The organism is Vineibacter terrae (genome assembly GCF_008039615.1).
GTDB lineage: Bacteria > Pseudomonadota > Alphaproteobacteria > Reyranellales > Reyranellaceae > Vineibacter > Vineibacter terrae.
Map to the genome: position 1 here is coordinate 1 of NZ_VDUZ01000014.1, position 115,343 is coordinate 115,343.

Annotated in this window: 94 protein-coding genes (1 of these 94 running past the window's edge); 45 read left to right on the plus strand and 49 right to left on the minus strand. The window is 69.1% G+C overall.

Annotated elements, in window-relative coordinates; all coding sequences use genetic code 11:
- Positions 1-123: 123 nt before the first annotated feature.
- Positions 124-438, minus strand: a complete 315-nt coding sequence (locus tag FHP25_RS40795; protein WP_178133526.1) for a hypothetical protein — start codon at positions 436-438, stop codon at positions 124-126.
- A gap of 118 nt (positions 439-556) precedes the next feature.
- On the opposite strand from FHP25_RS40795, the gene FHP25_RS13985 reads away from it, so the two are divergent.
- The 9 genes from FHP25_RS13985 (at position 557) to FHP25_RS14025 (ending at position 10,955) form a co-directional block, all read left to right on the plus strand.
- Entirely contained in the window at positions 557-1,516 is a 960-nt protein-coding gene (locus FHP25_RS13985; protein WP_178133527.1) for a 2-hydroxyacid dehydrogenase, read from the plus strand.
- Between the two features lie 383 nt (positions 1,517-1,899).
- The gene (locus FHP25_RS13990) at positions 1,900-2,952 is read left to right on the plus strand and encodes a TRAP transporter substrate-binding protein (protein ID WP_147847559.1); all 1,053 of its coding nucleotides are present in this window, start codon (positions 1,900-1,902) and stop codon (positions 2,950-2,952) included.
- A 322-nt stretch (positions 2,953-3,274) separates the two neighbouring features.
- Entirely contained in the window at positions 3,275-4,963 is a 1,689-nt protein-coding gene (locus FHP25_RS13995; RefSeq protein WP_147847560.1) for an N-acyl-D-amino-acid deacylase family protein, read from the plus strand.
- A 32-nt stretch (positions 4,964-4,995) separates the two neighbouring features.
- Positions 4,996-6,036, plus strand: a complete 1,041-nt coding sequence (locus tag FHP25_RS14000) for a TRAP transporter substrate-binding protein (protein ID WP_147847561.1) — start codon at positions 4,996-4,998, stop codon at positions 6,034-6,036.
- Positions 6,037-6,245: 209 nt separating this feature from the next.
- Entirely contained in the window at positions 6,246-6,983 is a 738-nt protein-coding gene (locus FHP25_RS14005; protein ID WP_147847562.1) for an enoyl-CoA hydratase/isomerase family protein, read from the plus strand.
- A 202-nt stretch (positions 6,984-7,185) separates the two neighbouring features.
- Positions 7,186-7,725 (plus strand): TRAP transporter small permease, encoded by a 540-nt coding sequence (locus FHP25_RS14010; protein ID WP_147847563.1) that lies wholly within the window; start codon positions 7,186-7,188, stop codon positions 7,723-7,725.
- Positions 7,722-9,017 (plus strand): TRAP transporter large permease, encoded by a 1,296-nt coding sequence (locus FHP25_RS14015; RefSeq protein ID WP_147847564.1) that lies wholly within the window; start codon positions 7,722-7,724, stop codon positions 9,015-9,017. Before FHP25_RS14010 ends, FHP25_RS14015 begins: the two co-directional genes overlap by 4 nt.
- 73 nt (positions 9,018-9,090) lie before the next feature.
- Entirely contained in the window at positions 9,091-10,227 is a 1,137-nt protein-coding gene (locus FHP25_RS14020) for a CaiB/BaiF CoA transferase family protein (RefSeq protein WP_178133528.1), read from the plus strand.
- A 53-nt stretch (positions 10,228-10,280) separates the two neighbouring features.
- Positions 10,281-10,955: a TetR/AcrR family transcriptional regulator gene (locus FHP25_RS14025; protein ID WP_147847566.1), complete on the plus strand. Its 675-nt coding sequence runs from the start codon at positions 10,281-10,283 to the stop codon at positions 10,953-10,955.
- A gap of 125 nt (positions 10,956-11,080) precedes the next feature.
- Here FHP25_RS14025 and FHP25_RS14030 read toward each other — a convergent pair whose 3' ends face one another.
- From FHP25_RS14030 to FHP25_RS14045, 4 genes are all read right to left on the minus strand, one after another.
- A complete protein-coding gene (locus FHP25_RS14030) occupies positions 11,081-12,664 on the minus strand; it encodes an acyl-CoA carboxylase subunit beta (RefSeq protein ID WP_147847567.1) in 1,584 nt (527 codons plus the stop codon).
- A complete protein-coding gene (locus FHP25_RS14035; protein WP_147847568.1) occupies positions 12,661-13,929 on the minus strand; it encodes a CaiB/BaiF CoA transferase family protein in 1,269 nt (422 codons plus the stop codon). The genes FHP25_RS14030 and FHP25_RS14035 overlap by 4 nt, the downstream gene beginning before the upstream one ends.
- A 361-nt stretch (positions 13,930-14,290) precedes the next feature.
- Positions 14,291-15,265, minus strand: coding sequence for a Bug family tripartite tricarboxylate transporter substrate binding protein (locus tag FHP25_RS14040; RefSeq protein ID WP_147847569.1), 975 nt, complete (start codon positions 15,263-15,265; stop codon positions 14,291-14,293).
- A 23-nt stretch (positions 15,266-15,288) separates the two neighbouring features.
- Entirely contained in the window at positions 15,289-16,275 is a 987-nt protein-coding gene (locus tag FHP25_RS14045) for a crotonase/enoyl-CoA hydratase family protein (RefSeq protein WP_231712321.1), read from the minus strand.
- A 103-nt stretch (positions 16,276-16,378) separates the two neighbouring features.
- On the opposite strand from FHP25_RS14045, the gene FHP25_RS14050 reads away from it, so the two are divergent.
- From FHP25_RS14050 to FHP25_RS14085, 8 genes are all read left to right on the plus strand, one after another.
- Entirely contained in the window at positions 16,379-17,329 is a 951-nt protein-coding gene (locus tag FHP25_RS14050; RefSeq protein ID WP_147847570.1) for an IclR family transcriptional regulator, read from the plus strand.
- Between the two features lie 561 nt (positions 17,330-17,890).
- Positions 17,891-18,748 carry an FAD binding domain-containing protein gene (locus FHP25_RS14055; protein WP_147847679.1) on the plus strand — a complete coding sequence of 286 codons (858 nt, stop codon included), beginning with the start codon at positions 17,891-17,893 and terminating at the stop codon, positions 18,746-18,748.
- Between the two features lie 2 nt (positions 18,749-18,750).
- Positions 18,751-19,233: a (2Fe-2S)-binding protein gene (locus FHP25_RS14060; protein ID WP_147847571.1), complete on the plus strand. Its 483-nt coding sequence runs from the start codon at positions 18,751-18,753 to the stop codon at positions 19,231-19,233.
- Positions 19,230-21,509: a xanthine dehydrogenase family protein molybdopterin-binding subunit gene (locus FHP25_RS14065; RefSeq protein ID WP_147847572.1), complete on the plus strand. Its 2,280-nt coding sequence runs from the start codon at positions 19,230-19,232 to the stop codon at positions 21,507-21,509. The genes FHP25_RS14060 and FHP25_RS14065 overlap by 4 nt, the downstream gene beginning before the upstream one ends.
- Positions 21,510-21,616: 107 nt before the next feature.
- Positions 21,617-22,702: an ABC transporter ATP-binding protein gene (locus tag FHP25_RS14070; protein ID WP_218578373.1), complete on the plus strand. Its 1,086-nt coding sequence runs from the start codon at positions 21,617-21,619 to the stop codon at positions 22,700-22,702.
- On the plus strand, positions 22,699-23,553 hold the full coding sequence (locus FHP25_RS14075; protein ID WP_147847574.1) for an ABC transporter permease: 855 nt from the start codon (positions 22,699-22,701) through the stop codon (positions 23,551-23,553). Before FHP25_RS14070 ends, FHP25_RS14075 begins: the two co-directional genes overlap by 4 nt.
- Positions 23,550-24,341, plus strand: coding sequence for an ABC transporter permease (locus tag FHP25_RS14080; RefSeq protein WP_147847575.1), 792 nt, complete (start codon positions 23,550-23,552; stop codon positions 24,339-24,341). The genes FHP25_RS14075 and FHP25_RS14080 overlap by 4 nt, the downstream gene beginning before the upstream one ends.
- 149 nt (positions 24,342-24,490) lie before the next feature.
- Complete coding sequence (locus FHP25_RS14085; protein ID WP_147847576.1) at positions 24,491-25,552, plus strand: extracellular solute-binding protein; 1,062 nt, start codon at positions 24,491-24,493, stop codon at positions 25,550-25,552.
- 229 nt (positions 25,553-25,781) lie between these two features.
- On the opposite strand, the gene FHP25_RS14090 is transcribed toward FHP25_RS14085, so the two are convergent.
- Positions 25,782-27,158: an LLM class flavin-dependent oxidoreductase gene (locus tag FHP25_RS14090; RefSeq protein WP_147847577.1), complete on the minus strand. Its 1,377-nt coding sequence runs from the start codon at positions 27,156-27,158 to the stop codon at positions 25,782-25,784.
- 323 nt (positions 27,159-27,481) lie between these two features.
- Between FHP25_RS14090 and FHP25_RS14095 the strand changes: the two genes are divergently transcribed.
- A complete protein-coding gene (locus tag FHP25_RS14095; protein ID WP_147847578.1) occupies positions 27,482-28,912 on the plus strand; it encodes an amidase in 1,431 nt (476 codons plus the stop codon).
- Between the two features lie 154 nt (positions 28,913-29,066).
- Here FHP25_RS14095 and FHP25_RS14100 read toward each other — a convergent pair whose 3' ends face one another.
- From FHP25_RS14100 to FHP25_RS14120, 5 genes are all read right to left on the minus strand, one after another.
- A complete protein-coding gene (locus FHP25_RS14100) occupies positions 29,067-29,951 on the minus strand; it encodes a cupin domain-containing protein (protein ID WP_147847579.1) in 885 nt (294 codons plus the stop codon).
- A 46-nt stretch (positions 29,952-29,997) separates the two neighbouring features.
- Positions 29,998-32,259, minus strand: coding sequence for a N,N-dimethylformamidase beta subunit family domain-containing protein (locus FHP25_RS14105; RefSeq protein ID WP_147847580.1), 2,262 nt, complete (start codon positions 32,257-32,259; stop codon positions 29,998-30,000).
- Between the two features lies 1 nt (position 32,260).
- On the minus strand, positions 32,261-32,629 hold the full coding sequence (locus FHP25_RS14110) for a hypothetical protein (protein WP_231712322.1): 369 nt from the start codon (positions 32,627-32,629) through the stop codon (positions 32,261-32,263).
- A 363-nt stretch (positions 32,630-32,992) separates the two neighbouring features.
- Positions 32,993-33,568, minus strand: coding sequence for a TetR/AcrR family transcriptional regulator (locus FHP25_RS14115; protein WP_147847581.1), 576 nt, complete (start codon positions 33,566-33,568; stop codon positions 32,993-32,995).
- Between the two features lie 74 nt (positions 33,569-33,642).
- On the minus strand, positions 33,643-36,039 hold the full coding sequence (locus FHP25_RS14120) for a xanthine dehydrogenase family protein molybdopterin-binding subunit (RefSeq protein WP_147847582.1): 2,397 nt from the start codon (positions 36,037-36,039) through the stop codon (positions 33,643-33,645).
- Positions 36,040-36,203: 164 nt separating this feature from the next.
- Here FHP25_RS14120 and FHP25_RS14125 point away from each other — a divergent pair, with 164 nt between their 5' ends.
- Both FHP25_RS14125 and FHP25_RS14130 read left to right on the plus strand, forming a co-directional pair.
- Positions 36,204-37,064 carry a glutathione S-transferase family protein gene (locus FHP25_RS14125; protein ID WP_147847583.1) on the plus strand — a complete coding sequence of 287 codons (861 nt, stop codon included), beginning with the start codon at positions 36,204-36,206 and terminating at the stop codon, positions 37,062-37,064.
- Between the two features lie 252 nt (positions 37,065-37,316).
- Complete coding sequence (locus FHP25_RS14130) at positions 37,317-38,255, plus strand: IS110 family RNA-guided transposase (protein ID WP_147847584.1); 939 nt, start codon at positions 37,317-37,319, stop codon at positions 38,253-38,255.
- A 123-nt stretch (positions 38,256-38,378) separates the two neighbouring features.
- Here FHP25_RS14130 and FHP25_RS14135 read toward each other — a convergent pair whose 3' ends face one another.
- Together FHP25_RS14135 and FHP25_RS14140 are read right to left on the minus strand one after the other, a co-directional pair.
- Positions 38,379-39,188: an inositol monophosphatase family protein gene (locus FHP25_RS14135; protein ID WP_147847585.1), complete on the minus strand. Its 810-nt coding sequence runs from the start codon at positions 39,186-39,188 to the stop codon at positions 38,379-38,381.
- Positions 39,185-39,745 carry a TetR/AcrR family transcriptional regulator gene (locus FHP25_RS14140; RefSeq protein WP_147847586.1) on the minus strand — a complete coding sequence of 187 codons (561 nt, stop codon included), beginning with the start codon at positions 39,743-39,745 and terminating at the stop codon, positions 39,185-39,187. Before FHP25_RS14140 ends, FHP25_RS14135 begins: the two co-directional genes overlap by 4 nt.
- A 155-nt stretch (positions 39,746-39,900) precedes the next feature.
- Between FHP25_RS14140 and FHP25_RS14145 the strand changes: the two genes are divergently transcribed.
- The 5 genes from FHP25_RS14145 to FHP25_RS14165 all read left to right on the plus strand — a co-directional run bounded on the left by FHP25_RS14145 (position 39,901) and on the right by FHP25_RS14165 (position 45,848).
- A complete protein-coding gene (locus FHP25_RS14145) occupies positions 39,901-40,500 on the plus strand; it encodes a 2-hydroxychromene-2-carboxylate isomerase (RefSeq protein WP_147847587.1) in 600 nt (199 codons plus the stop codon).
- 10 nt (positions 40,501-40,510) lie between these two features.
- A complete protein-coding gene (locus FHP25_RS14150) occupies positions 40,511-41,212 on the plus strand; it encodes an SDR family NAD(P)-dependent oxidoreductase (protein WP_147847588.1) in 702 nt (233 codons plus the stop codon).
- A gap of 21 nt (positions 41,213-41,233) precedes the next feature.
- Positions 41,234-42,010: an enoyl-CoA hydratase gene (locus FHP25_RS14155; RefSeq protein ID WP_147847589.1), complete on the plus strand. Its 777-nt coding sequence runs from the start codon at positions 41,234-41,236 to the stop codon at positions 42,008-42,010.
- Positions 42,011-42,221: 211 nt separating this feature from the next.
- On the plus strand, positions 42,222-44,537 hold the full coding sequence (locus FHP25_RS14160; RefSeq protein WP_147847590.1) for a molybdopterin-dependent oxidoreductase: 2,316 nt from the start codon (positions 42,222-42,224) through the stop codon (positions 44,535-44,537).
- A 60-nt stretch (positions 44,538-44,597) separates the two neighbouring features.
- Positions 44,598-45,848 (plus strand): winged helix-turn-helix domain-containing protein, encoded by a 1,251-nt coding sequence (locus tag FHP25_RS14165; RefSeq protein WP_147847591.1) that lies wholly within the window; start codon positions 44,598-44,600, stop codon positions 45,846-45,848.
- Here the strand turns inward: FHP25_RS14165 and FHP25_RS14170 are convergent.
- Positions 45,821-47,059, minus strand: coding sequence for a cytochrome P450 (locus tag FHP25_RS14170; RefSeq protein WP_147847592.1), 1,239 nt, complete (start codon positions 47,057-47,059; stop codon positions 45,821-45,823). The two genes, FHP25_RS14165 and FHP25_RS14170, sit on opposite strands and share 28 nt — an antisense overlap.
- 69 nt (positions 47,060-47,128) lie before the next feature.
- On the minus strand, positions 47,129-48,244 hold the full coding sequence (locus tag FHP25_RS14175; RefSeq protein ID WP_147847593.1) for a serine hydrolase domain-containing protein: 1,116 nt from the start codon (positions 48,242-48,244) through the stop codon (positions 47,129-47,131).
- Between the two features lie 269 nt (positions 48,245-48,513).
- Between FHP25_RS14175 and FHP25_RS14180 the strand changes: the two genes are divergently transcribed.
- Positions 48,514-49,554, plus strand: a complete 1,041-nt coding sequence (locus FHP25_RS14180) for a Gfo/Idh/MocA family protein (protein WP_147847594.1) — start codon at positions 48,514-48,516, stop codon at positions 49,552-49,554.
- Positions 49,555-49,597: 43 nt separating this feature from the next.
- Here the strand turns inward: FHP25_RS14180 and FHP25_RS14185 are convergent, their stop codons facing one another.
- From FHP25_RS14185 to FHP25_RS14195, 3 genes are read right to left on the minus strand one after another with little or no spacing between them, the layout of a single operon-like run.
- Entirely contained in the window at positions 49,598-51,025 is a 1,428-nt protein-coding gene (locus FHP25_RS14185; RefSeq protein WP_218578374.1) for an FAD-dependent oxidoreductase, read from the minus strand.
- The gene (locus FHP25_RS14190; RefSeq protein ID WP_147847596.1) at positions 51,022-51,318 is read right to left on the minus strand and encodes a (2Fe-2S)-binding protein; all 297 of its coding nucleotides are present in this window, start codon (positions 51,316-51,318) and stop codon (positions 51,022-51,024) included. The genes FHP25_RS14185 and FHP25_RS14190 overlap by 4 nt, the downstream gene beginning before the upstream one ends.
- Complete coding sequence (locus FHP25_RS14195; RefSeq protein ID WP_147847597.1) at positions 51,299-52,426, minus strand: NAD(P)/FAD-dependent oxidoreductase; 1,128 nt, start codon at positions 52,424-52,426, stop codon at positions 51,299-51,301. Before FHP25_RS14195 ends, FHP25_RS14190 begins: the two co-directional genes overlap by 20 nt.
- 189 nt (positions 52,427-52,615) lie before the next feature.
- Here FHP25_RS14195 and FHP25_RS14200 point away from each other — a divergent pair, with 189 nt between their 5' ends.
- Complete coding sequence (locus FHP25_RS14200; protein WP_147847598.1) at positions 52,616-53,065, plus strand: MarR family winged helix-turn-helix transcriptional regulator; 450 nt, start codon at positions 52,616-52,618, stop codon at positions 53,063-53,065.
- Positions 53,066-53,096: 31 nt separating this feature from the next.
- Here FHP25_RS14200 and FHP25_RS14205 read toward each other — a convergent pair whose 3' ends face one another.
- The 9 genes from FHP25_RS14205 to nthA form a co-directional block, all read right to left on the minus strand.
- Complete coding sequence (locus tag FHP25_RS14205) at positions 53,097-53,432, minus strand: cupin domain-containing protein (protein WP_147847599.1); 336 nt, start codon at positions 53,430-53,432, stop codon at positions 53,097-53,099.
- 203 nt (positions 53,433-53,635) lie between these two features.
- Positions 53,636-54,805, minus strand: coding sequence for an iron-containing alcohol dehydrogenase (locus FHP25_RS14210; RefSeq protein ID WP_178133540.1), 1,170 nt, complete (start codon positions 54,803-54,805; stop codon positions 53,636-53,638).
- A gap of 45 nt (positions 54,806-54,850) precedes the next feature.
- On the minus strand, positions 54,851-55,627 hold the full coding sequence (locus tag FHP25_RS14215) for a CbtA family protein (RefSeq protein WP_147847600.1): 777 nt from the start codon (positions 55,625-55,627) through the stop codon (positions 54,851-54,853).
- A gap of 187 nt (positions 55,628-55,814) precedes the next feature.
- Entirely contained in the window at positions 55,815-56,000 is a 186-nt protein-coding gene (locus FHP25_RS14220) for a CbtB domain-containing protein (protein WP_147847601.1), read from the minus strand.
- The gene (locus tag FHP25_RS14225) at positions 55,997-57,016 is read right to left on the minus strand and encodes a CobW family GTP-binding protein (RefSeq protein WP_147847602.1); all 1,020 of its coding nucleotides are present in this window, start codon (positions 57,014-57,016) and stop codon (positions 55,997-55,999) included. The genes FHP25_RS14220 and FHP25_RS14225 overlap by 4 nt, the downstream gene beginning before the upstream one ends.
- Positions 57,013-57,360 carry a nitrile hydratase accessory protein gene (locus FHP25_RS14230; RefSeq protein WP_147847603.1) on the minus strand — a complete coding sequence of 116 codons (348 nt, stop codon included), beginning with the start codon at positions 57,358-57,360 and terminating at the stop codon, positions 57,013-57,015. The genes FHP25_RS14225 and FHP25_RS14230 overlap by 4 nt, the downstream gene beginning before the upstream one ends.
- A gap of 3 nt (positions 57,361-57,363) precedes the next feature.
- Positions 57,364-57,714, minus strand: a complete 351-nt coding sequence (locus tag FHP25_RS42460; RefSeq protein ID WP_218578375.1) for an SH3-like domain-containing protein — start codon at positions 57,712-57,714, stop codon at positions 57,364-57,366.
- Positions 57,711-58,022: an SH3-like domain-containing protein gene (locus FHP25_RS42465; RefSeq protein ID WP_218578376.1), complete on the minus strand. Its 312-nt coding sequence runs from the start codon at positions 58,020-58,022 to the stop codon at positions 57,711-57,713. The genes FHP25_RS42460 and FHP25_RS42465 overlap by 4 nt, the downstream gene beginning before the upstream one ends.
- 18 nt (positions 58,023-58,040) lie before the next feature.
- On the minus strand, positions 58,041-58,640 hold the full coding sequence (nthA, locus tag FHP25_RS14240) for a nitrile hydratase subunit alpha (protein WP_147847604.1): 600 nt from the start codon (positions 58,638-58,640) through the stop codon (positions 58,041-58,043).
- 222 nt (positions 58,641-58,862) lie between these two features.
- Between nthA and FHP25_RS14245 the strand changes: the two genes are divergently transcribed.
- The 4 genes from FHP25_RS14245 to FHP25_RS14260 all read left to right on the plus strand — a co-directional run bounded on the left by FHP25_RS14245 (position 58,863) and on the right by FHP25_RS14260 (position 63,547).
- Complete coding sequence (locus FHP25_RS14245) at positions 58,863-59,315, plus strand: VOC family protein (RefSeq protein WP_147847605.1); 453 nt, start codon at positions 58,863-58,865, stop codon at positions 59,313-59,315.
- A gap of 193 nt (positions 59,316-59,508) precedes the next feature.
- Positions 59,509-60,570: a hypothetical protein gene (locus tag FHP25_RS14250; RefSeq protein ID WP_147847606.1), complete on the plus strand. Its 1,062-nt coding sequence runs from the start codon at positions 59,509-59,511 to the stop codon at positions 60,568-60,570.
- A complete protein-coding gene (locus FHP25_RS14255; RefSeq protein ID WP_147847607.1) occupies positions 60,567-61,460 on the plus strand; it encodes a hypothetical protein in 894 nt (297 codons plus the stop codon). The genes FHP25_RS14250 and FHP25_RS14255 overlap by 4 nt, the downstream gene beginning before the upstream one ends.
- 116 nt (positions 61,461-61,576) lie before the next feature.
- On the plus strand, positions 61,577-63,547 hold the full coding sequence (locus FHP25_RS14260) for an adenylate/guanylate cyclase domain-containing protein (RefSeq protein WP_147847608.1): 1,971 nt from the start codon (positions 61,577-61,579) through the stop codon (positions 63,545-63,547).
- Between the two features lie 270 nt (positions 63,548-63,817).
- Here FHP25_RS14260 and FHP25_RS14265 read toward each other — a convergent pair whose 3' ends face one another.
- Positions 63,818-65,521, minus strand: coding sequence for a GMC family oxidoreductase (locus FHP25_RS14265; RefSeq protein WP_147847609.1), 1,704 nt, complete (start codon positions 65,519-65,521; stop codon positions 63,818-63,820).
- Between the two features lie 1,120 nt (positions 65,522-66,641).
- Here FHP25_RS14265 and FHP25_RS14275 point away from each other — a divergent pair.
- From FHP25_RS14275 to FHP25_RS14295, 5 genes are all read left to right on the plus strand, one after another.
- The gene (locus tag FHP25_RS14275; RefSeq protein WP_178133529.1) at positions 66,642-68,366 is read left to right on the plus strand and encodes a ShlB/FhaC/HecB family hemolysin secretion/activation protein; all 1,725 of its coding nucleotides are present in this window, start codon (positions 66,642-66,644) and stop codon (positions 68,364-68,366) included.
- A gap of 587 nt (positions 68,367-68,953) precedes the next feature.
- Positions 68,954-74,896, plus strand: coding sequence for a beta strand repeat-containing protein (locus FHP25_RS14280; RefSeq protein WP_178133530.1), 5,943 nt, complete (start codon positions 68,954-68,956; stop codon positions 74,894-74,896).
- A 220-nt stretch (positions 74,897-75,116) separates the two neighbouring features.
- A complete protein-coding gene (locus FHP25_RS14285) occupies positions 75,117-80,594 on the plus strand; it encodes a beta strand repeat-containing protein (RefSeq protein WP_178133531.1) in 5,478 nt (1,825 codons plus the stop codon).
- Positions 80,591-83,707: a CHAT domain-containing tetratricopeptide repeat protein gene (locus FHP25_RS14290; protein ID WP_147847614.1), complete on the plus strand. Its 3,117-nt coding sequence runs from the start codon at positions 80,591-80,593 to the stop codon at positions 83,705-83,707. Before FHP25_RS14285 ends, FHP25_RS14290 begins: the two co-directional genes overlap by 4 nt.
- 182 nt (positions 83,708-83,889) lie before the next feature.
- The gene (locus FHP25_RS14295) at positions 83,890-84,573 is read left to right on the plus strand and encodes a glycosyltransferase family protein (protein ID WP_147847615.1); all 684 of its coding nucleotides are present in this window, start codon (positions 83,890-83,892) and stop codon (positions 84,571-84,573) included.
- Here FHP25_RS14295 and FHP25_RS14300 read toward each other — a convergent pair whose 3' ends face one another.
- From FHP25_RS14300 to FHP25_RS14320, 5 genes are read right to left on the minus strand one after another with little or no spacing between them, the layout of a single operon-like run.
- Complete coding sequence (locus FHP25_RS14300) at positions 84,574-85,236, minus strand: TetR/AcrR family transcriptional regulator (RefSeq protein ID WP_178133532.1); 663 nt, start codon at positions 85,234-85,236, stop codon at positions 84,574-84,576. It lies immediately after the preceding gene.
- A 46-nt stretch (positions 85,237-85,282) separates the two neighbouring features.
- Positions 85,283-86,407, minus strand: coding sequence for a phosphotransferase family protein (locus tag FHP25_RS14305; protein WP_147847617.1), 1,125 nt, complete (start codon positions 86,405-86,407; stop codon positions 85,283-85,285).
- 13 nt (positions 86,408-86,420) lie between these two features.
- Complete coding sequence (locus FHP25_RS14310) at positions 86,421-86,804, minus strand: ester cyclase (protein WP_147847618.1); 384 nt, start codon at positions 86,802-86,804, stop codon at positions 86,421-86,423.
- Complete coding sequence (locus tag FHP25_RS14315) at positions 86,805-87,905, minus strand: Rossmann-fold NAD(P)-binding domain-containing protein (protein ID WP_147847619.1); 1,101 nt, start codon at positions 87,903-87,905, stop codon at positions 86,805-86,807. It abuts the gene before it with no gap.
- Position 87,906: 1 nt separating this feature from the next.
- Complete coding sequence (locus FHP25_RS14320; RefSeq protein ID WP_147847620.1) at positions 87,907-89,007, minus strand: LLM class flavin-dependent oxidoreductase; 1,101 nt, start codon at positions 89,005-89,007, stop codon at positions 87,907-87,909.
- A 124-nt stretch (positions 89,008-89,131) separates the two neighbouring features.
- Here FHP25_RS14320 and FHP25_RS14325 point away from each other — a divergent pair, with 124 nt between their 5' ends.
- The 3 genes from FHP25_RS14325 to FHP25_RS14335 all read left to right on the plus strand — a co-directional run bounded on the left by FHP25_RS14325 (position 89,132) and on the right by FHP25_RS14335 (position 91,847).
- Positions 89,132-90,412 (plus strand): aromatic ring-hydroxylating oxygenase subunit alpha, encoded by a 1,281-nt coding sequence (locus FHP25_RS14325; protein WP_147847621.1) that lies wholly within the window; start codon positions 89,132-89,134, stop codon positions 90,410-90,412.
- Positions 90,409-90,939 carry an aromatic-ring-hydroxylating dioxygenase subunit beta gene (locus FHP25_RS14330; protein WP_147847622.1) on the plus strand — a complete coding sequence of 177 codons (531 nt, stop codon included), beginning with the start codon at positions 90,409-90,411 and terminating at the stop codon, positions 90,937-90,939. Before FHP25_RS14325 ends, FHP25_RS14330 begins: the two co-directional genes overlap by 4 nt.
- A 152-nt stretch (positions 90,940-91,091) precedes the next feature.
- Positions 91,092-91,847, plus strand: coding sequence for a glycosyltransferase family 2 protein (locus tag FHP25_RS14335; RefSeq protein ID WP_147847623.1), 756 nt, complete (start codon positions 91,092-91,094; stop codon positions 91,845-91,847).
- Positions 91,848-91,860: 13 nt separating this feature from the next.
- On the opposite strand, the gene FHP25_RS14340 is transcribed toward FHP25_RS14335, so the two are convergent.
- Genes FHP25_RS14340 through FHP25_RS14355 form a run of 4 tightly spaced genes read right to left on the minus strand, consistent with a single transcriptional unit; the run spans position 91,861 to position 96,356 of the window.
- Positions 91,861-92,673 (minus strand): SDR family NAD(P)-dependent oxidoreductase, encoded by an 813-nt coding sequence (locus FHP25_RS14340; protein WP_147847624.1) that lies wholly within the window; start codon positions 92,671-92,673, stop codon positions 91,861-91,863.
- The gene (locus tag FHP25_RS14345; protein ID WP_147847625.1) at positions 92,670-93,830 is read right to left on the minus strand and encodes an aromatic ring-hydroxylating oxygenase subunit alpha; all 1,161 of its coding nucleotides are present in this window, start codon (positions 93,828-93,830) and stop codon (positions 92,670-92,672) included. The genes FHP25_RS14340 and FHP25_RS14345 overlap by 4 nt, the downstream gene beginning before the upstream one ends.
- 20 nt (positions 93,831-93,850) lie before the next feature.
- Positions 93,851-94,636: an SDR family NAD(P)-dependent oxidoreductase gene (locus FHP25_RS14350; RefSeq protein ID WP_147847626.1), complete on the minus strand. Its 786-nt coding sequence runs from the start codon at positions 94,634-94,636 to the stop codon at positions 93,851-93,853.
- A 25-nt stretch (positions 94,637-94,661) separates the two neighbouring features.
- Entirely contained in the window at positions 94,662-96,356 is a 1,695-nt protein-coding gene (locus FHP25_RS14355; RefSeq protein ID WP_147847682.1) for a class I adenylate-forming enzyme family protein, read from the minus strand.
- A gap of 223 nt (positions 96,357-96,579) precedes the next feature.
- Between FHP25_RS14355 and FHP25_RS14360 the strand changes: the two genes are divergently transcribed.
- Together FHP25_RS14360 and FHP25_RS14365 are read left to right on the plus strand one after the other, a co-directional pair.
- Positions 96,580-97,458, plus strand: a complete 879-nt coding sequence (locus tag FHP25_RS14360) for an alpha/beta hydrolase (RefSeq protein ID WP_147847627.1) — start codon at positions 96,580-96,582, stop codon at positions 97,456-97,458.
- Between the two features lie 121 nt (positions 97,459-97,579).
- A complete protein-coding gene (locus FHP25_RS14365) occupies positions 97,580-98,308 on the plus strand; it encodes a nitroreductase (protein WP_147847628.1) in 729 nt (242 codons plus the stop codon).
- Positions 98,309-98,411: 103 nt separating this feature from the next.
- Here FHP25_RS14365 and amrS read toward each other — a convergent pair whose 3' ends face one another.
- Positions 98,412-99,506 carry an AmmeMemoRadiSam system radical SAM enzyme gene (gene amrS, locus FHP25_RS14370; RefSeq protein WP_147847629.1) on the minus strand — a complete coding sequence of 365 codons (1,095 nt, stop codon included), beginning with the start codon at positions 99,504-99,506 and terminating at the stop codon, positions 98,412-98,414.
- A gap of 93 nt (positions 99,507-99,599) precedes the next feature.
- On the opposite strand from amrS, the gene amrB reads away from it, so the two are divergent.
- On the plus strand, positions 99,600-100,376 hold the full coding sequence (gene amrB / locus FHP25_RS14375) for an AmmeMemoRadiSam system protein B (RefSeq protein ID WP_147847630.1): 777 nt from the start codon (positions 99,600-99,602) through the stop codon (positions 100,374-100,376).
- A 65-nt stretch (positions 100,377-100,441) separates the two neighbouring features.
- On the opposite strand, the gene FHP25_RS14380 is transcribed toward amrB, so the two are convergent.
- Positions 100,442-100,888 carry a phasin family protein gene (locus FHP25_RS14380; RefSeq protein ID WP_178133533.1) on the minus strand — a complete coding sequence of 149 codons (447 nt, stop codon included), beginning with the start codon at positions 100,886-100,888 and terminating at the stop codon, positions 100,442-100,444.
- 201 nt (positions 100,889-101,089) lie between these two features.
- Here FHP25_RS14380 and FHP25_RS14385 point away from each other — a divergent pair, with 201 nt between their 5' ends.
- The gene (locus FHP25_RS14385; protein ID WP_218578377.1) at positions 101,090-102,370 is read left to right on the plus strand and encodes a DUF445 domain-containing protein; all 1,281 of its coding nucleotides are present in this window, start codon (positions 101,090-101,092) and stop codon (positions 102,368-102,370) included.
- Between the two features lie 174 nt (positions 102,371-102,544).
- On the opposite strand, the gene FHP25_RS14390 is transcribed toward FHP25_RS14385, so the two are convergent.
- Positions 102,545-103,312 carry an esterase/lipase family protein gene (locus tag FHP25_RS14390; protein ID WP_147847633.1) on the minus strand — a complete coding sequence of 256 codons (768 nt, stop codon included), beginning with the start codon at positions 103,310-103,312 and terminating at the stop codon, positions 102,545-102,547.
- Between the two features lie 123 nt (positions 103,313-103,435).
- The gene (locus tag FHP25_RS14395; RefSeq protein WP_178133534.1) at positions 103,436-104,860 is read right to left on the minus strand and encodes a WS/DGAT/MGAT family O-acyltransferase; all 1,425 of its coding nucleotides are present in this window, start codon (positions 104,858-104,860) and stop codon (positions 103,436-103,438) included.
- Between the two features lie 214 nt (positions 104,861-105,074).
- Here FHP25_RS14395 and FHP25_RS14400 point away from each other — a divergent pair, with 214 nt between their 5' ends.
- A complete protein-coding gene (locus FHP25_RS14400; RefSeq protein WP_147847635.1) occupies positions 105,075-108,251 on the plus strand; it encodes a bifunctional cytochrome P450/NADPH--P450 reductase in 3,177 nt (1,058 codons plus the stop codon).
- Between the two features lie 103 nt (positions 108,252-108,354).
- On the opposite strand, the gene FHP25_RS40800 is transcribed toward FHP25_RS14400, so the two are convergent.
- The 8 genes from FHP25_RS40800 to FHP25_RS14435 all read right to left on the minus strand — a co-directional run bounded on the left by FHP25_RS40800 (position 108,355) and on the right by FHP25_RS14435 (position 115,163).
- The gene (locus FHP25_RS40800) at positions 108,355-108,504 is read right to left on the minus strand and encodes a hypothetical protein (protein ID WP_178133535.1); all 150 of its coding nucleotides are present in this window, start codon (positions 108,502-108,504) and stop codon (positions 108,355-108,357) included.
- 86 nt (positions 108,505-108,590) lie between these two features.
- On the minus strand, positions 108,591-108,938 hold the full coding sequence (locus FHP25_RS14405) for a TIGR04076 family protein (RefSeq protein ID WP_147847636.1): 348 nt from the start codon (positions 108,936-108,938) through the stop codon (positions 108,591-108,593).
- Between the two features lie 63 nt (positions 108,939-109,001).
- Complete coding sequence (locus tag FHP25_RS14410; protein WP_218578378.1) at positions 109,002-110,051, minus strand: aldo/keto reductase; 1,050 nt, start codon at positions 110,049-110,051, stop codon at positions 109,002-109,004.
- Positions 110,052-110,192: 141 nt separating this feature from the next.
- Complete coding sequence (locus tag FHP25_RS14415; protein WP_147847638.1) at positions 110,193-111,470, minus strand: ABC transporter substrate-binding protein; 1,278 nt, start codon at positions 111,468-111,470, stop codon at positions 110,193-110,195.
- Positions 111,471-111,622: 152 nt separating this feature from the next.
- Positions 111,623-112,582, minus strand: a complete 960-nt coding sequence (locus FHP25_RS14420) for a branched-chain amino acid ABC transporter permease (RefSeq protein ID WP_147847639.1) — start codon at positions 112,580-112,582, stop codon at positions 111,623-111,625.
- Positions 112,579-113,472: a branched-chain amino acid ABC transporter permease gene (locus tag FHP25_RS14425; protein ID WP_147847640.1), complete on the minus strand. Its 894-nt coding sequence runs from the start codon at positions 113,470-113,472 to the stop codon at positions 112,579-112,581. Before FHP25_RS14425 ends, FHP25_RS14420 begins: the two co-directional genes overlap by 4 nt.
- Positions 113,469-114,197 (minus strand): ABC transporter ATP-binding protein, encoded by a 729-nt coding sequence (locus tag FHP25_RS14430; protein WP_147847641.1) that lies wholly within the window; start codon positions 114,195-114,197, stop codon positions 113,469-113,471. The genes FHP25_RS14425 and FHP25_RS14430 overlap by 4 nt, the downstream gene beginning before the upstream one ends.
- Positions 114,198-114,407: 210 nt before the next feature.
- A complete protein-coding gene (locus FHP25_RS14435) occupies positions 114,408-115,163 on the minus strand; it encodes an ABC transporter ATP-binding protein (protein ID WP_231712323.1) in 756 nt (251 codons plus the stop codon).
- A 57-nt stretch (positions 115,164-115,220) separates the two neighbouring features.
- On the opposite strand from FHP25_RS14435, the gene FHP25_RS14440 reads away from it, so the two are divergent.
- On the plus strand, positions 115,221-115,343 hold the start of the coding sequence (locus FHP25_RS14440) for an aspartate dehydrogenase domain-containing protein (protein WP_147847643.1). The gene runs 579 nt beyond the window's last position; 123 of the gene's 702 nt are visible here — the first part of the coding sequence; its start codon is at positions 115,221-115,223; its stop codon lies off the right edge, out of view.

A 115,343-nucleotide genomic window follows, 5' to 3' on the forward strand; every position in this document is an offset into this window, starting at 1 on the left:
CTTCGCTTTGCCCAGTTCAAATGCGACGTACAGCGTGGCAAACTCCGTCTCAGCGGCGGGGGTGTCAGCGTGTTGCGAAGACTTCATCTCTCTTCCTCCGTAGGCTCGGTCCAAACTCAAAGCCTACTCCTGACCTCTCGTCGCTACATAGAATCTGAGCGCAGCGAAGGATCTTTTAGGCCATCGTTTCGCACGAACGGAACGCATCGGCGCACGGATATCGAGGGTGCTTCCCGTGCGATCCTGCAGCCCAAGAGATCCTTCGCTGCGCTCAGGATGACAGCAAGGTTTGTCCTCCTCCGGTTGCCAGACGATGTCCAGCGTCGCGGTGGCAGCATCGACGACGGCGAAGGTGAGGAACGGTCGGCCGTCGAAGGTCAGCAGCGGCAATTCCCGCAGCCGCGTCGGGGAGTCCGGGATCTTGCCTTCGAGCCTCATCGTGCCCCGATGCGCAATCGTGGATCCTTCCTTCCCGCTGAACGCGACGCTGCCGCGTTGGTTCCGGACCGAGGCGGGGCTATGGTCGCGGTCACGGTCAGACACAATCGAGGAAGCGATGAATCCGAAAATCGTGCTGGTTGCGCCGTCGGATGCCCATGAGCCGGCGCGCACGATGCTGCCGTCCGGCTTCGACCTGCTGATCGAGGCCGCCGGCAGCCCGGCCTATGCCGCAGCGCTGCGCGAGGCCGAGTACCTCGTGGGCTTCGTCGACATGCTGGTGAAGGAGAGCCTCTACCAGGCCGCGCCGCGGCTGCGGCTGATCCAGCTCCTGAGCGCCGGCTACGACCGTGCCGACATCGCCACTGCCCGCCGCGCCGGGGTGCCGATCGCCAACAATGGCGGCGCCAATGCGGTCGCCGTCGCCGAGCATGCGCTGCTGCTGATGCTGGCGGTCTCGCGCCGCCTGATCTGGCAGCACGCCAGCGTGTCGGCCGGACGCTGGCGCGGCAACGCCACGCCGCGCGTCCACGAGCTGCGCAGCCGGACCCTGGGCATCGTCGGCCTGGGCACGATCGGCAAGAAGACCGCGCGGCTCGCCGCCGCGTTCGGCATGCCGGTGCAGTACTACGACATCGCCCGTCTCAGCGAGGACGCCGAGGACGCGCTGGGTGTGCGCTTCCGCCTGCTGCGCGAGCTGCTGCGCACATCCGACATCGTGTCCCTGCACGTGCCGCTCAATCCCTCGACCCAGGGCATGCTGGGCGCGGCCGAGCTGGCGCTGATGAAGCCCGATGCGATCCTGGTCAATACCAGCCGCGGGCCGGTGGTGGACGAGCCGGCGCTGCACCGTGCCCTGTCCGCCGGCGCCATCGCCGGCGCCGGGCTCGACGTCTTTGCCGAGGAGCCGCCGCCCGTCGACAACCCGCTCTTCAAGCTGGACAATGTCGTGCTGAGCGCGCACCTGGCGGGCCCGACCTTCGAGAGCAACATCGCGCGCCTGCGCAACGCCTTCGACAACGTCCAGCGCGTGGCCCGCGGCGAGCCCCCGCTCTGGGTGATCCCGGAGCTCGGCTGACGGGTCATCACCCGTCCCCGTAGCTGCTCCGCCATCCCAGCATTTGTGATTTTAGTCTTCCCCCGGAGGGGTAGGGCAATCGCATACGGTGTAGCGCCGCGCTGCCACCCTTTCTGTCATCCCGAGCGTAGCGAGGGATCTCCTGCGGCAAGGCGCACGGTGCGCTATTCGCGGGAGATCCCTCGCTACGCTCGGGATGACAAGGGGGCCATGTGCGATCGCCCTGCCCCTCCGGGGAAGGATCAAGCCTTGCGCTCCGAGCGTAGCGATGGATCCAGGCGCGAGGTCGACCTTAAAACTGACTTATGGGTCATAGTTCATAAAACTGTTTACGCATCGCTGCTTTGATGCTGTTCTCCCTTCAACGCTAGTCGGAGGGGGTAATGATCAAGACTTGGCGCCGGCCGTTGATGGCCGGCTTTGCGACAGTGGCGTTGGGGCTGATGGCCGCCATGGGCGCGGCGCGGGCGCAGGGGCCGATCCAGCTCAAGCTGCTCGATCGCCTGCCGCCGGATCACTACATCGCGCGCTACGCCACCAACGTCTGGATCGATGAGGTCCAAAGGGCGACCGACGGTGCGGTCGCCATCCAGCGCTATCCCAGCGAGCGGCTGGGCAAGTCGAAGGACATGCTGTCGCTGATCAAGACAGGCGTCACCGACATGGGCGAGATCTTCCCCGGCTACCTGGGCGAGCAGATGGTGCTGTCGACGGTTGCCGAGCTGCCCGGCATGGTCCCCGACGCCTGCGCTGCCTCGCGTGCCTTCCTGGAGCTGGCCAAGGACGGGGCCTTCATCGACAGCAACGAGCTGGTCCCCAACGGGATCAGGATGCTCTATGTCGTCGGCCTGCCGCAATATGAGCTCTTCACGTCGAAGAAGATCGACACGATCCAGAGCCTGACAGGCCTGAAGATCCGCTCCAGCGGCGCCACCATGGATGCCGGTCTGCGCAGCGTCGGCAGCGTGCCCATCCGCATGGGCGCGCCGGAGCTCACGGAATCGTTCGCGCGCGGCACGGTCGACGGCACGGCCTATCCGGTGGCCAGCATCTTCTCCTACGACCTTCAGAAGCTGGTCAGGTACGCCACCGTGAACGGCACGTTCGGCAGCAGCATGACGTTCTACGGCATATCGCGGCGGGTCTGGGACAAGCTGCCGGCGAAGGTCCAGCAGGCCATGATCGAGGCCGGCGCGCGCACGACCGAGCGTGCCTGCGGCCTGATCGATCGCGACAACGAGGAGGCCATGAGCCGCCTGGAGAAGGAGGGAGCCGTGCTGGTGCGCTTCTCCGCTGCCGACATCGCGAAGCTCAAGGCCTTCTACGGGCCGGTCGCCGACGCCTGGGCCGCTGCGCTCGACAAGAAGGGCAAGCCCGGCACGCAGACGCTCACGCGTTTTCGTGAAGCGATCGAGCGCCATCGCGCGTCGCGGTGATTGGACATCGGAGATTCCTCTTCTCCGCGCGAGCGCTACGGTGCGGACACATGTCCTGGCTGTCATCCTGAGCGCAGCGAAGGATCTTTTGGACCGTCGCCTCGCATAGGCAAGGCCCACTGAGGCGCAGTGCGCCGTCAATGGCCCCGTGCGACGGAGCCGCTCAAGAGATCCTTCGCTGCGCTCAGGATGACAGCCAACGCATGTGCCCGGAGAGAGAATAATGACTACCGGATCATAATTCATTTTTATTGCACGAGCCGGCAGGCAGTGCTTATCTGCGGCGTGGCCCGGGTCTGGCAATCGTTGGGGAAGGCCTGTCATGGAATTCGATCTCAAGATCACGGGTGGCACCGTGATCGACGGCACCGGCAATCCGCGCTATGCTGGCGACATCGGCATCCGAGGCGGGCGCATCGTGGCGATCGGGGAGGGCCTGGGCACGGCGCGCGAGACGCTGGATGCCGCCGGCAAGGTCGTTGCGCCGGGCTTCGTCGACATCCACACCCACTACGACGCCCAGATCATGTGGGATCGCATGCTGACGATCTCGCCCTGGCACGGCGTGACGACGGTGGTGCTGGGCAATTGCGGCTTCGGCATCGCGCCGACGCGCAAGGCGCATCGTCCGCTGATCGTGCGGACGCTGGAAAAGGTCGAGGGCATGAGCGTCGCGGCGCTGGAAAGCGGCCTGGGCGAGGATTGGGGCTTCGAGACATTCCCCGAGTATCTCGACCGCATCGAGGCCAGGGGCGTCGCGATCAATGTCGGCGTCCTGCTGGGTCACACGCCGCTGCGGCTCTACGTCATGGGCGAGACGGCGACCGAGCGGCCGGCGGAAGCGGACGAGATCGCGCGCATGCGCGCCCTGGTCAAGGAGGCGCTGCAGTGCGGCGCGCTGGGCTTCGCCACGTCGAAACTGCCCGGCCATGTCGGATTCGAGGGGCGTCCGGTGCCGAGCCGGGCGGCGCCGTTCGACGAGCTGCGCGAGCTCGTGGGCGTCATCCCCGAGGTCGGCCATGGCATGATCCAGACCACGCTGGGACCGTGGCTGCTGCTGGACCAGATCGAGCAGCTTGCCCGCGAGACCGGCGCCCGTATCAGCTGGACGGCCCTGCTGGCCGGCTCCGCCTTCGGCAAGTCCAGCCACCAGGAGCAGCTCGCGCGTTCGCGCGACATGCTGCAGCGCGGCCTGCCGGTGTTCCCGCAGGTGTCGCCGCGGCCGCTGAACTTCGAGTTCCAGTTCCGCGAGCCGCTGATCCTGGAGGGCATGTCGCTGTTCAAGCCCGTGTCGGCGGCCGATTTCGAGGGCAAGCGCCGCATCTACCAGGATCCGGCCTTTCGCGCCGCCTTCCGTGACCGGTTCGACAACGCCTGGCCCGCCCTGGCACAGGCCTTCAACATGATCGTCATCGCCGAGTGCGCCGCCGACCGCAGCGTCGAGGAGCAGCGGCTGGTCGATGTCGCGGCCGCGCGCGGCGTTCATCCGGTGGATCTGGCGCTCGATCTCGCGCTGGCGACCGACCTGGAGGCACGGTTCCGGATGCCGGTGGCCAACCATGACGAGAGCGAGGTGGCGGGCCTGCTGCTCGACCCCGGCATGGTGCTGGGCCTGTCGGACGCCGGCGCCCATGCCAGCCAGCTGTGCGACGCCTGTCAGGCCACCTATCTGCTGGGGCACTGGGTGCGCGAGAAGCAGGCGCTGTCGCTCGAGACCGCCATCCGCATGCTGACGTCGCGGCCGGCCGACGTGTTCGGCATCCGCGACCGCGGGCGCCTCGCCAAGGGCATGGCCGCCGATATCGTCGTCTTCGATCCCGATACCGTGGGCGCCGGCCCGTTGAAGCGCGTGCGCGACCTGCCGGGCGATGCCGAGCGGCTGGTGTCGGAAGCCGAAGGCGTGGACGCGGTCGTCGTCAACGGCGTGGTCCTGCGCCGTGCCGGCCGCGACGTGATCGATGCGCATCAGCCGCTGCCGGGACGGCTGCTCCGGCACGGCCGGGCGGCGTGAGCCCGGCGGTCCAGGGAACCCAGGAGGAAGCAGTGAAAAGATCCTATCTCATCCGGACGGCGGCGATCGCCGGGGCGTGCGGCGTGCTGCTGCCTCTGATGGCCGGCGCGTCGCCGGCGCAGGCGATCGACCTCAAGCTGGCCGATCGGCTGCCGCAGGACCACTACATCGCGCGCTACACGACCAGCTACTTCATCGACGAAGTGCGCAAGGCGACCAACGGCGCCGTGACGATCCAGCGCTACCCCAGCGAGCGGCTGGGCAAGTCGAAGGACATGCTGAACCTCACCAAGGCCGGCGTGGTCGACATGGGCGAGTACGTCCCGGGCTATCTCGGTGACCAGCTGCCGCTGTCGGCCGTCGCCGAGCTGCCGGGCATGGTGCCGACGGCCTGCATGGCCTCGGCGGTGTATCAGGACCTCGCGCGTCCCGGCGCCTTCCTCGACAAGAACGAGCTGGCGCCGGCCGGCATCCGGCTTCTCTACGCCGTCGGCCTGCCCGCCTATCAGCTCTTCACCTCCAAGAAGATCGACGGCCTGGCCAGCCTGAAGGGGCTCAAGATCCGCTCGACCGGCGCGGCGATGGATGCCGGCCTGCGCCAGCTCGGCATCGTGCCGATCCGCATGAGCGCGGCCGAGCTGAACGAATCCTTCTCCCGCGGCACGGTCGACGGCACGTCCTTCCCGGCGGCCAGCATCTACTCCTATGACCTGCAGAAGCAGACCAGGTTCGCCACCAGCGGCCTGAGCTTCGGCAGCAGCATGACCTTCTACGGCATCTCGACCAAGGTGTGGGCCAAGCTGCCGCCGGACGTGCAGAAGGCAATGACCGACGCGGGCGAGCGCACGACGAAGCATGGCTGCGCGCTGATCGACAAGGACGACAAGGAGGCGCTGGCGCGCCTGGAGAAGGACGGCGCGACCTTGGTGACGTTCTCGCCCGCCGACAGCCAGAAGTTCGCCGACCTGCTGAAGCCGGTGGCCGAGGAGTGGGCCCAGGGGGTCGACAAGAAGCGCAAGCCGGGCAGCGAGACCCTGAGCGCCTTCCGCGCCGCGCTGCAGCAGCACCAGTAATTTCTCCTCTCCCCGCGGGAGCGGGGAGAGGAAGGGGCCCATGCCGCAGGCATGGGAAGGTGAGGGCTAGGACCGTTCAGACTCTCCCGCCAAAGATAGGGACTGGACGGCCGTACCCCTCACCCTCCCGCGCTGCGCGGGCCCCTCCCTCTCCCCGCTTTCGCGGGGCGAGGTGTTCGACCAGACCGACACCGCGCATCACCACCGCCATGTCCACATCCGTCACCTACAGCATCCGCGAGATTGGCGGCGTCACGGCCGGCGAGTTCCATCTCACGTCCGCCAGCGGCGTCAACCCGCTCTCCAGCACCGTGGTGCGCGACATCCGCGAGCGGCTGCGGACCCTCGACAACCTCGACCCGCCGCACGTCCTGCTGGTCACCGCCGCCGGCCGCTGCTTCTCGGCCGGCGCCGACCTGAAGGAATTCAAGGACATCACCGAGGCGGGCTTCCGCCAGTACATGGCCGATATCCTGGCCATGTACGCCGAGATGGCGGAAGTGAGGAAGCCGATCATCTCCCTGGTGCAGGCTGACGCGCGCGGCGGCGGCGCGGCGGTGGCGCTGTTCTCCGATTTCGTGATCGCCGCCGATCAGGCGCGCTTCGCCCTGCCTGAATCGCATCGCGGCCTGGCCGGCGGCGGCTATCTCATGCCGCGCCTGATCGGCAAGCAGCGAGCCGCGGAAATGGTGCTGCTCGGGCGCACGTACTCGGCCGAGGACATGCTGCGGTTGGGCCTCGTCAACGAGGTCTGCCCCGCGGCCGAGCTGGAAGCGCGGGTGGCGCGGCTGTGCGCCGAGCTTGGCGCCCTGTCGCCAGGCGCTTTCGTCGTGGCCAAGCGATCGCTGGCGGCCGGCCTGTTCGTCGGCATGCGCGAGGCCATGGCCACGCACGTCGATGCCCAGACCGAGGCGTTCCTGCGCGCCCGCGCCACGGGCCTGCTGTGAGCAAGCGGTGTCGTCCAGCGGAGGAACCTACGCGCGTTGGGGCCGGTCGACGGCGGTCCTGGTGACGGCTGGGACCGTGCCGCTCCAGCGGCGCTCTTCCCTGCGGCTGTACATGAGCGTCGCTGGAGCGACGCGGTCCGACCCGTCACCAGCAACGCTAAACGTTGCTTCAACCACGACAACAAATCGGTAGGGGGAGGAGTTGCTGCACGCTCTGGAGACGGGACTGCGGCGCATCGACTGGGTGCTGGCCCGCATCACGGCCGTCGCCGTTATCGCCGTCATGGTGATCATCGTCTGCGACGTCATCGGCCGCTATGCCTTCTCGCAGCCGATCGCGTGGGTCTACGACCTGGTCTCGATCTACTTCATCAACATGATCCTGTACCTGATGGCGTCGGAGACCCTGCGCACGCGCGGCCACATCGCGCTTGACCTGCACACGCGGCTGCTGCCGCCGCGCGCCTGGAGCCTGCTGCAGGCCGTGGCGTGGCTGGCGGTCACCCTGACGCTGCTGCTGGCCTGCTGGCGCATCGCGCTCGGCACATGGGAGAGCTTCGAGGCGCGCGAGGTCCACCCCGGCCTCTATGAGTGGCCGGTCTGGCTGGAAAAGGGGATCGTGGCCCTGGGCCTGGCGCTGCTGGCCTGCCGCATCGCCGTCCGGTTGGCGCGCTTCTGCTCGTTGGGCGGGGATGCCGAGGTCTTCAGCGCCGATGAATCCGACCGCGAAGGTGCCCGATGAACGAGCTCGCGGTCCTCATCGTCACGGGCCTCCTCTGCCTGCTGCTGGTGCTGCGGGTGCCCGTCTCCTTCTCCATCCTGGTCTCGGCATCGGTCGGCCTGTGGATGGTGGCGGGCAGCGGCGTGCTGATCGGCATCCTCGAGACCACGCCGGTGTCGTCCACGGCCACGTATGAATTCGTGACCGTGCCCATGTTCCTGCTGATGGCCGAGTTCGTGATCGTCAGCGGCATCGCCGACGGCATCTTCCGCGCCGCCGCGGCCTGGGTCGGGCGGCTGCCGGGCGGCCTCGCCATCGCGACCGCGCTGGCCGGCGCCGGCTTCGGCGCGATTTCCGGCTCCAGCACGGCGTCGGCCGCGACCCTGTCGGCAACCTCGGTCCCGGCGATGCTGCGGGAGAAGTACGAGCCCAGGCTGGCCTACGGCGTCGTGGCGATCTCCGGCACGCTGGCGATGCTGATCCCCCCGAGCGTGGCCATGGTGCTCTATGGCCTGATCGCCGACGTCAGCATCGGTGCCCTGTTCGTGGGCGGCGTCGTCCCCGGTCTCGTGGTGGCGCTGACGATCATCCTGACCATCCTCGTCATCGTGTGGCTCGATCCGGCCAAGGCGCCGCGCATCCACAGCTACTCCACCACCGAACGATGGCAGGCGCTGACGGTCGCGGGACCGATGATCCTGCTCTTCGCAGGTGTCACCGGTGTCATCTATTCCGGGATCGCGACACCGACCGAAGCCTCGGCCATCGGCGCATTCGGCGCCTTCCTGATCGCCCTGGTCACGGGCAAGCTCACCCCGCAGAGCGCCGTCGACGCCGCCCTGCGCGCGGGCAAGACCACGTGCATGATCCTCATGGTGATCATGGCCGCGCACGTGCTGGCGTATTTCCTGGTCCTGACCAATGTGACCGAGAACCTGATCGCCTGGGTGGGCAGCCTGGGCTTGCCGCGCTGGTGCATCCTGCTCGTCGTCTACGCGATCTTCCTGATCCTGGGCTGCTTCCTGGACCTGGCCGCGATCCTGGTGCTGACGATTCCCGTCGTCCTGCCGCTGATGAAGTCGCTGGGCTACGACCCGATCTGGTTCGGCATCGTGGTGATCGTGCTGGGCGAGGTGGGGCTGGTGACGCCGCCGGTCGGGCTCAACGTCTTCGTTGTCGCGCGCGCCACCGACCAGCCGGTGGCAGAGGTGTTCCGGGGCGTGGCGCCGCATGTCGTCGCCCACCTCTTCGCGATCGCCATCCTCACGATCTTCCCCGAGCTCGTCCTGTGGCTGCCCAACACGATGAAATGAATCTCCTCTCCCCGCTCTCGCGGGGAGAGGTTGATGCGATCGCCCTGTGATCATGACCCTTGAGGAGCAGCGCATGGCCCAGCGGCCGTTGCACGATGTTGTCGTCCTGGACCTGTCGACACGGCTGCCCGGCCCGCTGGCGACGCTGATGCTGGCGCAGGCCGGCGCGCGCGTGATCAAGGTCGAGCGGCCGCCGGAGGGCGACGAGGTGCGTGCCTTCGCCCCGCGGGTGGACGGCATGTCGGCGCATTTCGTCTGGCTCAACCGCGGCAAGCAGAGCGTCACGCTCGATCTCAAGCGCCGCGAGGACCTTGCCGCCTTCGAGCACCTCGTGGCGCAGGCCGACGTGCTGGTCGAGCAGTTCCGGCCCGGCGTCATGGACCGCCTCGGCCTGGGGCCCGACGCCCTGTGCCGGCGTCACGCCCGCCTCATCTACTGCTCGATCACCGGCTACGGCCGCGATGATCCGCGCTCCCTCGACGCCGCGCACGACCTCAACTACCAGGCCGACGCCGGCCTGGTCGGCGCCGCCCCGCTGCTGGCGGGCGGCACCCCGGCATTGCCACCGGTGCTGCTCGGCGACATCGCGGGCGGCAGCTATCCCGCCTTCATGAGCATCCTGTTGGCGCTGATGCAGCGGCAGCAGACGGACGAGGGGCAGTTCCTCGACATTGCCATGAGCCGCAACATCGAGGTCTTCACGTTCTGGAACGTGATCCAGGGCACGCTGACCGGCGCCTGGCCGGAGCCCGGCGCCGGCCGGCACACCGGCGGCTCGCCGCGATACCAGGTCTACCGCACGGCGGACGACCGGTTCCTGGCCGTAGCCGCCCTGGAGGATCGCTTCTGGCACAATTTCCAGCAGGCGATCGGCTTGACGGTGCGGCCCGACTGGGAACGCCGTGCGCCGCGCGAGGTCATCGCCGCGGTCGCAGCGCGCATCGCGCGGCATGATGCCACCCATTGGCTCGCCGTGATGGCCGGCAAGGATGTCTGCTGCAACCTGGCACCCGACCTCGAGCAGGCGGTGGCTGCCAACGCCGCGCGTCGGGCAGCATCAGGGCGGGGCTCCAAGCCGCTCATCCCGTTGCCGCTGGCGCCGCAGTTCACGAGCGGCCCGGCCAATCTGCCCGCGCCGCCGCTGGGGGCGGGCAATGAGACGCTGGTGCGCGCGCAAACACCGCGAGATCGGGCGGCGAGAATGGTGTAGATCACACTACCGCAAGGGGGCGGATCCGAACGGCCAATCGAGACGAAGCGACGATGAGCGTGATCAGGAAGAAGCCGAGGAAGACACGGGCGGAGCGCGCGTCGGAGAATCGGCAGCGCCTTCTCCAGGCGGCTGCCGAGGTGGTCGGGTTTCACGGCTATTCCGAAGCGTCGGTCGCGCGCATCGTCGAGCGTGCCGGCCTCGCCCAGGGCACGTTCTATCTGTATTTCGAGTCGCGCCAGGATCTGTTCGATCAGCTGCTGCCCGAGGTCGGCGGCCAGGCGCTGGCCTATATCCGCGAGCAGGTCAGCAACGCACCGGACTTCCTGACCATGGAGGAACGGGGCATGCGTGCGTTCTTCGCCTACGTGCTCGAGAACCCGGCCTATTTCCGGATCCTCAGCGAGGCCGAGGTGGCCGCGCCGGTCGCCTACAAGAAATACACCGAAGACCGGACCGGCCGCTTCCTCGACTCCATCACGCATGCCTGGCGGCGCGGCGAGGTCAAGGGCTACAGCGAGCGCGAGCTGGCGGTGCTGACGCAGGTGATGCTGGCGGCGCGCACATACCTCTATCACGAGTACGCCAAGGCGCCGAAGCATCCCAAGGCCGTGCCCGAATGGGTGATCGCCACCTACATGAAGTTCATCCGCCGCGGCATCGGCGCCGCCGACGCGGCGGATGACGGAGTCGATACGCGCCGCGGCCGTTCACGCAGCGCTCGGTAGAGGCCGTTCTTCATTCGGACCGCGCGCGTCCACGCGCGCATCGGCGCGTCAGCGCCGACAGTTCTTTCGCTCTGCGCTTCGCTTCGAGCGAAGGCGGGCGTGGACGCCCGCGATCCGAAAAAGACTCAGATCGGCGAGATTGCGCGGTGGCGCGGATAGCCGCGCGCCGGGCGGCGCGCCGGGGCGTCGGCCAGGGTGCGGATCAGCACCGGCCGCGTGTCACGCGGGTCGATGACGTCGTCGATGTGGAAGTGCGCCGCGGCGCGCAGCGGGCCGAGGTTGCGGCGGATGCCGTCGATCAGCGCCTGCCGCCGGGCCGCCGGGTCAGGGGCGTTGGCGTAGTCGCTGCGATAGGCGACATCGACCGAGCCTTCGACCGACATGGCGCAGATCTCGGCGCTGGGCCAGATGAAGGATCCTTCCGCGCCGAAGCTCGGCTGGCCGCCGTTCATCATGATGAAGGCGCCGCCGTAGCCGCGCCGCAGCACCACGCTCAGCCGCGGCACGGTCGCGCAGCCCAGCTCGAAGAGCATGCGGCCGCTGCGCCGTCCCAGGCCGGCGCGCTCGGCGGCCGAGCCGATGGCGTTGCCCGGCACGTCGATCAGATAGATCAGCGGCAGGCCGAAAGCATCGCAGACGGCGATGAAATGCGCCGCCTTCTCGCTCGCCGGCACGTCGATCATGCCCGCCGCCACCAGCGGCTGGTTGGCGATGAACCCGACCGGGCGCCCGGCCAGGCGTGCGAAGCAGACCACGATGTTGCGCGCGAAGGTCGGCCGGATCTCGAACACGCTGCCCTTGTCGGCGATGGCGGCGATGATGCGCCGCATGTCGTAGCCCTTGCGCAGGTTGGTGGGCACGCTGTCGAGCAGCCATTCCTCGCGCCGGCCTTCGGGATCGTCGCAGGCCGCGAAGGGCACGCTCTGTCCAGCGTTGGACGGCAGGTAGGAGAGATAGGTCCGCACCGAGGCCAGGCAGGCGTCCTCGTCCGGCGTGGCCAGGTGCGCGATGCCCGACGTGTCGACATGCATGCTGGCGCCGCCCAGCGCCTCCATGCCGATATCCTCGCCGATGCCTGCCTTGACCAGCGCCGGACCGGCCATGCCCATGGCGCTCTGGTCGCGGACCATGACCACGAAATCGGCCATCGCCGAGTAGTTGGTCGGGCCGGCGAAAGCGGGGCCCATGACGGCCGACACGACCGGCACCCAGCCTGACAGCTGCGCGAACAGGTCGAAGACCGGCGTGCCCTGCGAGAAGGTGCGCGCGTCCTGGCCGTCCTGGATGCGATGCCCGCCACCGTCGTGCAGCATGATGAAGGGCATGCCAGTGTCGCCGGCCCGCCGCATGGCCCGCAGCATCTTCTGGCGGCCGACCTGGCCGATGCTGCCGCCCAGCGCGGTGTAGTCGGAGGCGACGATGGTGACCGGGCGGCCGTCGATGCGCCCGGTCCCGGTCACGATCCCGTCGGCCGGCGCCTTGAGGTCCGGGCCACCGTCGCCTTCGCGCATCGGCTGAACCAGGCCGCCGACCTCGCGGAAGCTCTCGGCATCGCACAGGCGCGCGATGCGCTCGCGGGCCGTCAGCTTGCCGCGCTTGCGCTGGCGCGCCACGGCATCGGGGCGCTTGCCGTCCAGCACGTCGGCGCGCGCTGCCTGGACCGTCTCGAGCAGCGCCTGCATCGCCGGCGCCTCGCGCATGACCGTCATGGCGTCTTCTTGGCCCCGGCGCCGAGCGCGCCGGCCTGCGTCAGCGCGGCGATGCGCGTGGCGTCGTAGCCCAGGACCCGTGCCAGCACGTCATGGGTCTGCGCGCCGAGCAGGGGCGCCGCGACAGGGGCCGCGATGGGCGTCTCGGAGAAGCGTATCGGCAGGCCGACATTGGGCACGCTGCCCAGCGTCGGGTGCGCGATGCTGCTCAGCAGGCCGTGCTGGCGCACCTCCGATGAGTCCAGCGCCTCGCCCACGGTGCGGATGGCGCCGGCCGGCACGCCCGCCGCGTGCATCCTCGCCAGCCAGGTCTCGCGCTTGTCGGCGCGCAGCAGGGCGGTGATCAGCGCCAGCAACGGCTGGCGGTTGTCGCGACGGTCCCGGCTGGTGGCATAGTCCGGGTGGTCGGCCAGGTCGGCGCGGTCCAGGACGGTCATCAGGCGCCGGAACGTGCGGTCGTTGGCGCAGGCGAGATAGATCGGCCCGTCCATGGTCTCGAACGCACCGACAGGACAAGCCGTTGTCTGCGTGTTGCCGAACCGCGTCGGGCTGGTGCCCGTCATCAGGTAGGCCATGTGGAAGTTGCCCAGCATGTTGACCGCGGTCTCGATCAGCGTGGTCTCGATGAGCTGCCCCTTGCCCGTGCGCTGGCGCGCCATCAGGGCCGCCAGGATGGCGTTGGCCGACATCATGGCCGTGGACATGTCCATGATCGACGGGCCGGCGCGCACGCCTTCCTGGTCGGGGAAGCCGTTCATCGACATGAAGCCGCTCTCGGCCTGCGCGATCGGGTCGAAGCCGATGCGCTCCGCGTAGGGTCCGCTGCGGCCATAGGCCGAGATCGAGCAGTAGACGACATCGGGCTTGCGCCGCGACACCGTGGCGTAGTTCAGGCCCAGGCGTTCCATCACGCCGGTCGAGAAGTTCTCGACCACGACGTCGGCCTTCTCGATCAGCGCCAGGGCTACGTCGCGGCCGGCCGCGGTCTTGAGGTCGAGCGCCACGCTCGCCTTGTTGCGGTTGGTCCAGAGATAGGGTGCGCCCTCGCCGCCGACGACCGGCGGGTACTGCCGGAAGGCGTCGCCCTCGCCGGCGCTCTCGATCTTGATCACCTCGGCGCCGAAATCGGCCAGGATCATCGTGCAGTACGGGCCGGCGATGAAATGGGTGAAGTCGACCACCCTGATGTCCATCAGCGGCGTCTGGGCGCCCTCGGGCCGCTGCCGGGGCGGCGGCAGGTGGGGACGGTCCGATCTCTGATCCATGGCCCTGCTCGTTGCTGCGTGTCGCCGCAAAGCTACCACGCGACGACCACGCATCAACAAAAATGAATTATGATCCAACAGTCATATATTTACCTCTCCCGCTTGCGGGAGAGGTCGACGCGCGCGCAGCGCGCGGCGGGTGAGGGACCAAGGACGAAGCGCCTCGTCCGTAGCCCCTCACCTTCCCATCGTGCTGCGCACGATGGGCCCCTTCCTCTCCCGCATGCGGGAGAGGAGAGCCAGCAACCGACAGTCATTTTCACCTCTCCCGCGAGCGGGTGAGGGCCCAAGGACGAGGCGCCTCGTCCGTAGCCCCTCTGGCGTCGCACGAGACGCTCGGCGCGGGTGGCCTTCCGCTCCATCAGTCGAGCGTGATGTCCGTGCTGACGATGATGTGGCGCAGCAGCCTGGTCTGCTCGGCCATGAAGTCGGCGAACTGGCTCCTGCTGCTGGCAAGAGGACGCAGGAAGCGGTCCTGGGCCCATTTCTGAAAGGGTTCCGATCGGACGACGCTCTCCAGGTCCTTGCTCATGACGTCGGCCTTGGCCTCCGGTATCTGGCCTGCAGCCAGGAGGCCGAACCACGACGAATAGTCAAAGTCCGGCAGGCCTGCTTCTGCCGTGGTCGGCACGTCCTCCAGGCCGGGGAGGTGGGACGTCGCCGTGAGCGCGAGCGCGCGGAGCTTGCCGGAGTTGATATGGTCGGTCACGCCGAGCGGGGCCGCGAAGTAGCCATCGATGCGGTTGGCGAGCAGGTCGGGAACGAGCTGCGACAGTCCCTTGTACGGAATATGCGTTATCGAGACGCCGGCGCGTTCCTTGAACAGCTCCAGGACCAGGTGGGACGGCGCGCCATTGCCCTGCGAGCCGAAGCTCAGCTTCCCCGGATGTGCCTTCGCGTACGCGATCAGCCCGCGAAGATCGCTGAACGGAGCGGACCCATTCACGAGGATCAGCAGCGGCGTGTCCGCGATCAGGCCGATCGGCGTGAAGTCGGCGACCGGGTCGTACGGCAGGTTCTTGAACAGGCTCGCATTGGCGGCATGGGTGCCGGCGTAGCCGAAGAACAGCGTGCGGCCGTCAGGTGGCGCGCCCTTCGCATACGCGGCCCCGATGATGCCCGAGCCACCGCCGCGGTTCTCCACGACGATCGGAGCGTTCCAGATCTCGCGCAGGCCGTCGGCCACCTTGCGACCGACCGCGTCGGTCACGCCGCCCGCCGGAAAGGGAATCACCAGCCTCAATGGTTCGCTCGCCGTGCTCGCGCGCATCGGCAGGGCGGCAGCCGCGGCCGCGCACGCGGCCATCGAAATGAATCTTCGTCGTGACATGTCCATCCTGCCGTCTCGATCGTGGCGCGCTACTCGCCGATGATGCTCTTGCCGAACGGTTCGTCGCGGGCCCGGAATGCGGCGCCAAGCCCCTCGTCGGCAAAGCGCCGAAGGAATTCGCGATTGGACTGTGCCAGATGCCCGCGCACGTCCGTCTCGGCCGCGAGGCGCTGGAGCATGCGGCTTCCCATCAGCTCCATCGCGATGTTAACGGTCCGCTTGTTGCAGGCGAGGATGTCGGCATCGATCAGCGCCATCCGCGACGCGAGACGCGCCACCTCCTCGTCGAGCTGCGCGGGTGCGACCGCGGCGAGGACGAGGCCGATGCGCGCGGCCTCGCGCCCGAGGATGAGATCTCCGGTCAGCAGCAGTCGCTTCGCCCATTGTGGCCCGACGAGGTAGGTCCACATGTGGCAGGGCGGCGAGCCCTGCGCACGCACGGCCGGGAAGCCGATCCGCGCGTCGTCCGCCGCGATGATAATGTCGGCCATCAGCGCGAGATCGGTGCCGCCGTTGACGCAATGCCCGTGGATCTTCGCGATCACCGGCTTGTGGATGTCGCACATCGTCAGTATGTCCGCCTGGTTGCGCTCGATGCGCCAGACGTCGTCGTCGATGGTGCCGACCGGCGCCCGGTACAGCGCCGGGTCGTGGTCGAAGCCATCCGCTTGGCGCGCGCCCTCGCGCATCTCGTAGTTCTGGAGCATGTCGTAGCCGGAGCAGAAGTCGGGGCCTGCGCCTTGCAGCACGACGCAGCGCACGGCCTTGCGGTCGTCCGCTTCCATGAGCGCCTGTCGCAGCTCGGCGAGCATCGGTCGGGTCAGCGCATTGCGCTTCTGCGGCCGGTTGAGCGTGATCGTCGCGATGCCGTCGCTGATCTCGAAAATGATCGATTCGGTCGATCGAAGCCACTTGTGCATGTCGCTGTCCTGCGTGTTGCTGATTTCTGCCCATGCTGCGTGCATCGGCGGCCCGGATGTCTGCGTCATTGCAGACGAGGGGGCCGATAGCGCCACGACCGCATCCTGCATCCCGTAAGCGCTCAGTGTGATTGCCGGTATCGTTCGTGTCAACGATGATTCTTGATAGAGAATTAAATATTCTCTATAGAGAATTCACATGCAGCGGCGGCCTCGCTCGAGCGGCTCGACGAGGCGCTGCGCATATGTCGACGAAGATGCGGCCTGCGCGTTCAGGTGGCGCCGGAGCCGCACAACCGCAGCCGGTGCTAAAGTGCGACCCCGACGTGTCCCCTACTGGGCCGAGACCGAGATGAAGAAGAAGCAGCGACCGACGACCACCACCGACAGCCAGCACCAGAAGCGCGTTGGCGCGACCTTGAGGACGATGCAGGTCCTGGAGCACTTCGCGGGCAACCCGCATCCCATGAGCGCCGCCGAGCTGACACGCGCGACCGATCAGAACCCGAGCACCGCCTTCAATATCCTGCGCACCTTGGTGAGCGAGGGCTACCTGCAGCATCTGGCCGGAAGTAAGCTGTACATGCGCGGCCCCGCTCTATATCGGCTGGCGCGCAAGTTCGCCGACGCGCCGCACATCCCGCAGGCTGCGGCGCCGTTGCTGCAGGAGCTGGCGAGCAAATACGACGTCTCCGTGTCGCTGTGGCGGCGGGAAGCGGCGCACTACATGATGTTGCTCATGCTGGCGGAAGGGTCGGGGGCGATCCGCCTCCACATGACGACGGGCATCAAGGTCCCGCTCCTGCAGGGCAGCATGGGACGGATCATGGCGCTCGAGGCGGGACTGCCGGACGAGGAGCGCCATCGCCTCTTCAGCGCGTTGCCGTTGGCGCGCCCGATATCGTACCGCACGTTCCTTGGCCAGGCGCGGCTCGCAAGGGAACAGGGTTGGAGCCAGGACGACGGCAACTGGCACGAGGCGGTCGCGTCGCTGTCGGCACCCGTTCGTATTGCAGATGCCCCTGTCGAGTATCTGTGCACGGTGGCCATGTTCCGGCAGCAGCATGCCGGCGCTGCGCGGCTGGCGCTGGCTGGCGATCTTCTGAACTTGGCGAGCCGGGTCGCCCCGCTGATAAACCCAGCCTGCTGATGGATGCGGGTTCCACTCAGCGCCGTCGTGAAATCGGCACGTCGCTTTTTGGACTCCTTGTCGCCGGACGCGGCGGCGCTTACATGGGCCGGAAGTTCGCGTTCATGGCTGCGGCCGGGCCGCGTCGCTCCAGCGACGCTCATGGTCGGCGGCGCGGCATGCGGGGTGTGGGAATGAAGAGCGCCGCCGGAGCGGCGCGGCCCGGCCGAAACGAGCCGCCGCCCGGACTTCCTGTCGTTGTCGTCGTTCTTGTCACGCGTTTTTCGCCGGCAGCTTGCTTCCGAAAATACGGCGAAGGGGCTTTGCGCCCATCGCGCGGGCGCCGCGGCCGGGTTCGGGTCGCCCCCAAGTCATTGTCAGCGTTGACGAATCGGTCCTTCCGCGCTTCGCGCTCTTGCCGCAGGCCGGTTCGGCGCACGTGTCCGCTATTTCCGCGCAGGGCAGAGGTCTGGTTCTCGCCGTGGCGGGCTGGTTATAGTACCGGGTAACGTCGCGCTCGAATGCCCGGTCAACGGGCACGCATGGGACCGGAAATGCCGAGGGGAAGCGATGATGAATGACGTGAGGTACATGGCCCCGAGCACGCTCGACGAGGCCGCGGGCGCGTTGGCGGCCGCCAACGGTGCCGGTCGGATATTGGCTGGCGGCACCGACCTGCTGGTGCAGATGCGCGCCGGCGTCGTCTCACCTGGCGTGATCATCGACGTGAAGAAGATCGCGGAGATGACCACGATCGAGGCGGTCGGTGGCGGCTTTCGCATCGGCGCGGCGGTGTCGGGCGCGGTGGTCGGCGAGCATGCTGCGCTGCGCCAGGCGTGGCCAGGCGTGGTCGAGGCGATCAACCTGATCGGCTCCAAGCAGATCCAGGGCCGCGCCTCGGCCGGCGGCAATCTCTGCAACGCCTCGCCGGCCGCCGACAGCGTGCCGGCGCTGGTGGCCGCCGCGGCCACCGTCACCATCCATGGTCCGAAGGGCCGCCGTGAGGTGCCAGTTGAGAAGATCCATGCCGGGCCGGGGCGCACGACGCTGGAGCGCGGCGAGATCGTGGTCAGCTTCACCCTGCCACCGCGAGCACCGGGTTCCGCCGACGCCTATCTGCGGCTGATCCCGCGCACCGAGATGGACATCGCCGTCGTCGGCTGCGGCGTCAACCTGACCGTGCAGGGTGGCACCTGCACCAGCGCCCGCGTCGGGCTGGGGGCGGTCGCGCCCACGGTGCTGCTGGTCGAGGATGCCGCCCAGGCGCTGATCGGCTCGCGGCTGGACGACAAGGCGCTCGATGCCGCGGCGGCGGCCTGCCGCGCCGTCTGCAAGCCCATCAACGACAAGCGCGGCACCATCGCGTACCGCACCAAGATCGCCGGCGTGCTGCTCAAGCGTGCCACCGCCATCGCCCTCGAGCGCGCCGGGAGGCACTGACCATGGCCAAGACCCACGTCTCCACCACCATCAACGGCGAGCCCGTCGAGTTCCTGTGCGACCCGACGCAGTCCCTGCTCGACGTGCTGCGCGACAATCTCGGGCTCACCGGCAGCAAGGAAGGCTGCGGCTCGGGCGATTGCGGCGCCTGCAGCGTCACGCTCGACAACCGCCTGGTCTGCAGCTGCCTGATCCTGGCCCCCGAGGCCGAGGGGCACAGCATCCGCACCATCGAAGGCATGGCGCAGGGCGACCAGCTGCATCCCCTGCAGCAGAAGTTCGTCGAGCTGGCGGCCCTGCAATGCGGCATCTGCACGCCGGGCTTCCTGGTCGCCTCCAAGGCGCTGCTCGACCGCAATCCCGACCCGACCGAAACCGAAATCCGCTATTGGCTGGCCGGCAATCTCTGTCGCTGCACGGGCTACGACAAGATCATCCGCGCCGTCATGGAAGTGGCTGCCGACATGAGGGAGGCCGCGCGATGAGCAACGGATCGTATAAATGGATCGGCACGCGGCCCAACCGGCCCGACGGCGCCGACAAGGTCACGGGCCGCGCCCGCTTTGGTGCCGACTTCAACATGCCGGGCCAGCTGATCGGCAAGGTGCTGCGCAGCCCGCATGCGCATGCGCGGATCCGCTCGATCGACACGTCGGCGGCCGCGGCGCTGCCGGGCGTCAAGGCGGTGGTGACGGCGCAGGATTTCCCGGACCAGCCCAACGTCGTCGTCCCGACCGGCGAGATGCAGGTCAACCTGCGCGACGTCACGCGCAACGTGATGGCGCGCGAGAAGGCGCTCTATGAGGGCCACGCCGTGGCGGCGGTGGCGGCGACGACCGAAGCCGTGGCGCGCCAGGCGCTGGCGCTGATCAAGGTCGACTACGAGGTGCTGCCGCACGTCATCGACGTCGAGGCGGCGATGAAGGACGATGCGCCCGTCCTGCACGACCACCTGATCACCGAAGGCGTGAAGCCGGCGCCGGACAAGGCGTCGAACATCGCCAAGCGCATGGACAACGTGAAGGGCGATGTCGAGGCCGGGTTCCGCCAGGCCGAGGTGGTGATCGAGCGCCGCTATGCCACGCAGCCGGTGCACCAGGGCTATATCGAGCCGCACGCGACCCTGGCCAGCGCCGCCGAGGACGGCCAGGTGCAGATCTGGTCGACGACGCAGGGGCACTTCCAGGTGCGCGGCTTCTGCAGCCGCCTGCTGGGCGTCGAGGCGTCGCAGATCCGCGTCACGCCGTCGGAGATCGGCGGCGGCTTCGGCGGCAAGACCGTGGTCTATCTCGAGCCGGTCGCGATGCGCCTGTCGCAGAAGACCGGCAAGCCGGTGAAGATGGTGATGAGCCGCGAGGAGGTGTTCCGCGCCTCCGGCCCGGCGCCCGGCGGCACCGTCGCGGTGAAGATCGGCGCCAGGCGCGACGGCCGCATCGTCGCTGCCGAGTGCACCGTGGCGCTGCAGGCCGGCGCCTTCCCGGGCTCGCCCCTGGGCCCGGCCTGCTGGACCAGCTTCGCCTGCTACGACATCGACAACATCAAGGTGGTCGGCTTCGATGTCGTGAGCAACCGGCCCAAGGTGGCGGCCTATCGCGCGCCCGGGGCGCCGATCTCCGCCTGGGCTGTCGAGTCGACGCTCGACATCCTGGCCCAGGAGCTGGGCATGGACCCGATCGACCTGCGGCTGAAGAATGCCGCGAAGAAGGGCACCAAGACCAGCTACGGCCCGACCTTCGACACCATCGGCTTTGTCGAGACGCTCGAAGCGGTGAAGAGCTCGGCCCATTACAGGAGCCCGGTGAAGCCGGGCATGGCGCGCGGCGTCGCCGCCGGCTTCTGGTTCAATGTCGGCGCCGATTCGAGCGCCGCCGCGCACGTCGCCGAGGACGGCACGGTGACGGTGATCTCGGGCAACCCTGACATCGGCGGCTCGCGCGCGTCGCTCGCCCTGATGGCGGCCGAAGAGCTGGGCGTCGACTACGACAAGGTGCGCCCGGTGATCGCCGACACCAGCTCGATCGGCTTCAACTTCGTGACCGGCGGCAGCCGCGTCACCTTCGCGACCGGGCTGGCCGTGGTCAACTCGGTCAAGGACATGATCCGCGAGCTGAAGGTGCGCGCCGCCAAGACCTGGAAGGTCGATCCCGAGGCGGTGGTGTGGGAGAACGGCCATGCCCGGCCGGCCGGCAGCAATGTCGGCGAGTTCGAGCCGCTGTCGCTGGCCGACCTGGCGGCGAGCGCCGGCCGCACCGGCGGACCGATCAACGGCCACGCGCAGCTCAACGCCCAGGGCGCCGGCCCCGGCTTCGGCGTGCATGTCGTGGACCTCGCGGTCGACCGCGACACCGGCATTGTCACGATCGATCGCTATACCGCGGCACAGGACGTCGGCACCGCGATCCATCCGAGCTATGTCGAAGGCCAGCTGCAGGGCGGCGTCGTGCAGGGCGTCGGCTGGGCGCTGAACGAGGAGTACATCTACAACGCCAAGGGCAAGCTCGATAACCCGGGCTTCCTCGACTACCGCATGCCGGTGGCCTCCGACCTGCCGATGATCGAGACCATCCTGGTCGAGGTGCCCAACCCGCACCATCCCTATGGCGTGCGCGGCGTCGGCGAGGTGCCGATCGTGCCGCCGCTCGCCGCCGTCGGCAACGCCGTCGCCCGCGCCACGGGCGTGCGCATGACCGACCTGCCGATGTCGCCGCCACGCCTGTCGGCCGCGCTCGACGCCGCCACACCGCGGATGGCGGCGGAGTAGAAGCAATCGCCTCTCCCCGCGGGAGCGGGGAGAGGTGTCAAGGTTGGCATCGTCTTCGCATAGCTTCGCATGGCGTAGCGTCGGCGTCGTTGGCTCGGGAGATCGTGTTGGGGCAATCGGATCGGGGACGGGTCGCGGTCGACGGCTTGATCAGGCATTTCGGATCGGTGCGGGCGGTCGACGGCGTGTCGCTGGCGGCCGAGAGCGGCGAGTTCCTGGCCCTGCTGGGGCCCAGCGGCTCGGGCAAGAGCACGATCCTGATGTGCATCGCGGGCTTCGAGACGCCGGATGCCGGCCGCGTCACGGTCGGCGACCGCGATGTCACGGCGATCCCGCCGCAGCGGCGCGAGCTGGGCATGGTGTTCCAGCGCTACACGCTCTTCCCCCACATGAGCGTGCTCGACAACATCGCCTTCCCGCTCAAGATGCGCGGCGTGGCGCGGGCCGAGCGCGAGGCCCGGGCGCGCGAGGCGCTGGCCACGGTGCGGCTCACGGAGTACGGCGCGCGCATGCCGGCGCAGCTGTCCGGCGGCCAGCAGCAGCGCGTGGCGCTGGCGCGTGCCATCGTCTACCGCCCGCCGGTCCTGCTGATGGACGAGCCGCTCTCGGCGCTCGACAAGGCGCTGCGCGAGGAGATGCAGCTGGAGATCAAGCACCTGCAGCGCGAGCTGGGTGTCACGGTCGTGTTCGTGACCCATGACCAGACCGAGGCGCTGACCATGGCCGACCGCATCGCGGTGCTGGACCACGGCCGCCTGTGCCAGGTCGGCACGCCGCGCGACCTCTATGAGGCGCCGCAGGACCCGTTCGTCGCCCGCTTCATCGGCGAGACCAACATGCTCGACGGCCGCGCCCTGGGTGATGCCGCTTCGGGTGGCCGCATCGGCGTGCGGCTGCCCGGCGATGTCGTGGTCGAGGCCACCGCGATGGCGCCGCTGGCCCGCGACGCCGCCGTCGTGATCGCCGTGCGGCCCGAGCGCCTGCGTGCCGGCGGCGATGGCCCGGTCAAGGGGCGCATGAAGGAGGCGATCTACGCCGGCGTCGCCACCACCTATGTGCTGGAGATGCCGGGCGGCGCCACGGTCCGCCTGCGCTCCGCGACCGGCGCCAACGCCTTCGACCTGGCCGACGGCGGCACCGTGTCGCTCGCCTGGTCCCCCGAGGACGCCCGCGCCTTCCCGGCAGCCCCATGAACGCCATCACCTCCGCGCGCCACCTCAGCGCCACCGCGACGGCCGCGCTGCTGACGCCTTTCCTGGCGCTGCTGGCGATCGCCTTCCTGCTGCCGCTGGGCGTGCTGCTCTACGAAAGCCTGTTCGTGCCGGCGCCCACAGTGCAGCACTACGCCAAGGTGTTCGACGATCCGGTCTATGTCCGCGTGCTGTGGCGCACGCTGCGCATCTCGGCCATCGTCACCGTGGCCACGCTGGTGCTGGCCTATCCCCTGGCGCTGGTGATGACCCGCAGCAGGGGCGCGGTGCTGGCGCTGCTGGTGGCCTGCGTGCTGCTGCCGCTATGGACCAGCGTGCTGGTGCGCACCTACGCCTGGACGGTGATCCTGCAGCGCAACGGCATCGTGAACCAGCTGCTGCAGGAGCTGGGCTGGACCAGCGGCCCGGTGCGCCTGCTCTACACCGAAGGCGCCGTCGCGCTGGCCATGGCCCATGTGCTGCTGCCGTTCATGGTGCTGCCGATCTGGGCGGCGCTGCGCAACATCCCGGACGACTATGCGCGCGCGGCGGCGATGCTGGGCGCCTCGCCGCTGCGCATCTTCGTCGAGATCGTGTGGCCGCTCTCCCGGCCGGGCGTGGCCAGCGGCTGCCTCATGGTGTTCCTGCTCAGCATGGGCTTCTTCGTCACCCCCGCGCTGATCGGCGGGCCGCAGCAGATGATGATGGCGACGCTGGTGTCGCAGCAGGTGCGCGAGCTGCTGAACTGGCCCTTCGCCGGCGCCCTGGTGGGCTGCCTGCTGGTGGTGACCCTGGGCCTGGTGCTGGCCTTCAACCGCACCCTGGGGCTCGACCGCTTCGTGGGCAGCCGATGACCGCCGGCCGCTTCGTCCTGCATGCCGCCGCCTGGGCGGTGGTGGTGTTCCTGATGGTGCCCACCCTGGTCGTCGTGCCGATGTCGTTCGGGCCCGCCGAGCACCTGCAGTTCCCGCCCAATGGCTTCACCCTGCGCTGGTACGGCGACTATTTCGCCGATCCGGACTGGATGTCGGCGACCTGGTTCAGCGTGCGCGCCGGCATCATCGCCGCGGTCGGCGCCACCGTGGTGGGCACGATGACGGCGCTGGCGCTGGTGCGTGGCCGCGTCATCGGGCGGCGCATCCTGGACCTGCTGATCGTGGGCCCGATCGTGGTGCCGCATATCGCGCTCGCTGTGGCGCTGTTCCTGGTCTTCGACAGGCTGCGGCTGAACGGCACATTGGTCGGCTTCGCCATCGCCCACACCGTGCTGGCGGCGCCGTTCGCCATCTTCTCGGTCCTGGCGGCGCTCTACCGCTTCGATGCCGACCTCGAGATGGCGGCGCTGTCCTGCGGCGCCAGCCGCCTGCGCGCCTTCTGGCATGTCACCCTGCCGCTGATCCTGCCGGGCGTGCTGAGCGGCGCCATGTTCGCCTTCATCATCTCCTTCGACGAGGCGGTGATCTCGTTCTTCATTTCCGACATCGACGGCAAGTCGCTGCCGCGCAAGCTGTTCGAGGACATCGACTACAATCTCACCCCGGTGGTGGCGGCGGTGGCGTCGCTGCTGAGCGTCGTGTCGATCGCCGTGCTGGTCGGCGGCCACGTCGTGGGCCGCATCACGGCGCGCCGCCGGGCGGGGTGAGGGTAGCCATGTCGAGCGCCCAAACCCGTCATCCCGAGCGCAGCGAGGGATCTCCCGCGAACAGCGCACCGTGCGTCTGGCCGCGGGAGATCCCTCGCTGCGCTCGGGATGACGGCATGGAATGACATCAGGAACAGGAGGATCGGGGCATGAAGCGCAGGACATTCATCGCATCGGGGGTGGGCGCCGCCGCCGGCGCCACGCTGCTGGGCGGCCCGGTGGCCGCCCAGTCCAAGGAGGTCATCATCGCGACGACCGCCGGGCTGATGGAGCGCTCGCTGCAGGAGCACTTCTACCGCCGCTTCGAGAAGGAGCAGGGCATCCGCGTGCGCTCGGTGCCGATCGAGCTGCCCGACCAGTGGGCGCGCGCCGTGGCGGCCGGGCGCTCAGGCGGCCCGGCGCCGTTCGACATTGTCACCGCGACGCCCCCTGACCTGATCCAGCACAAGGACATCCTGCTCCCGATCGACTGCGCCAAGCAGGAGACCATCACCAAGAACGCGCTGCCCAACTCGTGCTTCCCCAACGGCCTGATGCGCACCGGCGGCGGCATGGTGATGCTGTGGAACGGCAAGAACTTCCCTGCCGGCAAGGAGCCGCAATCCTGGGCCGACTTCTTCGATATCGCGAAGTTCCCCGGCCCGCGCACGCTGCCCGATACGGGCGACCGCGAATGGTGGGTGCCGGTGATGGCGCTGCTGGCCGACGGCGTGCCGGCCGACAAGCTGTTCCCGCTCGACCTCGACCGCGCCTACCGCAAGCTCGATGCGCTCAAGCCGTCGGTGGCGGCATGGTGGAAGAGCGGCGACAATTCCATGCAGATCCTGCGCGGCGGCGAGGCTGTGATGGCCATGGTCTATTCCAGCCGCGCCGTGCCACTCACCAAGAACGAGGGTTTCAACTTCACCTGGAACCAGGCGATCCGCGACGTCGGCAACTGGGCCATCCTGAAGAACGCGCCCAACGCGGCCAATGCGCTTGCTTTCCTGAACTTCTTCACGACCACGCCTGAAGAGCACGTGCCGTTCAGCGCCAAGGTCAGCTTCGACAGCAACAACGCGGCCGCCGCCAACCTGATCCCGCCCGGGGAGCGGCGCTTCCGCCCGTCCTGGCCCGACAACTGGTCCAAGCTCGTGGTCGCCGACTACGAATGGATCGCCGCCCACCGCGCCGCCATGCGCGAACGCTGGATCAGCTGGCTGACACGCTGACCCGCTCCCTTCTCCCCGCGCAGGCGCAGCGGTGACATCTTCCCTCCCCACGCAGTGGGGAGGTGCCCCGAAGGGGCGGAGGGGAGCCGACGTGGTGTTTGCCACTGAGAGAGACCGCGTCGGCTCCCCCTCCGGCCTTCGGCCACCTCCCCCAACTGCGTTGGGGGAGGGTTCACCCGCAGACGAAAAGATGTGTCCTCTCCGTCGCGCCTGCGCGTGAGAAGGCGCATCAACCCTGGGCGCGCCGATACCGTGCCGCCGGGTGGTCGTCGCGCAGCCGGGCGCGGCCGGGGCCGTAGAGCTTCTCGCGCAGGGTGCCGGGGGCGTAGTCGTGCTTGAAGACGCCGCGCTCCTGCAGCACCGGCACCACCAGGTCGGCGATGTCGGCGAAGGTCTCGGGCGTGACGGCGTAGGCGAGGTTGAAGCCGTCGACATCGGTCGTCGCCACCCAGTCCTGCAGGGCGTCGGCGACCTCGGTGCCGGAGCCCACGACCACCGGCCCGCGGCCGCCGATCGCGGCGTGGCGGGCGATGTCGCGCGGCGTCCAGACGCGGTCGGGATCGGCGTTGGTGGTGAAGGATTCGAGCGCCGAGATCATGGCGTCGGTATGCGCGGCGGGCACCGGCTTGTCGGGATCGAGCCGCGAGAAGTCGACGCCGGTCCAGCCCGACATCAGGGTCAGCGCCGCCTCCTCGTCGACATGCCGGCGGTAGTCGGCCAGCTTGTCCTGAGCTTCGGCGGTGGTGCGGCCGGTGATGACCGTCATCATGGTGAAGATCAGCATCTCGGCCGGGTCGCGGCCGGCCGCCTGGGCGCGGCGGCGGATGTCGGCGACGATGCTCCCGATCACCCGCGGCGACGGGCCGTTGATGAAGACGCACTCGGCATGTTCGGCGGCGAACTGGCGCCCGCGGCTGGAGGCGCCGGCCTGGTAGAGCACCGGCGTGCGCTGCGGCGAGGGCTCGCACAGATGGATGGCGCTGGAGCGGAAGTAAGGCCCCTCATGCGTCACGCGGTGGATGCGGGCCGGATCGGCGAAGCGCCGCCCGGCGCGGTCGCGCAGCACGGCGCCGTCCTCCCAGCTGCCTTCCCAGAGCGGGTACACCACCTTCAGGTAGTCCTCGGCGATGTCGTAGCGGGTGTCGTGGTCCTCCATCGCCGTCATGCCCATGCCGCGGGCGGCGCTTTCGAGGTAGCCGGTGACGATGTTCCAGCCGATGCGCCCGTTGGTGAGATGGTCCAGCGTGCTCATGCGCCGCGCGAAAGGGTAGGGATGCTCGTACGACAGCGCGCAGGTGACGCCGAAGCCCAGGTGGCGCGTGGCGCAGGCCATGGCCGGGATGACCATCAGCGGATCGTTCACCGGCACCTGGACGGCCCGTTCCAGCGCCGTCTGCGGCCCGCCGCGATAGACGTCGTAGATCCCCAGCACGTCGGCCAGGAACAGGGCGTCGAACCTGCCGCGTTCCAGGATCGCCGCCAGCTCGAGCCAGTAGTCGAACGTGTTGTAGCGGTCGGCCTTGTCGCGCGGATGCGTCCACAGTCCGGGTGACTGGTGCACGACGCAGTTCATGTCGAAGGCATTGAGGCGGATCTGCTTGGGCATGTCGGTCAGGCGCGCGAGGGCTGATGGTGCGGCGGCGATGATAGAGCAGCCCGCCGTCCGGCACGACCGGAACGTCACCCTTGACCACCGCCAAACCCCTCGTCATCCCGAGCGCAACCCCTCCGTCATCCCGAGCGCAGCGAGGGATCTCCTGCGGCAAGGCGCACGGTGCGCTATTCGCGGGAGATCCCTCGCTGCGCTCGGGATGACAACAAATGCATGCCATAGCCCTGAACTTTCCTCCCTGAAGAGCCGGCGTAGCCGGCTGCGCGAAGGATGGGCTACAGTCCCGTCCGATCGAGGCGGCTGCTGGAGGTTGAACGATGGCGATCGCGGAGTACGAGAAGCTGGATGCGATGGCGCTCAGCGCCCTGATCGCCAGGCGCGAGGTCTCCGCATCGGAGGTCCTCGATGAAGCCATCGCGCGGGCCGAGAAGCACAACCCCGCGATCAACGCCATCACCATCCCGCTCTATGACCTGGGGCGGCAGGCCGCGGCGGCGCCGTTGCCGGCGGGCCCGCTGGCCGGCGCGCCGTTCCTGCTGAAGGACCTCGGCTCGCTGCTCGCGGGCACGCGGTCGACCGGCTCGAGCAAGCTGTTCGCCGATTTCGTGGCGCCGCACGACGCCACCATCGTGGCGCGCTACCGTGCCGCCGGTCTCGTCACCTTCGGCAAGTCGGCGTCGCCCGAGATGGGGCTGGCGCCCTCGACCGAGCCGGCGATGTTCGGTCCCTGCCGCAACCCGTGGAACCTGGGCTACAGCAGCGGCGGCTCGTCCGGCGGGTCCGCCGCGGCCGTGGCCGCCCGCATCCTGCCGATGGCGCACGCCACCGACGGCGGCGGATCGATCCGCATTCCCGCCTCGGCCTGCGGCCTGTTCGGCATGAAGCCCACCCGGGCGCGCAACCCCAGCGGGCCCGACGTCGGCGAAGGCTGGGGCGGCCAGGCGGTAGGCCATTGCGTCAGCATCAGCGTGCACGACAGCGCCGCCCTGCTCGATGCCTCTGCCGGCCCCGATATCGGCGATCCCTATTGGGCGCCACCGCCCGTCGGCAAATTCCTCGACGAGGTCGGCCGCGATCCCGGCAAGCTGCGCATCGCGCTGTGCGTGGAGCCGTGGAACGGCGAGCCCGTCGATGCGGAATGCCGCCGGGCCACGGAGGACGCCGCGAAGCTCTGCGAGTCGCTGGGCCATGCCGTGACGATCGCGCGGCCGACATTCGACGTCGAGGCCTTCCGTGAGGCCACGCGTGTGGTGATCGCGGCCAACGTCTACGCCACGCTCGCCGCGCGCGCCAAGGCGATCGGCAAGACGCTGGAGGCAACCGACGCCGAGCCGCTGACCTGGTCGCTGGCCGAGCTCGGCATCAGGTACACCGCCGCCGACTACGCCGCCGCGATGACCGTCATCCATCGCGTCGGCCGCGTCGTGGCGCGGTTCTTCACGCAGCACGACATCCTGCTGACGCCGACCATGTGCTCGCCGCCCTGGCCGCTGGGCGTGCTGTCGCTGTCGAGCCAGGATACCGATGCCTATCTCGTGGCGGTGAACCGCTCGATCGGCTTCACGTCGCTGTTCAACGCCGCCGGCAATCCGGCGATGACCGTGCCGCTGCACTGGACCGCATCAGGCCTGCCGGTCGGCGTGCAGTTCGTGGCGCCCTTCGGCGACGAAGCCAGCCTCTTCCGCCTCGCCGCGCAGCTCGAGCAGGCCAGGCCGTGGAAGGACAAGCGCCCACCGATGATCGGGTAGGTTGCTGATCCTCTTTCCTCCCCAGCGAAGCTGGGGAGGTGCCCCGAAGGGGCGGAGGGGAGCCGACGTGGTCCATGTAACCAAGACTACGTCGGCTCCCCCTCCGGCCTTCGGCCACCTCCCCCAGCAGAGCTGGGGGAGGTCGCCATCACCGTCACGCGAACGAGAAGCCGATGGTGCGGCAGTGATAGAACAGCCCGCCATCCTGCACGATCAGGAACGTCGCCAGCCGGTCGCCATCGTTGTGGTGCGAATGCGCCGCGGTCGGCGGCGTGATCATGGTGGCAAAGGGCTGCCAGTCGACACGCGTGCCGTCGATCATCGAATGGCAGCGCGTGCCCTCGATCGGCAGCGTCACCGCCACCGAGTTGTGCCGGTGGCTGCGCTGCGCCTTGCCTGGCTCCATCGAGTTCAGCGCCAGGGTCATCGACGGCGTGAGGCTCAGCATTGTCTCGAACGGCCCGACCGCGAACACGACCACCTTGCCGGACGCATCTGCCGTGTCGGGGGTGGCGCGCACCGCGTCGAGGTGGCGGCGGATCTCGGCGGCGGGGAAATGCACCGCCTCGAGCCGCGATTGATCGGCCGCCGGCGGCTCGAGATGGTGGAACGCCACCTCGGGCTCGTTGCTGACGACCCAGAGCACGGCATCGTGCGTGGCGCGGTGGCTGCTCTCGGCGCCGCCGGGGAGGCAGAAGATGTCGCCTTCGCCCCAGCCGATCCGGTCGGTTCGGTTCGTCGTCTCGCCGGCGCCGCGGATGACGTAGCAGATAGCGGCCGTCGCCCGCAGCCGCAGCGCCAGGCGTTCGCCGGCGCGGATGCGAAGGTAGCGAGCCAGCAGCAGCGGCGTCGTGGCCGGCACCGGCGCCGCGAGCCGGTCGGCGATGTCGAGCGCGATGGCGCCGGTCGGCGTGTCGGCCGCCAGCGCGCGGTCACGCTCGGCGATGAACGTGGCCGCCGGCACCGGCGGCAGCTTGTCACGGAAGCTGTTGGTCGGCGTGAGGTAGCGACCGCGTGCTGACGCAATGGATGCCGGCATGGCCCGATCCTCCGGTTGCCGGCATCACTGTGGCCCTGGCGCCGCCTCAGGGCAACGGCGCCGGGTCCAGGAAGCGGCGCACCACGTTCTCCATCAGGCGCGACACGTTGTTGTCGTAGCGGTTGTGCGAGAGCGCCGTGACCCAGGCGATCGAGCCGGTCGAGAACACGCCGCCGCCCTGGGCGGTGGGGAAGTAGACCAGGTCGGCGCGCACGCGCGCGTTCTGCTCGCCGTCCAGCCCGCGATGGAAGGTGCGGAACTCTTCCGGCGCGGGCATGCCGCCATAACCGATGCGGTCGGCGCTGGCCACCAGCAGCATGCCGGGCGGCGAGCCCAGCGACGGATCGGCACGGTCGATCTCCAGCCCGGCGGCGCCGCCGTTGCGGGCGCCGAAATTGCCGATCATCTCGTCGGCGCCGATGCCTTCGAACATCCAGGCGGCGCGTGGGTCGTGGCTGGCCGGCAGCCGGCGGTAGCCGGCCGAGCGGTCGAACACCTGGGCGTCGAAGCCGACGCCGACCAGGCGCTGCGGCGCCCGCCCGTTGCTGCGCCACAGGCCGCCGGCCTCGCCGGTGAAGGCCAGGTGCGCCTCGCCGGCCTCGCCTTCCCAGGTGCGCACGCCGGTCACGTCGCGCCGCACCTCGATCACGTTGGCAAGATCGCGGTGGAAGGCGATGCGCCAGTAGAAGCCGTTGCCGCCCAGATACATGTGGCGGCCGCCGGCGCGCTGGTAGGAGTCGAGCGCGTCCCACATCTCGCGCGAATAGTATTCGGGGTGCGACAGCGTCATGACGCAGCGATAGGGCCGCAGCGCCGCCAGGCCCTCGCGATGCAGGTCCTCATCGGTCACGACGTCGTAGTCGATGCCCTTCTCCTCGAGCCAGTCGATCAGGTGCGTGTCGTTGCCGTAGTTGAACGTGTTGCACCGCGGCCGCATGTTCAGGATCGGCCGCCGGCTGCCGCTCACGCGCCAGCCGCTGCCGTCGGCATGGGTGTCGTAGGTCGACAGGCCGACCTCGCGATGCGCCTGCAGGTACAGGTCGTCGCGCGACAGCACCATCAGCCCCTCGAGCATGGACTCGGCATGCACCTGGTCCATGCGCAGCGCGCCGTTGGCGTAGGCGAGATAGGTCGCGATCGGCACCACGATCGCCAGCTTCGCCGCCGGCCGGGCGCGCGGCGAGCGCACGAAGAAGCCGACATAGCTCTCGACCGGATCGCCGTCGGCCGGTGTCGCCGCCAGCCGCACGGCGTAGTATCCGGCCGGCCAGTCTGTGGGCACGTCGAGCGTGAAGTCGGCCGACCAGCCGCAATCGGCCATGTCGTCTGCGCAGAAATGGATGGCGCCGTAATGCGCCGGCAGCGCGCGCCAGTCGTTGGCCGTGCCGTCCCAGTTGGCGCCGGTGACACCGCGCGCCGGCACCTGCACCAGCCGGCCGTGCAGGCGGTGGGCGGAGCGGTCCTGCACCGTGAGGCCGGGGATGTCGATCGAGAAATCCCACGCCGCCAGGAGGTCCGGATCGCCCGGCGCCGGGTTGATCCGCTCGCACTGGGCGCGCATGGCGCCGGGCTCGAGCGTCGCGCGACAGAGCCGTGGCCGGTCGATCTTGCCGTCGAAATGCGCCGCCGTGCGCGGCGCATCCAGCGCCTCGCCGGTGCAGCGCGCGGCGATCACCAGCGGCACGTCCTGCGGCCAGGCGAGGCCGGCACCGCCCTTGGCGAGGCCATGGGAGGAGCGGTCGCGGCCGGCCTGCGGATCGAGGCTGATCTGGTGCACGGCCAGCTGGCCAGTGGCTGCATCGTAGCTGCCGCACACGAACAGCCATTCCCGCGCCAGGACCGGCCGGGCGCTGCGCGCGCTGGCGACGGCGCCGGTGCCGTCGCCGACCGCCAGCTCGAGATGACCGCTGGCATCCAGCCCCAGCCGCCAGCCAGCCTGGCGGTCGTCGCGCCAGCGCGACAGGATCGTCTGTGCCGCCGTGCCCGGCAGGGTCGGCCACAGGAAGCAGCCGACGGTGAAGCTCGCCAGGTCGCGCAATGCGGGCCGGTCGGCGATGACGGCGCACGAGCCTGTGCGGATCGGCTGGTGGCTCACGGCGCGCGGTCCGTTGACCGGGCTCGCCATGGGTACCAGCTTCAGGCCGGGTCCGGCCGGGTCGGGATCGCCGCAGCGCACGCGCACCACGGTCACGTCGACCTTCTGCAGGCTGTCGCTGGAGAGATGGAATGCCACCTGGCCGCCGGGCTCGACCGCCAGCGGCGCGGCGTAGCCGAGGATGGACGTCGTATCGATGCCACCTAGACGCATGTCAGTCCTCGATCGCCTGGCCGGTCAGCGCTTCCCAGCGCAGCTTGAAGACATCCCACTCGGCCGCGGCCAGCGACTCGTAGGTCTTGTTGCGCATCAACTCGACTGGCGCGCCGCGCACGCCCGGCAGCCGCCCCAGCACCCAGCGCTTGCCGGGCTCCACCGTGACCAGCACATAGCGGCCGCCCGGCGACTCCCAGCGCAGGCGGTGCAGCACCATCTGCAGCTCGCGGCTATGCGGGCCCTTGGGCGCGCGGCGGAACTCCTCGACCAGGTCGCGCCGCGAAGCGTCGATCGGATAATGGGCCGAATCGGGATCGTTGTTCAGCATGCGCGCGCCTGTCGCCTCGTCGCGATTGTCGTCAAGCACGCATCCTAGGAAATCGCGCACATCGACGCACCGTCCAATCGCGGCAAGCATCCACGGCGCAAACGCAACGGCTCGACTCTTGACGTGCGGGCGGGCAGTCTCGTCATCCCGAGCGCTTGTGACCTGATTCTTCCCCCGGAGGGGTCGGGCGATCGCATAATGGTCCTCCTGTCATCCCGAGCGCAGCGAGGGATCTCCTGCGGCAAGACGCACCGTGCGCCATTCGCGGGAGATCCCTCGCTGCGCTCGGGATGACGGAAAGGGCACCAGCGCGGCGTCGCGCCATATGCGAATCGCCCTGCCCTCCGGAGGAGGGATCCAACTCATAAGCGCTCGGGATGACGGATCAGAACGCAGGCCTTCCTACCCGCCGCCCGCCAGGTGCTGGCGGCCGGCGCGCAGGATGCGGTTCGACAGGTCCTCGTCGTCGACCAGCCGGGCCATCGTCAGGCAGCCGACCATGCCGGCCACGATCGCCAGCGCGCGGTCTTCAGCCTCGGCCGAGGGCAGCCCGGTCAGCTGGCGGCGCACGGTCGCCACCAGCGAAAGATATCCCTCGGTCATCGCGGCCCGGACATCGCCGTCGCCGCGCGCCGCCTCGCTGCCGATCGCGGCCAGGGAGCAGCCCTTCTCCGGCGTGTCCCGGTGCAGCTTGTTGAGGTATCGGCGCAGCACCGTCTCCAGGCCGCGGCCCTCGGGCGCCTTGTCCGCCGCGGCCGCGATCTGCCCGGTGGTCTCGCCCAGCGCCTCGCGGCAGGCTTCGGCGGCGAGCGCGTCCTTGGAGGCGAAGTGGCGGTAGAAGCCGCCATGGGTGAGGTCGGACCTGGCCATCAGCTCGGCGATGCCGACGCCGGCGATGCCATGGGTGCGGAATTCGCGGGCCGCGGTCTCGATGATCCTGCGCCGCGTTTCCGCCGTCTCTTCCTTCGACCGCCTCATCGGAGTTCCTGCCCCCGTTGGTTCCTGTCATCCCGAGCGCAGCGAGGGATCTCCCGCGAACGGCGCACGGTGCGTCATGCCGCAGGAGATCCCTCGCTGCGCTCGGGATGACAGAGAGCCGCCTGCTGGATCGCAGCCCAAATCCTATGCGGCGTTAGCGGCATGTCCAGATGCGTGATGCCGAAAGGCGCCAGCGCATCCAGTACCGCATGCACGATGGTCGGCGGCGCGCCGATCGTCCCGCTTTCGCCGATTCCCTTCACGCCCAGCGGATTGGTCGGCGAGGGCGTCTGCTGGAAGCTGGATCGGATCGGCGGCAGCACGTCGGCACGCGGCACGGCGTAGTCGAGCAGCGAGCCGGTCAGCAGCTGCCCGTTGTCGTCGTAGTGCACGCCTTCGTAGAGCGCCTGGCCGATGCCTTGCACGACGCCGCCGTGGATCTGGCCCTCGGCCAGCAGCGGGTTGATGATCGTGCCGGCGTCATCGACGGCGACATAGTCGAGGATCTCGACAAGACCCGTGTCGGGGTCGACCTCGACATAGGCCATGTGCACGCCCGAGGGTGCCCCCAGGCCGGTCGGGTCATAGAACAGCGTCTCGTCCAGTCCGGGCTCGAGGCCGGCGGGCAGGGCGTGGCCGACATAGGCCATGCGCACCACGGCAGCGAACGTGACGGGCGCGATGTCGGTTCCCGGCACGGTGAAGCGGCCGGCGTCGTAGGCCACGTCCTTCTCGTCGACCTCCATCATGTTGGCCGCGATCCGGGTGGCCTTGGCGACGATGCGTCCTGCGCACACCTTCACGCTCGATCCGCCCACGGCCATCGATCGGGAATTGAACGTGCCGTGCCCGGCCTGGACCTGGCGGGTGTCGCCCTGGACCACGGCGATATGGTCGACCGGCAGCTGCAGCGCATCGGCGGCGATCTGCGCCAGCACGGTGGCATGCCCGTGGCCCTGGCTCATCGAGCCCGAGAACAGCGTCACCTTGCCGCCCGAGTCGACGTTGAGGCGGGCGCTTTCCCAGCCGCCGCGGTCGAACCCGATCATGCCCAGGCGCCGCGACGGCCCCATGCCGCACATCTCGGTATAGGCCGCGACGCCGATGCCGCGATAGCGGCCGTCGGCGCGCAGCCGGCTCTGCTCGGCGCGGCGCGATGCGTAGTCGAACATGGCCAGCGCCGTGTCGAGGCAGCCCTGGTAGTTGCCGCTGTCGTAGAACACGCCCTTGCTGCCGTATGGCCGATACGGAAATTCCGAGGGCTGCACGAAGTTGAGGCGGCGCACCTCGACCGGGTCGAGGCCGAGGTGCCGGGCGGCAGCTTCGATGGCGCGCTCGGCGATGTAGGCGCCTTCCGGGCGGCCATAGCCGCGATACGCGTCGACCGGCACGGTGTTGGTGACGATCACCTTGGCGATGGCCTCGTAGTTGTCGATCCGGTAGGTGCCGGTGCCGAAATTCACGGTGTTCACCGTCGGTCCGCCGGACGCCATGTTCGAGAGGTAGGCGCCGACATTGCCCAGGGTCTCGACCTTGAGCCCGAGGATGCGGCCGTCATTGCGGATCGCGACCTCGACGTGCTCGGTGTGTGCCCGACCATGGCTGGTCGCCTGGTGGCTCTCCGACCGCGATTCCCACCATTTAACCGGCGTCCCAAGCTGCAGCGCCAGCCAGGCGCAGAGCAGCTCCTCGGGATAGAGGTGCATCTTGGCGCCGAAGCCGCCGCCGATATCCGGCGCGACCACGCGCAGCAGATGCTCCGGGATGCCGACCGTCTCGGCGATCCAGCGCCGGTGCATATGCGGCACCTGGCTGCCCATGTAGACCGTGAGCGTGCCGTCGTCGTCCGGCGTGGCCAGGATGGCGCGTGTCTCCATGCAGGTCGGGATCAGCCGGTTGTTGACCAGCCGCAGGCGCAGGACGTGATCCGCCTGGCTTGCCGCCGCGGCATAGTCGCCGCCGCCGACCTTGTACCGTGTCGTGATGTTGTTGCGCACATTGGCGTGCAGCTGCGGCGCGCCGTCGGCGATCGCTGCTTCCTCGTCGACCACGGCAGGCAGCGGATCATAGCGCACGTCGATCCGCTCGAGCGCGTCATGGGCGGCCTCGCGGCTCTGCGCCACGGCCAGGGCGACGCATTCGCCCACGAAGCGCACCCTGTCCAGCGCCACGACCGGGCGGTCCGGCACTGACGTGCCGGGCAACACCCAGTTCGGCTTGATCGAGCCCAGCTTGCCCGCGAGATCCGCGCCCGACAGGACCAGCCGCACGCCGGCGACCGAACGGGCTGCCGAGGTGTCCACCGCGGTGATCACCGCGTGGGCGTGCGGCGATCGCAGGATCGCCAGATGCAGCATGTCCGGCAGGCGGATGTCGTCGACATACCGCCCCTTGCCGATCAGCAGCCGGCGGTCCTCGCGCCGCCGCAGCCTCTGGCCGATATAGCGCTCGGCCGGTCTCGCTTCTGACATCTGGCCACCAGTTTAGATGACTATGATCATCTTTATAGATGATTATGATCATCTAAATCAAGTGCGAAGGCACCATCCATGAAGCGCCCTCAACCGGTCATGAGGCAAACGACGGTGCGGCCGCTGCGGCTGTCGCGCATCATGCGCGCCGCCGGGAGGTGCCGATGAGCCAGCTGCGCATTTTTTCCTACCTGCCCAACCCACGCATATGGAAGGCGACCATCGCGGCGCGGCTGTGCGGCGTCACTATCGACGTGCGGGGTGCGGCGCCGGGCACGCTGCAGGACTGGCTGTGGGACTTCGACGCCCATCCCTTGTCCGAGGCCGAGCGGCAGGACCCGGCCCTGCAGCGCAGCGGCCGGACCGGCTTCAAGAGCCGCCTCTACAAGACCCCGGCCTTTCTGGAGGCGCATCCTTTCGGCACCGTGCCGGCGGCGTTCAGCCCCGACGGGGCGGTGGGCATCTTCGAGTCCAACAGCATCATGCGCGCCGTGGCCCGGCTGGGGGCCGATGCCTATCCGCTCTACGGCCATGATGCCTATATGGCGGCGCGCGTCGACAGCTTCCTCGACGTCAGCCTGGTCTTCGCACGCGATTCGCAGATCTACCTGCTGTCGCTGCGCGATGCCGTGACGCCCGAGATTCATGCCCGCACGCGCGATGCGTTCGTCACCTATATCGCCGGCATCGAGCAGGCGTTGATGCCGGCGCGGCAATTCCTGGTCGGCGACGGCATCACCCTGGCCGACATCTGCTTCGTGGCCGAGCTCAGCCTGTTCGCCAACGAGAAGCCGCGTGCCAAGGCGCTGGCCGGGCAAGGGTTGGCGCCCATCCTGCATGACGGCCTCGATGCCGACTATCCGCGCGCCATGGCCTACTACGCCAGGCTGTGCGCCCATCCCGCCTTCGCGCCCGATGTCGGCCCGTACCTGGACAAGATCGCCAAGGCTGCGGCCGAACACACCTCGCCCCGCGAGAGCGGGGAGAGGGAGGGGCCCGCCGCGCGCAGCGCGGTGGGAGGGTGAGGGGTACGAGCGAAAAAGCTCCATGCCAGCGACGGAGTCCGATCGTTGCTACCCCTTGTATCTGGACGGGCGGAAAGGGACGTGATGAGAAAGGAACGGCGCGAGGGCCGGTGGCCACCGGCCCTCGCGCTCGGCGGACGGCGCCCGCTACCCCTCAGGCTACAACCGTAGGTGAGCTTTGGGACCGCCGCCGTTGTCGCGCACGACCGAACAGTCGCTTGGCTTCCAACCGCACGCGCAAGGCAGGTTACCGTGACGAAGTTGATTTGTGGAGTAGATGTCGCCAGCAAGACGCTGGATGCCCGCGTCGGCCGCGATGGCCCGATGCTGCACGTCGGCCGGACGGCCGAAGGGATCGACCAGCTGGCTGCCTTCTGCCGCCAGCATGGTGTCGAGCTGGTCGTCATGGAGGCGACCGGTGGGTACGAGAAGCTGCCGTTCGCCCTGCTGTGGGCCGCCGGCATCGCCTGTGCCATCGTCAACCCGCGCGCGGTACGCCGCTTCGCCGAAGCCATGGGGGTCCTCGAGAAGACCGACCGCATCGATACCGGCGTCATCGCCTGGTATGCCGAGGTCAAGCGCATCGTCGGCCAGCCGCCGGCCAGCCAGACACAGCAGCGGCTGCGGGCTTGTGTCGATCGCCTGCGCCAGCTCACCGACCTGCAGACCATGCAGACCAACCAGCGCCGGCTGGTCGAGGACCAGGGCGTGCTGGCCACGGCCAGCGAGCTCCTCGCCCTGCTGCGCCGACAGATCCGGCACTTCGAATGCGAGATCGCCCGCCTGCTCGGCGACGACCCGCTGTGGGCCGCGCTCGACCGCGCCTTCCGCACCATCAAAGGCGTTGCCGACCGCACCGTCGCTCGCCTCCTGGCCGAGGTGCCGGAGATCGGCACCATCTCCAACAAGGCCGTCAGCAAGCTGGTCGGCCTCGCCCCCCTGGCCCGCGACAGCGGCAAGCACAAGGGTGCGCGCTCCATCCACGGCGGCTGCGCCAACGTGCGCGCGATCCTCTTCGTCGTGACCCAATGCGTCCGCAAGCACGATCCGGACTTCGCCGCCTTCCACCGGAAGTTGAAAGACGCCGGCAAGCCTGCCAAGGTCATCCGCATCGCCCTTGCCCACAAGCTTCTCGTCCGCCTCAACGCCAAGGCCCGCGATGTTCGCGCCGAATTCGCCAATCCCGCTTGACAAGCCAGACAGTCGCTCACCTTCCCATCGCTGACGCGATGGGCCCCTTCCTCTCCCCGCTGCCGCGGGGAGAGGAGATTCGGCTGGCGCGATATGCGGTCGCCATGGCGTAGGACGCGGCGATTACGACTCAGCGCGCCGCGACCGCAGCTTGATCCGGCCGGTGCGCGCCAGCAGGGCGGCGTGCAGGTCGGGGCCGGCGGCGAGGAAGCTGGGCTGCTGCGGCGCCTCGTTGTTGTAGGCCAGCGCCTTGCCGTCATGGGAGGTCACCCTGCCGCCGGCCTCGCGCACGATCAGGTCGGCGGCGGCCAGGTCCCAATCGTTCTTGGTGTTGAGGCCCATGGCGGCATCGGCGCCGCCGCTGGCCACCAGGGCCAGGCGATAGGCGACCGAATCGCGCTGTATGATCTCCATGTCGGGCCAGGGATCCTGCCAGGCCGGATGCTTGAACATCGGCCCGTAGGCGGCCATGCGGCAGCCGGCGATCTCCTGGCGGCCGCTGACCCGGATCGGCGTTCCGTTCAGGCGCGCACCCTGGTGGGCGACCGCCTCGAAGAACTCGTCCGTTGCCGGGTTGAACAGGGCGGCCGCGACCGGCATGCCATCCTCGACCAGCGCCACGGCGTGACAGAAATGCGGCGTGCCCGCCACGAAGGCACGCGTGCCGTCGATCGGGTCGACCACCCAGACCCGGCCGCGCGTCAGCCGCGCCGTGTCGTCCTCGGTCTCTTCCGACAGCCAGCCATAGTCTGGACGCCCCGTGCACAGGCGCTGGCGCAGATGGCGGTCGACCATGATGTCGGCCTCGCTCACCGGCGTGCCGCCAACCTTCTCCCAGACCGAAAGCTCGGTGCGGTAGAACCGCAGCGCCAGGGCGCCGGCCTCGCGCACCGCCGCGACCATCAGGGCAACATCGTCGGCAAGGTCGGTCATGCCTTGGATGGCCCGAGCAGCTTGGCCTTGGCCGCCGAAAGGATCTCGTCGCGCAGCCCGGTGTCGGTGGCGGTGCGCGCCAGCACCACGGCGCCGACCAGCGTGGCCAGCGACAGGATCGCCCGCTCGCGCGCCGCGGTGCCGTTCCTGTCGCCCAGCCGGTCGGCAAGGGCATCGATGGAGCCTTCGAGCGCCTGGGAGAAGGCCGACTTGACCAGCGCGCTCTCGCGCGGCACGTCGCCGCTCAGCGCGGCATAAGGGCAGCCATTGCCGCGATCGCGCACGTGCTTGGGGTCGAGATAGGCCTCGACATAGGCGCGCCAGTCGGTGTTTGCCTTGACGGCTTCGGCCGTGCGGCGGGACGTGCGCGTGATCGCCTCGGCGCAGAGCGCCTGCTTGGAAGCGAAATGCGTGTAGAAGGCGCCGTGCGTGAGGCCGGCGGCGGCCGTGATCTCGGCGATACCCACCTTGTCGAAGCCCTTCTCCCGGAACAGGCGGCTGGCCGCCCGGACCAGGGCGTCGCGGTGCTTGGCGCTGGTCTCCTTCGAAACTTTCATCCCTCACCTCGCATGGCGACGCACGCCGCCTCGGACGGCGCCGGGGGCTTGACTATATTCATGATGATCATCATGATAACCATAATCATGATGGCTATCATGATAACGCAGCGTGGCGCCAACCTCAATCGTCGACCCCCATCCAGGAGACGCGCATGGCCCGCCAGATCGAATTCTATTTCGATTTTCCAAGCCCATACAGCTATCTCGCCACCACGCAATTCCCCGCCCTCATGTCGGCGACCGGGGCCGAGATCGTCTACCGGCCGTTCCGCATCCTCGAGCTGATGAAGATGGTGGGCAACCGGCCGACCACCATCGAGTGCAAGAACAAGGGCAAGTATGCCGGCCTCGATATCGGCCGCTGGGCGGCGCGCTACAAGGTGCCGTTCCAGCGCAACCCGGGCCTGCGCAGCATGGATTTCGCGCAGCTGGGGCGCGGCGCGCTGGTCGCGATCGAAGCGGGACGCGGCGGCGACTATGTCGGCGCCGTCTATCGCGCCCTGTGGGCGGGCGATGCCGATATCGCCGACCGGCCGGCGCTGGCCGCCGTCCTCGACCGCGCCGGCTTCGACGGCGAGGCCCTGCTGAAGCAAGCCGATGCGCCGGACTATGTCGGCCGGCTCGACCAGGCGACCGAGGCTGCGGCCGGGCGCGGCGTGTTCGGCTCGCCCACGTTCTTCGTCGGCGACCAGATGTTCTTCGGCAACGACCGGCTCGATTTCGTGACCGACGCCGCCAAGGCGGCAGTCTGAGGAGGATGCCATGGCTGATCCGATCTGTGTCGTCACGGGCGTGGGGCCGGGCACCGGCACGGCGCTGGCACGGCGCTTCGCCAAGGGCGGCTATCGCGTCGCCATGCTGGCGCGAAACGAGAAGCGGCTGGCGGAGCTGGAGCAGACCCTGCCCGGCTCGAAGGCCTATGCCTGCGACGTGTCCGACCCGGCGCAGATCGACGCCAGCATCACCGCGATCGAACGTGATCTCGGCACGCCCTCGGTGTTGATCCACAACGCCGTCGGCGGCGCCTTCGGCTCGTTCCTGGACATCGAGCCGGAGATCCTGAACCGCAACTTCCAGGTCAACACCATGGGCCTGCTGTACCTCGCGCGTCGCCTGGCGCCGGCGATGGTGCGCGCCGGCAAGGGCGCCATCATGGTGACCGGCAACACGTCGGCGCTGCGCGGCCGGGCGAATTTCGCCGGCTTCGCGCCTACCAAGGCGGCGCAGCGCATCCTGGCCGAGGCCATGGCGCGCGATCTGGGGCCCAAGGGCATCCATGTCGCCTACCTGGTGATCGATGCGGTGATCGACGTCGCCTGGGCGCGCCAGCGCTACAAGGACAAGCCGGACGACTTCTTCATCCAGCCGGCGGCGATCGCCGAGGAGATCTGGCACGTGGCGCACCAGGACCGCTGCGCCTGGTCGTTCAATGTCGAGGTGCGGCCCTACGGCGAGACGTGGTGAGCGTCAGAAGGAACGAAAGACATGTCGAATCCTGCCCCTGTCCTCGTGACGCAGGACGGTCCGGTGCTGACCATCACCATGAATCGTCCGGAAAAGAAGAACGCGCTCACCCATGCCATGTACGGCGCCATGGCCGACGCGCTGAAGCGCGCCGCGGACGACCCGGCCATCCGGGTGGTTGTCATCACCGGGGCGGGCGATGCCTTCACCGCGGGCAACGATCTGGGCGACTTCCTGAATGCGCCGCCGCATGACGGCGAGGCTCCGGTGTTCCGCTTCCTGGCGGCGCTGTCGACGGCCGAGAAGCCGGTCGTCGCAGCGGTCAACGGCCTGGCGGTGGGCATCGGCACCACCATGCTGCTGCATTGCGACCTCGTCTATGCTGCCCGCGCGGCAAGCTTCACCGCGCCGTTCGTCAATCTGGCGCTGGTGCCCGAGGCGGCGTCCTCGCTGCTGCTGCCGCGCCGCATCGGCCATGCCAAGGCGGCCGAGCTGTTCCTGCTCGGCGGTCGCATGGACGCCGCGCAGGCCGAGGCGATGGGGCTGGTGACAGCGGTGTTCGACAGCCAGGTGCTCGCGGCCGAAGCGGCCTCGCGGGCCCAGGCGCTGGCCGCCAAGGCGCCGGGCGCGGTGCGCGCCACCAAGGCGTTGATGAAGCGCGGCGAGGAGCCGGTTGCCGAGCGCATGCGCGCGGAGGGCGTGCTCTTCGCAGCGCAGCTCAAATCGCCCGAGCTGCGCGAGGCGATCACCGCCTTCACCGAGAAGCGCGCGCCGGATTTCAGCAAGGTGAGCTCATGACCTTCTCCCCGCGAAAGCGGGGAGAAGGTGCCCCGAAGGGGCGGATGAGGGGCTTCGCGGTCGTACGGATGTTGAGGGGAAGCGGACGAGAGGCGACCCTTCGGTACCGGCGCAATCTGCATCAGGACCGCTGAGCCCCTCATCCGGCCGCCGCGCGCAGCGTCCACCTTCTCCCCGCCTTCGCGGGGAGAAGGGAAGAGAGGAGGCATCGATGTCGAACGCCACATGGCACAAGACCGTCTGCAATCTCTGCTACGTTAATTGTGCCCTCGAGGTCGCGGTCGAGGACGGCCGGCTGACCAAGGTGCGCGGCGACAAGTCGAGTCCGAAGTCGCAGGGCTATCTCTGCAACAAGGCGGCGCGGATCCCGTACTACGCCCACCACAAGGACCGCCTGACGTCGCCGCTGCGCCGGCGCGCGGATGGCGGCTTCGACGCGATCTCGTGGAACACCGCGATCACGGAGATCGCCGAGCGGGTGCGCGCCATCCATGCCGTGCATGGCGGCGGCAGCTTCGCGCTCTATGGCGGCGGCGGCCAGGGCAACCATGCCGGTGGCGCCTACGCGACGGCATTGATGCGGGCGCTGGGATCGCGCAACACCTTCAACGCGCTGGCGCAGGAGAAGACCGGTGATTTCTGGGTCAATGGCCACATGTTCGGCAGCCAGATCTGCCACACGGCCGAGGACGTGCACCAATGCGACCTGTTGTTGGTGATCGGTTGCAATCCCTGGGTGGCGCACGGCTTTCCCAACGCGCGCGACCACCTGAACCACATCAGGAAGGATCCGCATCGCAAGCTGATCGTCGTCGATCCGCGCCGCACCGAGACGGCGCAGCAAGCCGACCTGCACCTGGCAGTGCGGCCCGGCGCCGATGCCTTCCTGCTCGGCGCCATCCTGGCGACGCTGATCGAGCGTGACGCCGTCGACCGAGTGTTCCTGGCCGAGCATGCCGTCGGCTTCGAGGAGGTGCAGGCGGCGCTGGCCCGGATCCCGATCGAGCGCTGGGCTGATGCGGCTGACGTGCCGATGGCCGATGTCGAGCGCTGCGTCGACATGATTACCGCCGCCAGGGCGATGACCGTGCGCGTCGAGCTCGGCATTCAGCAGGGTGTCAACTCGACGCTGAACTCCTATCTCGAAAAGCTGCTGATCATGCTGACCGGCAGCTTTGGCCGCAAAGGCACCAACCAGCTGCACAGCTGGCTGGTGCCGCTATGGTCCAACAGCCGCGGCCAGGCGTTTGCGCCGACCGGCGACGAGGTCATCGCCGGCCTGCTGCCGCCCAATAGTTTCCCGCGCGCCGTCCTGTCCGATCACCCCGACCGCCTGCGCGCCGTCCTGGTCGACAGCAGCAATCCGGCCAACACGGTGGCCGACACGCACGAGGCAGAGCGGGCGCTGGCGGCGCTCGACCTGCTGGTCGTGGTCGACGTGGCGATGACCGAGACGGCGCGCCTGGCGCACTACGTGCTGCCGGCGTCGTCGCAGTTCGAAAAGACCGAGTTCACGCTTTTCAACTTCGAGTTCCCCACCAACTTCTTCCATGTCCGCGCAGCCGCGCTGCCGCCGCTGCCCGGCACCCTGCCGGAGCCCGAGATCTACACCCGGCTGGCCCGGGCGCTGGGCGTGCTCCCCGGCGACAACGTGCTCGCGCCGCTGCGCGCGGCGGCGCAACAGTCGCGGACAGCGTTTGCCAAGGCTTTCGCCGACTTCATGGCGGACAATCGCGCCGTGGCGCCGCTGGCGCCCTTCGTGCTCTACCACACGCTCGGGGACACGCTGCCCGATGGCGTCGCGGCGGCGGCACCACTATGGCCGGCGGCGCAGATGAGCGCGCGGCGCATGCCGGCCGCTGTGCGCCGGGCGATCGGTGCCGGGCCGCAGGTCTCCGACGCGGCCCTGGGCGACGCCCTGTTCGACACTGTCGTCGGCGCCCGCAACGGCGCGGCGTTCACGACGCACGGCTACGACGAGGTCTGGTCGCTGATCGAGTACCCCGATCGCAAGGTGCGTCTGGCCGTTCCGCCGCTGCTCGACTGGCTCGGCCGGCTCGATCCGTCACAGCTGCAGTCCGATGGCTGCTACGGCTTCGCGCTGGCTGCCGGCCAGCGGCGCATGTACAACGCCAACCAGATCTTCCGTGATCCGGCGTGGCGCCGCAGCGATCCGGACGGCGCGTTGCTGGTGAACCCCGGCGACCTCGCGACACTGGGGGCTGCGGACGGCGACTGGGTCGCGGTCCAGTCCGCGCATGGGCGCATCGTCGTGCGCAGCGAGGCCGACGAGTCGATGCGGCGCGGCCAGCTGGCGCTGCCGCATGGCTACGGCCAGGCGTACCCGGCCGCCGACGGCGATCGGCTGACCAACGGCCCGCGCGTCAACCTGCTGACCTCGAGCGACCACCGCGATCCGATCGCCGGGACGCCCTATCACAAGAACGTCCCCGTGTGTCTGGAGCTGGCGACGCCGCAGGAAGCTGCCGACGCGGAAGCCGCCTCGCGCCGTATCCACGGGGGATGACGATGTCGCGCAATTAAAGCCTTTTCACCTGCGTCGGTCCGGCTACAGTGCCGGCCACGCATGTCCCGTATCAGCAGCAAGCCATTTCCGCTTACCAGAGCCCAGGGCAGGAGCCTTTGGCTGCGCGCGCAGCGGCTGGATGCACGCGCGCCATTCGGCGGCGGGCCCGAGGCGACGCGGCTGGCGGTCGAGCATCTGGGCTATGTGCAGATCGACACCATCAACGTGATCGAGCGCTGCCACCACCATATCCTCTACAGCCGCATCCCGGACTATCAGCGGGCGCACCTGCAGCAGGCGCAGAGCATCGATAAGTCGATCTTCGAGTACTGGACGCATGCGCTGTCCTACATCCCCACCCGCGACCTGCGCTTCTTCATCCGCGACATGCGCCAGCAGCGCACGCAGCCCATCAAATGGTACAGCGGGGTGACGAAGCAGGAGCTGCGCAAGGTCCTCGCGCTGATCCGCAAGGGCGGCGGCATCACGATCCGCGACATCGACGACGACGTGCTGACGGAAAAGGATCACCTGTGGGCCAGCCGCAAGCCGTCCAAGCGGGCGCTGCAGCTCGCCTTCTATAGCGGCACGCTGACCATCAGCGCGCGTAGCGGCATGGTCAAGACATACGAGCTGATGGAGCGGCATTTCGCCTGGGACAAGCGGCCCAAGCCCGCTTCGGAGCGCGACATCACCGCCTACCAGCTCGATCGGGCGCTGCAGGCGCAGGGGATCGTGAGCCTCGATTCCATCTGCTACATGAACGCCCCCAGCAAGCCGATCGTACGGCGGCTGATCGATGCGCGTGTGCGGCGCAAGGAGCTGGTGCCGGTGGCGCTCGAGGATGCCGGCAAGACGGAATACTGGGCGCGGCCTGAAGTGCTCGATGCTCCCCCGCAGCAGCCTGACGAGGCGCTGGTCCACATCCTCTCGCCGTTCGATCCGCTGATCATCCAGCGCAAGCGGCTGCAGTTCTTCTTCGACTACGAGCACCGCTTCGAGGCCTACGTGCCCAAGGAGAAGCGGGTGTTCGGCTACTTCGCTCTGCCCGTTCTCGTCGGCGACAAGGTCGTTGCCGCCGTCGACCTGAAGACCGACCGCGAGAACCGCAAGCTCCTGGTGCAGAAGTGGAACTGGATCGGCCGCGGATCGGCGCGGACATACAAGCGGCTGATCGAGGAGGAGCTGCACCGCTTCGAGCGCTTCCAGCTCGCCGGCGTGCCGAACGGCGTCATCCTGGATGCCAAGTCGGTCGTTGCTGAGGCAATCCTGGATGACGACGCTCAGGCCTTGATCCGCGCCGGCAGGTAGCGGAAGCCGCGCAGGAAGTTCGAATAGATCCGCTGCGGCGGGCCGACCACCTCGATCTGCAGGTCGCGCTTCAGGATCTCTTCCCACAGGATGCGCAGCTGCATGTCGGCCAGCCGGTCCCCGACGCAGCGATGAATGCCGGCGCCGTACGACAGGTGCTGGCGCGGCTTGGCGCGGTCGATGATGAAGGCGTCGGGCTGCTCGATCACGCCGTCGTCGCGATTGCCCGAGACGTACCACATCACCACCTTGTCGCCCTTGCGGATCTGCTTGCCGCACAGCAGGGCGTCCGTGCTGGCCGTGCGCCGCATATGGATCACCGGCGTCTGGTAGCGGATGGTCTCGGCCACCAGGCTCGGCACCAGGGCCGGGTTGACGCGCAGCTTCTGCCACTGATCGGGGTTCTGGTGCAGCGCCAGCAGGCCGCCTGACATGGTGTTGCGCGTCGTGTCATTGCCGCCCACGATCAGTAGCGCCAGGGTGCCGACGAACTCCGCCGGCGTCATGTTCCGCGTCGTCTCGCCATGCGCCAGCATCGAGATCAGGTCGAATTTCGGCGGCGCGTTCACGCGCTCGTTCCACAGCCGTGAGAAATACTGCCCCATCCGATCGAGCTCGGCGAAACGCGCCTCGTCCGAGCGCACGGGCGCGTCGGGCGCCGCGATATTGGCCACCGCGACATCGGACCAATATGTGAGCTTGCGCCGGTCTTCCCAGGGGAAGTCGAACAGGGTCGCCAGCATCATCGTGGTGAGCTCGATGGAGACGCTGTCGACCCAGTTGAACGTCTCGTTGCGCGGCAGGCCGTCGAGCACGTTGGCGGTGCGCTCGCGGATGGTGGCTTCCATGTTGGCGAGGTTGCTCGGTCCCACGATCGGGCTCACTGTGCGCCGGCGCACCGTGTGCAGCGGCGGATCCATGCGGATGAAGCTCACCACGTCGCGGCCCAGGGGCGAGTCGGCGATCTGGATGCCGCCGACTTCCGACGATGACGAATAGACCGCGTGGTTCAGCTCGACGGCCATGATGTCGTCGTAGCGGGTCACCGACCAGTAGGGGCCATAGGGGCTGTCGGGACAGAAGTGGACCGGGTCCTCGCGGCGCAGCCGTGCAAACAGCGGCTGCCAGGTGTCGTCCAAGTAGAGCTGCGGATCGCTGACGTCGATCGTGTCGGTCGGCGGGAGATCGTCGATCGCATGCTGTAAGGACATTGCTCGACCTCCCTCTCAGTTGCCTTCATGGTGAGCTTGTCGAACCATGAAGGCCGGCACCCGGCGGGCCTAAAGGCTCTCCAGCACCCGCTTGATGAAGCCGTTAGCATGGGCCCTGTCGATCCAGCGCACAACCGCCACCAGATCGTGCTCGGGATCGATCCAGAGGATGTGCGAACCCCAGCCCAGCGCGAAGAAGCTGCTCTCCGCCGCCGCGGGGTATTGCTCGCGGCCGGTGTTCAGCCACCACATCAGGCCGTAGAACGGTGCCACGGCGCAGGGCCGGCGCAGCTCGGCGCACCAGCCTTCCGGCAGCAGACGATTGCCGTCCCACACGCCATCGGCGGCGACCAGCAGCGCCATGCGCGCATGATCACGGGCGCTGATCACGATGCCGCCGCCCCAATGGCCGCCGCCGGGAACCGAGACCATTGGCGTGCCGTCGATGTCGACGGTGGCATTGCGATAGCCGTCCCAGCGCCAGGTGGTCGAGGCCCCGATCGGGTCCATGATGCGGCGCTTGAGCACTGATGGCAGCGGCTCGCGGAAGCGCTGCAGCAGCGACAGCGCCAGGCGATTGACGCGCACGTCGTTGTATTCCCAGAAGGTGCCCGGCGGCTGCAGTGCGCGGAAGCTGCCCTTGGCCGGCGCCGCCGCCGTCGCGCCGACCTGGCGGTGGCGGTCGATCATGTCGGGCTTGTCGAACAGCGTGCCTTCCCATTCGCTGGTCTGCTGCAGCAGGTGGCGCCAGGTGATGTCGCGGTTCTGCGCGCTCTCGAAGCCGCTGTCGTGTCCACCCTCGCCGACCCGGTCATCGAGGCTGCCGATCAGGCCGTCACCCACCGCCAGACCCGCCAGCACGGAGAGATAGCTCTTGGCGACGCTGAAGGTCATGTCGGGCCGATCGGCATCGCCCCATTCGGCCACGACCTGCCCATGGCGCAGGATCAGGCCGGCCGGGCCGCCGCGGGGCGTGACAGGTCCAAGGATCTCATCATCCGGCGCCCGCTCGCCGGCTTCGGCGGTGAGGCAGAAGCGGCCGTCGGGGTTGTAGAGGCTCTGGGGCCATGGCGATCCATGAGCCTGCACGAACGCAATGGCCTGGGCGAGGCGTTCGCCATCCATGCCAACCGCGCGCGGCTCGACCGTGCGCATGGTTGTGCGCGGTGGTGCAACATCGTTCATCGCGGTCCCGCCTTCCGTCATCCTCGGTCTGAGACATAGTCGTAGCCGGTTGGCGCCTGATGCGCCACGGGACCGTGGCTACCCACTATCCGGGGAAAGTGAGTCGCGATTGTCATCCCGAGCGCAGCGAGGGATCTCCTGCGAATGGCGCACTGTGCGTCCCACGCAGGAGATCCCTCGCTGCGCTCGGGATGACAGGTGTGTCACCAACCAGTGATTCTGAGTAGGGTGTCGGCAAGAACGACACGCTGCTTCATCGAGGAGGAAAGATGACGGACATCCGTGTCGCGTTGGTCGGCGGCGGCATGCATGCGCCGGCTCATATCCGTGGTGCCGCCGCCGCGCCCGGCGTGCGGCTGTCGGCCATCGCCGATCCAAGCCCCGCCGCCAAGGCCGTAGCCGGGAAAGCGGGCCTGCCGTGGTTCGCCGACCATCACGCGCTGCTGGCGAGCGATCGTCCCGACGCCGCGATCGTGGCGACACCCAACGTGCTGCACGTGCCGGTGGCGCTGGATTTCATCGCCGCCGGCATTCCGGTGCTGGTCGAGAAGCCGATCGCCGACACCGTGGCCGATGCCCGGCGTCTTTCCGATGCCGCGCAGGCGGCCGGCGTGCCGCTGCTGGTCGGTCACCACCGTCGCCACAACCCGATCATCCGCCGCGCCCGCCAACTGATCCGCGATGGCGCGCTGGGCCGCCTGGTGTCGGCCACGGTGCTGGCGACGTTCCTGAAGCCCGATCCGTACTTCGACGTGGCGTGGCGGCGCCAGCCCGGCGGCGGCCCGGTGCTGATCAACCTGATCCACGAGATCGACCTGCTGCGCTTTCTCTATGGCGAGATCGCGAGCATCCAGGCGATCACGGCCAACGCCGTGCGCGGCTTCGAGGTCGAGGACACGGCGGCGATCCTGCTGCGCTTCGCCAACGGCGCGCTGGGCACCGTCACCCTGTCCGATGCGGCGGCGGCGCCGTGGACGTGGGACCTTGCCGCCGGCGAGAATCCGGCATTCTTCAAGCCCGACGGCGTGGAGACCCACTTCTTCTGCGGCACCGAAGGCTCGCTCTCCCTGCCGGCGCTCAACCACTGGCGCTATCCCGGGGCGCGCGGCTGGCATGAGGCCATCACCGCCAGCCCTGAAGCGATCGAGACCGCCAATCCCTATGCCGAGCAGCTGCGGCACTTCGCGGCCGTCATCCGCGGCAGCGAGGACCCGGTGATCTCCGGCCACGACGGCACGCGCACGCTGGAGGCGACGCAGGCGGTTCTCGAGGCGGCCAGGACGCGGCAACCGGTGGTGCTGTCGCCCTGAGGGGCTTCGCGCCCTCGTAACACCTGCGCAGGGAGAAGGGACATCACCCGCGCACCACGGCCTTGATCGCGGCCTCGCTCTTGGGCAGCACCGCGAGCTCGCCCAAGGTGATGGGCTTCACCGGCGGCCGCAGCCGGTAGCGGCCGACCTCGGCCGGCGACACGCCGCGCGCGCGGGCGATCAGCTCGGTGACCGTGAGCCCGCACAGGCGGCCCTGGCACGGGCCCATGCCGCAGCGCAGGAACGCCTTCATCTGGTTGGGTCCGGTGCAGCCCAGCGCCACGGTTTCGACGATCTGCCGCGCGCTCACCTCCTCGCAGCGGCAGACCAAGGTGTCGCCTTCGGGCAGGCGGAAGCGATCGGCCGGCCGGTAGAGCCGGTCGAGGAACAGCCGGCCGCGCTCGACCTGCGCCAAGGCCAGGCGCACCTGCATCTCGTCCGGCAGCTGCTCGCGCCGCGCGTCGGGCTTCAGCGCGCGCACGGCGGCCAGTGCCGCCAACTTGCCACGCTCCTCGGCAGCCCAGGCACCGGCGATGCCCGCACCGTCGCCGGCGATCGCGACGCCGTCCACCGCCGTGCCGCCAAAGCCGTCGACCACCGGCGTCCAGCACAGCTGGTCCTCGTCCCAGCGATGCGCGATGCCCACCGACATCGCGAGGTTGACGTTGGGCACCACGCCCTGGTGCAGCAGCAAGATGTCGGCCGACAGACGCGTCTCGACGCCGTCGCCGACGCGATAGGCCACGGTCTGTAGCTTGCCCTCGCCCTCGGCGCGCAAATCGCCGACCTCGGCGACGACGCGCACGCGCCGCCGCACCGACAGCAGCAGGCGCAGGCCCTTGCGGAAATAGGGCGACAGCAGGAATGCCGCCGCATGCGGCCAGGCCGCCTTGCGGTTGGCGCGCGGCGTGGTGTCGAGGATGGCGTCGAGCTTGGCGCCGGCGTTGAGGTATTGCCACGCCAGCAGCCACAGCAGCGGGCCGCTTCCGGCCAGCACGGTGCGGCCCTGCGGGATCATCCCGCTCGATTTCAGCAGGATCTGCGCCGCGCCGGCCGTCATCACGCCGGGCAGTGTCCAGCCCGGGATCGGGAACGGCCGCTCCAGCGCGCCAGTGGCGATGATCACGCGCCGGGCCTGCACCAGCCGCGCGCCACCGGCGATCGACACGCCGATCTCGCGCTCGCGCGACAGGCTCCACACCGTGGCGCCCGGCACGTAGTGCGCCGTGCTGGCGCGCAGCGCGCGCACCAGCCGCTCGCCGTGCCAGTAGTCGTTGCCCAGCACCGCGGGACGGCGCACCGGCGTCTCGCCCACGGCGCGATAGATCTGGCCGCCGGGCGCAGCCTGCTCGTCGAGCAGCACCGTCGACAGGCCGGCGCCGGCGCAGATCGCGGCCGCGACCATGCCGGCCGGGCCGGCGCCGATGACCGCGACGTCATAGCTGTCGCGCAGGTCGGCCGTTCCGCTCATCGCTCGATCTCGCGCCTGCCGTGCTGGATCTCGATCGCCATGCCGTCCTCGACCGGGACCATGCAGCCTTGCCGGTTGCCGACGCCGTCGATGGTGACCAGGCATTCGAAGCACACGCCCATCATGCAGTAGGGCGCGCGCGGCGCGCCCGACACCGGCGTGGTGCGGCAATGATCGACACCGGCCGCCAGCAGGGTTGCGGCCACGCTGTCGCCTGCCCGCGCCCGCGCGGGCTTTCCGTCGATGGTGACGGCGAGCCTCGCCTCGCCGGCATCAGGCAGCCGCCGGAACATCGAACCTCCGCGCGCTGAAGACCTCGAGCTGCTCGGGCGGCAGCCGCCCCTCGGCGATCAGCGGCGCCAGCGCGAGCGCATGGTTGGCCGCCAGCGTCACGCCACTGTGGCAGGTGGCGACGAAGGCACCGGGGCAGGTTGCCGAGTGGTCGTAGATCGGGAAGCCGTCCGGGGTCATGACCCGCAGCGCCGCCCAGGTGCGCACGACATTGAGCCGCGCCAGGAGCGGGAACATGCGCACGGCGCGATCGGCGATGGCCGAGACCACGCCGGTGCCGACGGTGGCGTCGAAGCCCGCCTCCTCCAGCGAGTCGCCCAGCATCACGCCGCCTTCGTCGGTCTGGCGCACTGTCACCACCGGGTAGTTCAGGAACGGTGCTGTCCTTTCCGTGACGACGATCTGGCCGCGCTGCGGGCGCACCGGCACGGCGAGGCCGACCATGGGACCCAGCCGCGCATTGCCGTTGCCGGCGGCCAGGACCAGCTTGCCGCTGCGCACCGCGCCGCCGGACGACTGGATCGTGAACTCGCCGTCGCGCCAGGCGATGGCGTCGACCGCATGGTTGGGCAGGTAGGCGACGCCGAGTTGCCGCATGCCGACATGCAGCGCGCGCAACAGGCGCAGCGAGTTCACATGCCCGTCGAGCGGGCAGTAGCTGGCGCCCACGACCTCAGGGCCGATCTGCGGCAGCATCCGGCGCAGCCGCTCGCGGTCCACGATCTCCCAGTCGTAGCGCTGCATGGCCGGCTGGTTGTGCAGGCGCTTCAGCATCGCTTCGCGCTGCTCAAGCTCGCGTTCGGAAAGCGCCAGGTGGAAGCCGCCGGGCCGCTGGTGGCACACGTCCAGGCCGGTCTGGGCCTTCAGCGCTTCGGCGAAGCCGCCCCAGGCGTTGGACGAGCGCACGGTCCAGCCGGCGTATTGCGGCATGCCCAGGCCCTTGCTCTGCACCCACACCAGCGCGAAGTTGCCGCGCGAGGCGCGCCACGCGATGTCGCCCTCGTCGAGCACCGCCACGCGCTGGCCGGCCTTCGCCAGGCCCCAGGCGATCGCCGAGCCGACAAGGCCGCCGCCGATGACGGCAACGTCATGGGAAGTCGTCGCGTTCATGTCCGCACACAGAGCACGGCGCGGCCCTGCGCCGCAACGCACGATGCGGCCGCCATCGCAGCCGCATCGATTCTCGCCATTCGGGCGCCCGAATGGGGTAGGCTCCTGTCATCGCATGTGTGACGGGGGACAGCGCAGGAAATGGTCAGCGTCATCACCAGGCCACGCCAGGCACCAGCCGAGTTGCCCATGGAGTCGAGCATCGGCCACCAGGTGCGCATCACCAACCGCGCCTTCCAGCGGGCGCTGCAGGCGCGCATCGAGCCCCATGGCATCACCTGGGGCATGTGGTGGTTCCTGCGTGTGCTGTGGAGCGAGGACGGCCTGACCCAGCGCCAGCTCAGCCGGCGCGTGCGCATGATGGAGGCCACCACCGTCACCGCCCTCAACAACATGGAGCGCGCCGGCCTCATCCGCCGCGTCCGCAACACCGAGGACCGGCGCAAGACCAACGTGCTGCTGACCGACCATGGCCGCAACCTGCGCGATGTGCTGCTGCCGCTGGCGGCCGACGTCAACGACATCGGGCTGCGCGGCCTGTCGCCGCAGGAGGCGGCGCTGCTGCTGAGCCTGCTGGGCCGCGTGCGCAGCCAGCTCGAGGCCGGTGTCGAGGTCGAGGCCGACCCCGACACGGCCTGACGCGCCGCCGCTGCGCCCGCTTCCGGCGCCGCTACTTGTACTCGACCAGCACTTCCCGGTACGCGGTCTTGCCGATGTTGCGGGCCTTGTGCGTGGCCGGCACGCGCGCACCCTTGCCGTTCTCCGACAGCACCTCGAGGAAGCCGTCCTCCAGCTTCAGGGAGAAGATGCCGCCGGTGGGCACGTCGAAGACGCCCAGGTCGTTGCCGTGCTCGTCGTAGATCTGTAGCGGCGCGCCCGCGATCGCGTACCACATGTAGGCGTGCTCATGGGTATGCATCGGCGTCTCCTCGCCAGGCGCGAGCACGAAGTTCCACACGATCACCTTGTCGTTCTCGAACACCTTCTCGGTTCCTACGCCGGCCATGGTTGCTTCCTCTCTTGATCAGGACGATCGGGATGGCGCAGCCCCGCGGCGGCCGCTGTGCGGCCGCCGCGTTCGCCTGTCGGCTGTCCGTGGGCTGACTGCAAAAACACTAGGCAGCCGCGCCGGCCGCTGTCAAATCGCCGTTTGCGATGGCTGCCATCGACGATCGGCGATGGCGCGCAAGGACGCCCGAAGCGAGCGGGTCACGCCGCCAGCTCGAGGATCTCGCGCACCTGGGCCGGCCCGTCGATGCGCCGCGGGTTGTACGGCACCCAGGGCGTGCCCATCGCCTGCCTGGCGATGCGCTCGAAATCCTGTGGCCCGACTTTGACCGCGCTCAGCGAGCGCGGCATGCCCAGGCCGCCGATGAAGGCGTCCAGCACGTCGGCGGCATCGTCGCCGGGATGGCCCATCGCGGCCGCCACCAGCTTCTGCCGCTCGGCGTTGGCCGACCGGTTCCAGCGCATCACCGCCGGCAGCATGATGCAGGAGGTGTGGCCGTGCGGCACGTCATGCACGGCGCCCAGCACGTAGCCGATGCCGTGGCTGGCGCCCATCGGAACGCCGCCCGCCAGCGGCCCCATCGACAGCCACGTGCCCATCTGGCAGTCGCTGCGCGCCTGCAGGTCGGACGGATCGGCCTTCACCCGCGGCAGGCCGCGCGCCAGCAGCGACAGGCCGTGCAGCGCCTGCGCGTCAGAATAGGGGTTGGCGAGGCCCGAGCAGATGCCCTCCACGCAATGGTCGACGGCGCGGATGCCGGTCGACAGCCACAGCCACTCAGGCGTGTGCACGGTGACGGCCGGGTCCAGCATCACGGCGCGCGGGATGATGCGCGGATGGCGGAACAGCTCCTTGAGCTTGCGCTGCTCGTCGGTGACGCCGGATATGCCGCTGAACTCGCCGCCCGACAGCGTCGTCGGCACCGTGACCTGCCGCACGGTGGGCGGCTGGCACGGCGGCGGCGCCATGGCGCCGTCGGGGCCCTTCACCGAGCGCACCTTGTCGAGCCCCTCGGGCGTGCGGATGTCGTTGGCCAGGCACAGCTGCACCGCCTTGGCGCCGTCGATGATCGAGCCGCCGCCCAGCGTCGCGATCAGGTCGGCGCCCGATTCGCGCGCCTGCTCGGCGGCCGCGATCACGGCGTGGCGCGGCGTGTGCGGCGGCATCGCATCGAAGGTGCCGGCGTGGCGGTTGCCCAGCGCCTGGCGCACCTTCTCGACCTCGTCGGTCTGGCGGTTGAGCGTGCCGCTCACCATCAGAAAGACCCGGCGGGCATCGAAGCGCTGCGTCACCTCGGCGATGGCTTCCGCAGCCGGCCGGTTGAACAGCACCTCTTCCATCTGGCCAAAGACGACGCGCCCGGATTGCAGCATGGCGTTTCCTTCCTGTGTAGCGATGGGCGCATACTACGCAGGTTACGGGCGGGTGCCACCGCCAACCGCGCCGCCGGGCGAGGCGTCGAGCAGCAGTGGCCGCAGCCAGCGCCGCACGGCGGCGCCCGACAGCGCCCCCAGCGCCAGCCAGTGCACGGCGCTGGCGATCGCGGTCGCGACCAGGAAGCGCTGCTTCAGCGCCGCCATCTGCGCCGCCGCCTCGGCGTTGAACGCCGCGAAGGGCGCGCCGTCCAGGTGCGGCGCGCCGATGACGAACGGCAGCGCCAGCAGCACGAGCCCGGCCAGCCGCCACGGCGCGCGCACCAGGCACAGCAGCGACAGCCCGGCCGCGGCGCAGGCCACGGCCAGCGCCCACCACGCCTGGCGCGCGCCGAGCGGCGCGCTCGCCTCGCCCGGCAGCTCGGGCGGCAGCCCCAGCGCCGGCCAGACATGGAAGCACACCCACCCCGCGGCGCCCCATAGCAGGCCGGTGGCGATCGAGGCGCCGCCGCCGTCGCGCCGCGTGCGGTCCCAGGCCGCGAGCGCCGGCACCAGCAGCAGCGCGAAGCCGATCGAGGCCAGCACGTTGGCGGCCACGGTCCACGCCGTACGTTCGAAGCCGGCCTGCGGCTCCCACGCGCCGTCGCCGTGGTCATGCGCCGCATGGTCATGCGACGGCGGGCTCGCTTCCAGCGCCGACTCGAAGACCTCGGCGGCGGCGATGATGGGCACGACCTGCAGCCGCTGGACCGCGCTGTGGATCAACCCCGCGCACAGGCCGACCAGCAGGGCGCAGACGATCACGCGTCGGAACAGCATGCCTTCACTTCTCCGAAACCGTCATCCCGAGCGCCCCCTTCGACAGGCTCAGGCGAGGGATCTCCTGCGGCAAGACGCACCGTGCGTCATTCGCGGGAGATCCCTCTCCTGAGCCTGTCGAAGGGGGCGCTCGGGATGACAGCCGGCTTGCCGAGCCACCGGAGTGTGGCGCCCTCGGATGACCGCCTCAATGGCAGGGGAAGTTGTTGGCGTGCCGCACGTCGTGCGCGGCGTTGTGCGCCACCGAGATGCCGCTGAAGCCGACGCCGAAAAGGACGACGACGCCCAGCAGCATGGCGCCCAGCAAGGGCGCCAGCGCCCCGGTCGCACGGCTGCGGACCAGGCCCGAGGCCGGCGTGGATGTTGCGCTCATGATGGCTCCTTCATAGGCGATGGCCGGTCCGCCAGGCAACCCAGCAGCGCGGCGTGGAAATCGTCCTGGGGCAGGTTGCGGCCGATGAATACCAGCCGCGACTGGCGCGGCCGGGTCTCGCCCCAGGGCCGGCCGATGTCCGAGCTCATCATCATGTGCACGCCCTGGAACACGACCCGATGGTCCATCCCGTCCAGCGCGACGATGCCCTTGTAGCGCATCAGGTCGCGCGCATGCGCCTGGATGGCATCGCGCAGGAAGGCCTGCAGCCGCGCCGCATCGAAGGGGGTGTCGCTGCGGAACACGAAGGCCTGCACGCTGTCGTCGTGCTGGTGCGTCTCCTCGCCGAGGAAGCCGGGCTCGATCTCCAGGATCGAGTCGAGCGAGAAGCCTGAGATGTCCAGGATGTCCTCGATCGCAGTCGCGCCGAAATGCACCGCCTTCACCGGCGCCCGCGGATTGATGCGCGCCAGGCGCTGGCGCAGCCGCGCCTGCGCCGCGGCATCGACCAGGTCGACCTTGCTGAGCAGGATGCGGTCGGCGAAGCCGACCTGCTCCAGCGCCTCGTGCGAGCTGTCGAGCTGCTGCTGGGCGTGCGCCGCGTCGACCACCGTCACGATCGCATCGAGGCGGTAGCCGGCGGCGATGTCGTCGTCGATGAAGAAGGTCTGCGCCACCGGCGCCGGGTCGGCCAGTCCGGTGGTCTCGATGATGACGCGGCTGAAGGCATCGGGCTGGCGCGCGCGCCGTTCGCGCAGCTGGCCCAGGATGCGCACCAGGTCGCCGCGCACGGTGCAGCAGATGCAGCCGTTGTTCATCTCCACGATCTGCTCGTCGCCGCTGCGCAGCAGCAGCTCGTTGTCGACGCCGGCCTCGCCGAACTCGTTCTCGATCACGGCGATGCGCTCGCCGTGGCGCTCCCTCAGGATGCGGTTGAGCAGGGTCGTCTTGCCGGCGCCGAGAAAGCCGGTGAGGATCGTCACCGGCACCTTGGAGTCCTGCGTCGGCGCGCTCATGTCTTCATCACGTGCATCGGGCCGGCGGCGCCGATCGCCAGGCGCCTGGCCAGGAGCTGCTCGCGCGACGTCACGCCCTTGTCGACCAGCAGGGTCTCGGCGGCGCTCAGCCACTGCTCGTAATAGGTCTTGGGCCGGCCGCCCGCCGCCTCGACCGCCGTCGCCGCCGCCACCTCCTGCGAGAAGCACTCGACCCATTCGCCCCAGGTGAAGCAGCCGGCCTGCGCCAGCTTGACGATGATCGCGAACGCCTTCGCCTCCCACGGCTCGGCGAAGGTCACGTCCGCGTCGACGGTGACGGGCAGCGCCTTGGCGAGCAGCGGCGAGGCGGGCGTCGCGTCCATGGCTCAGTCGGGGTCCATGTAGTCGTCGAACACGTCGACGCGCAGCGTGTCGCGGTCGGACGCCGCCGGGCCCCACACCTCGCGCGCCGTGAAGCGCACGCTGTAGCAATGCTGCGGCTTCTCGCCCAGGCCGTGGGCATGCGTGTCAGGGAATGCGAACACGCCGTAGTCCTGCTCGATCGTGCCGCGCTTGCCGCGCAGGTAGCCCGGCAGCCGCGTGTGCGTCGTCGGGTTGTGGTTGCGCACGCGGATCCGGTCGCCGACGCGGAAGCGCGGCGCGACATGCGCATCGACGCGCGCCGAGGCGCCGGTGGCGACGACCGTCGGCACCATGTCGGGCGTGAGCAGCATCATGGGCCTCCGCTCTTGAGCTGCGCGATGCGGGCGTCGAGCTCCTCGCGTGTGACGAAGCCGCGCTTCATCAGCGCCTCCTCGAAGGCGAACAGCCAGTGCTCGTAGTAGGACGACTCGAGATAATGCGCCGGCGGGATCTTCTCGATCGCGTGCCGGAACTCGTCCACCGTGTAGCCGGCGAAGACGAAGGTCGAGGCGAACAGCGCGAAGGCGCGCCCCTCCCACTTCTCGTGGAAGACCGGTTCGTCCTGCTCTGGCACCACCGGCCCGAGGCCGTGCATGCCGCCCAGGTCATGGATGCCGTTCATCGCCGTCCTCGCCGTGCGTCAGGGTGCCTTGGCCTTGGTGACGCCGATCATCGAATCGCGCGTCACCAGCTCGGCCAGCTGGTCCTCGGTCATGTCGTCGGTGCCGGGCGGCCGCTCGGGCAGCACCAGGTAGCGCAGCTCCGCCGTGGTGTCCCAGGTGCGGACCTCGACCGTCTCGGGCAGCTCGGTGCCGAATTCCTTCAGCACGCCGCGCGGGTCGCTGACGGCGCGGGCGCGGTAGGGCGCCGACTTGTACCACACCGGCGGCAGCCCCAGCGTCGGCCAGGGGTAGCAGGAGCACAGCGTGCAGACGACGAGGTTGTGGACGTCGGGCGTGTTCTCGACGACGACCATGTCCTCGCCCTGCAGGCCGGAGAAGCCGAACTCCTTGATCGCCGCGGTGGCGTCGCTGAGCAGCCGCTGCTTGTAGGCCGGATCGACCCAGGCGCGGGCCACCACCTTGGCGCCATTGCGCGGCCCGACCTTCGATTCATAGGTGTCGACCAGCGCGTCGAGCGCCTTGGGGTCGATCAGGCCCTTTTCGGTCAGGATGGCTTCCAGCGCGCGCACCCTGATCGCGGGATCCGACTCGGCGGGTCCTTGATGAGGCTTCGGCATCGATCCTCCTTGGCTCGCTGGCTGCGGCTCGATGCGCCGCGGCAGGCCCGCAAGAGGAAATCACAACGCGTTTCGGGACTGGAGAAAACTCTATCGCCCGCGCCGTCCGGCGGTCAAGCAGCGGATACCTGCGCGCGGCCGCTCATTGACCTAGGACCAATGGCGCGGGATGCATCCGCGCCGTAGCGTTCCCGCAGGGAGACCAAAGGCAGGGAGGCCACCATGGCTCGCGTCGTCGGCATCGATCACCTGGTGATCAGGGTCAGCAACTACGAAAGGTCGAAAGCTTTCTACGGGCGGCTGTTCGAGTTCCTCGGCTTCGAGGTTTCCGACGAGTACGCCGATGCCATCGGCTGGACCAACGGCAAGACACGCTTCTGGATCGGTCAGGCCGAAACAGGCGCCAGGCGCAAGTACCGCATCGGCGATGTCGGCTTCCACCACTATGCCTTCCAGCTGCGCAGCCGCAAGGACGTCGACGCGCTGCAGGCCTTCCTGGAGGCGCAGGGCGTCACCATCGTCGACCCCGCCGGGGAATACTACGACGACTACTACGCCGTGTTCTTCCTCGATCCCGACGGCATGAAGCTCGAAGGGATGAAGTACGGCGAGCGTCTGGCGCAGGCCGCCCGCCGCAAGGCGGCGGCGCGCCGCGCCCGGCCCGCCAGGCGCTGAGCTGCAGCGCTTCGCGTTGACAAAAGCGAGTGCTTACTCTAAAGATATCCAGCATCAAGACAATATCGACGATGTCGGGGGCCACGATCGCACGCAGCCGTGCGGGGGGAGTCGTGGCCCGCGAACCCACGGTCGATATGTGACGTCGCGCGCGGGGATCTGCCGGCTCATCCAGGCACGGGAGAGTGATGCGATGGCCAACTTCCAGAAGGTTCCGGACCGGATCCTGAAAAGCACCCCGGGCAGCTTCACCCCGGCGTGGCGGGCGACGCTGGCGTTGCCGGGGACCTATTCGTTGTTCGATGTCGGCACGTGGCGCCTGGTCGTGCCCAACAACGAGACGGTGCGCGAGAAGGGGCCGCAGGCGCGCCTGATCGGCATGTGGGGCGGCCAGCCCAACGGCCACCGTCTCGATGTCCGCATCACCGGCCCCAGCCTGGGCATGAGCGTCGAGCTGGTGTCCGAGACGCCGATCGCGCCGCATCTGTGGCTGTGGTGCGTCACCGCGCGATGGCCACAATGCCTTGTGCGGCCGATCGAGACCGGCCTCTTGGGCGTCACGGCGGTGGCCGAGCCCGGCCTCCCGGCCGGCACGCCCTATGCCGCCCGGCTGCCGGTGATCATCTCGCCGGAAGGCGCCTTCGGCACCAACCTGCCGCCATGGGCCGGCGGCACGCGCGACGAGACGCGCGATGCCATCATGACCGAATGCGAGCGCCAGGGCGTGACGCTCGATACCCAGGTCGCCTACCTGCTGGCCACCTGCGAGCACGAATGCGGCTTCCGGCCGATCCGCGAAGGCCAGTTCGGCGGCCGCCCGGCGCAGGGCAGCGAGCGCTTCCGGCGCGGGCTGCGCTACTATCCCTACTATGGCCGCGGCTACGTGCAGCTCACGCACAAGGGCAACTACCAGACCTACGCCACCCGGCTGGGCATCGAGCTGGTGGGCGACCCCGACCTGGCGCTGGAGCCGAACGTGGCGCTGTACGTGCTGGTGCACGGCGTGACCAACGGCTCGTTCGGCGCCGCGATGACCCGCTTCGTCAATGCCCGCCAGACCGACTTCGTCAACGCCCGCCGTTCCGTCAACGGCCTCGACCGGGCCGAGCATATCGCGGGCCTCGCGCGGCGCTGGCTGGCCTGGATCCGCACCAACCACCCCGGCCGCTTCACGCGCGGCTTCGAGGCCGGCGCCCATGCCCATGCGCGTCCCGGCGCGCCGGCGGGCGCGCCGCAGCACGGGGCGCCGCGATGATCGGCCTGCTGTGCCGTCGGCTGCTGGCGCTCGCGCTCGTCCTGGCCGCGGCGGTGGGCGGCGCGCAGGCGCAGGCGCCGGACGCGATATGGTCGGGCACCAGCGCCGGCTTCGACGTGCAATGGACCACCGGCGACATCGTCGTGCGCCGCGGCACGCAGCCGGTGTTCTCCGCGCGCGACTGGGCGCAGGCCGGCCTCGCGCATTTCGTCGACGTCAATCGCGACACGAGAAGCGCCCGCCCGCCCGACTGCACGCTGACCCGCAGCCTGCGCATCGTGGCCCTGGTGGGCACGATGATGAGCCTGGAGGACGGCTTCGAGACCACCTGCCGCCGGGAAGCCCATCCCGGCGGCATGACGCGCCTGCTCACCGTCAACCTGGCGAAGCCGGGATCCCTGGCCCAGGCCGGGCGGGACGCGATCGGCCGCGTCGATCCGGACCAGCCCGGCCGCGCCGTGCTGCTCACCGACCTGTTTCCCGCCAGCGATGTTCTTGCCGGCCTGGCCGGCGCGCCGCCGCTGCGCGATGTGCTGCGCCGCGCCGGGAGCACGCCCACGACCCTGCCGGCGCTGATCGAGGCGGTCGCCTATGCCAGCGGCGAGGGTGATGCCTGCTACAGCGTGCCGGCCGACCTGCTCGCTGCCTTCGCGTTCGCGCGGCTCGACGGCGAGCGTATCGTCATGCGCCTGGGCCTGCCCGGCGACGGGCCGTGCCGCATGAACCTGACGACGGCCGACATGCCGTTCGCCCTGCCCGCGTCTCTGACGCCGGCGGTTCGCAAGGCCGCCGCCGGGCAGGAAGGCTTCCTCGCCGACCGGGCCGAGACCATCGCCGCGGGCCGCCGCACGGTGATCGAGCTGCAGAGCGGCCGCGGCGCCGGAAGGTGAGCGTCTTACGCGGAGTCGGATGAGAGGCTTCGCGGTCGCGGTCCTCGACGGCTGGCCAAATTGCCTGCCGGCACAATACGTCGTACAGTCGTGTCGCGGTTGGCCGAGGGCATGCGATGGCCCGAGAGCAGCGCCGTTTGGCGGCAATCCTCGACGCAGACGTGGTGGGATACTCCCGTCTGATGGGCCGCGATGAGAGTGGCACCGTTTCTCGACTGCGGGACCATCGGGTCCGGCATCTCGAGCCGCTGGTGGCCCGGCACGCCGGGCGCATCGTCAAGCTGACGGGCGATGGCGCCCTGATCGAGTTCGCCAGCGCCGTGGACGCGCTGGCGGCGGCAATCGAGTTCCAGCAGACGATGCTCGAAGCCAATCGCAGCCGGCCCGGGGACATGGCGATCGTGTTCCGGATCGGCCTTCACCTCGGCGACGTCATCGTGGACGGCGATGATCTGTACGGCGATGACGTGAACATCGCGGCACGGCTTCAGGAGCAGGCTCCCGCCGGCGGCATCCTGGTCTCCCGAACAGTGAGGGAGGCCGTGGCGGGCCGCGTCAAAGCCAGCTTCGAGGACCGCGGCGGGCTTGAGCTCAAGAACATCGAACGGCCCATTCCGGCATTCGGCGTGATGTGGGATGAGCGCGACTGGCCGGTCTCGTCACTTGTTGCCGGCGTGCCGGTCATGGATCCGCCGGTCGGGATCGCAGTGGCGGGCGATGCGAGTGCTTCGACGGATGCGTCAATGCATGCCTTTCGACGCAGGCGCATCCCGATCTGGGTGGCAGTCGGGTCAGCCGTTGGCATCCTGCTGGCCGGCGCGGGCTACCTTGCATTTGCATCCCGCTCACCATCGGCCACCGGGCGCGTCGCGCCATCGCAATCCGACAAGCCGTCGATCGCAGTGCTTGCCTTCCGCAATCTGAGCGGCGATCCCGAGAGGGAGTACTTCGCGGACGGAATGGTCGAGGACATCATTGCCACACTGTCGCGCATCCCGAATTTTGTCGTGATCGCCCGCAGCTCCTCCTACTCGTACAAGGGACGATCCGTCGATGTGCGGCAGGTCGGGAGCGAGCTCGGCGTGCGCTATGTCGTTGACGGCAGCATTCGCATCGCTGCAAGCACCCTGCGCATCAGCTGCGTGCTAATCGATACGACAAGTGGAAAGCATATCTGGTCTGAACGTTATGAAGGAACCGTGGAGAATGTCTTCGATCTGCAGGACAGGATCACATCGAGCATCGTTGCCACGATTCAGCCGGAGGTGCAGAGAGCCGAGATCGCGCGCGCACAGGCAAAGCCGACCGGCAATCTGAGCGCCTACGATCTGTATCTGCGCGCCCTGGCAGCAATTTCTCCTGAACCTACCGAGAGCTCGATCGATGAAGCCTTGACGCTGCTCGAACGTGCTACTGCCGCCGATCCCAGGTTTGCCGCTGCATACGGTTTGATGGCCAGCGCTCATCTCAACCGTCTGATGCGCGGATGGGTGTCTTCTGACGAAGCGTTTGCGCGTGGATATGAGGCGGCGAAGATTGCCGTCGAGATCGGTAGCGACGACCCTGTCGCTCTGGCTCTTGGCGGGTTCGGCATTGCCTATTTTGGCGGCCGGCCGGAGCAGGGGCTGGCCTGCATCGAGCGTGCGCTGACGCTCAACCCCAATTACATTTGGGCGTGGCGTCTGGGCGGCGCGGTGTCCTGGATGACCGGCAGGCACGAGAAATCCATTCGATACTACGAACGGGCGATGCAGCTCAGTCCGCGAGATCACCAGTTGTTCGAATCATACGCGGGTATCGCATATCCGTATTTCTTCCTCGGCCAGTACAAGCAGGCCATCCATTGGTCCGAACGGGCGCTCCAGGAAAAGCCACACTATGTTCCAGCTCTATTATTGAGGCTGGCTGCCTTGGCCATGGAGGGTTCCCATCCCGGCGAGATGCAAGAAGCGCTTCAGCAATACAAGTCAGCTCTACATTTTTCCGTGTCGATCCTGGGAGTCCTGTCGCTTCTCCCCGCGCACTCTCCATCCGATCGCGAGCTCTTCGCGGCGGCGCTACGCAAGACGGGACTTCCGGAACAATAGCAACGCGGCAGGCAGCCGGGAGCGGGTAGCGGTGTTGGAGACAGACCTGGCCCGCTGGTTGCGCGGTATTGGTGGAGGACTCCTTGGTGGCTGGTGACGGGCCGGACCGCGTCGCTCCAGCGACGCACCGGCGCGAAGCGCCGGCTCGTGGCCATGAGCGCCGCTGGAGCGGCGCGGTCCGGCCCGTCACCAGCATCGGCCGTGTTGCGCCAACCACCGCAAGATCCTTCGCTGCGCTCAGGATGACAGCGGGTGGAACCTGGGCCGGGCTCACCGTCCCGCCAGGACCGCGTCGGCGATCTTCTCGGCCGTCATCAGCACCGGGAAGTTGGTGTTGGCGCAGGGCACGACCGGGAACAGCGAGGCATCGACCACGCGCAGGCCCTGCACGCCGCGCACGCGGCCTGAAGTGTCGGTCACGGCCATGGGATCGTCGGCGCGGCCCATGCGGCACGAGCACGATGCATGCCAGACGCCGATCGTGGCCTTGCGGATGAAGGCCTCCAGCGCCTCGTCGTCGGTCATGACCTGCTCGAAGGTGAAGCCCTCGACGACGAAGCGGTCGATCAGATAGCGGCGCAGCGCCGCGGGGCCGTCGAGGAACCGGGCGATGACCTCGGTCAGGAACCGGTTCTTGGCGTTCACGACGCCGATCTTGCGCACGCGGTCGCTGTAGCTCGCCGGGAACGGGTTGGAGCTCACCGCCTGCAGCGGCGCGCTCATCTGCAGCGCCGCCATGCGCCGGAAGCCGTCCATCAGCCGCTCCAGGTCGCGGCGGTCCGACAGCAGGTTGAACTCCACGACCGGCTCGGCCCGCCAGTCGCGCGCCGCCAGCTTGACCTGGCCGGTCTCCGAGTAGGTCTTGTTGACGAAAACCAGCAGCGAGCCGATCTGCTCGCCCACCGCGTGCCAGGCCGACTTGCCGACCACGGCCACGAACATGTCGCCCCTGGGCACCTCGGGCAGGCCGGAGGAATAGCGCAGGCCGACCACGATGTGCCGGCGCGTATGGCCGTTCATGCGCGCGCCGCGGGACAGGAACGACGACAGGGCGATCGAGGGATGGTCCATCAGCCGCTGGCCGACGCCGGGCACCGCCGCCAGCACCGGGATGCCCATGTCGTGCAGGTGGCCGACCGGGCCGATGCCGGCGCGCAGCAGGTGGGCCGGCGTGTGGATCGCGCCCGACGACAGGATCACCTCGCGGGCCCGCAGCTCGGTGTCCTTGCCGTCGACCACGGCGTTCACGCCGACGCAGCGCGTGCCGTCGAACAGCAGCGACTTCACCTGCGTGCCGGTCGAGATCCTGAGGTTCTCGCGCTGCCGCGTCTGGGCGTTGAGATAGCCCATCGCCGCCGACACGCGCTGCTCGTTGGCGTTGGAGTGGGTGACCGGGAAGTAGCCGTCGACGAACTCGCCGTTCTGGTCCTCCAGGAAGCTGTGGCCCGCCAGCTTGCAGGCCTCGGCGAAGGCCTTGGCATGCCCGGTCCAGTGCTCGGGCTTGATGCGGCGCACCGGGATGTGCCCGTCCTTGCCGTGCCAGGGACCGTCGAAGTCGAGGTCGCGCTCGACCTTCTTGAAGTAGGGCAGCACGTCGTCCCAGCCCCAGCCCTCGGCGCCGCGCGCCTGCCAGTCGGCGTAGTCGGTGGGCGCGCCGCGGTTGGCCATCTGGCCGTTGATCGACGAGCCGCCGCCCAGCACCCGCGCCTGCTCGTACTTGCGCAGCGGCGGGCGGTCGACGTCCGGGTTGTTGTGCGACACGATCTGGGTGTGGACCTTCAGCTCGGTCCAGTGGAAGCGCGGATCGAAATACGCCATGCCCGAGTAGCTGTCGCGGATCTCCGGCGGCTCGGCGCCCGGCGGCGTGTCCTGTCCGGCCTCGCACACCAGCACCTTGTTGGCGCTGCGGGCCGACAGGCGATTGGCCAGCACCGACCCGGCCGAGCCACCGCCCACGATGATGTAGTCGTACATCCGGCGTTTCCCCTGCTGCTTGTATGGCGGCGACGTTAAAGCAAGTCCCGGCGCGAGGGAAACCGTTCACCCCTCGCCCCGCTCGCGGCAGGGCGGTCGCATACGGCGTCGAGCTGCCGAATCTCAACGATGCCCTCTACCTTCCCCCGCTTGCGGGGGAAGGTGCCCGAAGGGCGGATGGGGGATATCGCAACAGCGCGGGTGCTCGATGGGATGCACCATTTGCGTTGAGGCATCCCCCATCCGGCGCTTCGCGCCACCTTCCCCCGCGAGCGGGGGAAGGTAGTCAAAAACCGACGCTCCCATCCATGCGCGATCGCCCTGCCGCTCGCGGGGAGAGGAGACGGCAGCGGTGCGCCCATATGCGATCGCTGCCCCTCCCGCACCTACCTGTTCGGCAACGCCCTGGCGCAGAGGCTGGTCGACGCGACCGGGATCGTCGGCGTCGGGGCCGGTCGCCTGGTCTTCACCTATGGTCTGCTGAGGGAGATTCTCGATTTGTTCTTGTTCCTTTATGGAGAAAATGATATGGTCCGCGTTCCAGGTGCTGCGTGCGGCGGCATCCAGGGCGCGCCGGGGTCCCCGGGAGCGAAACGCCGCAAACCGCGCAACTTTCTGGAGCGATAGTGGGAGGGATGTAAGCTATTGATTCTACTGGTGTAAATAGAATATCCAGAATTTCTGGAACTGCGCAGCGTCACGTGTCGATGGATGAGGGGTATCGGAACGCGAGGATGTGGAAGGTTCTTCGCCTTTCTGAAGGGCGAGGGACCGGCGTCGTGTCGCGCCGCATCACCCGATCGGATGACGACAGTTGCTGCAGGCGCGTGCCAAGCTTCCGGCAATGTGCCCACCAGGAAGGCAGCAGGTCATCTGCGACTATCGCGGGAGAAGTCCTGCAGACAGACAGGAAAGGTCGAGCGTTCAATGTATTGGGCGGGTGATTTCACATGCGTCGCAGCGTCGGAACTGCTCGACCTCGGCATGAAAAAACAACATAATGGCAAAGGTTATGACGAGGAATAGTGCATTGATGCGCAATTAAATTCCGAACAACGGCTTGTCGGGTGGGGAGATGATGTACGCGTTGTGGGATCAAAAGCGACCGCGCCCGCCGGCCGTGGCACGGCATGCTGGCGTCGCCATCCTCGCCACCGTCCTGTCGGCGGCGCTGCCTTTCGCGGCTGCCGGTCAGGTGCGGCCGCCGGTGCTGCAGGCGCCGCCGGTGCAGCCGGGCCCGCCGCAGGCGCCGCCGCCGCCCGGGCCGGGCACGATCCCGGGGGCGCCGCCGGGGCAGGCGGCACCGCCAGGCGCCGAGCGGGTCTTCGCGACGCCCTCGGCCATCGAGCTGGAGGGCGGCACGGTCTACCCGCCCGGCGTGCTCGACGAGATGACCCGGCCGCTGGTGGGAAAGCGCGTGGCGGTCAGCGAGCTCTTCGCGCTGGCCCAGCGCATCGAGGCCAAATACCGCGCCGACGGCTACTTCCTCACCACCGTCTTCGTGCCGGCCCAGCGCGTCGCCGATGGCCGCATCCGCATCCGCATCGTCGAGGGCTACATCTCCAACGTCGTGGTCGAGGGCAATGTCGGCGACGTCTCGAGTCAGGCGCAGCGCTTCCTCGATCGGGTCACGAGCTCGCGGCCGGCCAACCTGCGCGATGTCGAGCGCTACCTGCTGCTGACGCAGGACATGCCGGGCATCACCATGAAGGCCGTGCTGCGGCCCGGCAAGGAGCCCGGCTCGTCCGAGCTGGTGGCGCAGCTGCAGCGCACGGCCTGGGACGGCCTGTTCCAGGTCAACAACCGCGGCTCGAAGTTCACCGGCACCCAGCAGGGCACCCTGGTGCTGGGCACCAACTCGTTCACCGGCCTGGCCGAGCGGCTGGAGGCCACGTTCTTCACCACGTTCGACCGCGAGCAGAATTTCGGCCAGCTCAACTGGTCGAACTATATCGGCAGCGACGGCCTCAACCTGCGGGCCTTTTTCGGGCACGGCCGGGTCAAGCCGGGCGAGGCGCTGCAGGTCGTCGACTACGACGGCGTGCTGACCGTGGCCGGCGTGTCGCTGAACTATCCGGTGATCCGCTCGCGGCCGCTGAACCTCAATGTCTGGGGCGGCTACGACTACTATCATTCCAATGCCGACGTGCTGGGCAACGTGCCGATCGTCCGCACCGACCTCAGCGTGCTGCGGCTGGGCGCCGACGCCAACTACCGCGACGACTGGAACGGCGTGACCTTCGGCAATCTGCGGTTCTCACAGGGCGTCAACATATTCGGCGCCACCAGCAAGGGCGATCCGCTGCTCAACCGCTTCGGCGCCGATCCGACGTTCTTCAAGTTCAACGGCGAGGTCAACCGGCTGCAGGGCATCTGGACCGGGGCGGGCTTCTCGCTCAACGCGCTGGGCACGCTGGCCGGGCAGTATTCGGGCGACATCCTGCCGTCCAACGAGAAGTATTTCGTGGGCGGCGACCGCCTGGGGCGTGGCTACTTCTCGGGCCAGGTCACCGGCGACAAGGCGGTGGCGGCCTCCATCGAGCTGCAGCTCAACTTCGCGATCACCTACGACGAGGGTGTCGACTCGAGCGGGCCGTCGCGCGGCGGCAGCCTGCCGATCCAGCTCTACACGTTCTATGACCATGCCAAGGTCTGGAACAACTCGACGCTGGAGGTGCGCAGCCAGACGGCGCGCTCGGTCGGCGTCGGCATCCGGGTCAGCATCCTGGAGAGCGTCGCGATGGAGCTGGAGGGGACGCGGCGGCTCGATCGCGATGTCGACGGCGCCACGGCACGGCGGCTCGATCCGTGGGCCCTTTATGGCCGCCTGACGGCGCGCTTCTGAACGGCTCGGCGTTGAGTGCGTCACGCCGGCCCCGCCGGGGCGGGCGCCCGGCGTATGCGTGGTGGCGACGATGTCGACACTCCATGGGTGCGATCATGGCACGGCAGCGATCCGAGACGAGGACGAACGCGTCAGCGGCTCACCCCTCACCCCGCGGCAGCGGGGAGAGGGCGGGGCCCATCGCGAAGCGATGGGAGGGTGAGGGGTACGAACGATCAGTCCCTGTTCTTGCCGCATGGCCTGAACGTTCCTACCCGCGGGGAGAGGAGGACGCGACGGTGGCGGCTTCCGGCACGCGTGCTGGTGCCGCGGGTGAACCCTCCCCCAACGCAGTTGGGGGAGGTGGCAGGGCATTCGCATACGCCCCTTCCGTCATCCCGAGCGTAGCGAGGGATCTCCCGCGAAGGGCGCACCGTGCGCCTTGCCGCAGGAGATCCCTCGCTGGCGCTCGGGATGACAGCGACGTCATATGCGAATGCCCTGCACTGCGTGGGGAGCAGAGACATGTCCACTCCGTAGCGCTCCCGCCGGGAGAGGAAGACGCGACGGCGGTGTCGCGTGCGAAAGCCCTGCCTTCGAGGGCAAGGATGAGCCGGCGGGCCCATCTGCTGGCGGCGACGGCGCTTTCGGCGCTGGTTGGCTGGGGCGTGCTGTCGTTCACGACGCCGGCGGTGGCGCAGGTGCCGACGGGCGGCAAGGTGGTGGGCGGCAGCGCCACGATCACGACGGCGCCGACCCAGGTGACGGTGAACCAGACGACCAGCCGTGGCGTGATCGACTGGCAGAGCTTCTCGATCGGGCAGGGCTCGCGGGTCGACTTCCAGCAGCCCGGGGCGAGCGCGGTGACGCTGAACCGGGTGACGGGCCCGGATCCGTCCGTGATCGCGGGCCAGCTGACGGCGAACGGGCAGATCGTGCTGGTGAACGGCGCAGGTGTGTTCTTCGCCAACGGGGCGCAGGTGAACGTGGGCGCGCTGGTGGCGTCGACGGCCAACATCAGCGACGCGAAGCGGTTCATGGCGGGCGGGCCGGTGACGTTCGACGTGGCGTCGCCGAACGCCAACGCCGGGGTGGTGAACAACGGCAGCATCACGGTGCGGGACGGCGGTCTTGTCGGCCTCGTGGGCAACATGGCGGCCAACAACGGCACGATCAACGCGCGGCTGGGGCGGGTGACGATCGGCGGCGCCGAGACGTTCACGGTCGACCTGGCGGGTGACGGTCTGATCAACTTCCAGCTTGGCCAGCCTGTGTCGCGCCAGCCGACGGACGCACAGGGCCGCAAGGTGGCGCTGGCGTCGAACACGGGGACGATCAACGCCGACGGCGGCGTGGTGCAGATGACGGCGCGTGCGGCGGGCAGCGTGGTCGACAACGTGGTGAACGTGGGCGGCGCGATCCGGGCGCAGGCGGTGAGCCAGGAGGGCGGCGTCCTGGTGCTGGGCGGCGAGGGCGCGACGGTGAACGTGACGGGCACGCTGGACGTGTCGGGCAAGACCGTCGGCCAGCGCGGCGGCCAGGTGATCGCGACGGCTTCGGGCGGCAAGGTGAACGTGGCGTCGACGGCGGTGATCGACGCATCAGGCGCGTCTGGCGGCGGCAAGGTGAACATCGGTGGCAGCTACCAGGGCAAGGGCCCTGTGGCGAACGCGCGCGACACGACGGTGGAGACCGGGGCGCGGATCAACGCCGATGCGACGCGCCTGGGCGATGGCGGCACGGTGATCGTGTGGTCTGACAACGCGACGGTGTTCGGGGGCACGATCTCGGCGAAGGGCGGCCTGAAGGGCGGCGACGGCGGCTTCGCGGAGGTCTCGGGCAAGCAGCACCTGGACTATCACGGATTCACCGACCTTCGCGCGCCGCTGGGCACGGTGGGCACGCTGCTGCTCGACCCCAGCGACATCACGATCAGCGCCGGTGCCGATGCGAACATCGATACCACGACCACTCCTGGGACCATCTTCAGCGATAGCGCCACCTCTACTCTGAGCGTCACGACGCTGCAGAACGCATTGACGAGCGCCAACGTCGTTGTTGACGCGGCCGCCGGGACGAATGATGGCGCCGGCAGCATCACCGTCGCCGATCCGGTGATCATCCCCAACGGACGGACGCTGACGCTGAACGGCACGGATGACATCAGCATCAACGCGGCCATATCGACGACTGTCGGTGGCAACGCCAATCTCGTCGTGTTGACGAAAGGGGGTGGGATCTTCAACAACGACAAGGGTTCGATCTCGCTGGGCAGCGGCACGCTGACCCTAAACGCCACCGGCAGCATCGCTCTCGGCACCGCTCCTGTGACCGCTGGCGTGGTCAACTTCAATGCTGGTGGCAGTGTCAACCTGGCCAATGCCAATAACGCCATCGGCACGGTCGCCGCCGGACCGAGTTCGGCAGGTTCGATCTTGGGCAACATCACCATCGTCAGCAAGACGGCGATGACGGTCGGATCCGGCGGGATCAGCGCCGGTGGGGTCGTGAATATCAAGTCCGACGGGCAAGTGCTCGTGAGCGGCAGCGTTTCCAGCACCAGCACATCGGGATCCGTCACGATTGCATCAACTGGCGCGTCCGCGACGGTGGGCAGCGCCGGCAGCATATCTTCCGCGACAACCGTCGACGTAAGCGCCCCCGGCCAGGTCCTCGTGGACGGCAGTATAAGCGGCGCCGGCGACGTGACCATCACGGCTGGCACAGCGACCGTGAACGGCAGCATCACGAGCACCGCCGGCGGCCTTGTGACCATCACATCGGCTGGCCAGGTCGTTGTGAGCGGCACCATCACGAGCCCGGCAGCGTCGGGGGGTGTCGATATCAACGCGACCGGCGTCGGCGCACCAGTCTCCGTGACAAGCACTGGCAACATATCTGCCGACCAGACCGTCTCCATTGGGGCCAGCGGCCAGATCATCGTCGCGGGCAGCATCGCGCAGACCGGTGCCTTGGGTGCCGTGAACCTGGATGCCGACGGTGCCGACGCGAACGGCGTCGGCATCCTGCTGCAGGCCGGCAGCAAGATCAGCTCCGCTGCCACCAAAAGCTCTCTGCCGGGTGTCCTGGACCCGGGTGTCGTCCTTGAGACGACCGTTGGTTCTATCGAGCAGACCGGTGGCAGCATCATTGCCAACGCGCTGCGGGTGGACTCCGGCGCTTCGGTCTCGCTCGCCAGCCCGACGAACGACGTGAACTTCATCGCCGGCTCGGCGGTAACGAGCTTCCGCTATGTCGATGCAGACGACATCAGCCTGGGTATTGGCTCCGTCTTCGACTTTGGATCGGGTTCGGTAGGGTTTGTCCAAGGGATCACGATCGGAGCCGGTAGCTTTGTCGACATTGCGGCCAACAAGATCGCAATCACGACGGTGACTGACACGTCGGGGATCGTGACCGGCAAGGTCGGCACGATGTTTCTCGGCGAAGGGGTGGTCAGCAATCCGACCGGCAGCGTGGTGTTCCGGCCGTTGACGGCAGGGACGCCGATGGTGATCGGCGGCACGACCGGAACGACGCTGACCGAAGGTGCCCTGACCGCCGGCATCGCCGCCGGCACGCTGCGCATCGGCTCGATCGGCCGTACCGCGGGCACCACCCTCGGCGGCGCCACGACCACGGGGGAAAGCGCCGCCGGCGCGATCACAATTCAAGGACTTAACCTCTTCAGCTCGGCGGTCGGGACCCTGGTGCTCGAGTCCGGCACCGGATCGATCACGCAGGCGGCGACCGGTTCCCTGGCTGTCAACGCGCTTGCCACCGCCGTGGTGGGCGGCGGCTCGGTCGTGCTGACCAACGCATTCAATTTCGTCAACACGATCGCCCATGTCGCCCGGCTGAGCGACACGACGCTGGACACACAGACCGGCACCTACCAGTTCACGGGCAATGGCACCGTGACGGTGGGCGCGCTCGGTTCAGCGGCCCTGCCGCTGGTCGGTGCGCGCGACAGCGGCGCCACAGCCGGCCTGCCGGCCAACGCCGCCATCGTGACGACCGGCGGCAATGTCAGCCTGACATCGACGGCGAGCGACACCATCGTGATCAGCAGTCCCCTGGTCGCCATCGACGCCGTCGTGACCCTGAACTCGGCAGGTCCGATCAACAACACGGCGACGGGCGTGATCGATGTCGGCAACGGCAGCCTGATCATGACGGCCGATTTCGGCGGCATCAATCTCAGCCTGGCCCCGGTAAGGGCCGGCGTCGTCAACTTCAACAGCGCCGACGGCAATGTGCTTCTGACCAATGCCGGGAATGCCATCAGCACCCTGGCGACGACGCCGAGCACGGCCGCCTCCTCGGAAGGCGTCAACATCATCGCCATCGGCAGCTCGGTGCCGATGACGGTTGCCGGCGGCGGCATCACCACCGCAGGCATCGTTCTTCTTCAGTCGAGCGGCCTGCTGACCGTGAACGGCAACATCAATGCTGGCTTGGCAGCCGCTCTGTCCGGAGTCGGCGGCGTCCTGCAGACGGCGGGCACGATCACCAGCCCGCAGGTCAACCTCTCATCCGGTGCGGGGACATCCATCATCCAGACGGGTGGCAACATCATCGCCACCAACCTCAACGCCATCGCCGGCGATAGTGTGCAGCTCGTCAGCGTGACCAATGATGTGGCCAATGTCTTTGGCTCGGCCGGCGGCGACTTCCGTTACGTCGACGCCAACGCTGTCGTGCTGGGTGAGGCCGGCATGGGCTTTGGCATCACCATCGGCGCCGGCCGGTATCTCGACATCTCGGCCGACGGCATCAGCATCGTGGCCGGCGCCAAGATCGGCGCGATCGCGGGATCGGGCGGGCCGGCCGACAACCCGACGGGCGTGACGGTGCTGCGGCCGACGACGGCGGGTGCGCCCCTGGTGATCGGCGGCACAGGCGGCACCGGACTGACGGAAGCGGCCCTCGTCGGCAGCGTTCGCACCGGCACGCTGCGCATCGGCTCGATCGGCCGTGCGGCGGGCACGCTGCTGGGCGGCGCGACGACGGCACAGGAGAACGCGGCTGGCGCGATCACGATCCAGGGCCTGGATCTGCTGACGTCGAGCTTCGGGGCCTCGGCGATCGAGACCCTGGTGCTTGAATCGGCCGCGACCGGCACGGCGATCGGCCAGACGGCGCCGCTGCGCGTGGGGCACCTGGCGACGGCGGTGCTGGGCAGTGGCGCGGTCGAGCTGACCCAGGACAACTCGGTGGCCGGGCTGGCGCATATCGCGCGCATCAGCGACACGGCGCTGGGCACCCAGAGCGGCACGTTCCGCTACGTCGACGGCACCTTCATCCCCGTGGTCACGGCCGGCGGCGCCGGCACACCCCTGATCGGGCAGCGCGACAGCGGCACTGCGCCGGGGGCGCCGCCCGAAAGCGCGATCCTGACCACGGGTGGCGACGTGACGCTGGTGTCGCGCAGCAGCGGCATCCAGTTCATCAACGGGCTGGCCGCCGTCGGCGCCACGGTGCGGCTGAGCGCGCCGGGCGACATCTTCCAGGATGCGACCGGCGGTGTCGTGGCCAACGCGCTGCTGGCGCGCGCCGGCAGCGTCGACCTGTCGGCGGCGGCAGGCCTGAACAACGTGCGTTTCATCGCCGGCGTGGCGTCGGGCGGCTCGGAGACGCTGGGCGACTTCCGGCTGATCAACGCCAGCAGCGTGACCGTGCCTGCCGCGGGCGTGGCTGGCGACAGCCTGGTGCCGACGGTGGCGGGTGTGCAGGCGGCATTCGGATCGACCCTGGAGCTGGCGATCGCGACCGGCGACATCACGGTCAACGCCCCCCTCTACGCCGACAGCGGCCTGATCCTCCTGCGGCGGGTAGCGGGTGCCACCGGCAGCGAGATCATCCTCAACGGCACGTCGTTCTCGGGCGGCGAGGTCGGCCCGCCGAACCTGGTGGTGCTGGACCTGACGGGCAGCGCGGACCTGCTGTCGGGCAATTTCGCGGCGCTGAAGACGAGCGTGACGCCGCCCCAGGGCACCTCGCCGATCGCGGCCGGGCCGAACGCCGACGGCACCATCGTGCTGAACAACGTGAACGCCGGCGACACGACGATGTACCTGGTGGGCGGGGCGGGCTCGGCCGTAGGCGGCAGCGGCACGTTCGGGCTCCTGGGTGTGTACGTGTCGCATGCCAACCCGATCGCGCTGACGGGCAGCGTGCGCACGGTGGATCCGACGGCGCCGCATTCGGTGACGGCGGGCTTCACCGAACCGTTCGACGCCACGACGTTCGCCGGCTTCTACGTGCGGCGCATCGGGCCGCCGGTGGCCGTGCAGACGTTCAATGGCTGCCCGATCGGCTCTGGCATCTGCGTCGTTGACATTCCGCCGACGGTGCAGCGTCCGCCGGATGCGCCTGGCACCGCGGTCGGCACGCCACAGGACGTGCTGGTGATCGACTTCACGACCGACCGCAGCCCGCCGACGCCGCTGGGCCTGTCGAGCATGATCCTCGTGAACCAGGGCAACGAATACTTCTTCAACATCGACGAGGAGCGGCGCAAGCAGCGCGCCGCGCGGGGTGGACAATGAGCGCTCTTGAAAGCACGCTTTGGGTTGCGCTCACTCGCCTTCATCATGCGGGCGTCACGCGGAGACATCGGTGCGTTGGGATGGCAACGGAAACTTGAGCGAGGATGACGACAAGTCCTGGCTGACAGTTATTGGCTGAATTGAGGTTCGTAGAATGGCACGGCGGCGATCGGTGATGAGGGCGAGCGCATTGCGGGCTCGGGTTGGGGTCAGCGGACCAGTGGTCGGGACGCGTAGCGGGCTGCGTGGCGGATTGCTGGCGGCGACGGCGCTTGGTGCGCTGGTTGGCTGGGGCGTGCTGTCGTTCACGGCGCCGGCAGTGGCGCAGGTGCCGACGGGCGGCAAGGTGGTTGGCGGCAGCGCCACGATCACGACGGCGCCGAGCCAGGTGACGGTGAACCAGAGCAGCAGCCGGGGCGTGATCGACTGGCAGAGCTTCTCGATCGGGCAGGGCTCGCGGGTCGACTTCCAGCAGCCCGGGGCGAGCGCGGTGACGCTGAACCGTGTGACGGGGCCGGATCCGTCCGTGATCGCGGGCCAGCTGACGGCGAACGGGCAGATCGTGCTGGTGAACGGGGCGGGGGTGTTCTTCGCCAACGGGGCGCAGGTGAACGTGGGCGCGCTGGTGGCGTCGACGGCCAACATCAGCGACGCGAAGCGGTTCATGGCGGGCGGGCCGGTGACGTTCGACGTGGCGTCGCCGAACGCCAACGCCGGGGTGGTGAACAACGGCAGCATCACGGTGCGGGACGGCGGTCTTGTCGGCCTCGTGGGCAACATGGCGGCCAACAACGGCACGATCAACGCGCGGCTGGGGCGGGTGACGATCGGCGGCGCCGAGACGTTCACGGTCGACCTGGCGGGTGACGGTCTGATCAACTTCCAGCTTGGCCAGCCTGTGTCGCGCCAGCCGACGGACGCACAGGGCCGCAAGGTGGCGCTGGCGTCGAACACGGGGACGATCAACGCCGACGGCGGCGTGGTGCAGATGACGGCGCGTGCGGCGGGCAGCGTGGTCGACAACGTGGTGAACGTGGGCGGCGCGATCCGGGCGCAGGCGGTGAGCCAGGAGGGCGGCGTCCTGGTGCTGGGCGGCGAGGGCGCGACGGTGAACGTGACGGGCACGCTGGACGTGTCGGGCAAGACCGTCGGCCAGCGCGGCGGCCAGGTGATCGCGACGGCTTCGGGCGGCAAGGTGAACGTGGCGTCGACGGCGGTGATCGACGCGTCGGGCGCGTCGGGCGGCGGTCGTGTGAACATCGGGGGCAGCTACCAGGGCAAGGGCCCTGTGGCGAACGCGCGCGACACGACGGTGGAGACCGGGGCGCGGATCAACGCCGATGCGACGCGCCTGGGCAATGGCGGCACGGTGATCGTGTGGTCAGACAACGCGACGGTGTTCGGGGGCACGATCTCGGCGAAGGGCGGTTTGAAGGGCGGCGACGGCGGCTTCGCGGAGGTGTCGGGCAAGCAGCACCTGGACTATCACGGATTCACCGACCTTCGCGCGCCGCTGGGCACGGTGGGCACGCTGCTGCTCGACCCCAGCGACATCACCATCCAGGCTGCCGGAACCAATGATACATCGGCGACTGGCGGCGATCCCAACACCATCACAGGCAACAGTGCGGCGTCTATTCTGACAGTGACGACGCTGCAGAATGCGCTGGCGAACGCCAACGTCGTTGTCGACGCAGCCGGAGGAACGGGAACGTCGCTCCTTGGCTCGATTACCGTAGCCGATGCCGTGAGCATCCCGAACGGGCGGACGCTGACGCTGACCGCGCCGGGCTCGATCGCCATCAACGCGCCTGTTTCGACGCCAGGCGACGCAAATCTGGTGATCACCACCACTCAGTTCGGAAGCATCACCAACGCTGCCACCGGGGTGATCTCCCTGGGCAACGGTACGCTGACTTTGAATTCCACCGGCGGAATCAATCTCGGTGCCGCCTCTGTCACTGCAGGCACAGTCAACTTCACGTCGCAGAACGGCAGCGTCATCATCAATGCCCCAGGCAACTTGATTGGCGCCGTCAGCGGAACGGCCACCACCGCCGGGCAGGCGAACATCCAGATCGTCAGCGGCAAATCCCTGACTGTCGCAAACGTGTCGGCCAGCGGTTCCAGCACCGCCGGCGGTAGCCTGGTCTCGATCACCACAAGCGGCGTGCTGTCCATCAACGGCGATATCACCAGCGATATCGTGTCACTGACCGCCACATCGGGGACAAACACATCGATCGTCCAGGGAGGGGGCAATATCGTTGCCAATAAGCTCCAGGCCTCTGCCAGTGGTGCCGTGCAGCTCACCAGCCCGACGAATGACGTGACCTTTATCGCCGGTTCGGCCGGGACGAGCTTCCGGTATGTAGATGGCAATGATGTCAGTTTGGGCATTGGAAACGTCGTCAACGTCGGTTCGGGAACGATTGCGTCTGTTCAGGGAATTACGGTCGGGGCTGGCGGCTTTGTCGACATTGCCGCCGATCAGATCGCGATCACAAGAGAGACCGGCACGCTTTCGGGACCAGTGACCGGTCGGGTCGGCACGATGTTTTTTGGCGAAGGTATCGTGGACAATCCGACCGGCAGCGTGGTGTTCCGGCCGTTGACGGCAGGGACGCCGATGGTGATCGGCGGCACGACCGGAACGACCCTGACCCAAGATGCCCTGATCGCCGGCATCGCCGCCGGCACATTGCGCATCGGCTCGATCGGTCGCGCCGCGGGCACGGTGCTGGGCGGCGCGACGACGGCGCAGGAGAGCGCCGCCGGAGCGGTCACGGTTCAACAACTGAATCTGAATCTTTTTGGGTCAGGGGTCAGCACGCTGGTGCTCGAGACAGGCGCCGGATCAATCACTCAGACGGGTTTCCTTCGGGTCGGCGCCCTGGCCACTGCGACGCTGGGTGGCGGCTCGGTCACCCTGACCAATGCCACCAACGCGGCGAACACGATCTCGCATGTCGCGCGCATCAACGACACGGCGCTCGGAATCCAGTCCGGCGCCTACCAGTTCACCGGCAGCAACACCGTGACGGTGGGCACGATCGGGAGTGGACCGCAGCCGCTGCCGCTGGTGGGCCTGCGTGATGGCTTCTTCATGACAGGCGGCAGTGTCGAGCTGACATCGACATCGATCGGGACCATCATTGTCAGCAGCCCCCTGATCGCCATCAACACCGTCGTGACGCTGAGCGACCCGGGGGCGATCTTCAACACCGCCGGTGGCACGATCGACGTCGGTAGCGGCGGCACGCTGAACCTGAATTCCGGTAGTTCCATCAATCTCTCCGCTGCTCCCGTCGTCGCCGGCGTCATCAATTTCACGGCGGACTTCGATGTCACCATCACCAACCCGGGCAATGCGATCGACACGATCGGGTCGGTGCTGAGCGTGGCCAACTTCGGCCAGATCCAGATCTTCAGCACGAAGTCTTTGACCGTGGCCAGCGGCGGCCTGCGATCCCAGGGCAGCACGGCCGGTGTCACGCTGTCGAGCAGCGGCCTGCTCACGATCAACGGCGATGTCCAGGCACCGACCGGCCAGGTCACGCTGATCGGCAGCGGCGGCATCCTCCAGACCGCCGGCACCATCTCTGCTCCGATAGTCGACCTCGACAGCAGCGCCGGAGATATTGTCCAAGAAGGCGGCAACATCGTCGCGTCCGGCGGTCCCGGCTTTACGGCTTCGCTCACGGCGACCGCTTCGGGTTCCGTCGACCTCGCGAGCGCGACCAACGACGTTGTCACCCTGGTCGGTGCGGCGGGCGGTGATTTCCGCTATGTCGATGCCAACACGGTGTCGATCGGCCAAGTGTCCACGTTCCCGATCGGCATCACCATCGGCGCCGGCCGCTACCTTGACATCGCCGCGAACACCATCGACATCCTGCCGGGTGCGCGCATCGGCGGCATAGCAGCGGGTACGCAGCCGGCCGACAACCCGACGGGTGTCACGGTGCTGCGGCCGACGACGGCGGGCACGGCAATGGTGGTCGGCGGCGCCGGCGGCACGACCGGCACGCTCATGACGGAGTCGGGTCTGATCGGCGCCGTCCGCACCGGCACCCTGCGTCTCGGCTCGATCGGCCGTGCCGCGGGCACGGTGCTGGGTGGTGCGACGACGGCGCAGGAAAGCGCGACAGGGGCGATCACGATCCAGGGCCTGGACCTCATCACGTCGAGCTTCGGGACATCGGTGATCGAGACGCTGGTGCTCGAATCGGCCGCGACCGGCACGGCGATCGGCCAGACGGCGCCGCTGCGCGTGGGGCATCTGGCGACGGCGGTGCTGGGCAGCGGCGGGGTCGAGCTGACCCAGGACAACTCGGTGGCCGGCATCGCGCATATCGCGCGCATCAGCGACACGGCGCTGGGCACGCAGAGCGGCACGTTCCGCTACGTCGACGGCACCTTCATCCCGGTGGTCACGACCGGCGGGTCCGGCACGCGGCTGATCGGCCAGCGCGACACGGGCGATACACAAGGCGCGCCGCCCAACAGCGCGATCTTCACCACGGGCGGCGACGTCACGTTGGTGTCGCGCACCAGCGGCATCCAGTTCATCAACGGGCTGGCGGCCGTGGGTGCCACGGTTCGCCTGAGCGCACCGGGCGACATCTTCCAGGATGCGACCGGCGGTGTCGTGGCCAACGCGCTGCTGGCGCGTGCCGGCAGCGTCAACCTGACAACGGCAGCCGGGCTGAACAATGTGCGCTTCATCTCCGGCATCGCGACCGGCGGCTCCGAAACGCTGGGCGACTTCCGGCTGATCAACAACGCCAGCGTGACCGTGCCCGCCGGCGGTGTCGCCGGCGACAGCCTGGTGGCGACGGTGGACGGCGCGCATGCCGGCTTCGGCGCGACCCTGGAGCTGGCCATCCGCACCGGCGACATCACCGCCAGCAACACGACGCTGACGGCGGCGGACGGCCTGGTGCTGCTGCGCCGGGTGGCCGGCGCGACGGGCAGCGAGATCATCCTCGACAACGTGTCGTTCGACAGCGGCTCCGGGTCGCCCAACCTGGTGGTGCTGGACCTGACCGGCAGCCCGGCGCTGGTGCCCGGCAATTTCGACGCGCTGAAGTCGAGCGTGACGCCGCCCAACGGCACGTCGGCGATCCCGATCGGCCCCAACCCGGACGGCGGCATCCTGCTGACCAATGTCAACGCCGGCGACACGACGATGTACCTCGTGGGCGGCCCGGGCGCGACGGTCGGGGGCAGCGGCACGTTCGGCCTGCTGGGCGTCTATGTGGCGCACAGCAACCCGATCGCGCTGACCGGCAGCGTGCGGCAGGTCGATCCGACGCAGCCGCATTCGGTGACGGCGTCCTTCGGCGAGCCGTTCGACGCCACGACGTTTGCGGGCTTCTATGTGCGCCGGCGCGGCGCGGTCGTGGACGTGCAGACGTTCAACGAGTGCCCGATCGGCAGCGGCATCTGTCCGACGCCGCCGCCACCGCCGGAAGAGGAGATCGAGATCCCGCCGACGGTGCAGCGGCCGCCAGATGACCCCGGCCGCCTGGTCGGCGTGCCGCAGCAGCCCCTGGTGATCAATTTCGCCACCGACCGCAGCCCGCCGACGCCGCTGGGGCTGTCGAGCGTGATCCTGGTGAACCAGGGCAACGAATACTTCTTCAACATCGACGAGGAGCGGCGCAAGCAGCGCGCCGCGCGGGGTGGACAATGAGCGACATCGCACGGTCCAAGTCCTCGAGGACCGCGGGCCTCCGGCCCGCTCATGAGCAGGCGGGACGCCCGCGCTGCGGGGAAGCGAGCGCCACGGTCGCATTCCTCGCCGCGCTGCTGGCGACGACCAGCGCGCTGGCGCAGCAGCCGCCGGCGCCGGCGGGCAGCCCGGCGGGGCAGACGCGCACCGGCGAGGCCTGCGTCTACGAGCCGGTGGCGCCGGAGCCCGTCATGCGGGCGCGCCAGACGGTCGACATCCGCTGCGGCAAGGCCGGCGATCCGGTGGCGCGCGTCTACCAGGTCGACGGCACCAGCGACAGCGCCGGGCTCGCGGCATGGACCGCGTCGGGCGTGTGGCGCGGCCTGCTCGACAGCCGCGCCTTCTGTGAACGTGGCTCGGCCACGACCCTGGCGGGCCAGCCGGCGGCGCTGCTGGCCTGCGCCCGGCGCTCCGGCGGCGTGCCCTATGTCGCGGTGGCGACGGCGCGCGGCGGCTCGACCTTCCTGGGCGAGGGCCTGTCGACGGCGGCGCCGGCGATCGAGGCCACCATCGCGGCGCTGGCCGGCGGCGGCGCCGGCGGCGGCCGCGCCAGCACCATCACCACGGCCCTGGGCGGCCGCTACGCGGCGACCTACAACGCCGCCGACGCCGACCGCTACGCGGCGCTGATGCGCCTGGGCGCGCGGCACAACATCGAGGAGGAATACGGCCCGGCCGAGCGCAACTACCGCGAGGCGCTGGCGCTGCAGCAGCGCCTGTTCGGGCGCGACAATCCCGACCAGGCCGATCCGATGGCGCATCTGGCGATGAACATCAGCAACCAGGGCCGCTTCGACGAGGCGAGCACGCTGTTCCGCCGCGCCGAAGCCCTGGCCGCCAACACGCGCGACCCGCTGATTCGCGCCCGGGTGCGCCAGTACGTGGCCCAGCATCTGGCCAACCAGGGCCGCCGCGCCCAGGCGCGCGCCGCGCTGGACGACGCCGAGGCGCAGTACTACGTCGCGGCGCCCGACCTGCGCACGCTGGTGGAACGCGCCACGGTGCGCCCGCCGGCCGACGCGCCGGTGGTGGCCTACGGCGTGCGCGGCCAGCTCTTCGTCGATCCGCGGCGCGATGAAGGCAGCCGCATCGGCTCGTCGCCGGCGGTCGTGACCCCGAACACCGAATGGGCGGCGCAGGGCGTCGCCGAGATCTACCGTACCCGCGCCCTGCTGGCGCTGGGCGACAACCAGCCGGAGCAGAGCCAGGCCTATGCCAGCAAGGGCATCGCGCTGCTGCAGGCGGTCGGCGCCGATCCCGGCGGCGTGCGCTGGCGCATCGTGCGCGTCGCCGGCCTGGGCGCCGAGGCGGCGCGGAACCTCAACCGCGCCAGCAGCGAGCTGGGCGGCTCGGCGCGCGGGCTGAGCGATGCGCTGCCGCAGTCGCAGCCGGCGGCCAAGACCTACTTCGAGTCGGGGGCGGTGCGGCTGCAGCGCGGCAATCCGTCGGCGGCGCTGTCGGAGTTCCGCAGCGGCGCGCAGATGCTGCGGGCGCGGCGCAACACCGTGCCGTCCGAGACCGTGTTCCCCTATCTCGACGCGCTGGCCGCCGGCTCGCGCTCGCTGTCGGGCGCGCGCGCGGTCGAGATGTTCGATGCCACGCAGCTGATCGGCTCAGGCGTCACCGCCGCCTTCGTGGCCCAGGCGGCGCTGCGGATGGGCAGCGCCCATCCCAGCGTCAAGGCGCTGCAGGACCAGGAGCAGGCGCTGGCCGAGCTGTACCAGCGCCGCGACATCGCCACCAACGCCGGCGCCGACGCGTCCGTGGTGCAGGACATCGATCGCCAGGTCGCCGACGCCACCAAGGCGCGGGATGCCGCCGAGCAGGCGGTGCGCCGCGACTTCCCCAACTACTTCCAGCTCCTGCATGGCCAGCCGACGGCGGCCGACCTGCTGGCGCGGCTGGGCGCCGGCGATGCCTTCCTGCAGATCGTGCTGGGCGAGAAGGGCGGCTACGGCGTGCTGGCGCGCGACGGCGCCGTGACCGCCTATCCGATCAACCTGTCGCTGGCGCAGGCGGCGCAGACGGTGCAGGCGCTGCGCCGGGCCTTCATGCCCGACGCGCGCGGCGAGCTGCCGCCCTACGACGTGGCGCTGGCCTACGACCTCTACCAGAAGCTGCTCGGGCCGGTGGCCGCGCGGCTGGCCGGCGCGCGCGAGCTGATCGTGGCGACCGACGGCGCCCTGCAGTCGCTGCCCTTCGCCCTGCTCGTCACCCAGGCGCCGCCGCCCATCACCGGCCCCGCCGACTACAAGCAGGTGGCATGGCTGGTGAAGTCGATGACGCTGTCCTACGTGCCGGCGGCGCAGTCGCTGGTGCTGCTGCGCGGCGTCGCGGCACGCTCGCGGGCGCCCAACGCCTATGTCGGCTACGGCGGCTTCACGCCGATCTCGACGGCGGCGGCGGCGCAGGCGCTGCAGGTGGCGCGTGACGGCGCCACGCCGGTGCCGGCCGCCTGCGGCACTGATGCGCGCGAGCTTGCCACGCTGCCGCCGCTGGCGCTGGCGGCATCGGAGGTGGCGCTGACGGCCGACAAGCTGGGGGCCGGCCGCGCCGGCGCCCATATCGGCCCCGCCTTCAGCCGCTCGTCGGTGCAGCGCGGCGGGCTCGACCGCTACCGCATCGTGCACTTCGCGTCGCACGCGCTGCTGCCCACGGAGCTGCGCTGCCTGCAGCAGCCGGTGGTGCTGACCGGCGCCGGCACCGGCGGCGAGGCGCTGCTGACGGCGGCTGACATCGCCGCCCTGCGGCTCGATGCCAACCTGGTGGTGCTGTCGGCCTGCAACACGGCCGGGCCCGACGGGCGTAGCGCCGGCGAGGCCTTCTCCGGCCTGGCGCGCTCGTTCTTCACCGCCGGCACGCGCGGCGTGCTGGCCTCGCACTGGAACGTGGCCGACGAGTCGACGACGCTGATGATGATCAACCTGCTGACCGACACGGCCAAGGGCACGCGCGCCCCGGTGTCGCTGCGCAACGTGCAGGTGGGCATGATCGACGGCGCCGGCGCCGGCACCGACCCGGTGCGCTGGGCCCACCCCTTCTACTGGGCACCCTTCGTCTACGCCGGCGGCTGAGGATCGGACGGCCGCGTCCCGTTCCGAAAAATAGGACTGTCATCCCGAGCGCCAGCGAGGGATCTCCTGCGGATGGCGCACCGTGCGTCTTTCGCGGGAGATCCCTCGCTGGCGCTCGGGATGACAGTGAAGATCTGTGAATACCATGGCGCTCTCGCGGGCCGAGGTGTTGGAGTCCCGGCATGACGACGGTCTCAGGCCTGATGCTGGCCACGCCCTGCTATGGCGGGGTCGTCACCAGCGCCTACCTCCTGTCGATGGTCCGCACCTGCGCGGCGCTGACGGCGCACGGCATCCGCCACGAGCTGGTGACGGCCGCCGGCGACAGCCTGGTGGCGCGCGCCCGCAACACGCTGGTCGCCGTCTTCATGGCGTCCGGGCATTCCCACCTGATGTTCATCGACGCCGACATCGAGTGGCCGGCCGAGGCCGTCGTGGCGCTGCTCGGCGCCGACAAGGACGTCATCTGCGGCGCCTACCCCAAGAAGGTGATGCCGCGTGCCTACGCCGTCAATTTCCTCGACGGCCCGCGCGCCGCGTCGGGGCCGATCGAGATCAAGGAAGCCGCCGCCGGCTTCCTGATGATCCGCCGCGGCGCGCTCGAGCGCATGATGCAGGCCTACCCGCAGACCCGCTACGGCGGCAGCGAGGGGCTGTCGCCGCAGCAGCGCCAGCTCACCTACGCGCTGTTCGATTGCCTGCTCGACGATGCCGACGGCGAGCGGCTGTACCTGTCCGAGGACTACGGCTTCTGCCGGCGCTGGCGCGCCATCGGCGGCCAGGTCTGGCTCGATCCGCGGATCGAGCTGCGGCATCACGGCACGACCGCCTTCGCCGGCAGCATGGCCGAGCTGCTGCGCGGCTGATCAGGCGGCGGCGACGCCGTCGAACACGGTGGTGGCGAGCTGGTTCGCGATCTGCTCGATGCTGCGCTTGCCCGGCTTGTACCACTCCATCGTCCAGTTGATCGCGCCCAGGATCTGCAGGCGCAGCACCGAGAGGTCGATGTCGCGGCGGATCTCGCCGGCCCGGCGCGCGCCCTCCAGCAGCCTGCGCCAGTAGTTGCCGTAGGCGCGATGCACATGGATGTGGCGCAGCCGGATCTCGCCCGGCACCTGGGCGAACAGCCGCTGGTTGGCGGTGGCGAAGTCGTTCTCCGCCAGGGTGAACGACAGGTGGGTCTCCATCGCCACCGTGAGCTTTTCGCGGTAGCTGGCGCCCGGCGGCAGCGCCTCGACCTTGTCGCGCACCGCCTCGAAGACGCCGGTGACGCCCAGCCGCAGCACCTCCTCGACCAGCTCCTCGCGCGACTCGAAGTAGTAGTAGATGCTGCCGGCGAAGGTGCCGGCCTCCTGGGCGATGTCGCTGAGGCGGGTGTCGGCATAGCCGCGCCGGGCGAAGACCCGGGCGGCGGCGTCCAGGATGCGCAGCCGAGTCGCCTCCGACTTGCGCAGCGGCGGCGCCTCGCCGGCATCGCCCGGCGCCCGCCGCCTGGCTTCCGCCTTGGCCGCCGTCCTATGCCGCGCCATCACCCGTCCCATCGTTGCGTCCTTCGCTGCCGCGGATGGCGGCGTTCTAGCGTCCCGCCCGCGTTTCCCCAAGCTCGTTCAACCGCCGCAGCGCCACATTGTCGCGCAGCAGGCGATGGCCCGCCGCCAGCCGCCCGCGCGCGATCGCGACCCGCAGGTGGCGCTCCATCAGCACCGCCATCTTCAGGGCAGCGAACAGCCGGTACCATCCCAGGTCGTCCAGTGTGCGGCCGGCCACGCCCTCGTATGCCGCCACCAGGGCGTCGTCGCCGGGGAAGCCGGGCAGCGGCGCCACGCCCGAGCCGGTCGTGCGCATGCGGTTCATCTCCAGCAGCCAGGCGATGTCGAGCTCGGCCGGGCCGATGCCCGCCAGCTCCCAGTCGAGCAGCGCCGCCACCTCGAAGCCGTGCGCGATCACGTTGGCCGGCCGGGCGTCGCCCCACAGCAGGCACGGCGCCGGGGCTGCAGGCACGGCGTCCAGCACGGCCGCGAAGCCGCGCTCGATCACGGGATGGCGGTCGTCGCCGGCGCCCCAGTCGTGCAGCGCGCGGTGCCAGGCGATCTCGCCATGCAGCGGCTGGTCACGGTCCCGCGCCAGCGGCGCCAGCCCCAGGCGGCGCCAGTCGACGGCGTGCACCTTGTGCAGCGCCTGCAGCAGGGAGTCGATGAAGCGCCTCTGGTCGGCGGGCGCGGCCTCGAACAGCCAGCCGGCTTCGGCGAAGCTCGGCCGGTCGTCGCTGGGCACGCGTCCGGCGACGAAGCCGCTCACCAGCATCGGGCGTCCCAGCACGGCGCCGTCCGGATCGACCGCCAGGGCCGGCGGCACCGGCGCGCGGCCGGCCAGGCCGCTCAGCACCAGGTGCTCGCGGCCGACGTCGTAGTCGCGGAACATCGCCGGCCCGTCGGGCTTGGCGCGCACCACCACCCGCGGCAGCGGACCTTGGGTCAGGTCGACCAGCAGGGTCTCGTTGGACCAGCCGCCGCTTGATGCCGGCGGCGCCGCGGCGCCCAGCGCGACCGGCTGCCCCAGGCTGCGCGACAGCCAGGCGGCGAAGCGGTCGCGGGCGGCCGCGCTGTCGAGCAGCTGGGAGCGCCGGCTTCCAGCCGGCTCATGATCCGACGCTTCGTGCCGGGGCCGGCTGGAAGCCGGCGCTCCCAAGGGCGTGCCCATTCTATCGAACCGCTCAGAACGTCTGCGTCGCCTGCCACAGGCCGGCGGCTTCGCGCGAGTTCCAGATCTCGACGATGCGGCCGTCCATGACCCGGAAGATCTCGATGCCGCTCATGGTGTAGGACTTGCCGCTGGTCTGCGTGCTCCAGCCGTTCCAGGCCACGGTCACCAGCGGTCCCTCGACCACCCGCACCGCGGTCTCGAACCGCAGCACCGGGCAGAGGTCGAGCAGCTTGCCGAGGCGTTCCATCGACTGCGCCAGCGACAGCTGCTTCACCTCGCCCGGCGCATGCCGCCAGGTCGGGTCGGCGATCAGCTCGGGCACGAGGTCGAGGCGGCGCTGGTTGTAGAGCACGTCGAGATAGGTATCGACCACCTGCACGGGCGTCCGGGTCATCTAGCGTCCCCTCTGGTCGCGGTCCTGCCCCGCCTGGCGGGGATGGGCGTAAGGATGCCTCGCGATCTCGGGCACCGTCTCGCTGGCTTCGCGCAGCAGCGCCGTCCCCTGGCGCCAGGCGGCGATCAGGCGGTCCTCGGCGGCGTAGTCGAAGGGATCGCCCAGCGCCCGCTCGATGTCGCCGCCGGCTTCGGGCGGGTGGTCGACATACCAGCGCACGGTCTGCGCCAGCGCCGTGCGCACGTCGAGCACGTCGCTGTAGCCCAGCTCGGTGCGGATGCGCGTCAGGTCCAGCAGCTGGTGGCCCAGCGGCGAGAGCACCATTGCTTTGTGCGTGCCGGCGGCCTCGTAGGGCACCGGGATGACCTCGACCTTGCGATCCAGCGTCGCGGCGATCACCGCGACGATCTGGGCCAGCGTCAGCTGCTCGAGGTCGCCGCAGTTGTAGACGCGGCCGGCGGCCGCCTCAGGCCGGTCGACCGCCAGCAGCACGGCATGGCCGAGATTGCCGGCCCAGCCATGCGTCGACAGGCTCAGCCCGTAGTGCGGCAGGATGATCTCGCGCCGCCCGTCCAGCAGGCGGCGGATCACCGACCACTCGCGCGGCCGCACCTGGTAGGGGCCGTAGACATAGGGGTAGCGGAACACGGTGCCGGTCGGGTGCTGCTGCAGCACCGCCTGCTCGGTCTGGGCGATCAGCCAGGCGAAGCGCTGCTCGGCTTCGCTGGCGACGACGGGCGCCTCCTCCGGCACCGGGCTGGTCATGCCCGGCGGGTCGAGCGCGTAGGGATCGACCCAGCCGCGATAGGCGGCGTAGCCGCCGATGCCGATGAAGCGCCCGGTGCGGCCGGCCAGCGCCGAGGCCAGCAGCCGCACGCGGCCGTAGGTGGCGATCGTGAGATCGAAGGTGCGGCCGGCCAGCGACCTGTCGATGGTCTCGGCGAAATGCGGATCGCCGTGGATGTGCTCGACGTCGTCCGGGATCTCGGGGATCTCGTGCGTGCCGCGATGGAAGATCGTGACCTTGCAGCCGCGCTCGCGCAGGCCGTTCACGATGAACGGCCCGGTCGGTCCGGTGCCGCCGACGACCAGCGCCCGCATGTCAGGCCGCCGTGCGCCGCCGCTGCGCGGCCTTGTCCCAGCCCTTCAGCACCGGCAGCACCTCCTTGGCGAACAGGCGCAGCGACTGCTCGGCCTTGGCGTAGGGGATGCCGCCGAAGCGGAACGAGGTCGCCAGCTCGAACGAGCCCAGCAGCTTGCGGCGCGCTTCCAGCGTCTTGAGCACGTCGTCCGGCGTGCCCCAGGCCGAGGCCTGCATGAAGCCCTTCAGGAAGCCGCTCTCGCCGATGCGGCGCAGCACCTCGGCGGCCTGGGCGTAGGCGCCGTAGCCCTTGGTGGTGGCGAAGTGGCTGCCCATCACCTCGTAATGCTCGAGCACGCTCTCCAGGTACGTCGCCATGTGCTGCGTGGCGAGTTCCTTGGCCTCGTCATGCGAGGGCAGGCAGACGCAGTAGTCGCAGGTCATCGGCGGCGGCGCCTCGGCGCCGTGCAGCTCGCGGTAGCGGGCGCGGTGCTTCTCGATCGACGGCAGGCGATGATCCCACGAGCGGTCGGCGAACATCACCATCGTGGCCTTGATGCGGGCCGCCGACTCGATGGAGTCCTCGCTCGAGGCCACGGCGTAGAGCCGGTCGTCGAAGCTGCGCTCCGGCCGCGGCCGGATCTCGATCCGGGGCTGCGGGTAGAACTTGCCGCCGCCCTCGATGAAGCCGGTGCGCAGCGCCTCGAGGATCATGCCGGCGGCCTCGTCGAAGCGCTCGCGCGACTCGTCCATGGCGATGCCGCGGAAGGCCGCGAACTCGCGGCGCGACAGGCCGCGGCCGATGCCGAAGCGCAGGCGGCTGCCGGCCAGGTGGTCGAGCATCGCGATCTTCTCGGCGACGCGCAGCGGCTCGTTCCACGGCAGGATCACCGCCGCCGTGCCGACATCGGCGTTCTTCAGGACGGCGGCCAGGTACGACAGCAGCTGCGCGTTGTCGGGGCAGAACGAGTAGTCGAAGAAGTGATGCTCGACCGACCAGACGACGTCGAAGCCGACCTCGTCCGCGACCCGCGCCAGGCGCAGCTCCTCGTCCACGACCTGGCTGTCCTTGATCCCGGGCCAGCCATGGCTCGAGAACACCATCTGAATCCCGACATCCATGGGGCGCCTCCTCCTTGTATCTGCGAGCGTAATCCATCATAATCTAAATTAAATTAGAATATCAAACGATTTGTCAGGCCGCGGCGATAGCGCTTCAATGCCGTCAAGGCGCAGGAGGAAACGGATGAGCACGCCATATGCAGCGCTGATCCTCGAGGATCGAGTCCATGGCAGCCTGTATACCGACACCCAGGTCTTCGCCGACGAGATGGATCGTATCTTCCGCCGCGGCTGGGTGTTCGTCGGACACGACTCGGAGATTCCCAAGTCAGGCGACTGGGTCACGCGCCAGGTCGGCCGGGAATCGGTGATCATGGTGCGCGACCGCGGCGGCGCCATCCATGTGCTGGCCAATCGCTGCGCCCATCGCGGCAACCGGCTGTGCTGGCGCGAACGCGGCAACGGCAACTCGTTCCAGTGCATCTACCACGGCTGGACGTTCGGCCTGGACGGCAGCCTGCGGGCGGTCTCGCACAAGGCGGGCTTCGACCGCGACCGCGCCGAGATGCCGCTGGACCGGGCCGGGCAGGTCGGCCTCCACCGCGGGTTCGTGTTCGCCAACATGTCCGGCGATGCCGGCACCCTGGCCGACCATCTCGGCGCCGGCGGCCGGGACCTGATCGACCGGCTGTGCGATCTGTCGCCGACCGGCAATATCCGTCTCAGCGCCGGCTGGATCGGGCATCGGGTCGAGTCCAACTGGAAGATGTGGCCCGAGAGCGACAGCGACGGCTACCATCTCGACTTCGTGCACGCCTCGATGCTGCGCGCCCAGCCCGACAACTACTACCACGACACGGTCATCGGTGGTGAGTCGGCCAATGTCTCGCGTGCCGTCGATCACGGCCGTGGCCACACCGAGCTTGACCTGCGGCCGAGCTATTCGCGCGAGCTGGCGTGGCTGGGCGTCGGCCGCGATCGGGTCGGCGCCTATTGCGACGCGCTGGAGGCCAGGCACGGCAAGGCGCGGGCCGAGCGCCTGCTGTGGGACGGCCCGCCGCACGGCTTCATCTTCCCCAACCTGTTCCTGGGCGAGGTCAATATCGCGCGCATCGATCCGCTCGACGTCGGCTCGATGGTGCATGCCCATACGGTGATCCAGCTCGAGGACGTGGACGACGCGTTGAACCGCCGCCTGCTGCGCCAGTCCGAGGCGGCGCTGGGACCGGCGAGCTTCATCGTGCCCGACGACGCCATCATCGCCGAGCGCATGCAGCTGGGCTTCCAGGGGCTGCGCCCACCCGCTTCCGGCAGCAGCGCCAGCGGCGGCTGGATCGATCTCAGCCGCGGCCGGGCGCGCGAGCAGCGGCAGCCGGACGGCACGCGGGTCGGTCACGTCAGCGACGAGACCACGAACCGCGCCTTCTGGCACCACTACCGCCACGTGATGGAGAGCCGGGCATGAGCGCCACCGAGCTGGCCACGGCACGGCCGCTGCTGGTGCCCGAACCGTTGCGGCGTGAGATCGAGGCCTTCCTCTATCTCGAGGCGCGGCTGGCCGACGAGTCGCGGTACGCCGAGTGGGAAAAGCTGGTCGCCGACGACATGCACTACTGGGTGCCGAAAGGGGCGGCCGACTACGATCCCGCAGAACGGCTGTCCTACATCAACGACAACCGGCCGCGGCTGGCCACCCGCATCCGCCAGCTGATGACGGGCGTGCGCCACGCCCAGACGCCGCCGTCGCCGATGCGGCGCATCGTCTCGAACATCGAGGTGCTGGCCATCGATGACGTTGCCGGCACCTACACGGTGGGATCGAACTTCGTGCTCTATGAGCTCGCCGTGCAATCCGGCGCGACCTTGCGCGTCTGGCCCGGCCGGGTCACGCATCGGCTGCGCCGCGTCGGCGGCGAACTGCGCATGTCGCAGAAGATCGTCGAGCTCGTGACCGCGACCGCGCCGCAGTGGAACATGGCGTTCCTGATCTAGCGCCAGCGATCGGTGGAAGAGGAATCGCCACTGTCATCCCGAGCGCAGCGAGGGATCTCCCGCGAATGGCGCACCGTGCGTTTCTCGCAGGAGATCCCTCGCTGCGCTCGGGATGACAGGTGTGTGACCGACCCGCGGGCCCGCCATCCTCGATGCAGCTGGCGCGGGAGCCGCATGTGAAAGTCTCCGTGGTGATCCCCAGCCGACTGCAGCGCCATGGCGATGAATCGTTGTGGCTCGATCGGGCGCTGCGGTCCATTCGAGGACAGACAGGATTGGAGGGGACTGCGATCGAGATCATCGTCGGACTCGATCCAGGTGCGCAGCCGCCCCAGCATGACGCCGTCCGCTTCGTCCATGGTCGTCTTGCGATGCAAGCCTGCGCCGTCAATGCGGCCGCCGCCGCAGCGACAGGCGATGCGCTGGCATTCCTGGAGGACGACGATTTGTGGGAACCCAAGCGTTTGGCCTATGGCCTTGCGGTACTGGGCCGGTACGACGTCGTCACATGCAATCAGCGCGAGGTGTCGGAGGACGGCACGTTCGTTCGCATCAACGATTTCGCTACGCCCAGCGGCTGGCTGTTGCCACGTTCGCTGTGGGCCCGGCTCGGCGGCTTGGATGAAAGCTTCCGCTTTCACGTCGATACAGAGTACCTGGGCCGCATGAACGCGGCCGGCGTGCGCCGGCTTCATCTCCTGGAGGCAGGCGCGCACGGCCGGCCCTGGATAGACAACGTGGCGCGTTTCTCGGACCTGGCGCATACGAGCGAGCCAGCGCCCCTGGTCGTTCGCACGGTCAATTCCCGCGGCGGCATGGCGCAGATCGCGGCTGGCGGCGAGGCCGGCCGGCGCTCGCAGCTCGAGCACCAGTGGCTACAGGAGAAGTACGGACACGTTCCCTGGTAGCGCCGGCGCGTCGCTACGAGCCGTCGAACAAGCGCGTCAGGTCGGGATGGCCGGTGCCAGCAGAGACACCGCCATCGACCAGCAGGTTGGCGCCGGTGATGAAGCTGGCTTCGTCGGCGGCCAGGAAGGCGATGGCGGATGCGATCTCCTCGGGCCGGCCGTAGCGGCCCAGCGGGATCGCCGCGTTGAAAGCCGCGGCGATGCGCGGCACCTGCGCCGTCGCGGCAGCCAGCGGCGTGTCGACGGCGCCGGGCGAGATGGCATTGACCCGGATCCCGTGGGGCGCCAGTTCCAGCGCGAGGCTGCGCGTGAAGTTCAAGGCGCCGGCCTTGGCCGCGTTGTAGGCGGCCATGCCACGATCGCCGCCTGTGGCTGCGATCGAGGCGACATTGACGATGGCGGCGCCGGTCGCCAGGCCGGCCGCGATGGTGGCGCGCAGATGTGGCACGGCCGCCTGGCAGGCATCGAAGACCGCGTTCAGGTTGATGTCGATCGACTGCCGCCATTTCTGCGCCCGCAGCGTCTGGACCGGCCCGAACGATGCCGCGCCGGCGTTGTTGACCACGACATCCAGCCGGCCGAAGCGCGCCACCGCGCTCTCGAACAGCGCGTCGAGCTGCGACCTCTGTGTGACGTCGGTCGGCTGAAAAAGGACGCGATCGGAAGCGAAGGAAGCGGCTACCTGCGCGCCGGTATCGGCGCGTCGCGCTGCGATCACGACATTGGCGCCCTCGTCATGCAGCCGGCGGCAGGCGGCAAGGCCGATTCCCGACGAGCCGCCGGTGACGACGGCGGTCTTGCCGACGAACCGACCGGCCTCGCTCATTCCGCCGCCTGGGCGCGTGCGGCCAGGGCCTCGTTGATCGCCCGGTGCATGTGCACCAGCGCCGGCTCGATGCGACCGTACACGACCTCGGGCAGGGCGCCCGATTCCAGGTTCTTCTGGATGCGCTCCATCTGCGGGAAGTCCTCGCTCTCCGTCACCTTCAGCAGGACGTCGAGGTTCCTGGTCCAGTGGCGCAGCGTCTTCTCGTCCCTGGGCGCTTCGGGCGCGAAGACGCTGGTGGCCACCTGCACCGAGCCGACATCGATGGGCGTGAGCCGCCATACCTCGATATGGTCGAGCTGGTAGACGAGCAGGCCGTTGGGCACCAGGAAGTACTGCGTCGTCGAGTAGGGCAGCAGCGTCCATTCGCTGCGCGGCTTGTCCTTGAGCTGGTCGATCACGGTCTTGCGCAGGCCGATGGTGCGCGGATTGGGGCCGAACGCATCGAAGATCAGATCGCACATGAAATACGGGGCGATCGTGTTCCGGTGCAGCCAGCGGATGTGATAGGACTCGGTGAAGGTGTCGAGCACCATCTTCCAGTTCATCTGCCAGCTGTTGGTGCGCGTCTCGATGTGCACGTAGTCGGCAAGCTTGTAGTCGGCGAGCTCGTCCTGGGCGCCGTGCAGCACGGCATCGACATCGAACGGCGCGGCGCTGGTGGGATGCACGAAGATCAGGCCGTATTTCTCCGCCACCGCGCGCTCATGCAGGTTGCAGCTCACGCCCACATCGTCGAAGCCGTGGGCCGCCGCCGGGCGCTGCAGCAGCTGCCCGTCGGTATCGTAGGTCCAGCCGTGGTAGGGGCACACGATCCGGCGCATGCCGCCTTTGCCGCGCCCTTCCAGCAGGGTGGCGCCGCGATGGCGGCAGGCGTTGACGACGGCGCGCAGGCTGCCGTCGGCCTGGCGGATCACCGCGATCGGCACACCGCCCAGTGTCGTGGTGAGGTACGCCCCCGGCGTGGCGCATTCGCCGGTCAGGCCGACGAATTGTGGCTGGTCGCGGAACAGCACGCGCATCTCCTGCGCGAAGCGATCCGGGTCGGTGTAGGCCGACGCCGGGTTGCGCATGCTGGCCGGGGCATAGGTCCAGGGCAGGCTGGGGTCGATGCCCACCAGCCGCTCCAGCAGCTCGATCTGTCGTTCCTGGCGCATGGCCTGCCTCCTGGTTGGGGTTAGCGGGGCATCGCGAAGCCGCCGGACACGCTTACGACCTGCCCCGTGAGCTGGCGCGCGCGGTCGGAGGCGAAGAACAGCACCGACCAGGCGATGTCGACGGCCTCGGAGCGCCGGCGCAGCGGGATGCCCGACTCGATGTTCTGCACTTCCTTCGGCCCCATGCCGATATCGATGCTCCACAGGCTGCCCTCGCCGACAGCCTCGGGCGGCGGGATCACCAGGCCCGGCGCGACGGCGTTGGCGCGGATGCCGTAGCGGCCATATTCCTTGGCGATGGTGCGCGTGAAGGCCAGCACGCCGGCCTTCATGGCGCCGTAGTCGGCCATGCGGAACTCGCCGAACGCGGCGTCGCTGGCGATCGAGACCACGGCGCCGCGCCGCCGCTCCACCATGCGCGGCAGCACCGCGTGCGTCACGTTCAGCGTCGAGAACAGGTTGAGCTGGAACGCCTTCTGCCAGCGCTCAGGCGTCAGATTGAGGAAGAACTCGGCCTTGCCGTTCCAGCCGACATTGTTGACCAGGACATCGACTTCGCCCAGTTCGCGCTCGACGGCGGCGACGGAGGCTGCCGTTGCATCGACGTCGGACACATCGAGATCGTAGCCGGTCGCCTGTCCACCGGCATCCTTGATCTCGCCGACGGTCTTGCGGGTCTGCGCCGCATCGCGGTCGAGGATCGCCACGACCGCACCCTCGCGCGCGAACTCCTGCGAGATGGCGCGTCCGATGTTCGACGCACCGCCCGTGACGATGACGACCTTGCCGGCCAGACCGAGATCCATGGCTCTTCTCCCGAGTGTTCGATGTCTACGCCGGCTGCAGACGCTGCCGCGCCATCTCGACGAGGCGGAACTTCTGCACCTTGCCCGTGGGCGTGGTGGGAAGCTCCGCCGCATCGAGGAACAGCACGTGCTTGGGCACCTTGAAGCGTGCCAGGCGCTCGCGCGCGAGATTGATCAGCGCGTCGGCGGTGACGGTGGCGCCCGGCGACAGCACGATCCAGGCGCAGCCGATCTCGCCCCAGCGATCGTCCGGCACGCCGACCGCGAAGGCCTGCGCCACCGCCGGATGGCCGGTCAGCAGGTCCTCGACCTCCTTGGGCGAGACCAGCTCGCCGCCCGATTTGTACAGCTCCTTCGAGCGGCCGGTGAGCTCGAGATAGCCGTCGGGCCGCACCCGGCCGAGATCACCGGACCGCACCCAGCCGCCGGGCAGGAACAGTGCCGCCGTCTCGGCGGGCTTGGCGAAGTAGCCGGATGTGGAAGTCGGGCCGCGCGAGCACAGCTCGCCCACGCTGCCGGCCGGCAGATCCTCGCCGGTGAGCGGATCGACCGTCTTGTATTCGGCAAGCACGCCATCACGCTCGGCGATGCCGGCGGCGCCCGCATCCATCAGCCGTCCCACGGTCTGGGCGACGACCGACAGGTCGTCGTTCGGCGCGGTGAGGGTCGTCGCGGCGCCGACTTCGGTCATGCCATAGCCGGTGAAGACCTCGCGGATGCCCAGCCGATCCTTGATCTGCTGCCAGATGCGCACCGGCGTGGGCGCGGCGGCCGACAGGATGGCTTCGAGGGACGACAAATCGTAGCGCCCGATGTCGGGATGCTCGACCAGCGCGACGCTCATCGTCGGCACTGCCATCAGGTAGGTGGCGCGATGCCGCTCGATCCCGGCGAGCATGGCGGTCGCATCGAAGATGAGCTGCGGGATGATCGCGCCGCCGACGAACAGCGCCGCCAGCAGGCCCTCGACCAGGGCGAAGGCATGATAAAGCGGCAGCGCGAACAGCGTGCGGCGACCGTCCTCGAAGGCCTGGTGATACGCCCCGGCATAGGCCGAGCGCGCCAGGTTGTCGTGGGTCTGGATGACGCCCTTGGGCAGGCCCGTGGTGCCCGATGTGTACATCACCACGGCGGGGTCGAGCGGGTCGGCCGGGTTTGGCGGCAGCGTCGTGGTGTCGGCCTGGCCGCGCGCCAGCAACGCCGTGTACGAGGATGCCGCGCCGTCCTCGCCGCCATGGACGATGACGGAACGCAGATGCGGGAAGGCGGTGGACTGTCCTTCCCGCCATCCCGGCGCGATCTCGTCGAACGCGGCCAGGTAGTCGAGGCCGCGGAACGCGGCCATGGTGATGACCACCCGGCATTCGGACTGGCCCACGACATAGGCCAGCTCGCGCGCCTTGAAGAGGAAGTTCACCGGGATCGCGGCCGCGCCCAGCCGCCAGATCGCGAAGACCAGCGGCACGAAGTCGGGGTGGTTGGCCATCACCAGCGCCACGCGGTCGCCGGCGCGCACGCCTTCGAGGCGAAGGCCGCGTGCCAGCGCATCGGCGCGCGCCATCACGTCGCGGTAGGTCAGCGTCGCGTCATCGCTCAGCACCAGGGGCCTGTCGGCGTGACGTGCCGCCGTGGCCGCCAGGATCGCGTCGAGCGTCGTGGGATTCCATGTCGGGTGGCGTGCCGCCAGGGCGGCGCGTCTTTGCTCCATCGCGTCGAGCAAGGGACGGTTCCTCTCCATCGTTTGGAATATTCTATTTCAGATTAGAAAAATACCGCAAGGGTTTCTTGCCGCGTTGGCGCGCGAAAATGCCAGCGGCAATTCCTAACGTAAATTAGAAAGCGCGTTGACTCATCGTGCAGGCGGCGCGCAGAGTTGCGACGAATTCATCGAGAGCGGTTTTGCCGTGTAGCGGCGGCACCAGGCAGGATGGGGAGATGCGCTCATGAGTGATCTGGAACGGTTGATGGCCTTTCTGGCCCAGTTGCCCGTGGAGGCCTCGATCACCGATCGCCGCAAGGCCTATGACCGCGCCGAGAAGGCCTTTCCCCTGCCGGAAGGAGCCACGCTGCAGGCCTCCGACGCGCGCGACGAACGCATCGCGGTCCGTGATGCCGAGAAAGGCCGGTGGCTTTTGTATCTCCATGGCGGCGGCTACGGCATCGGCTCGCCGCGCTCGCACCGCCACCTGGCGGCGGCGATCGGTGTCGCGGCGCGCGCCAATGTGCTGCTGCCGGACTATCGCCTGGCGCCCGAGCATCCGTTCCCGGCGGCCGTCGATGATGCGCTGGCGGCCTACCGCACCTTGCTGGGCGAGACCTCGGCCGATCGCATCGTCGTTGCCGGCGATTCGGCGGGCGGCGGCCTGGCCGTCTCGACCGTGCTGGCGGCGCGCGAAGCCGGCCTGGCGTTGCCGGGAGCTGCCGTCTGCCTCTCGCCCTGGGTGGACCTGAACTTCACGCCCGACTCGCCCGTGGCGCGCGCCGCTGCCGGCGATCCCCTGGTCCGGTACGACGAGATCGCCGCCTACGCCCGCGCCTATCTGGGGTCGTCGGCGGCGACCGATCCGCTTGCTTCGCCGATCTTCGCCGACCTGCACGGCCTGCCGCCGATGCTGATCCATGCCAGCGTATCCGAGGCGCTGGTCTCGGATGCGACGCGCCTGGCGGAAGCGGCGCAGCAGGCCGGTGTCGACGTGACGCTGGAGCTCACCGACGGCACGCCCCATGTCTGGCACTGGTTCTGGCCGCGCCTGGATATCGCCCGCGCCTCGATCAAGCGCATCGGCGCTTTCGTCGAGCCCCATCTCGCGAGGTCGGCCTGAATCGCCCTGCATGCCGCTGCGCGAGACAGGCCTGCTGCGGGTCCTCGCTTTGATCGGGGCGACGACCTAGGTTCCATGCATATCGCGCGTGCTGCGCCAGGTGTGACACGGAGATCGCAGGATGAATGACGGATCGCCGCCGCGTGCGGCTGCACCCCAGGTCGATGACACCGGCCGATCGGCGGACGGCGTCCTCGCCGACCTGCTCGCGCAACGTTACAGCTGCCGCGGGTTCCTGCCTCAGTCGGTGCCGCAGGCTACCATCACACGCATCCTGGAGCTGGCGCAGCGCACGGCCTCCTGGTGCAACGCGCAGCCGTGGCAGGTGGTGATCACGTCGGGCGCCGCGACGGACCGCTTCCGCGATGCCATCTACCGGCATGCGACCTCGAACCCCGCCGATGCCGATATTCCGTTCCCACGCGAATATCGCGGCGCCTGCCTCGCGCGTCGTCGCGAATGCGGCTTCCAGCTCTATGACAGCGTCGGCATCAAGCGCGGTGACCGCGAAGCCTCGGGGCGTCAGGGCTTGGAAAACTTCCGGCTGTTCGGCGCGCCGCACGTGGCCATCATCACCTCGGACGAGGCGCTGGGCGTCTATGGCGCCGTGGATTGCGGCGCCTATGTCAGCAATTTCATGCTGGCGGCGCGCAGCCTCGGCGTCGCGACGATCGCGCAGGCGGCGCTCGCCTCGCAATCGAAGTTCGTGCGCAGTCATTTCGGCATCGGCGACGACCGGCTCGTCGTCTGCGGCATCTCGTTCGGCTACGAGGACACGGCGCATCCGGCCAACGGCTTCCGAACCAGGCGGGCGGCCGTCGCCGAAGCCGTCACGTGGGTCGATAGCTGAATCATACAAGCTGTCATCCCGAGCGAAGCGAGGGATCTCCTGCGCAAGACGCACAGTGCGCCATTCGCGGGAGATCCCTCGCTGCGCTCGGGATGGCAGGGCACTATGGCCCGATCTCTTGCACCGCCAGGCCGCGGCGACGGCGCCCCCAGGTGCCGTGCCCGGTTTCGAAGACCCCGGGACAACGTGTTCGGCAAAAGGCGCAACTGCCGTCCGCGGTCACATGCCAGGCCGTCAGGTCGTGCCAGTCGCGGCCGATGATTCGTGCACCGCAGCCATGGCAGTACGTGCTCTGGCCCTCGGGATCGTGGATGTTGCCGGTGTAGACATGGCGCAGCCCGATCCCGCGCGCGATCCGTCTCGCCATGTGCAGAGTCGTTGGCGGGGTGGGTGCCTTGTCGAGCATCTTCCAGTCCGGATGAAAGGCGGTGAAGTGCAGCGGCACGTCCGGACCGAGCCGCTCCATGACCCAACGGCTGAGCGCCTCGATTTCGGCGGCCGAGTCGTTCTCACCCGGGATCAGCAGCGTCGTGATCTCGAACCAGACCGGGGTCTCGTGACGCAGGTACTCCAGCGTCTCCAGCACCGGTGCCAGCCTGGCCGAGCACAGGTTGCGGTAGAAGCTCTCGGTGAAGCCCTTGAGGTCGATGTTGGCGGCATCCATGTGCCTGAACAGCTCGACGCGCGGCTCGGCGCAGATATAGCCGGCGCTCACCGCGACGGTCTTCACGCCGCGCGCGTGGCAGGCCTGTGCCGCGTCCACGGCGTATTCGAGGAAGATCACCGGATCGTTGTAGGTGAAAGCCACCGAGCGGCAGCCGCTGCGCACGGCTGAGTCGGCGATCGCCTCGGGCGAGGCGATGTCCTGGAGCCGGTCGAGCGCGCGGGCCTTGGAGATGTCCCAGTTCTGGCAGAACTTGCAGGTGAGATTGCAGCCGGCGGTCCCGAATGACAGCACCGGCGTCCCAGGCAGAAAGTGATTGAGCGGCTTCTTCTCGATCGGGTCGATGCAGAAGCCCGACGACCGGCCGTAGGTCGTCAGCACCATCTGCTCGCCGGCCCGCGCGCGCACGAAGCACAGGCCGCGCTGGCCGTCGTGCAAGCGGCAGCAGCGCGGGCACAGATCGCACTGGATGCGTCCGTCGTCGATCCGATGCCAGTAGCGGCCCGGCATGCCCTCGACGGTCTCTGCCTGCATGGCGCAAGGGACCACGGATTGAGGGAAAGATTTGCGCTATAATAGCCACACTTCGCCCGCGCGGCGAGGCCAGCGGGCAAGCGGGAGGCCATCATGACCGTTCGCTCACCGGCGGTCGCCGGTCTGTTCTACCCGCGCGAGCCACGCCGGCTGCAGGCTGATCTCGACGCGCTGCTGGCTGCCGTGGCCCCTGCCGAATCGCCGCCACCCAAGGCCGTGATCGCGCCGCATGCCGGTTACATCTACTCCGGCGCCGCAGCCGCGGCGGCCTTCGCGACGCTGGCGGCGGGTGCCGCGGCGATCACGCGGGTCGTGCTGATCGGACCAGCACATCATGCCTGGCTGCGCAGCATGGCAGCGCCGACCGTGGACGTGTTCGAGACGCCGCTGGGGCGCGTCCGGGTGGACCACGCCGCGCTCGCCGATCTGCCGCTGGTGCAGCGCGACGACGCCGCGCACGCGCCCGAGCACGCGCTCGAGGTCGAGCTGCCGTTCCTGCAACGCGTGCTGGGATCCTTCACCATCGTGCCGCTGCTCGTCGGCGATGTTCCCCCACAAGCGGTTGCCGAAACGCTGGGCCGTCTCTGGGGTGACGCGAAGACGGTGATCGTCGTCAGCTCCGACCTGTCGCACTATCACGACTACGACACGGCTCGGCTCCGCGATCGTGCCACGGCCATGGCGATCGAGCATGGGGACTGGGCCGCCCTGGGGCCGGACGACGCCTGCGGCTGTCTGCCGATTGCCGGCCTGCTCATCGAGGCCGGCCGTCGCGGGCTGCGCGCGCAGCGCCTCGCGCTCTGCAACTCCGGCGACATGGCCGGCGATCGCAACCGGGTCGTCGGCTACGGCGCCTGGCGGTTGCATTGACGGACCAGACAACGCGAAAAGCCCGCTGACGCGGGCTTTTCTGGGCAGTTCCGGTTTCGAGACGGTCAGGCCGCCGGGGCTTCCGGCGCCGGCTTCTTGAAGATGCCGCGCACGGCCTTGTCGCTGTCGGCGTAGCTCTTGCGCACGACCTCGGCGGTGGCGCGGACCTGCTCGACATTGGCCTTGCCGTAGTCGCGCCAGAAGTCGAGATGCACGCCAATGGCGTCGCCCAGGCACTTCGCGCCGGCAAGCTTCTCGATCATGCCCAGCGTGGCTTCGACATTCTGGTGGGCGCCCTGCAGAAGGCTGCGGCCGACCAGCGCATAGCCGTTCACGGAGACATTGACGGCATCCTGCAGCGCGGTCGCGACCTGCTCGGCACCGGAATGCGCGCTCGCAGCGCGATCCTTGGCGGTGGCGGCGGTGCGCTGGACGAAGTCACGCGCAGCAGCGGGAATCTGGGCGAAAGCGTCGGCGACAGCGGCGCCGGGATTGGGGGTCTTGTCGGTCATGTCAGTCTCCATCCTCGAATGAGCTATGGGTCGGGTCCCGTCCAGGAGCGGCCCGGGATGGCGTTGATATAGCGTCTCGTATGCTGCGTTGCAACATAAATTGTGCGACGCACAATAATTCTCGCATGGAGCGGCAATAAGCAAGATATTACAAGGCATTAGTAAGGCGCGCCGCGCCACCGTCCTGCTATGGACCATGCCATGACTGCGATTTCTCCTGACTCATCGGTTCTCGACGTCCAGCGCCTGCGCAGCTTGCGGCGCACCAAGGCGGTGGCCGCCGGCCTGCTGGTGCTGTGCCTGGCGGTGCTGATCCTCGTACGTCCGCTGGAAGCCATCCATCCTGCCTACGGCTTCGTGGCTGCCTTCGCCGAGGCGGCGCTGGTTGGCGGCCTGGCCGACTGGTACGCGATCGTGGCGCTGTTCCGGCGGCCGCTGGGACTGCCGATCCCGCACACGGCCATCATCTCGCGCAACCAGGCCCGCATCGGCGACAGCCTCGGTGACTTCATCGCGCGGCATTTTCTGGCGGCCGAGCCGGTCGCCGCCAAGCTGCGGGAGGTTGACTTCGCACGCCTGGTCTCGGAATGGCTCAGCGACCCGAAGCGCAGCGATGACCTGGCGCGCTTCATCCTGAAGATGCTGCCGCAGGCGATGTCGTCGATCGAAGGCTCCGGCCTGCGGCCGTTCCTGGCGCGGCGTGTGGTCGACCAGCTGCAGACCGTCGAGATGGCGCCGCTGGCGGCGGGCCTGCTGTCGGCATTCACCCAGGATCGCCGGCATCAGCGCATCCTCGACGAGCTGGTGGCGGCGCTGCGCCAGCTGCTGGGCAACCCCGAGACGCTGAACGCCGTGCGCGACAAGATCCGGGACGAGCTGCCGACCCTGTTCAACCTGTTCCGCGCTGATGCCTACGTGCTGCGCAAGCTGGTGGGCTCGATGTCGTCGCTGCTGGAGGAGATCGGCAAGGACGAGGACCACCCGGTGCGCCGCGAGTTCGACCGCTTCATCGCCGGCTTCATCACCCGCCTGCGCGAGTCGCCCGAATACGCCGAGCGCCTGGACAAGCTGAAGGCCGACCTGCTGGCGCGCACGGAGATCCGCGACCTTGCCGACGGGATCTGGCAGAGCCTGAAGGCGTTCATCGAGCAGGAGACGCGCTCGGCCGAGTCGCTGATCCAGGCGCCGTTGCGGAACCTCCTGATCGAGGTCGGCCGCAATCTGCAGGACGACCCGCAGATGCGCGCCGACGTGAACCGCGGCGTCGCCTCGGTCATCGAGACCTTCGTGGAGAACCACAAGGGCGCCATCGCGCTGTTCGTGGCCGACCAGGTGAAGTCGTGGGAGGTGGGCCAGCTGATCGCGATGATCGAGCTGAATGTCGGCAAGGACCTTCAGTACATCCGATTCAACGGCACCCTGATCGGCGGCTGCGCCGGCCTCGCGCTCCATGCGCTGGAGCTGGCGCTGAAGGTCGGGTGAGCAGGGCCGGTCGTCCGGGGAACCGGGGAGGGCGACCGCAAATGGACCCTCCCGTCATCCCGAGCGCAGCGAGGGATCTCCTGCGGCAAGGCGCACCGTACGCCATTCGCGGGAGATCCCTCGCTGCGCTCGGGATGACAGGGGGCGTGGTAGGGAAGCCGCGGGCCCTGCCGCCTACGACGGGTCGCGATACACGAACGCACGCCAGCCGCTGCGCTCGAAGGGGCGCCAATCGTTCTCCGGCTGCGCCAGGCGCTCGGCCACGGCGTAGATCACCGCCGGGTTGTGGCCCAGGCCGCAATGGCTGCCGGGCACCTCGATGTTCTCTGCCTGCGGGCCGGGCTGCTCGCGGCAGCTCTGCCAGGCGCAGATGCCGTCGGTGCGGCTGTAGATCGCCGTGGTCGGCACCGGCGGCGTCTCGCGCAATGACGCGACGAAGGCATGGTCGCGATCGTCGATCGTCTCGCCGCTCGCCATCTCGTAGACGCGCCAGGCATTCGTCGCCTTGGGGTGGCCGCCGAACGGGCTGCCCAGGGTGATCACCATGCGCACCGCTTCCGGCCCCTGCTTGGCGAGCTCGCGGGCGAAGATGCCGCCCAGGCTCCATCCGACCAGGCTGACCTTGCGGCCGTAGCGCTGATGCAGCTCCAGCAGACGCTCCAGCATCCGGGATTGCACGCCGGGGCGCGGCCCCAGGTTGCGGCCCAGGCCCCAGCCATGCGCCCGATAGCCGTGGTTGTTGAGGAAGCTGCGCAGCGGACGGGTCGACACGTCGCTGGCGATCAACCCCGGCAGGACCAGCACGGGATGCCCGTCACCTCGCGGTGCCTGGCTCAGGACGGGCAGCGACGCAGCGAACGCACCCAGCTCCCAGAAAGCCCGCCCTTCGAGCATGAGCAGGGTTCGGGACGGCGGTTGAACCGCCTCGGCAGCCGCTTGCATCAGCGTTCCTATCCTTAGGAAGTGTGATCGACATCGACCACAAAATGTAGCGGAAAGACCACAAACGCAACGCTGTTACACAAATATGAACGCACTGCCGCTGAATTCAAGGGCATAACCCCGTCATCCCAGCACCACCTGCTTCAGGCGCGCGGCCTCCTCCATGAGGTGGTCGCCCAGCCGGGCGACGTCCGGCACGGCGCGGCGGTCGGCCGTGAGGCCGAAATCGAGGCTGCCCAGGTAGCTCTGGACCGTCAGGTTCAGGGCGCAGCCATGGGTCGGGATCGAGACGGGAAACAGCGCGGCGACCTTGGCGCCGGCGCCGTATAGCGGCACGCTGGGCCCCGGCACGTTGGAGATGCAGACATTGCAGGCCATCGGCAGCACGTCGGCGAGTCCCGAGCGGCCATAGAGATCGGAGAGGCCGCGGATCAGGAACGGGGCGCCGAAGAAGGCATAGTCCTGCGGCATGGCATCCTTGAAGCCCGACGCGATCTGCTTGGCATCGGTGGACGAGGCCTTGATCGCCTTGAGCCGTGCGACCGGGTCGGCCACCGTGGTGGCCAGGCCGCACATCATCCCGAACACCTGGTTGTTGAGGTCGGTGTTGCCCAGCTCGCGCAGCGAGATCGGCACGAACGCGATCAGCTCCTGGTCGGGCAACGCGTTGCGGTCCATCAGGTAGCGCCGCAGGGCACCGCTGCAGATCGTCATCACCACGTCGTTGAGCTTGCCGCCGGTGGCCTTGCCGATCGCCTTGGCGTCGGCCAGGGGGAAGCGCCGCGCCGCGTAGGAGCGCTCGCTGGTGATGGTGGTGTTGAACGGCGTCTTGGGCGCTGCCAGGGGCGGCAGCTCGCGCACCGGCGACTGCGGCAGGTACTGCGACAGCGGCGCGCCGCGCGGCACCTTGGGGAAGAACATGCTGGCGATGTTGCCCATCGTCTCCGGTGCCGCCCGCCACATGTCCAGGTGCAGGCGCACCATGCTGGTCACCAGGTCGCCGATCGGGTTGGGGATCGCGGCGGCCGGCGGCGACGATGCAGCGGCGGGCGGCTCGACCTGCCGCGGCTGGGGCGTGAGGTCATACATGGTGTTGGTGATCACCATGCCGGCGCCGCCGTCGACGGCGGCGTGATGCACCTTGGAGTAGAGCGCGACCTGGCCGCCCTCGATGCCGTCGATGGTGATGAACTGCCACAGCGGCTGGCTGCGGTCGAGGGGTTGCGAGTGCAGCCGGGCGATCATCTCCTCGAGCTGCGCGAACGTGCCCGGCGCCGGCAAGGTCACGTGCCGGAAATGGTAGGACAGGTCGATCCTGGGCACGTCGACCCAGGACGGATGGTGGATGTCGAGCAGGGTCGGGGCCAGCTTCTTGCTGAAGATCGGCACCAGGTGCAGCCGGCTCGCCAGCATGTCCCGATAGTTGTCGTGGAAGCTGCCGGCATAGCCCTCCGGCAGGTCGAACAGCGTGAAGCCGGCGACATGCATGGGCGTTTCGGGTGTCTCGAAATACAGGAAACTGGCGTCGATCCCGCCGAGCCGTGTCATCGTGTCCTCCCGCGCCGGACCCTGCAGGCATGCGCCTGTCTTTGTTCTTTCTGGCGCCATCTTCCCGCGTAACGCGCCGCCATGGCAAGTGGTGCGCTGACGCTTCAGGGGACGCCTCGCCAGGGCGCGGGAATCCGCCTAATCTCGGCTCAAGATAAAGAGCGTCCGGCACGTTTCAGGACAGCCTGGACGGGTGGCAGAGAGGGAGGACGTCATGTCGAGGGGACCGGCTCAGATTCCACAACCGCGCGTGCGCCCGATCGTCGGCAACGTTCCGGATGTTGGCTTCGAGGTGCCGATCCAGAACATGATGAAGCTGGCCGCCGAGCACGGCCCGATCTATCGGCTTGCATTTCCCGGCGGCGGCACGCTGCTGGTGCTCAGCTCGGTCGAGCTGGTCAGCGACGCCTGCGACGAGAGCCGCTTCGAGAAGTTCGTCCATGGCTCGTTGAAGCATATCCGTGATTTTGCCGGTGACGGCCTGTTCACGGCCTATGGCAACGAGCCCAACTGGGCCAAGGCGCACCGGATCCTGATGCCGGCCTTCGGGCCGGCAGCGATGCGCAACTACTTCGACGACATGCTCGACATCGCCGACCAGATGCTGACGCGCTGGGAGCGGTTCGGGCCGGCTGCGCCGATCGACGTGGCGGACAACATGACCCGCCTCACCCTCGACACCATCGCGTTGTGCGGCTTCGGCAACCGGTTCAATTCGTTCTACCAGCGCGAGATGCACGTGTTTGTCGACGCCATGGTGCGGGCGCTCGCCGAGGCCGGCGGCCGTGCCAACCGCGTGCCGCTGCAGACGCGGCTGATGCTGATGACGCAGCGTCAGTACGACGCTGACTGCCGGCTGATGCATCAGATCACGGATGACGTCATTGCCGAGCGTCGCCGGCTTGCGCTCGATGAGGCGCCGCGCGACCTGCTCAACCTGATGCTGACGGCGAAGGATCCGGTCTCCGGCGACCGGCTCGACGATGCCAATATCCGCAACCAGCTCGTGACCTTCCTGATCGCCGGGCACGAGACCACCAGCGGCCTGCTGTCGTTCACCACCCACCTGCTGCTGGAGCATCCCGAGGCGCTGGCCCGCGCCCGCGCCGAGGTCGATGCGGTGCTGGGCGACGGCGTGCCGCGCTTCGAGGATATCGCGAAGCTCACCTACATCGATCAGGTACTGCGCGAGTCGATCAGGCTGTGGCCGACGGCGCCGTTCTTTGCCGTGCGGGCGAAGGACGACACGGTGCTGGCTGGGCGCTACCCGCTGAAGAAGGGTGATGTGCTCTCCGTCCTGACGCCGTCGCTGCATCGCGATGCGTCCGTGTGGCCCGACCCGACGCGGTTCGACCCGGATCGCTTTGCGCCCGACAAGCGCGAGAAGATGCCGCCGCATTCCTGGCTGCCGTTCGGCAACGGCGTGCGCGCCTGCATCGGGCGCGCTTTCGCCTGGCAGGAATCGCTGCTCGTGATCGCCATGATGCTGCAGCGCTTCGACCTCAGAACCACGGCACCGTACAAGCTTGTGGTCAAGGAGACGCTGACCCTGAAGCCCGAGGGGCTCAGGATCTACGCCCGCGTGCGCAAGCAGGTGGCGCGGACATCGGCGACACGACCGGCGCCGCTGCCGTCGCCCGTGGTGGGGCAGGCCGCTGCTGTGCCGGCGCACGGCACGCCGCTGCTCATTCTGTACGGCTCGAACTCCGGCTCCTCTGAGGCGTTCGCGCGCCGCATCGCCAGCGACGGCCAGGTCCGCGGCTACGCCGTGAAGGTGGCGCCGCTTGACGATCACGCCGGCATGCTCCCCAAGGAAGGGGCTGTGGCGATAGTCACGGCCTCCTATAACGGGCAGCCGCCGGACAACGCGCGCAAGTTCATGACCTGGCTGGCGGGAGTGCCCGACGGCGCGCTGATGGGCGTGCGCTATGCCCTGTTCGGGTGTGGCAACCGCGACTGGACGATGACCTACCAGTCGGTGCCGAAGGAGGTGGCCGAGTTGCTCGACCGCGCCGGGGCACAGGCCTGGCTGGAGCGCGGCGAAGGCGATGCGCGCGCCGACTTCTTCGGCGACTTCGAGAAGTGGTATGGCGGGTTCTGGCCGGCCCTGTCGGCGCTGCTGGGCGTGGCGGCGGTCGAGGTCGCCGCCGGGCCGCTCTACGACGTCGAGGTGGTGCCGTCCGCCAGCCTTCAGCTCGTGGAGGAGAACAAGCTGGGCTTCGCCACCATCGCCGAGAACCGCGAGTTGGTGGACATGGCCTCGCCGTTCGGTCGCTCCAAGCGGCATCTCGAGTTCGCGCTGCCTGAAGGTGTGACCTACGCCGCCGGCGACTATCTTGCCGTGCTGCCGGAAAACCACGCCGAGCTGGTCGAGCGCGCGGCGCGTCGCCTGGGCTTGCGTCCGGACGCGGCTGTCGTGCTGCGCTCCACGCGCGGCGCCATGGCGGCGTCCCTGCCCACGGATCGACCGGTTTCCATCCAGGAACTGCTGGGGAGTCATGTCGAGCTGTCGGCCCCGGCCACCCGAAAGAATGTCGAGGCGCTGGCGGCGCTCAACCCTTGTCCGCCGCACCAGGCCGAGCTGGCCGCGATCGCCGCCGACCCCGACCGCTACCAGGCCGAGATCCTGAAGAAGCGCGTCAGCGTGCTGGAGCTGCTCGAGGCCTGGCCTTCCTGCATGATCAATCTGGGCCAGTTCCTGGAGATGCTGCCGGCGATGCGCGTGCGGCAATACTCGATCTCGTCCTCGCCGCGCCTGGAGCCGACGCGCTGCAGCCTCACGGTGGCGCTGGTCGATGCCCCGGCGTGGTCGGGTCAGGGCCAGTTCCGCGGCACCTGCTCCAGCTATCTCTCGCGCATGAAGGCGGGCGATCAGGTGCCGGTGGCGATCAAGACTCCGAACGTGCCTTTCCATCCTCCGGCATCGAACGCCACGCCCGTGGTGATGATCTGCGCCGGCACGGGCCTGGCGCCGTTCCGCGGCTTCGTGCAGGAGCGCGCGCTGCGGCACGCCGCCGGCGAGGCGGCGGGGCCGGCGTTGCTGTTCTTCGGCTGCGACCATCCCGATGTCGATTTCCTGTACCGCGACGAGCTGGAAGCGTGGGAACGCGACGGCATCGTCACCTTGCTGCCGGCGTTCTTCCGCCAGCCCGACGGTGACGTCAGCTTCGTGCAGCACCGGCTGTGGCGGGAGCGCGACAAGGTGCGGACGCTGTTCCGGCAGGGGGCCATCGTGTTCCTGTGCGGCGACGGCCTCAACATGGCGCCGGCGGCGCGCCAGACATTGGCCGACATCTACAAGGAGGCCGTCGGCTGCAGCGACGAGCAAGCCACCCTGTGGCTGGCGGGGATGGAGCGCGACGGCCGCTACGTGCCCGATGTGTTTGCCTGATCTTATCTGGACCGCGGGCGTCCACGCTCGCAGCGGAGCGAAGAGCGAAAGGCGTCGGCGCTCACGCGCCGATGCGCGCGTGGACGCCCGCGGTCCGAAAGCCTCACGACTCCCGGAATGCGCGCGCGAGGCTGTCCGCGATGGTGCGGAACAGGTAGCGGAACATCGTTCCTGCGTGCTTGAGCTGCAGGATCGTGGTGTTCAGCGCCGCCTCGCCGTCGCGGTCGAGATGCGCGTTCAGCTCGTCGAGCACGACCGCGCGGTGGGCCGTAGACGGCGCGCGCCAGCGCGATGCGCTGGCGTTGGGCGGCGAGCCGACGGGGATGGCGAAGAAGCCGACTATGCCGGAGCGTTCAACGGCACCTTCGTGAAGTCGGCGTGCTTGTAGGACCGCAGCTCGAGCCGCGTGATACGGAAATGCGCGCCGCAATTCGGGTCGGTGCAGCCGATATTGGCGTCGGTGCTCATCCAGTCGCCCTTCACCGTGGGCCGCTGCTTGGCCGGCAGGAACGGCAGCACCGCCAGCATCGCCCACATGCCGAAGCTGTTGCCGCTGGCCATCTCGATACGGCTGCCGCGCAGCACGAAGCTGTCGCCCTCGCGGTGCTGGCACACCATCGGCCGGTTCTTGTCGCCGTGCACCACCTCGACCTTGAGGTCGTAGAGCTGGAATTCGTCGTCACTCATTGTTCGCTCCTTCTTGAGGTTGGCTCACCGTCATCCCGCGTTGCGCTCGGGATGACATGGGAGCTACCGCGCCCCGACACCCCTCAGGTTCTGGTTGGTCCACATGATGCCGGCGTGGCGACCGCCGGGTTCGCGTTCCAGCGCATAGCATTCACCGGCCGGGCCGCTGCTCCGGGCGATCACGCTGTCGATCGCGGCGCGATCGGCATCGGCCAGGCGCAGCGCATCGGCAGCCAGCAGGTCGGCGAGGTGCGCATCGGTGCGTGCACCGACGATGGCAGCCGATGCCGCCGGGCGGTCGAGCACCCAGCGCGTGGCCACGGCCGTGATCGAGGTGCCGTGCGCGCGCGCGATCCCGTCCAGGGTGCGCAGCAGCGCCTGGAACAGGTCCCACGAGCCGAACTCGTCGAGGATCAGGCGGTATTTCACCAGGGACCGGTTGGCCAGCGGCGGTGCGGGATCGGCCACGCCCAGCCAGCGCGTGGACAGGAAGCCGCCCGCGACCGTGCCGTAGCACAGCAGCGCCATGCCGCTCTCGCGCGCGAACGCGGTCATGCCGCCCTCGGGGCGGCGGTCGATCACCGAGTATTGCAGCTGGTTGGACGCGATCCTGATGCCGGCAGCGGTGATCTCGCGCAGCCGCGGCACGTCGAAGTTCGTGGTGCCGACCAGGCGGATCTTGCCTTCCTTCTGCATGTCGGCGAGCCAGCCCATCGACTCGACATAGCCGGCAACGGCGTAGTCCCACCAATGGAACTGCACCAGGTCGAGGCAGTCCATGCGCAGGCGCTGGCGCGCCCGGTCGATCAGGAACTCGATGTCGGCGCGCTTGATCCTCGGCAGCACGTCGCGGTCCGGCACCACCTTGGTATGGACCTTCAGCCGTTGCGCCAGATCGGGATGCGCCGTGCGGAAGTCGCCGATCAGCTCCTCGACGCCGACATAGTGGTCGGCGCAGTCGAACGTATCGAAGCCGGCCTCGACGAAGCGGCGCATGCCGTCCAGCGCCGCCTGGCGCTCGACCGGCGGCCCGTGCCGCTCGGCCAGCTGCCAGTTGCCCTTGATGATCCGCGAGGCCGCGTAGCCCGGGGCCAGCTCAATGCGTTCGACCATGCCCATGCCTCAGTATCTGCCTGGAAGTTGAAAACGCTTCATGGTGAGCTTGTCGAACCATGAAGCGTCGCACGACGGTCGGTGCGATGCCTTCATGGTTCGACAAGCTCACCATGAAGGCTGCTGGGATCGGTCAGGCGCTCAGTACCCGATGCGCTTGAACAGTGCCGTCATCTGCTCGAGGTCGATCACCTTGTCGGTGACCAGCTTGCCGTCCTCGACCTTCCACACCAGCGCCGGGCCGGTGACATCGCCGTTCTTGTCGAACGTGAACGGACCGGTGGCGCCGACATAGCGCACCTTGCGGCCGGCCTTGATGGCTTCCAGGCTCTTCTTGATGCCCTCGACGCCCGGCACGACCACCTCGCCGGCCGGATCCTGGACCTGGCGCAGCGCATCTCGGATCGCGGTGCCGTCCAGGGTCGCGGCCTGCTGCATCGCCAGCGCCGTCACGACCGCGGAGTCATAGACGGTGTGCAGGCCGGGGCCGACCGGGTCGCGGTTGAACTTGGCCTTGAAGCCAGCGTTGAAGGCATCGACCGAGGCGCCGGCCACTTGCGCGTTGTCGATCCCGGCCGCCTTGGTGAGGAAGCGGGCGCCGACGGCGCTGATGAAGTCCTGCGAGCGCAGCGTGTTGTGCAGCACGAGGTTCTGCGTGCCGCCCAGCGAGATCCATTCGCGCGCCAAGGTCGCGCCATCCTGCGAGAAGGCAATCAGGATGAGCGCGTCGCCCTTCAGCGCCAGGGCCTGGTTGACCTCGGTGCGGTAGCTGGGCTGGTTCTCGTTGTAGGGGATCGCGCCGGCGATCTTGCCGCCCAGGGTGCCGATGGCCTTTTCCAGGTCGCGCAGCAGGGCCGAGCCGAAGTCGTTGTTGACGTAGATCACCACCGGGTTCTTGTAGCCGCGGTCGGTCGCGGCCACGGCATGCGCCACCGCGAACACCCGGCTGGTCGGGATGGTGCGGAAGAAATAGCCGCCGGTCTTGCCTTCCTCCGACAGGCGGGTGAGCGTGGGCGTGACGGCGCAGCAAGACACCATCGGCACCTTGGCCGATGTCGTGACGGCGCTCACGATGGCGGTGGCGATGCCCGAGCCGACGACGCCGACGATCGCCGGCACCTTCTGCACGTCCACCAGGTAGCGCGCCGCGTCCACGCCCAGGGTCGGCTGGCCGGTATCGTCGCGCAGCACCATCTCGATCGGGCAGCCCTTGACGCCACCGGCGGCATTGACGTGCTCGACCGCCAGCTGGGCAGTGTCGGCGATCGGCTTGCCGATCGGCCCTTGCGGCCCGGTCAGCGGAATGATGGCGCCGAGCTTGATCGGGCAGGACGGCGCGGCGCCCTGCGCCATGGCCGCATTGCCCGCCAGCATCAGCCCGAGCGCGCTCGCGGCCGCGAGCATGAATCTGGTCTTCATCTGTGTCTCCCCCAATACGTGCCGGGAGCGCGCCTCTCCAGTGGCGCACTGGCCCGAAGGGCCGGCATTTCCCCGGTGTTGGTCATGATCCGGCGCTGCGCGCCGGTGCACCACTGGAGTGGCGCGCTCCCAGCAGGAACTCCGTGCCTCCGTCAATGTCGCACCGCCGCATCGTCGCGCAGCAGCGGCGAGGAGTGTAGCCGTTCGCCCATCAGGCCGCGCGGCCGAAAAATGAGCATGGCGACCAGCAGCAGGCCGATCAGGATGGCCTGGATGGCGCCGCCCTGCACCTGCAGCTTGGTCGGCACGATCAGCACGACCACGATGCCCGACAAGCTCCACAGCGCCCACACCACGAACGAGCCCAGCACCGCGCCGGCGTTGTTGCCGCTGCCGCCCACGATCAGCATCGCCCAGATCTGGAACGTCAGGATCGCCAGGAAATCGTAGGGGCTGACATAGCCGATGAAGGCCGCATACAGCGCGCCCGACAGGCCCATCGGCGCCGCGCCGATCACGAAGGCAGTGAGCCGCATGCGGTCGACGTCCTTGCCCAAGGCCGCCGCGGCCACCTCGTCCTCGCGCACGGCGCGCAGCGCGCGGCCCCAGGGCGAGCGCACCAGGCGTTCCAGCAGCAGGTAGACGGCCAGCAGGGCGCCGGCTGCCAGGGCCAGGAAGGCGAGCCCGAACCAGAGCGGCGGCAGGTCGGCGAACGGCTTGGCGATGCCGGCGATGCCGCGCCCGCCGCCGGTGATGCCCTCCAGATTCAGCGCCAGGTGGTTGATGGCGGCGGCGATGCCGAACGTCGCCAGCGCCAGGTAGTCGGTGCGCAGCCGGATGGTGACGAGGCCGATGGCCAGCGCCACCAGCGCGGTCACCGCCATCGCCGCCACCAGGGCCGCGATCACCGGCCAGTCCAGGCCCCCGACATGCTCATGCTGCGCCGGCGCGGTCAGGGCCGCGTAGGTGTAGGCGCCGATGGCCATGAACCCGACCACGCCGGCGTTGAACTGGCCGGAGAACCCCCATTGCAGGTTGAGCCCCAGCGTGGCGATCGCGAACAGCGAGGCCACGGTGACGAAGAACACGAGATAGGAGAGGGTTCCCATCATTTGCCGAACAGCCCCTTGGGCCGCAGCAGGAAGCAGGCCAGCATGATCAGGAACGGCACCGTCGCCTTGTAGCTGGTGGGCAGCACCAGCACCGACAGGTTCTCGGCCAGGCCCACGAGCAGGCCGCCGATCACCGCGCCGGGGATGCTGCCGACACCGCCCAGCACGGCGGCGGTGAACAACGGCAGCAGCAAATTGGCGCCCATCTCGGGCCGCAGCTGCACCGTCAGTCCGAACAGCGTCCCGGCCAGGGCGCCCAGGGCGCCGCTGACGATCCAGGTCCAGCGGATCGCCATCTCGGGGTCGATGGCGCAGGCCCGCGCCAGCGGCGTGTTCTCGGCCACGGCGCGCATCGCCAGGCCCATCCGGGTGTGGTTCAGCAGCCACCACAGCGCCACCAGCGCCAGCACCGTGATCGCCAGCACCAGCAGCTGGTCGGGCATCACCCGCACATCGCCCGGCAGCAGCACGGCCATCTGGATCTCGCGGCTGTAGTACTCGGGCTGGGTGCCGAAGATCAGCAGCACGACATGGCGCAGCACCAGCGCCAGCCCGAACGAGGCGAAGATCAGCACCAGCGGCCCGGCGCCGCGGCGGCGCAGCGGGCGGAAGACGACGACATCGGAGGCCACGGCCACGAGCGCGGTCACGACCAGCCCGACGGCCAGCGCCACGGCCAGGAAGCCGCCGAACGAGAACGGCCCCAGCGGCGCGCCGGTGCCGCCATAGGCGAGCACCGCCGTCAGCGCCGCATAGCCGCCCACGGTCATCAGCTCGGCGTAGCCGAAATTGGCGAAGCGCAGGATGGCCAGCCCGAGCGTGATGCCGATCGCGCCCAGCGCGATCACGGCGCCGGTCAGCAGGCCATCGATGACGAGCTGGGCGATCATGCCGCGAAGACCTGCTCACCGAGGAAGGCGCGCGGCAGGCGCGGGTCGCCGGCCAGGGATGCAGCCGGGCCGTCGAGCACCGGCCGGCCCTGCACCAGCACGATGCCGCGATCCGAGGCGGCGAGGCCGGCCTTCACGTTCTGCTCCACCATCAGCACGCCCACGCCGCCGGCGGCGATGCCGCGCACCGCGGCGAACACCTCCTGCGCCGCCTTGGGCGACAGCCCGGCGCTGGGCTCGTCCAGCAGCAGCAGGCGCGGCTGCGTCATCAGGGCGCGCGCGATGGCCAGCACCTGGCGCTGTCCGCCTGACAGCTCGCCGCCGAGGTTGCGCCGCTTCTGGGCCAGCATCGGGAACCGCTCATAGGCCTCGGCGATGCGCGCCCGCACCGTGCGCGGCGCGGCGAAGCCGCCGGCGCGCAGGTTCTCCTCTATGGTGAGCGTCACGAACACGTTCTGCACCTGCGGCACGTAGCCGATGCCGGCGGCGATGGCCTGGTGCGTGGGCATGCCCACCAGCTCCGTGCCGTCGAGCCGGATCGAGCCGCCCATCACCAGCACCAGGCCGCTGACGGCCTTCATCAAGGTCGACTTGCCGGCGCCGTTGGGCCCCAGCAGCGCCACCACCTCGGCCGCCGCCACCGACAGCGACGCCCCGGTCACGATCGGCAGATCGCGGTGGTACCCCGCCACCAGGTCGCGGATCTCGAGGAGCGGGGTGGTCATGGATGCCTCATACCCTTCTCCCCGCCTTCGCCGGGGCATTCGCATATGCCCCTACCGTCATCCCGAGCGCAGCGAGGGATCTCCCGCGAATTGCGCACGGTGCGCCTTGCCGCAGGAGATCCCTCGCTGGCGCTCGGGATGACAGCGAGGCCATATGCGAATGCCTTGCCACTTTCGCGGGGAGAAGGGACACATCGCGGAACCTACCCCTCACGGCATGTCCCCCAGATAGGCGTCAATCACGCGCTGGTCGGCGCGCACGGTGTCGGCGTCGCCGACCACCACGACCTGGCCCTGCGCCATCACCACGATCGGGTGGCACAGGCGGGTCACCAGGTCGATATTGTGCTCGATCACCAGGAAGCCGATGCCGCGTGCGTTCAGCGCCCGGATGCGCTCGACGATGGTCTCCAGCAGCACCGCGTTGACGCCGGCTGCCGGCTCGTCGAGCAGGATGTAGCGCGGATCGGCCATCAGCGCGCGGCCCAGCTCCAGCAGCTTGAGCTGGCCGCCCGACAGCGTGCGCGCCGGCGCCAGGGCCAGCTTCCGCAGAGCGACGAAGTCCAGGATCTCCTCGGCCTTGTCGCGCAGGCGCGCTTCCTCGGCCCGCACCCGGCCCGGCGTCAGCCAGTTGCGCCAGAATGTCTCGCCGGCCTGCCGCGGCGGCACCGTCATCAGGTTCTCGATCACCGACAGCTCGGCGAAGGGTCGCGGGATCTGGAAGGTGCGGGCGATGCCGAGCTCGAAGACGCGGTGTGGCTTGAGGCCGTCGATGCGGGTGCCGGCGAAGCGGATCGTGCCCGAATCGGGCCGGATCGCACCCGCCAGCGCATTGAAAAGCGTGGTCTTGCCGGCGCCGTTGGGGCCGATCAGCGCCGCAATGGCGTCGACTGGAATGGATAGGCTGACGCCGTCCACCGCCCGAAGAGCGCCGAACGACACCGTGACGTTCTGCGTCTCCAGCATGACGCGCGTCATATAGAAGAAAACAGCGCCGCAATCCTATAGGATAATCGCAGAGTCATGCCCATAGTCGCCCTGGTCGGCCTCGGCCGCATCGGCGGTGTGATCGCCGACGCGCTCGACGCCGGCACCATCCCCGCCCTGACACTGGCCGGCCGCGTCCGCCGTGCCACGCCCGAGGCC

Excerpts from the sequence above, each read along its gene's own strand:
- FHP25_RS40795 (WP_178133526.1), bottom strand. The coding sequence starts at position 438 with ATGAGGCTCGAAGGCAAGATCCCGGACTCCCCGACGCGGCTGCGGGAA.
- FHP25_RS13985 (WP_178133527.1), top strand. The coding sequence starts at position 557 with ATGAATCCGAAAATCGTGCTGGTTGCGCCGTCGGATGCCCATGAGCCG.
- FHP25_RS13990 (WP_147847559.1), top strand. The coding sequence starts at position 1,900 with ATGATCAAGACTTGGCGCCGGCCGTTGATGGCCGGCTTTGCGACAGTG.
- FHP25_RS13995 (WP_147847560.1), top strand. The coding sequence starts at position 3,275 with ATGGAATTCGATCTCAAGATCACGGGTGGCACCGTGATCGACGGCACC.
- FHP25_RS14005 (WP_147847562.1), top strand. The coding sequence starts at position 6,246 with ATGTCCACATCCGTCACCTACAGCATCCGCGAGATTGGCGGCGTCACG.
- FHP25_RS14015 (WP_147847564.1), top strand. The coding sequence starts at position 7,722 with ATGAACGAGCTCGCGGTCCTCATCGTCACGGGCCTCCTCTGCCTGCTG.
- FHP25_RS14020 (WP_178133528.1), top strand. The coding sequence starts at position 9,091 with ATGGCCCAGCGGCCGTTGCACGATGTTGTCGTCCTGGACCTGTCGACA.
- FHP25_RS14025 (WP_147847566.1), top strand. The coding sequence starts at position 10,281 with ATGAGCGTGATCAGGAAGAAGCCGAGGAAGACACGGGCGGAGCGCGCG.
- FHP25_RS14030 (WP_147847567.1), bottom strand. The coding sequence starts at position 12,664 with ATGACGGTCATGCGCGAGGCGCCGGCGATGCAGGCGCTGCTCGAGACG.
- FHP25_RS14035 (WP_147847568.1), bottom strand. The coding sequence starts at position 13,929 with ATGGATCAGAGATCGGACCGTCCCCACCTGCCGCCGCCCCGGCAGCGG.
- FHP25_RS14040 (WP_147847569.1), bottom strand. The coding sequence starts at position 15,265 with ATGGACATGTCACGACGAAGATTCATTTCGATGGCCGCGTGCGCGGCC.
- FHP25_RS14050 (WP_147847570.1), top strand. The coding sequence starts at position 16,379 with ATGCAGCGGCGGCCTCGCTCGAGCGGCTCGACGAGGCGCTGCGCATAT.
- FHP25_RS14060 (WP_147847571.1), top strand. The coding sequence starts at position 18,751 with ATGGCCAAGACCCACGTCTCCACCACCATCAACGGCGAGCCCGTCGAG.
- FHP25_RS14065 (WP_147847572.1), top strand. The coding sequence starts at position 19,230 with ATGAGCAACGGATCGTATAAATGGATCGGCACGCGGCCCAACCGGCCC.
- FHP25_RS14075 (WP_147847574.1), top strand. The coding sequence starts at position 22,699 with ATGAACGCCATCACCTCCGCGCGCCACCTCAGCGCCACCGCGACGGCC.
- FHP25_RS14080 (WP_147847575.1), top strand. The coding sequence starts at position 23,550 with ATGACCGCCGGCCGCTTCGTCCTGCATGCCGCCGCCTGGGCGGTGGTG.
- FHP25_RS14085 (WP_147847576.1), top strand. The coding sequence starts at position 24,491 with ATGAAGCGCAGGACATTCATCGCATCGGGGGTGGGCGCCGCCGCCGGC.
- FHP25_RS14090 (WP_147847577.1), bottom strand. The coding sequence starts at position 27,158 with ATGCCCAAGCAGATCCGCCTCAATGCCTTCGACATGAACTGCGTCGTG.
- FHP25_RS14095 (WP_147847578.1), top strand. The coding sequence starts at position 27,482 with ATGGCGATCGCGGAGTACGAGAAGCTGGATGCGATGGCGCTCAGCGCC.
- FHP25_RS14100 (WP_147847579.1), bottom strand. The coding sequence starts at position 29,951 with ATGCCGGCATCCATTGCGTCAGCACGCGGTCGCTACCTCACGCCGACC.
- FHP25_RS14105 (WP_147847580.1), bottom strand. The coding sequence starts at position 32,259 with ATGCGTCTAGGTGGCATCGATACGACGTCCATCCTCGGCTACGCCGCG.
- FHP25_RS14115 (WP_147847581.1), bottom strand. The coding sequence starts at position 33,568 with ATGAGGCGGTCGAAGGAAGAGACGGCGGAAACGCGGCGCAGGATCATC.
- FHP25_RS14120 (WP_147847582.1), bottom strand. The coding sequence starts at position 36,039 with ATGTCAGAAGCGAGACCGGCCGAGCGCTATATCGGCCAGAGGCTGCGG.
- FHP25_RS14125 (WP_147847583.1), top strand. The coding sequence starts at position 36,204 with ATGAGCCAGCTGCGCATTTTTTCCTACCTGCCCAACCCACGCATATGG.
- FHP25_RS14135 (WP_147847585.1), bottom strand. The coding sequence starts at position 39,188 with ATGACCGACCTTGCCGACGATGTTGCCCTGATGGTCGCGGCGGTGCGC.
- FHP25_RS14140 (WP_147847586.1), bottom strand. The coding sequence starts at position 39,745 with ATGAAAGTTTCGAAGGAGACCAGCGCCAAGCACCGCGACGCCCTGGTC.
- FHP25_RS14145 (WP_147847587.1), top strand. The coding sequence starts at position 39,901 with ATGGCCCGCCAGATCGAATTCTATTTCGATTTTCCAAGCCCATACAGC.
- FHP25_RS14150 (WP_147847588.1), top strand. The coding sequence starts at position 40,511 with ATGGCTGATCCGATCTGTGTCGTCACGGGCGTGGGGCCGGGCACCGGC.
- FHP25_RS14155 (WP_147847589.1), top strand. The coding sequence starts at position 41,234 with ATGTCGAATCCTGCCCCTGTCCTCGTGACGCAGGACGGTCCGGTGCTG.
- FHP25_RS14160 (WP_147847590.1), top strand. The coding sequence starts at position 42,222 with ATGTCGAACGCCACATGGCACAAGACCGTCTGCAATCTCTGCTACGTT.
- FHP25_RS14165 (WP_147847591.1), top strand. The coding sequence starts at position 44,598 with ATGTCCCGTATCAGCAGCAAGCCATTTCCGCTTACCAGAGCCCAGGGC.
- FHP25_RS14170 (WP_147847592.1), bottom strand. The coding sequence starts at position 47,059 with ATGTCCTTACAGCATGCGATCGACGATCTCCCGCCGACCGACACGATC.
- FHP25_RS14175 (WP_147847593.1), bottom strand. The coding sequence starts at position 48,244 with ATGAACGATGTTGCACCACCGCGCACAACCATGCGCACGGTCGAGCCG.
- FHP25_RS14180 (WP_147847594.1), top strand. The coding sequence starts at position 48,514 with ATGACGGACATCCGTGTCGCGTTGGTCGGCGGCGGCATGCATGCGCCG.
- FHP25_RS14185 (WP_218578374.1), bottom strand. The coding sequence starts at position 51,025 with ATGAGCGGAACGGCCGACCTGCGCGACAGCTATGACGTCGCGGTCATC.
- FHP25_RS14190 (WP_147847596.1), bottom strand. The coding sequence starts at position 51,318 with ATGTTCCGGCGGCTGCCTGATGCCGGCGAGGCGAGGCTCGCCGTCACC.
- FHP25_RS14195 (WP_147847597.1), bottom strand. The coding sequence starts at position 52,426 with ATGAACGCGACGACTTCCCATGACGTTGCCGTCATCGGCGGCGGCCTT.
- FHP25_RS14200 (WP_147847598.1), top strand. The coding sequence starts at position 52,616 with ATGGAGTCGAGCATCGGCCACCAGGTGCGCATCACCAACCGCGCCTTC.
- FHP25_RS14205 (WP_147847599.1), bottom strand. The coding sequence starts at position 53,432 with ATGGCCGGCGTAGGAACCGAGAAGGTGTTCGAGAACGACAAGGTGATC.
- FHP25_RS14215 (WP_147847600.1), bottom strand. The coding sequence starts at position 55,627 with ATGCTGTTCCGACGCGTGATCGTCTGCGCCCTGCTGGTCGGCCTGTGC.
- FHP25_RS14220 (WP_147847601.1), bottom strand. The coding sequence starts at position 56,000 with ATGAGCGCAACATCCACGCCGGCCTCGGGCCTGGTCCGCAGCCGTGCG.
- FHP25_RS14225 (WP_147847602.1), bottom strand. The coding sequence starts at position 57,016 with ATGAGCGCGCCGACGCAGGACTCCAAGGTGCCGGTGACGATCCTCACC.
- FHP25_RS14230 (WP_147847603.1), bottom strand. The coding sequence starts at position 57,360 with ATGGACGCGACGCCCGCCTCGCCGCTGCTCGCCAAGGCGCTGCCCGTC.
- FHP25_RS42460 (WP_218578375.1), bottom strand. The coding sequence starts at position 57,714 with ATGATGCTGCTCACGCCCGACATGGTGCCGACGGTCGTCGCCACCGGC.
- FHP25_RS42465 (WP_218578376.1), bottom strand. The coding sequence starts at position 58,022 with ATGAACGGCATCCATGACCTGGGCGGCATGCACGGCCTCGGGCCGGTG.
- nthA (WP_147847604.1), bottom strand. The coding sequence starts at position 58,640 with ATGCCGAAGCCTCATCAAGGACCCGCCGAGTCGGATCCCGCGATCAGG.
- FHP25_RS14245 (WP_147847605.1), top strand. The coding sequence starts at position 58,863 with ATGGCTCGCGTCGTCGGCATCGATCACCTGGTGATCAGGGTCAGCAAC.
- FHP25_RS14250 (WP_147847606.1), top strand. The coding sequence starts at position 59,509 with ATGGCCAACTTCCAGAAGGTTCCGGACCGGATCCTGAAAAGCACCCCG.
- FHP25_RS14255 (WP_147847607.1), top strand. The coding sequence starts at position 60,567 with ATGATCGGCCTGCTGTGCCGTCGGCTGCTGGCGCTCGCGCTCGTCCTG.
- FHP25_RS14260 (WP_147847608.1), top strand. The coding sequence starts at position 61,577 with ATGGCCCGAGAGCAGCGCCGTTTGGCGGCAATCCTCGACGCAGACGTG.
- FHP25_RS14265 (WP_147847609.1), bottom strand. The coding sequence starts at position 65,521 with ATGTACGACTACATCATCGTGGGCGGTGGCTCGGCCGGGTCGGTGCTG.
- FHP25_RS14280 (WP_178133530.1), top strand. The coding sequence starts at position 68,954 with ATGAGCCGGCGGGCCCATCTGCTGGCGGCGACGGCGCTTTCGGCGCTG.
- FHP25_RS14290 (WP_147847614.1), top strand. The coding sequence starts at position 80,591 with ATGAGCGACATCGCACGGTCCAAGTCCTCGAGGACCGCGGGCCTCCGG.
- FHP25_RS14295 (WP_147847615.1), top strand. The coding sequence starts at position 83,890 with ATGACGACGGTCTCAGGCCTGATGCTGGCCACGCCCTGCTATGGCGGG.
- FHP25_RS14300 (WP_178133532.1), bottom strand. The coding sequence starts at position 85,236 with ATGGCGCGGCATAGGACGGCGGCCAAGGCGGAAGCCAGGCGGCGGGCG.
- FHP25_RS14305 (WP_147847617.1), bottom strand. The coding sequence starts at position 86,407 with ATGGGCACGCCCTTGGGAGCGCCGGCTTCCAGCCGGCCCCGGCACGAA.
- FHP25_RS14310 (WP_147847618.1), bottom strand. The coding sequence starts at position 86,804 with ATGACCCGGACGCCCGTGCAGGTGGTCGATACCTATCTCGACGTGCTC.
- FHP25_RS14315 (WP_147847619.1), bottom strand. The coding sequence starts at position 87,905 with ATGCGGGCGCTGGTCGTCGGCGGCACCGGACCGACCGGGCCGTTCATC.
- FHP25_RS14320 (WP_147847620.1), bottom strand. The coding sequence starts at position 89,007 with ATGGATGTCGGGATTCAGATGGTGTTCTCGAGCCATGGCTGGCCCGGG.
- FHP25_RS14325 (WP_147847621.1), top strand. The coding sequence starts at position 89,132 with ATGAGCACGCCATATGCAGCGCTGATCCTCGAGGATCGAGTCCATGGC.
- FHP25_RS14330 (WP_147847622.1), top strand. The coding sequence starts at position 90,409 with ATGAGCGCCACCGAGCTGGCCACGGCACGGCCGCTGCTGGTGCCCGAA.
- FHP25_RS14335 (WP_147847623.1), top strand. The coding sequence starts at position 91,092 with ATGCAGCTGGCGCGGGAGCCGCATGTGAAAGTCTCCGTGGTGATCCCC.
- FHP25_RS14340 (WP_147847624.1), bottom strand. The coding sequence starts at position 92,673 with ATGAGCGAGGCCGGTCGGTTCGTCGGCAAGACCGCCGTCGTCACCGGC.
- FHP25_RS14345 (WP_147847625.1), bottom strand. The coding sequence starts at position 93,830 with ATGCGCCAGGAACGACAGATCGAGCTGCTGGAGCGGCTGGTGGGCATC.
- FHP25_RS14350 (WP_147847626.1), bottom strand. The coding sequence starts at position 94,636 with ATGGATCTCGGTCTGGCCGGCAAGGTCGTCATCGTCACGGGCGGTGCG.
- FHP25_RS14360 (WP_147847627.1), top strand. The coding sequence starts at position 96,580 with ATGAGTGATCTGGAACGGTTGATGGCCTTTCTGGCCCAGTTGCCCGTG.
- FHP25_RS14365 (WP_147847628.1), top strand. The coding sequence starts at position 97,580 with ATGAATGACGGATCGCCGCCGCGTGCGGCTGCACCCCAGGTCGATGAC.
- amrS (WP_147847629.1), bottom strand. The coding sequence starts at position 99,506 with ATGCAGGCAGAGACCGTCGAGGGCATGCCGGGCCGCTACTGGCATCGG.
- amrB (WP_147847630.1), top strand. The coding sequence starts at position 99,600 with ATGACCGTTCGCTCACCGGCGGTCGCCGGTCTGTTCTACCCGCGCGAG.
- FHP25_RS14380 (WP_178133533.1), bottom strand. The coding sequence starts at position 100,888 with ATGACCGACAAGACCCCCAATCCCGGCGCCGCTGTCGCCGACGCTTTC.
- FHP25_RS14385 (WP_218578377.1), top strand. The coding sequence starts at position 101,090 with ATGACTGCGATTTCTCCTGACTCATCGGTTCTCGACGTCCAGCGCCTG.
- FHP25_RS14390 (WP_147847633.1), bottom strand. The coding sequence starts at position 103,312 with ATGCAAGCGGCTGCCGAGGCGGTTCAACCGCCGTCCCGAACCCTGCTC.
- FHP25_RS14395 (WP_178133534.1), bottom strand. The coding sequence starts at position 104,860 with ATGACACGGCTCGGCGGGATCGACGCCAGTTTCCTGTATTTCGAGACA.
- FHP25_RS14400 (WP_147847635.1), top strand. The coding sequence starts at position 105,075 with ATGTCGAGGGGACCGGCTCAGATTCCACAACCGCGCGTGCGCCCGATC.
- FHP25_RS14405 (WP_147847636.1), bottom strand. The coding sequence starts at position 108,938 with ATGAGTGACGACGAATTCCAGCTCTACGACCTCAAGGTCGAGGTGGTG.
- FHP25_RS14410 (WP_218578378.1), bottom strand. The coding sequence starts at position 110,051 with ATGGTCGAACGCATTGAGCTGGCCCCGGGCTACGCGGCCTCGCGGATC.
- FHP25_RS14415 (WP_147847638.1), bottom strand. The coding sequence starts at position 111,470 with ATGAAGACCAGATTCATGCTCGCGGCCGCGAGCGCGCTCGGGCTGATG.
- FHP25_RS14420 (WP_147847639.1), bottom strand. The coding sequence starts at position 112,582 with ATGATGGGAACCCTCTCCTATCTCGTGTTCTTCGTCACCGTGGCCTCG.
- FHP25_RS14425 (WP_147847640.1), bottom strand. The coding sequence starts at position 113,472 with ATGATCGCCCAGCTCGTCATCGATGGCCTGCTGACCGGCGCCGTGATC.
- FHP25_RS14430 (WP_147847641.1), bottom strand. The coding sequence starts at position 114,197 with ATGACCACCCCGCTCCTCGAGATCCGCGACCTGGTGGCGGGGTACCAC.
- FHP25_RS14435 (WP_231712323.1), bottom strand. The coding sequence starts at position 115,163 with ATGCTGGAGACGCAGAACGTCACGGTGTCGTTCGGCGCTCTTCGGGCG.